Here is a 113,456-nt window from a genome sequence, read left to right as displayed (position 1 = left end):
ATCACCGGAGCGTCGCGGGGCATCGGGCGCGGTATCGCGGTCGAACTGTCGAAACGTGGCCACGAAGTCGTCGCTACTGCTCGGGACTTGTCGTCGCTCGATGACATCCCCGCCGCGCAGCGGCTGCAGCTCGACGTCACGAATCAGCCGTCCGTCGATGCCGCCGTCGCTGCTGCTGGGCAGGTCGACGTACTGATCAGCAACGCCGGCGCAACGGTTCGCGCTCCGCTCGAGACGGTTCCGCTGGATGAGGTGACGCGGCTGTTCGAGCTGAACACCTTCGGAGCCCTCCGTGTGGCGCAGGCGGTGCTGCCGCAGATGCGCGAGCGCGGTTCCGGCCGGATCGCGTTCATTTCCAGTGTTCAGGGGCGGATCGCGATTCCCCTCATCGCTCCCTATTCAGCGTCGAAGTGGGCGCTCGAGGGAATCGCGGAAGGCTTGGCGATCGAGGTGCGTCACTTCGGCGTCGAGGTGCAGGTGTTCGAGCCGGGCGCGGTGTCCTCGGGTGGCGCCGAACGAGCGAAGGTGTTCCTCGACGAGAACGACCCGTACTTCCCGATGCTCGAGCAGCTGGCCGGGTTCCGGACCGAGCCGGTCACTGTCGACGAGTTCGCCACGGTCGTCGCCGATGCGATCAAGAACACCGAGGTGCCGTTCCGTGTTCCGGTCGGCAAGGCCGCGATTGCGCAACTGCGGGCGCGCAAGGCTGCACCGGAGACTGAGCCGTTCGTCGCCGCGCCACTGAACTGGTGAACAGCGACGCAGCCTCAGCCTTCCGAAGAAGAAGCCCGTGCACGAACGCAGATCACAAGGGGCGTTCCCAGATGCCTGAGCATGACAGCCGTGAGCCCCGCACTCAGCCGGCGACTACCGAATACGGCCCAGATGGCGATGTTGGTGGTTCGGAGCTCGGTCTCGACAACCCGGTGTTGTTCTCGCTGGCCGGCAGTCATCGTCTGCTGGCAGTCAGCTCCGGCCGGGTCGCCCGCTATCCCGAAGACGTTTCTCCGTTCATGGCGATCCCCGACGACGCCACGGCTAACGACTGGGCACAACTCAGCAGGCTCGCGGGACAGGATCCGATCACCCTTATCGACCCGCCCACGCCGCCTGAGGGCTGGGTACTGCAGCGCGAGCTCGCGGTCGTCCTGATGACCGGGCCGCGCGTGCACGGAAACGTTCAAGACCACGAACTGACCATCGTGCCGCTCGACGACGACGACGCTCCGGAGATGCTCGAGCTGGCACAACGCACCAAGCCCGGGCCTTTCGCGGCGCGTACCCATCGGCTCGGGTCGTTCTTCGGGGTCCGGGACAACGGCGCTCTCGTCGCGATGGCAGGGGAGCGGCTGCGGCCTCCCGGATGGACCGAGATCAGCGCGGTGTGCACTGACGAGGCTTACCGGGGACGCGGTCTTGGACGCGCCTTGATGGAGCACGTGATCGACGGCATCCGCGCCCGAGGCGAGCAGCCGTTCCTGCACGTCGCCGCGACGAACGCAGGCGCGATCCGCCTCTACGAGCGGATGGGCTTCGAAACCCGGCGGGCCTCGCAAGTGGCCGTCTTCGGACTCCGCCTTTGACCTCTCAGCCGCCCGCCGCGCCCTCGAGCGGTGCGGCGGGCCTTGTTCCGCCGAGCGCTGCGAGCGCGGCTGCGGAGAGTATTTGAACGGTTCGGGCCGGTACGAAGTTTGGTCCACTCGCGCGGAAGTCGGCCTCGCTGTTGCGGACGACTCGGCGACCGTCAGCGCCAGGCGCCCGCCGGTCCGCTCGACGTTGTCGTTCGTGCCGGCGAAAACGCCGTCGCGGTAGTCGAGTGCGACGTGGCTGAAGTGCTGCACGCGGGGCTCGGGCATGCCTCGATCCAGCATCGCTGCCGTGAACGCTTCGACGGTCAGTGGCTCGTAGTGGACCGGAGGTCCCAGCGTGTCAGCGGTGACAGCCGCGATCTCGTGGTGATTGAACTCAACGGGCCCGTGCAACGTGTACACCGCGCGATCGCGGGGTTCAGGGTCGCCGAGAACCGCGGCGATCACGCGAGACTGATCCGCGGTGGCGATCGGCGCGTGTCGGCCGTCGCCGAACGGCAGCCGTAGACATCCCTCACCGTCGCGAAGTTCCCACCAAAGCTTCAGCCACTCGGCGAAAGACGTCGGCCTCACATGTGTGGTGAGCAGATCGGCGCGATCGAGCAGCCGCTCGCTGAGGCAGTGGTCCCGGGCGGCGTGACTGCCAGCCCCACGACGTGCGGAGATCTGCGACATGTTCACCACCGACCGCACCCCCGCGTCGACTGCGGCTTGTGCGAAGAACGTCGTCGCGTCGATCGGTCCCGGCATGATCGGATAGCAGAAGTAGGCCGCGGACACGCCTCGCACGGCGGCATCGACCGCGGTGAAATCGAGCAGGTCGGCGACGGCGATCTCTGCGCCGGCGCGACGGAGCGCGTCGGAGCGATCGTCTTCACGATGCACCAGCGCGCGGACCCGGCGCCCCTGCTCCAGCAGAACCCTCGCAGCACCGCCTCCGGTTTTACCGGTCGCACCGGTGATCAGGAACAACTCGTCGTTCGGTATACGTTCCTTCCATCATTTCGCTCGAGGATGAAACTCATTGCGAGGTGCCGCCGGCGGGAGCCGATGGCGCTGCCGCGCCACTCGTGCGCGGGCAGTCGTTTCAATGGTTCGTACTGCGACGAAGAGGATGAAAAGTGTGGTGCATCCCAGCGCCACCCAGGCGTACGTCTCCCAGCCTGGAGGTCGTACTGCGGAGAACCAGCGGACGGCGTAGTTCGTCGTCGACGCGAGCGGGAAGGTGAAGATCCACCAGCCGCCGGTGAAGGTGAGGGTGCGGTACTCGCCGATCAGCGCGCCCTGTACCAGGAGCATCAAGACGAGAACTCCGGTCATCAGCTCCTGCGCCTGGTCGACACGTCCCGGATGGGCGACGATCCACGCGAGATTGGCCGTGGAGGTGCCGGCGACGAACGCGGTCATCGCCGGCCGGACTGCGTCGGGAAGTCGTTCGCCGATGAGCATCCGGACGGTGACGATCGCGGTCATGGCAACCCAGAAGAACAACCCTGCGCCGATGGCGGCGATGGCGAGGGACGGCTGACCGAGGGCGGACAAGCCGATGCTCGCGATGAACGGGCCGGCGACCGCGGGAATGTAGTAGCCGGGATGGATGGCGTGCAGATCTACGGCGCCGCTGAGCCAGTGGGCGATCAACTGGGCGACGACGACCGCCAGGGCCACGATCGCTGCGCCGCAGATCCAGGCGAAAATCGTGAAGCTGTAGGCCGTGTAGTGGGCGGACAGCAGTACGGCAACGAGCGGGATGACGGACGCGAACGGTCCGCTGAACGGATGCCGCAAGTCATCACCGAACGCGCCGCGCGTCCGCACACCGCCGCGAAGATAGCCGATCACGAAGGCCAGCCAGAGCGCGTCGCTGGCACCGTAGAAGATTTCGGCGGGCCATGTTGGTGCGTGGACGGCGGTAGCAGCCGCTGACCAGGCTCCGCCGAGCCCCGCCATGCCGAGCGGCATACCGAACAGGGTCAGCGGAAGACGCTGTTTCGTGTCGCTGGCTCCGGCGGGCTTCAGGGTTGGGCTGGATTCGGTGGCCAGATCCACGAGGTGCCTCCTTCCGTTCGTTGTTCTCCTGCAGGTCGCCGGTCACTCAGCGGTCAGGGGGACCCATTCGGCGATCGAGAATCCAGAGCCGTCACGCGTCAGCCGAAGGCCACCGGTCCGGCCGAAGTGAGCGGGCAGCATGATGCTTCCGGCATCGGCGACGGCCGCCAGCACCGTCCTTCGTGAGGAAACAGCCCGAACGGGGTCGGCATCGAAGACCATGTGCTGTTCGGGGTGGGCCAGTTGCATCGGCGTGTGGACGATGTCGCCGGTGATGACCGCGCTTTCGCCGGCCGAGACGATCATGACGACCGAGGAGCCTGGACTGTGGCCTGGTGCGGGAACGATGGTGATGTTTTGGTCGACGACCCGTTCGCCGGTGTAGAAGGATGCCTGCCTGGTGTCGACGACCGGCAGGACGCTGTCGAGGAACACCTCGTCCGCTCCTGAGTCCGACCCCCGGCTCCGGTTCCACTCCTCGTAGTCGGCGTCCGGCAGCAGATACGTCGCGCGCGGGAACGTAGGACGCCACTGACCGTCCACGAGGCGCGTGTTCCAACCGACATGGTCTTGGTGGATATGGGTGTTGATCACGGCATCGACAGCCTCGACGTCTCCGATCTCATCGCGCAGCCGCGACAGGTAGTCGGTGTCGAGGCCGTTGAAGGGCGGGACCTGAGGCCGGTTCTTGCCGTTGCCGATGCCGGTGTCCACCAGGATGAGCTGCCCGTCGCTGCGAATCACATAGCTGCGGGAGTACAGCGGGACTCCGTCGGTCTGCGCCGACCAGAACGTCGGGTCGAGCCAGGAAGCATTGTCGGACCACTCCCCGGCGTCGCTGGACGGCAGGAGCGTTCCGCGGGTGATGAAAGTCCCTTGCCATTCGAGCAGCGGGACGATGTCGACTTCGCCGACACGAAGGAGGTGGGGCATTACCGGTCCTACTCGTGGGGTCGAGGGGCGCCTTACGCGGCCAGCGCCGGCGGCGACAGCCTTGTTGGGGTGCCGTGCGCTAGCGAAGCCGCTACCCCATGTAAACGATTGCGTTTACTTTGAACCTAGCATGGTTTGCCGATCGAGGTAAACGGCGGCGTATACTCTTGTTGTGACCGAGCTGACGAAGCCAACGAGTGGTGCGCGGGAGCGGATCCTGGCCGCCGCCGTACGACTGTTTCGTGCGCACGGGATCGTGGCGACGCAAATGGAGGCGGTGGCGACCGCAGCTCCGGTGTCGAAGCGGACGCTGTACAAGCACTTCCGGGACAAGTCCACGCTGATCGAGGCCTACCTGCAGGAACGTGACCGGCAGATGTTCGAAGTTCAGTTGGGTTCGGAGGAGAATGCGCGAGAGCAGATCCTTGCCCTGTTCGCTCCGACGACTGCCGATCGGCCCATCGCTGCCTGTCCTTTCATCGCAGCGTCGACAGAATTCCCCGAACCGCACACCGATCCGCATCGGGCGGCCGTCCGGCACAAGCAGGCCTTCCAGGAACGACTACAGCACTTGGCAGGCAGCACCGGCGTCGAAGATCCTGAACACATCGGTACCGTAATTTCGTTGCTCTACGACGGCGCGATCACTCGTTCGCAAGCCTTGAATGATCCGCGCCCTCTGGAAGAGGCCCGTCGCCATGTCGCCGCGTTGCTAGGCGAGGCGGCGGGTGCCGGCCTCTGACGTGTAGCCGGCACCCGCTTTCGGGTTCGCTGGTTGCCTCGCCGTCCGGTCCTCTCGGCTCTAGATCTCGGGGTGCAGGTCTCGAACGGTGCTGGCCTGCTCGAGCAGCTTGCCGATGTGCAGGACGGTCGACTCGGCATGCCAGGCGGCGGCGACCTGGACGCCGATCGGCAGGCCCTCGGAACTGGTCCCGAAGCGCAGCGACAAAGCGGGCAGGCCCGTGACGTTGAACTGGACCGTGTAGGACTGAATGTGGCCCGCGTCGACGCTCTCGCCGTCGATCACGAACTTGGCGGCCCCGTGCGGGTACGCCGGGATCGGGAGCACGGGCAGGATGACGGCGTCGAAGCGGGAGAAGTACTCGGCGTAGCCGTCGCGGATCCGGTCGAAGGCCTGCTCGACGTCGACGTACTCCTCGACCGGGGTGAGCGGTGTCTCCATCAGGGCCTTGGTGTACTTGTACATCTGGCCCTCGTGGCCGGCCGTCGCGGTGGCTACAGCGGGCTTGAGCTCGTTGACGTGCTGCTTGTAGAACAGCGCGAGCGGATTGTCGGCGCGCAGCGCGGGGATCGACACCTCCTCAACCTGTGCCCCTGCGGCGCGGAGTGCTTCGGCGGCGTTACTGACGGTCTGGGCGACCTCCGGGTCCACCGGCCCGAGACCGGAGTCGACGAACCAGCCGACGCGCAGCTGACGCGAAGGCGTCGAGCCGACGCCGGCGTCGTACCCGTTCGGGGCGACCGAGGCACCGTCGACGCCGTCCGGCCCGTTGAGGACCGAGTACGCCAGCTCGACGTCGCGGACCGATCGCGCCATCGGGCCGACGTGCCAGACCCGGCGGGGCTCACGCGGCCAGATCCCGGTCATCGGGACCCGGCCGTGGGTGGGCTTCAGTGCCACGATGCCGGTCAGCGCCGCCGGACCGCGGACCGAGATCGTCAGGTCGGTGCCCAGTCCGATCGGGCTCAGCCCGGCCGCGATCGCGGCGGACTCGCCGCCACTGGAACCGCCCGAGGTGCGCTCGAGGTTCCACGGGTTGTTCGTCGTACCGGTCAGCAGGTTGTCGCTCTCACAGGCGTACGAGAACTCGGGCAGGTTCGTCTTGGCCAGCAGGACGCCTCCGGCCGCCTTCATCCGGGCGACGCTCGTGGCGTCGGCGTCGGGAACGCGTCCCGCGAAGATCGGCGACCCACGCTGGGTCAGTACACCGGCGGTGTCGATCGAGTCCTTAACGGTGAACGGCACGCCGTGGAACGGCCCTACCGCTTCCCCCGAGGCCAGCGCGTCGTCGGCGGCCCGCGCCTCATCGAGGGCGTTCTCGTTGAGCGACACGATCGCCTTCAGCTGCGGATCGACGGCGTGGATCCGGTCGAGATACGCCTGGACGACCTCGACCGAGGTCACCTTCCCGGCCCGGATGAGCTCGGCGAGGGCCGAGGCGTCCGAGTAGATCAGCTCGGTGTTCATGATTCTCCGTAAGTTGTTAGGCGGCCCGGGAGGGCCGGGTGTGGCTTATGGTTCTCTGCCTTCAGTGGCTTCGAAGGAGTGGCTGCCCGGCTCTCCGGGGCGCCCTGGCTGCTGATTGAGATGTGCGCTTCGGTCGCCGACTACGGAGATGACAGCGGGGTGTTCCTCGGGCCGACGGCATGCTGGGCGGAACGAGGAGGGGCGAGTGGGCGAGCGACGGGGCCGGGCTGGAAGGTTCAGTCCCTCCAGCCTGGCGGCATCGGATGCTCAGACCGCGGGCATGAGATCAGTAGCGGCCCACTGATCCAGCTCGCTCAGCCGAGTCTGAAGCGCGTTCCGGATTGCGTCGATCGCGTCCTGCCCGACTGCCAGTCGCAGCGGCGGCTCGTCCATGGTCGCGACGGCGAGAATCGCGTCCGCCACCGCGTTCGGGTCACCCATCGCATCGGCGGGAATCTGCGAGACCTGCTCGAGGAACGCGCCGACGGTGGGCAGGTAGGGCTCGCTCGGCGGTACGACATGAGCCGAGGTGGTGAACTCGGTTGCGAACATGCCGGGCTGGATCACGGTGACCTTCGCGCCAGTCGGTGCGAGTTCGAGAGCAAGCGCTTCGCTGAAGAGCTCCACAGCGGCCTTCGACGCCGAGTAGAGCCCGGACGCTGGCCAGGCGAAGGACCCCACCAGTGAGGAGAGCTGCACGATGCGCCCCTTCGACGCGCGGATCGCGGGGAGCGTGGCGCGCAGTACGGCCAGATTCGCGGACACGTTGGTGTCGAAGTTGGCCTTCGCCTCGTCGGCGCTGGTTTGCTCGACTGATCCGAACAGACCGTAGCCTGCGTTGTTCACCACGACGTCGAGCCCGCCGACGGCCCGAACGGCGTCTCCGACGGTCTTCTCCGCGCCGGGGTCGGTCAAGTCGAGGACGATCGCAGTGACACGGCCTTCCGGTGCGGATGCGACGAGGTCGTCGAGGCGGTCGCGACGGCGGCCGACGGCGATGACCTGGTTGCCGGAGGCGATGACGCGGTCGGCGACGAGCCGCCCGAATCCGGAGGTGGCACCGGTGATGAGCCAGGTGGACATGTGAGGGTCTCCCTTGTGATGGTTGTGTTGCTGCCAGTGGCACCAGTCAAGCCATCGGAAGAGACCGCCGGGGCCTCGGAGCAAGCCCTTCGGGTCCTGGGGTCGCGCTGCCTAGGACCGGCAGGGCCAGGCAGCCGCCGGATCCGCCCCGTACACCGGAGGAGGATGTTCCCATGACCCGCAACGAGGAGTTGGGAGACTTCCTGCGCGCTCGGCGCGCGGCGCTCGATCCGGTCGCACTGGGAATCATGGACGAGCAAAAGCGGCGTGTTCCCGGTCTCCGGCGCGAGGAGCTCGCCCGGCTGGCGGGCGTGAGCGTGGACTACTACACGCGGCTGGAGCAGGGACGCCCGATCGAGCCGTCTGATGCCGTACTGGACGCGATCGCCGGCGCGCTACAGCTTGGCCGGGCTGAACGGAACTACTTGCAAACCGTCGCCGTTCGTCCGCGCCCTGCCCGCACACGTGGCAGTCGGTCCGCCCAGGTGCTGAGGCCGGGAGTCTTCGCGCTCATCGAGCAGCTCGGGGATGTGCCTGCCTACGTCCTCGGCCGCCGTACCGACGTCCTCGCGGCCAACCGGGCGGCACGGGCGCTTCTCGCAGACTTTCCGGCCATGCCGGCCAAGCACCGCAATGCCGCGCCCTGGGTGGTGCTCGACGAGGCGGCGCGATCCCTGTGGGCGGACTGGGAACGGATCGTCGCCGAGCTGGTAGGGGCGCTCCGGATGGACGCGGCCCGCTATCCCGACGATCCCAAGACCACCGAGCTCGTCGGTGAGCTGTCGATCAAGAGCGAGCACTTTCGCAAGTGGTGGGCCGAACAGAAGGTGGTCGAGTTCGCCCATGGCCCGAAGCGTCTGCACCATCCGATCGTCGGCGACCTGACATTGGAGTCCGAAGTCGTCACCTTCCCCGGCGAACCGGACCAGGCGCTGTTCGTCTATCTCGCCAAGCCCGGTACGTCTTCCGAGCATGCGCTCCGCATGCTGACGAGCTGGTCGAGCCCGTCAGCGCCTTCCATGGACGTCGGCTAGCGTTCGATCCATCACGCAGACCCAGGCCTCGGTGTTGACCAGCAGGATCTCACCCCCGGTGGTACCCGTTGCCGTGCCGGAAGCCGGCCAGAGGCAACGATCAGCAGTCTTGCAGTCGAGCACGTTTGCCAAGATGAACCTCCGCACCGCAACCAGACACGGCCTGCTAAGCGAACCGCCGACGCGGGCCGGTGGGGAGGGCGGAGCTGGCCCCCTGCTTCCTGGGACTCGGAGAGCCACCCTGCGGGCAGCATCGGCAACCGAACCGCGCGAGGATGAACCCATGGAGCGGAACGAGAAGCTCAGCGATTTCCTGCGTGCCCGGCGGGCGGCGATGGACCCGCAGAGCCTGGGCATCCACGATGCGTCCCCGCGCCGGGTGCCCGGGTTGCGGCGGGAGGAACTGGCCGCTCTGGCGGGTGTCAGCGTGGATTACTACACGCGACTGGAACAGGGCAGGCCGATCACCCCGTCAGAGTCAGTCCTGAACGCGCTGGCGAACGCACTACAGCTCGATGCCGCCGAGCGCAGCTATCTGAACGCGGTCGCGCGCGGGCACGCGCCGAGCCGGCGCCGTACCCAGCGGACGGTGCAGAAGGTACGGCCCGGGGTGCACTCCCTGCTGGCCCGCCTGACGGACATCCCCGCTTTCGTACTGGGGCGCCGAACGGACGTGCTGGCCACCAACCGGATGGCCCGTATGCTCCTCGCAGACTTCAACTCGATGCCGGCCAGAGACCGTAACGCCGTACGTTGGATCATGCTCGACGAAGCGGCCCAGTTTCTGTTCGGGGAGAGCTGGGAACAGGTCGCCTCCGTGTTCGTCGGGACGCTGCGGATGGACGCCGCCCGTCACCCCGACGACGCACGCACCGCGGAACTCGTGGGCGAACTGTCTATGAAGAGTGAGCCCTTCCGCCGGTGGTGGGCCGTACAGAAAGTCGTCCAGTTCGGTCACGACACGAAGGTTCTCCACCACCCCGTCGTGGGCGAGCTGACGCTGCGCACGGAGGCACTGACCTTTCCTGACGATCCCGACCAGGCTCTGTTCACCTTTCTCGCCGACCCCGGATCGCCGTCAGACGAGGCGCTGACGATTTTGTCGTCGTGGGCCACCGGTTCGCAGGCCGACCGGACCGAACCGTCCCGGGACAGCGGCCGCCCTCAGAGCAGCCGTTCAGATCTCTGACCCTGGGACCTCTGACGCAGCGTACGAGTCGTAGTCCGGCTGCGCCGTCCAAAAGTACGCGTCGCCAGTTCCGCACCCAACCGTGCCTTGACGCGGGACTACACCGCCAGTGAGGCGGACGAGGGGCGCGCGCAGAACTTGATCTAGGCCAGTTCGCCGGCGTCAAAGCGGAGGACGGATGCGATCCTGACCGGTCGCCCCATGATGTCACCAGTGAAGAAGGCCGTGCGCTTGTTGTCGCTATTCAGTCCGAGATCGTTCCGCTGCCTGGTGCCGTAGATCAAGGTCGCGTGTCCGAGCACCCTGCTCGGCAGGGGCTCCGGGGACACACTTTTACGTAGGACCGGGCTGTGGAAGGTCAGCGACGGCTTACGAGTTGGTGCGTGATAGCGGGTGAGGCGTCGTGTCCGGCTGGTGGCATGATCCGATTGTGGCGATCATGGTCAATCGGGCGGTGCTGGCGCATCAGCTGTTCACGGGCATCTCTCAGCGTCATCTTTTCTGTCTGATCGAGGAGTTGGCGCTGCCGTGGCAGGCTGGCCTTGAAGGCCGCCGTCATGCTGCACGGGGCGGGGCCAGGAGGCGGGCTGCTGGTCCGGGGCCCGTCACCAGCTGGTGTTCGTCGACCGTTTGGTGGCCGCGCTGATCCATCTGCGGCATGACTTACCGCATTCGGTGCTCGGCCTGCTGTTCGGCGTCGACCGCTCCACCATCACCCGCGCGATCGCAGAAGTACGCGTGCTCCTGGCCGAGCGGGGGTGCGCGGTCCCCGACCGTCCCGGCCTGCGATTGCGCACGCTGACGGATGTGTTCGCCTATGCCCAGGCCGAAGGAATCGAGCTGCGGCTGGACGCCACCGAGATCCAGGTCCGCCGACCACCGGCCGGCCGTGGTGGCCGGCGCGCGTTCGTCTCGGGCAGGAAGAAACAGAACACGATGAAGGCCACCGTCATCGCGGACTGGCGGGGCCGCACGTTAGGGACCGATGCCCTGCGACCTGGTCGTATGCACGACGCGACGGCCGCACGCAACGAGGGCATCGCCATCTGCTTCCAGCACTTTCCCGACGTCGAGGTCCTGCTGGACGACGGCTGCCTCGGCCTGAGCCGCGACCACCGCGGGCAGGCAATCACCCCACCGAGAAAGCCGCGGCCCGGAGCACCGCCCAGCAGGGTTGAGCAGTGGGAGCGCGACCGTCACTGGCACTCCTCCGACCGCATCACCGTCGAACATGCCCTCGCCGACCACAAACGCTGGAAGCAACTGACGCGCTGGACCCACCGCCGCGACCGACTGCCCGACACCTACCGTGCCATCGCCGGCCTCGTCTCCGACCGCACCATCACCATCTGAAAACAGGCCACGACCAGGCCAAACACGCCTCACCCGCTATCACGCACCAACTCGTTAGCTGAAGGAGCCGAATACCGAACCCATTAGGCTCTTACGGCGGCCGAGGAGGTCGGCGGGAGGGATTTCGATCGCGCTGGCGTCGGCTGGTGCCGCGCCGGTGACCACGACGCCTCCGCCGGTGATGGTGGAGCGCAGGGCCGGACCGGTCATCGCGACCGGGCCGGCACAGACGAAGGAGTGGTCGACTCCCAGGCCGCCGGTGAGCTCCAGGACGCCTCGCTGTACGTGCAGTTCGGTGTGGCATAGGCCAACGGCTCTGACCTGCACCTGCACTTCGGTCGGGTCGGGGGGATCAAGAATGATCGTCTCCATCGAAAGGGGGGGCCCGATATGACGGAAGAGCGCGGCCCGTGTCTCGGTCATGGTGTGTCCAATCGGGACCGACCACCGCACAGGTGGCGTTCGGCCAGCAGATGAGCGGACAACGGCTCCGGCTCGGTTCTGGGTGCCGTCGTACGGCCGCCGACGGACTCAACGACTACATGCACCATGAGTTCCCTTAACGAACTCTCCTGGGAGACTCGCCGTAGCACGGTGAGTTCATTCACTGAATCGAAGACAGGGCTCCAGTGGCGGGGGAAAGTGGACGCCCCGCTGGCAGCTCCGAAGCGGTGCGCCTGCCGCGCCCGCGGGGCACCCGTGATGGTGCCTACGACGAAGTGAACTTGGCGCGCCGCTTGTCTGCCGCCTTGTCCGACTTGGTCTTGAGAGTTCAGTTTGTCGAAGGCAGAGCCTGCTTGCCGGGAGGGCTGGAGGTGTCCGCAGCCTTCGAGACGACGCACCCCCGGGACTTCGGGAGCGTGACTCGATAGCTCCGCTTGGCTATCTGCTGGGCAATGTCGGGAAAGTTGCCGATCCGGCCGCCGTACTGGTAGTCGTGACACACAACGTTGAGTTCCTTACCGATGATGAAGGTGGGAAGCTGCTTTCCGTCTTTGGTGGTGAGGGCCGCGACGTCGTTCCACAAGGTCGGGGGGAGAGCTGGGCGGGGTGTCATGCTGTCTGTGCCCCGGTTCCGGCGGACCGCCGGCCCCAGAGCCTCATCGTCGCCTGCACCAGCCCCGGTTCGACGGTCCCTCTTGGGTCAGCCGCGCAGCGGCCGGAAGAATGCGCGGATGTCGCCGACCAGCTCCTCCGGCCTCTCCAGCGCCGCGAAATGGCCGCCTTGCTTGTACTCGGTGAACTGGGTGACGTTGTAGCAGCGCCGTACCCATTCCTCGGGGGGCGAGACGATCTCCTTGGCGAAAGAGGCGTACGCGGTCGGAGTCGCGACGTACCCGGGATCGAGCATGCTCATCATGCCCTCGGCGTGCAAGGCCTCGTAGTAGAGGCGTGCGGAGGTAGCAATAGAGTTGGTGAGCCAGTAGAGCGTGACGTTGGTCAGTATCTCGTCCTTGCTGAACACGGACTCGACGTCACCGTCGCAGTCGCTCCAGGCGCGGAACTTCTCCACGATCCACGCGGCCAGCCCGGCGGGCGAGTCGGACAGTCCTGAGGCGAGAGTTGACGGGCGGGTGCCCTGGATCTGGCTGTATCCGCTTTCCTCCGCGAGCCACTTCTGCACTTCCGCCTGAAACGTCTGCTCACGGGGTGTGAGCGGCGGCGAGTTCTCGTCAAGCACAGGCATCTCCCCGAGTAGGTTCAGGTGGATGCCAGCCACGCTGTCGCCGTGTTCGCGGGCGAGTCGGCTGATGATCTGTGCGCCCCAGTCACCGCCCTGCGCGCCGTAGTTCGAGTATCCGACTGCCCCGGTCATGAGCTTGTCGAAGAGGTTTGCCACGGGTCCCAGGCTCAGCCCCGGTGTGCCGGGATGCGGCGAGAAGCCGTAACCGGGCAGGCTTGGCGCGACCAGGTCGAAGGCGTCCGCGGGGTCTCCGCCGTGCGCGGCGGGGTCGGTCAGCGGGCCGATGATCTTGTGCACCTCCCAGAACGATCCCGGCCAGCCGTGCGAGAACAGCAATGGGAAGGGGCGCGGCCCGACGCCCCTGGCGTGCACGAAGTGCACCGTGTTGCCGTCGATCTCGGCAAGGAACTGGGGCAACGCGTTGAGTCGTTCCTCGGCGGCTATCCAGTCGAACCGAGTACGCCAATATTCCACGAGTTCGGAGAGATACCCGGGCGGCGTTCCGTGTTTCCAATCCGAACCGGACAACGCCGGTGCGAACCGCGTTCTGTCCAGTCGCTCGCGGAGGTCTACCAGCTGGTCGGGGCTGGTTACGCTACGAAAGGACGTATTTTCATGCGGTGACTTACCTTTCACGGCGACCGGCGAACTCTCCGCAAGCCTGGTGGTTTGAAGCAAACCGGGTGGAGGCGCCTGGAACCACGCCGAGAGGTTCCCTTGCGTTCCTAGGACGCGCAGGACCACCTACGACTCGACCGCGTCATCAACGTGTCCGCGTAAAGCCGGTCAAGTGTCCGCACGGCGAGCCCCCGTCGCTCGTGACACTGAGCGGTGGGGGCTCGCCGTGCGGAGAGGGTTTCAGATGGTGGGGTGTTGATCACGGACCGGGCTGAGGGCCTCCAGGAGTGAGGCGCTGTGCAAGATCGTCGACTCCGCATACCACTTGCTCGCCAGCTGCACGGCGATCGGCATGCCGTCGCTGCTCGTGCCGAATCGCACGGACAGGGCCGGGAGTCCCGTCAGGTTGAACGGGACGGTCGTCGACGACACGTGGAAGGCGCCCACAGTCTGGCCGTTGAGGGTGAAGTCCCCGAGCTGGTGCTCGTGGGTGGGGATCGTCGTCACCGGGAGCAGAAGGAGGTCGTACGAGTGGAAGTACTCAGCGAAGCTGTCCCGGAGCCGCCCGACACCCTGTTCAGCCCGGACGTAGTCCTCCATCGATGTGTCGGGGAGGCTTTCCACGAACTTGGAGTACGTGAACATCTGGTCTTCATCGCCCGCGGTGATCTCCTGGAAGGCGGGTTTCACCTCCAGGAGGCTCAGCTTGTTCCAGAGGTCGAGAGGGTTGTCCCGCTCAAGGGCCGGGATGCTCACCGCGTCGACCTCGGCTCCCGTCGTCCGCAGGGCGTCGGCGGCCTCCCGTACGGTCGCCGCGATCTCCGGATCCGTCGGGCCGAGTCCCGAGTCGACCAGCCAGCCCACCCGCAGAGGCCGGTCGGGGTCGGCGCCCAGGCCGGTGTCGAACTCGGGCGGGGTCGTGGCGTAGCCGTCGGCCCCGTCAGGTCCTGCCAGGAGCGAGTAGGCGAGGGCGAGGTCGCGGATGGTGCGGGCCCGCGTGCCAGTCACGGCGCGGCGCCCGTGGCCAGATGCCCGTCATCGGGACGCGCCCGTGCGACGGCTTGAAGGACACCACACCCGTGTCGGCGGCCGGCCCGCGGATCGAGATGGACAGGTCCGTCGCGAGTCCGAGCGGTGACATGCCGGTGGCGATCGACGTGGACTCCCCGCCACTCGAACCGCCCCCCGTCGCGGAGGCGTACGCACAGGTCTCCGAGGTGTACGCATCTCTGCGGATCCTGATCAGCGGCGATGACTCCGACATGGCGATCTTCATGATCGACCAGCCCAGTACGGTTTTCGGTGGCATCTGAATTCAGGAAGTCGCCGAGGTAGGCGTTCAGCTCGACCGCGACGTAGCAGGGCTTCTTCGGGAAATCGGAGTCGAACCGCCCTCGGTACTTACCGACTCGGTGGTCTCTTCCCCCACCTGATCTTCCGCTCTGACGGGCCGCTTACGCTTGCGTCGTCGTCGCGTCACCGACACGCAGGAGAACCTTTCCGCCGCGGAGTGTGTGTACCGCCGCCTCGCGTACCTCGGCCAGTGGGTAGACGGCTGCCACGGGCATGGCGAGCGCGCCGAACCGGACCAATGACACCGCTTCGTCGACGAGCGGTACGAGCTTGGTCGCGCGGTCGAAGGCGCCAACGAAGAACTTCGTTACGGTGATCCCGCGGTCGGTGACCACCGCGTCCTGTGGATCGACGTCGATTCCGTAGCTCCCGTAATCCACCACGGTGCCGCCGGGCTCCAGAAGCCGCAGCAGTGTCGTGGCGGCCTGTCCGCCGACCGCCGCGGCCGCGAGCCGCACCCGGCCCTGGCCGATCAGCGACCGGATCTCCTCGGCGGCGTCCGGCCCGTCGACGACGACGATGTCGGCGCCGGCGGTCTTCAGTTCCTCGACCGCCTCGGGGCTCCGGACGAGATTGACGGTTCGTACACCCCGGGCCCGCGCGAACGCGATCAGGGCGCGCCCGACGCCGCCGTTCGCCGCGTTCTGTGCCACCCAGTCGCCCGGCCGGAGCGGGACGAACTCGTCCAGGATCAGCCCTGCGGTCGGGGGATTGCTGGCGAGCATGGCGTACTGCCGCACGTCACCTTCCGGCAGGGCGGTGAGTCCGGCGGCCGGGACCGTGACCAACTCGCGCCAGGCGCCGCTGAGGAGGGGCAGGACCACGCGGTCGCCGCGCGCGACACCCGTCACGTCCGGTCCGGTGGCTACGACGCGTCCGACGCCTTCGTTGCCGGGGACCGCGGGCAGTGGCGGTTCGAAAAAGAGACCGCCGACGAAGGCGAGGTCGTGCATGTTGACTGGCGAGTACTCCACAGCGACGACGACCTCGTCCCCGACGGGCTCCGGCGGGTCCGGCAGGTCGGTGACGGTGAGCACGTCGTCAGGGCTGCCGAACGCGGTGATCTGTACGGCTTTCACGGTGACTCCACGAGTTCTGGGAGGGAAGGAAGGGGCGTACGGCGGCCGCCCTGCGGTCGAAGCTAATCAATTCTGTACTGGAACGTCAATAACCCGTAGTAGCGGCGGCTCCGAGTTCTGTACCGCTTCGTCACTATGGCCTACACTGTGCAGATGGCCAGGCCACGGAGTTTTGATGAGCAGACCGTGCTCGACGCGGCGATGCGGCAGTTCCGGCTCACGGGGTACGCGGGGACCACGCTCGACGACCTCTCGGCCGCGACGGGTCTGGGGCGCGGGAGCCTCTACGCGTCGTTCAGCGGCAAGCATCCGCTGTTCCTCCGCGCGCTCACGACCTATGCCGAACAGGGTCTACCTGCGCTGGAGCGGTTTCTGGCGGGCCCGGACGAGTCCGCCGTCGACCGACTCCGCGAGTTCCTGGTGGGCAGTGCGCACTCGGTGCTGGACGATGCCGAGCTCAAGGGCTGCATGGCCGGCCAATTCGCGCACGAGGTCGGCGCACGGGACGCGAAAGCCGCGCCCATCATTCGGGACACGCTTCTTGGCCAGCAGTGTTTGGTCGCCGCGTGTGCGGAGGCGGCCCAGCGAAGTGGTGACATCGAACCGTCGGCGGACCCGATGACCATCGGCGGCCTGGTCATCAGTCTCACCCGTGGCTTTGACATCATGGCCAAGGCCGGTATCGACCGCGACACGCTGGACGCGGCAGCGCACCAGGCGTTCACCGGGCTCCCGCTCACGTCCCGGTATCGGGAGCGTCACTCGCCCTGAGGGGTCTGCCGCACGATCGGGTGACATCTTGACCTGACCCACATCTCGGGTTCCAGTTCTAGTGGCTAACTGACAGCCCTTCACGGAAGGCTGGCAGTCATGCCTCGTCCCTATCCTCCGGAGTTCCGGGCGCGTGCCATCGCGCTTGTCCGCGCCGGCAAGCAGGCCAAGCAGACGGCGGTGGAGCTCGGCATCCATCCCGTCACGTTGTCTAAGTGGCTGCGGCAGGACGACATCGACAACGGGCGGCGACGGGAACGCCGTCGAGCGAGTCTACTGCGCGGCGGTCCTGGACGCATTCAGCCGCAGGATCCTGGGCTGGTCCATCGACTCACGGCAGGACTCCACCCTCGTGGTCAACGCACTGGACATGGCCATCCGCAACCGCCGCCCCAAGCCGGGCGGGATCGTTCACGCCGATCACGGCACCCAGTTCACGTCCTGGGTCTTCGGGGAACGGATCCGCTCCGCCGGCCTCCTGCCGTCGTTCGGCACCGTCGGGGACGGCCTGGACAACGCGATGATGGAGTCGTTCTGGTCCTCGATGCAGATCGAGCTGCTCAACCGCAAGCGCTGGAAGACCCGGGTCGAACTGGCCAACGCGATCTTCGAGTTCATCGAGATCTTCTACAACTGCCAGAGACGACATTCAGCACTGGGCTGTCGCACCCCCATCGAGTACGAACTACTCTCCGCACAAGACACCATCCACGCAGCCAGTCAGCCACCCCAGCTGGAACCCAAACCGTGGGGCAGGTCAACCTGTCACTCGAACCTACATCAGACCCAATTGCGGAGCGGTTCACTGGGGAGAATCTGGGGAGTACGAGCAGCTCTGGGGAGCGCGTGGAGAGAATCAACCGCGTAACCGGACGCGAGCTTGAAAGGCCCAAAAGGACGAATCAGCCCAGGCCAGAGCCCCATGCAGTGACATCACCGCGGGTCAGTGCCCCCAGGTAGACAACTTCAAGAAGGTCTCCTCGTTCCACCCGCTTCGCGTATCACTGCCCGCGTCCACGAGTCCCTCTCCGGTTCGGTCAGATAAGTAAACATCCACTCCTTTGTCGCCAGCAGACAAAACCCTCTCACTCGTCGTTTACCCATCGCATGAGCCGTTGCAGCGGGTAGAAGCCGTCGTGGGAGAGGCCCGGCGGCATTCCGCCCGCCCTGCCGAGGGAGACCACGCGCTGGACTCCGGCGCAGGCGAGGGCGTCGCGCAGTTCCGCCTTCCGGCTGTCCGGGTACACGCCGACCGTCTGTGTGGCGACTCCGGCGTGGGCGACCGCTTCTGTCAGCTCGGCGACGGGGACGACGTCGACGATCTTTCCGTCGGGGTGGAAGTCGACCGGTTCGGGCGAGCGGATCACCAGGCCCCGGCCGTCGTAGCCGCCCCACACCCGGTAATCGGGCGTCATGGACCGCAGGACGTCGATCTCCTCGCGCAGTGCCGTGGTGACCCGTGGGCCGTCGGCCGAGCTGAACTCCCTTGCCACGCCCAGGCGTTCGCACAGCAGGGCGGCGTAGCGGTCGGCGTCCTCCCACGAGCCCTCGACGAACTGGAAGCGGCTTGCCACACACGCCTGTTGGTTGAAGAACGTGGCGTCGGCGGCACCCGCTTCAGCGGCTCGGGCGAGGGTCTCGGGGGTCTCGAACGCCTCGCGGCCGATGAGCGAGATGGACGTCTTGGGGTCGAAGGAGACGAGTTCGAAGCCCGGACCGACGTACCGCAGTGCGCCGCGAATCGTGGACTCACCGCCCCAGGCGACCAGTTTGTCGAAGAACTGGGGGCGGAACAGCACGCTCTCCACCGTCTCGTCGCCGCCGCGCCAGTACACCGCGGAGAACGAGCGGACCACGGGGTGACCGGGGGCCACCGCCGCCATCGTGCGCAGGATCGCGGTCGCGGTGAACAGGTCGTTCGAGGGCAGCTTCAGCAGGTTGACGCCCTTGGTGAGGGCGCCGCGCACGACGGACATCGCGGCGACGCCGGGGGCGTTGCCGGCGATGACGTGCACCAGGCGCGGTGGGAACGCGCGGGTGGCCGCGGTCCGGTTGTCGGGCAGGCGTACCTCGCGCCAGCCGTCGAGCACGTCCGATCCGCCGAGTTCGTGGTCGATCTGGGCGTACAGGCCCGGCCGTTGGAAGCTGCGCCACAGCACGGCGTAGGCGCGTTCGAGGACCTCCGCGGGCAGCGGGCCGACCCCGACCATGCGGTCGAGGGCCTCGGCGAGCAGGCCCTCGCGGTCCGCCTTGAGTGCCTCGCCGGTCTCCACCAGCAGGTCGACGATCTCGGCGATGGGCACGTGGAAGGCGGGGCCGGGTTCGGTACGCGGCCAGACGAGGCGGTCCAGGTCGAGTGCCGGTGCGGTGAAGGCGGAACCGGCGCGGCCGTACGCGACGGGTGAGCCGTGGTCGACCTCGCCGCGCACCACGTGCACGACCTCGGTGTCGGTCGTGGTGCTCATCCGTGGATCATCCCCCGCACATAGGAGTCGAGTGTCGCGGCGCAGGTGATCTTGTCCTCGCCGCCCAGGTCGCCGTAGCGCCGGATGTCCGGCAGGACGACCGGTCCCGGTCGGTCGCAGGCGCAGGGCGAGAAGTCGACGAGGACCCGGTCTCCGCTGATCAACCCGCCCCAGCGGCCCTCCAGGGATACGTCCAGGAAGGCGAACCGGCCCTCCACCACTCCCTGTTCGGTGTTGAGCAGCTTCTCGCCCGGCTCGTCCAGGACCAGCGGGATCACCCACGGCGGCACGTGGTAGTTGCCCGACTCGCAGGCCAGGCAAGAGCCCTGAAGTTCCGTCATGCCGTAGCTGCGCACCCGCCGTACACCGTCGTAGAAGGCGGCGAACTGCTGCTGGTAGTCGTCGGGCAGGACCCCGTTCTTGTTGCCGCCGCCGCTGAGGACCAGCGTGTCCGGGTGGAGGCTTCCGTCGGGTACACCCTGGGCCCGAAGTGCCTGGATCAGGGTGAACTGCTGGTTGTTCATGCCGGCGATCAGGAGAGGCTCGGTCCGGTGGGCGGCGATGTCGTCGACGATCTGGGCGACAGCCGCGCCGAGTTCGGCCTCTCGGGCCCCTGACGCGGCCTCGAAGGAGCTGATCTCCTGTGGGGTCGCGGTGCCCTCCGCCATCCGGCGGCGCAGCAGGGCGCTGCTCATCAACTCCGAGACCCGCATGGGGTCCTCGGTGAGCAACCGTGTCCGTCCGGGCCGTGCGAAGACGTCCGCGTGCCAGCGGTAGCCGTCGATCGAGCGCATCGGACCGCTCGCCGGTGCCAGGAGATAGCCGCGGCGAGTGGGCTCGGGCGGCAGCGGGTCGGGCCAGCAGGTGAGGTTCTCCAGGATGTCGTGCAGGAAACTCAGGTCGCTCGCGTCGCAGTTGAGGAAGGAGACCTTTCCCGAGGTGCCGCTGGTGATGTACGGGCGATGGCCGGCGGCGGTGACACGGTCCGCCCATTCGTCGATGTCGGTCACGCCCTCGACGTCGACGTCGCCCGGCTCGACCACCGACACCGTCGTGTACCAGCGCAGGAGCCGGTCCCACCGGCCGCCGGTGATGAGGGAGAGGGGGTACGACTTGTAGCTGGTGTGGGAGAACAGCAGGGGGACGAGGTCGTCGGGGTTCTCGATCCCGTGGACGCCGCTCTCCGCCGCTCGGGTGCGCAGCAGCGGGATGCGCTCGCGGTGCGCGGCGAAGGCCTCGCGCGCTGCTTCGAGCTGCAACTCCCGGAGTTCCCGGGCGGGTTGGTCGAATGTGTCACCGGACCGGACGAGGGCTCGGATCTGCTCACGTGCGCTGGGCACGGCAACCACCTCCATCAGTCATGACGTCGGGTTGTTCGCGAGATAGGAGGACTCGATGGCGTCGAGGTCTCCGCGCAGTTCCTTCGGGGTGCCGGTCATGACGACCCGGCCCCGGCGCAGGACGTAGACGCGGTCGGCGATGTCGAGCACCTTGCGCACGTGCTGTTCGACCAGCAGTGCGCCCAGGCCCTGGTCGGCCGCCTCGCGGACGGCGCGCAGGAGACGGTCGACGACCAACGGGGCGAGGCCCAGGGAGAGTTCGTCGGCCAGGAGGAGCCGTGGGGTACGGCACAGGGCGCGTGCCAGCGACAGCATCTGCTGCTCGCCGCCGGACAGCATGCCCGCGCCGGTCCTGAGGCGTTTCTCCAGTTCGGGGAAGAGGGCTACGGCCCGGTCGGGGGGCACGCGCCCGACCCGTAGGTTGTCGGTGGTGTCGAGGCGGGTGAACACCGCGCGTTCACCGACGTAGGCGAGGCCCTCGCGGGCGCGGCGGTGCAGGGGCGCGTGGCTGGGGGTGCCCAGCCAGCGAACCTCGCCGCTCATCGGGGTCAGGTCGCCGGACAGCGCCCTGAGGGTGGTGGTCTTGCCCGCGCCGTTGGGGCCGAGCAGGGCGACGACCTCGCCCGGCCGGACCTCCAGGTCGAGGTCGCTCACGACGGGTCGGGTGCCGTATCCGGCGGACAGGGCGCGGGTCGCTATCAGGGGCACATCTGTGTCGTGCACGAGGTCTCTCCTCAACCGGAGTCGGCCGGGGGCGGCGGAGTCGGCCGTACCGAAACGGGCTCAGCCGTGCGACGCGGCTGTCAGCTCCTTGCGTACATCGACGAAGGTCGACCCGGCCTTCGCCCATTCGATCTTGCCGTCGCGGATGGTGAGTTCGGTGGCGGTCGTGTTGTGGATCCGGTCGAGTCCCTTGATCGGCAGGGCCGTCGACGCCTTCCAGTTCAGGGGCGGGGTCAGGCCTCCGGTGTCGATGCCGGAGGTGGTGTTCAGCTCCTTCACCAGCGCCTCGGCCGAGATCGTCGGCAGCTTCTTGGCGGCCTCGGTGAAGACCTTGAAGGCCACCCAGGTCGTGGCGTTGGCGCCGTTGGTGGTGTCGATGTCCTTGCCCTTGGCCGCCGCGACGAAGTCCTTCCAGACGGCGTCGGAGGTCGGCGGGTAGTAGCCGGTGATCGCGGCACCCTCCAGCGGGCTGCCGCTGCCGCCGGTGCTCGCGGCCAGCTGCGGAGTGAGGTTGCCGACGACGCTGGCGAGCTTGGTCTTGTCACCGGACTGCACGTACGACTTCACGAACAGGCCGGAGGCGGTGCCCATGATGACGCTCACGCAGTCGCTGCCCTTCGTCGCGGCGACCTGGGGGGCGAGGTCGGTGGCGGTGAGCGGCACCTTGAGGTCCTTGGGCGGCGCTCCTCCGGCGGAGACCACGCCGAGGGTGAGGAACTGCGAGACCACGGCCGCGGCGGCCACGTCGTACCGTACGCCGGTGATCTTCTTGCAGCCCTGCTCCACCAGTTGGCGGCCGTGGGCGGCGAACACGACCGGGGTGCCGCCGTTGACCGGGAAGGACAGCGGGTTGGAGAACTCCGCGGCGGAGACGCCGGTCCCGCCGATGTACGGGATGCCGGCCTTCTGCAGGACGGGCATGTAGCGGTCCCCGGCGAGGCTGTAGGAGCCGACGACCGCGGCCACCTTGTCGGCGACGGCCTGCTGGGCACACTTCTCGGCCTCGTCCGGGTCGCCCTTCTCGTTGCAGAACTCGACCTTGAGAGGTCCGCCCTTGATCCCGCCGTTGGCGTTGATCCACTTCTCGTAGGCGGTGGCGGTGAGGTGGATACCCGGCTGGGCGCTGCCCTGGGTGTTCTCCGGCGCCCAGACCATCACCTTGACCGGTGTGCCCTTCAGCGAGGAGGTCTCGGCCGAACTGCTTGCCGCCTCTCCCCCGCACCCTGCCAGGAGCAGGGCTCCGGTCGCCGTGAGACAGCCGGCCGCGACGCTTCTGCGTCGGCGTGAGTCGTTCATGGTCCCTCCGCGGGGCTCGCGCCCAAAGTGGGCGACGTCGAGATGCCGAACAGCATGGGGTGCGTTTTGAGGTTAGTGAAGTACTCTCGGCACAATTATTTAAATGAATACACTGTCTCGTCCCGCATCTGGGAGGTTCCTCGGATGGACGACGTCCTGCGTTTCGCCCTGCTCGGCCTGGGGCTCGGCGCCCTCTACGCGCTCACCGCGCACGGCATCGTGCTGGTCTACCGGGGCTCCGGCGTCCTGAACTTCGCGCACGGCGCGATCGGGATGGCCGGTGCCTACGTCCAGTGGGAACTAGCCGTCAACCACGGCGTGCCGTACTGGCCCGCCACCGCGTGCGGCGTACTCACCGCCGCCGTACTGGGCGTGCTCACCCACCTGTTGGTGATCCGCCCGCTGCGCAGGGCGTCCACCCTGGCCCGACTGGTCGGCACCCTCGCGGTGTTCATCGTGCTCACCGCGATCGCCGTCAAACGCTACGGCGACAGCCTGCAGTTGGTGCCGGGCAAGCTGCCCACCCGGCTGCTGACGATCGCCGGGGCGACGGTCTCCGAGGACCGCGTCTGGCTGCTCGGCATCGCGCTCGCCGTGACCGCAGTACTTCATCTCCTCTACAAGCGCACCCTGTTCGGCCTGGGCACGACCGCGGTCGCCGAGAACGAGGGCATCGCCGCCTCGCTCGGCTGGTCCCCGGACCTGATCGCCGCCGGCAACTGGGCACTGGGCTCCGCGCTCGCGGGGCTCACCGCCATCCTGATCGTCCCGGTGATCGGTCTGTCGGTGACCGGGCTGACCACGCTGCTGCTGAGCGCGCTGGCCGCCGCCCTGGTCGGCAGGTTCTCGTCGTTCCCGATCACCCTGGCGGGCGGTCTGATCATCGGGGTCGCGCAGTCCGAACTGACGCGCTTCGGCTCGGGCGTCACCGGACTCGCCTCGTCGGTGCCGTTCCTCTTCATCGCCCTGGTGCTGGTCGCGCGCGGCCGGGCGCTGCCGCTGCGCGGAACATTCCTCGACCGCCTCCCGGCCCTGGGCACCGGCAGGGTGCGCCGCGTCCCGCTCGCGCTCGCCGTGGTAATCGGGCTGGTGCTGGTGAGCCTGTCCACCCCGCTGTGGGCCGACGCGATCACCAGCACCCTGGTGCTCTCCCTCATCATCCTGTCGATCATCGTGGTCACCGGCTACGCGGGCCAGGTCTCGCTCGCGGCCTACGCCCTCGCCGGGACCGGCGCCTTCATCGCCGGGCACGCGGCGGCGGACTGGGGCTGGCCCTTCGAACTCGCCCTGCTCGCAGGCGTGTTGGGGACCGTACCGATCGGCCTGCTGTTCGCGCTCCCGGCCGTGCGCACGCGCGGGGTCAATCTCGCGATCATCACGCTCGGGCTCGGCACCACCCTGGAGGCGATGGTCTTCCAGAACACCGACCTGTCGACGACTCCCGGCAGCGACGGCATCGCGGTCGGCAACCAGACTCTCTTCGGCATCAGCATCTCCGGCGTCGACCATCCGCAGCGCTACGCCGCCGTGGTACTCGTCCTGTTCGTGGCCGCCACGCTCGTGGTCGCCAACGTCCGCCGCAGCCGCACCGGCCGCCGGCTCATCGCCGTACGGGCCAACGAACGGGCCGCCGCCGCCCTCGGTATCGACGTCCGCGCGGCCAAGCTCTACGCCTTCGGTCTGTCCTCGGCCATCGCCGCACTCGCCGGAGTGCTCACCGGCTTCCGCTCGACGTCAGTAGTGTTCTCCGACTTCGCGAGCTTCGACTCCGTCACCGCGCTCGGGCTCGCCGTCATCGGCGGTGTCGGCTTCCTCGTCGGCCCGTTGTTCGGCGCCACCTTCGCCGCGGGCACGGTCGGCGCCCGGTTCGGGGACCTGATGCTGCCCGGGCTGAGCGAGTGGATGCCGCTGATCGGCGGGATCGTCCTGGTGCTGACCCTGGTGGGCAACCAGGACGGTATCGGCAAGGAACTCGGCAGGCAGGCAAGGGGACTTGAGCGAAAGCTGCGCCCGCAGCGCGCCACCGTCGTGCCCGAGAAGGACACGGCTCCCCTGCCGGACGTACCGCGCGCCGCACCGCTCCCCCTGCAGGTGCGCGAACTCACCGTCCGCTACGGCGGTGTCGTCGCCGTCGACGGACTCTCGATGGACGTCGAACCGGGCCGGGTGGTGGGCCTCATCGGCCCCAACGGCGCCGGCAAGACCTCCGCGATCGACGCCGTCACCGGCTTCACCCGGGCCGCGTCCGGCAGTGTTCGCCTGGGTGAGTGGGATGTGACCCGGGTGCCGGTGCACCGGCGGGCCGGGGCCGGGCTGAGCAGGTCCTTCCAGTCGCTGGAGCTGTTCGAGGACATGACGGTCCTGGACAACCTCTACGCCGCCTGCGAGCGACCGGGCCGATGGACCTGGCTCACCGACCTGGTCCGGCCAGGCAGCCGCCCGCTGCCCGCCCAAGTATTCGTCGCGGTAAGGGAGTTCGGACTCCAGGACAGTCTGGACCGGCCGGTGGGAGACCTGTCGTACGGGGAACGGCGGTTGCTGGCGATAGCGCGGGCGGTGGCGACCTCGCCGTCCGTGCTGCTGCTGGACGAACCGGCGGCGGGGCTGTCGGACGACGAGACACGGGAGTTGGCCCAGCTCGTGCGACGGCTGGCCGAGGACTGGGGTATGGGGGTGCTGCTCGTCGAGCACGACGTCGACATGGTGATGAGCGTCTGCGACCAGGTCGTGGTGCTGGACTTCGGCCGCCGGATCTGCGCCGGCACCCCGGACGAGGTGCGCCGCGATCCGACGGTCCGGGCGGCCTACTTGGGCGACTTGGAGCCGGAGACGACAGCCTGAGAGCGGACGGCACCTGGGCCGAGGCGATGACATACGCCTCGGCCCGGGCCTGCCGTCCGCCGCCACGCGGGCCGGGACAACCCGGCGGCACGACGCGACCAGGCGCGACGTCTCAGGCCGCGATCCGCTCGGCGAACTGGCCTACTCCGACAGCCGGTTGGAGGGAACACACGCACGCCGATTCTCGAAGGTCCACCCCGGCGGGCCTACGTCACGCCTCGCGCAGATCCGCCACGTAGGGCGCGTGGGACAGCAGTCCCCCGTCGACGCGCAGGGTGTGCCCGGTGATGAAGGCGGACTCGTCGGAGGCGAGGAAGACGACGGCCGAGGCGACGTCCTCCGGCTTGCCGAGGCGCGGGGTGAGGTGATGGCGGAGCATCTTCTCCCGGATCGCCCCGTGCGCCGAACCGGCGCTCGCCGGTGTGACGATGAACCCCGGGGCGATGGCGTTGCAGCGCACGCCCTGCTTGCCGTACTGGGTGGCGACGTACTGCGTGAGGTTGATGAGGGCGGCCTTCGAGGCGCCGTACGCGGGATTGCGCAGGTCGCCCGCGAGTCCGGCGCCGGACGAGGTGTTGATGATTGAGCCGGCGCCGCGGGCGATCATGTGCGGGACGGCGGCCTGGATGGCGATCATGGTGCCGCGCAGGTTGATCCGCATGGTGTCGTCCCAGACCGCCGGGTCGGCCTCCAGGACGGCGAGGTCCTGGCGGGCCGCGAGGTGGGTGGCCGCCGCGTTGTTGTGCAGGACGTCGAGGCCGCCGTACGTGTCGACCGCCGTGGCCACCATGGCCCGTACGGAGTCGATGTCACCGAGGTCGACCGGGACCGCGGTGGCGGATCCGCCAGCGGCCCGGATCTCCTCCGTGACCGCCTTGGCGCCGTCCAGGTTCAGATCCGCTACGACCGTGTGGGCGCCCTCGGCTGCCAGGCGGCGGGCGGTGGCGGCGCCGATGCCGGATGCGGCCCCGGTGACGATCGCGATCCTGTCGTCGAGTCGTCCCATGACTCAACCACCCTTCTCAGTCGGTGAGTTCGCTGCCGACGACGGAGACGAAGGAGACGCATTCGCCGGGGCCGCCGCCGAGGTTGTGGGTGAGGGCGAGGGTGCGCCCCTCGGCCACGGACGCGACCGTCCGCTCGGGCGGTGCCTCGCCCCGCAGTTGGATCCAGGCCTCGAACGTCATGCGCAGCCCGGAGGCGCCGATGGGGTGCCCGAAAGCCTTCAGGCCGCCGTCCGGGTTGACCGGCAGTGCGCCGTCCAGGTCGAAGGCGCCGCTGGTGACGTCCTTCCAAGCCTGTCCCCGTGCGGAGAAGCCCAGGTCCTCCATCAGCACCAACTCCGTTGGTGTGAAGCAGTCATGGACCTCTGCGAGGGCGAGTTCCGCGCGCGGGTCGGTGATGCCCGCCTGCCGGTAGGCCTCCTGGGCGGAGACGACAACCTCAGGGAAGGTGGTGAAGTCGTAGTCGGGGTCGAGGAGTCCGTCCGCCGGGCCTGCGACGAAGGACAGCGCCTTCACGAAGATCGGCTTGTCGGTGTAGCGGTAGGCGTCCTCGGCACGTACGACGATCGCCGCCGCCGAACCGTCGGAGACTCCCGAGCAGTCGAACACGCCGAGCATGCCCGCGACGATCGGCGCCGACCGGATGCGCTCAAGCGGCACCTCCTTGCGGAACTGGGCACGGGGGTTGCGGGCGCCGTTGACGTGGTTCTTCCAGGCGATGCGGGTGATGACGTCCTTCAACTCCTCTTCCGCCAGGCCGTACTTGGCGGCATAGGCGGGGGCGAGGAGGGAGAAGTTCGCCGGGGCCGTGATCTCGCCGCGGCTGTCGTCGCCCGCACCCGGCATCGAGGTACCCGAGAGCCCGGACATGCCGGAGTCCTTGAGCTTCTCCACGCCGACGGCCATCGCCACGTCGTAGGCGCCGGAGGCGACCGCGTAACAGGCGTTGCGCAGCGCCTCGGAGCCGGTCGCGCACATGTTCTCCAGGCGGGTGACCGGCTTGTACGGCAGGTGGAGGGGGCGGCTGAGGGTCAGCCCGGAGACTCCGGACGCCTGGGTGCCGAGCCAGAACGCGTCGATGTCGTCGAGCGTGATGCCGGCCGAGGTGACCGCCTCGCCCACCGCGTCGACCAGCAGATCGTCCGCCGAACGGCCCCAGTGTTCGCCGAAGGGCGTGCAGCCCATGCCGACAATCGCGACCCGGTCCCGGATTCCGTGCGAGCTCATGCGCCTGTCCCCTCGGTCTCACCCGTGCGCAACGGCCGGGCCTTCCAGAAGTAGTTGTGGACGCCGGCGGCGGTGACCGTGCGCCGGAAGGTCATCTCGACCCGGGCGCCGATGACGGCGTCGGCCTCGGTGGCGTCGGTGAGCTGGCAGCGGAAGCGGCCACCTCCGTCGTAGTCGACGACCACGACGAGCATCGGCGGGCTCGGTGTGTGGGCCAGCCGGTCCACCGTGAACGTGGCGACAGTGCCGGGCACGTGCTCCATCGGTTCATCGGTCATGGCGTCGACGCTCCGGCAGGACACGCACACTCGGTCCGGCGGCAGATGCCGGGTCCCGCACTTCTCGCAGCGGGACGCGACGAAGCCGTACTTCCAGCTGTTGCGCCGGTGCGCGGGCGGGGCGTAGGGCGGCTCCGGGTCCGGGCGGCGGGGCGGCTCGCGGTCGAGGAGGCCGCGCCAGGAGAGGTACGTGGCGTACGGCATGGGGGCGCCGCCCGCGGCGATCTGCGCGGCGACCGGGCGGGCGGCACGGTGTGCGGGGAGCGCGTCGGTGGTGCGCAGGAGCAGGACTCCGGCACCGTCGCCGAGGACGACGAGCGCGATGATCCGGCCGGGTTCGGCCCGGTCGAGGACATCGGCGAGGAGCAGGCCTGGCTGCGCGGTGCCGGCGTTGCCGATCTGCGCGGTGAGGTCGGCGGTCGCCGCCTCGGGCCGTACGCCTGAGGTACGACGCACCGTCGCGCACGCGCGCGCGTGCAGGCCCGAGACGATGAGGTGGTCGATGGCGTCGCGGTCCAGGCCCGCCTGGTCGAGGGCGGCGCTCAGCGCCTTGTCGGCGAGGGACACGTAGATCTCCTCCGCGAAGCGCTCCTCCCAGACGCGGGAGGCGGGCGCGCCGGGCAGCCGCCAGCGGTCGAGGATCTCGTCGCTGACCGTGTCGTGGGCGAGCAGCTCCGCGAGCACGGGAGCTCCGTTGCGGTGGCCGCCGAAGGCGAACGCCGCCGCGCCGTCACCGCCCGCGCTCTCCTCGCCGCCGCCGGGCAGACCGGTGCGCAGGTCGGACAGGACCGCCAGGGTCGGCACTGGGGAACGGGCCGCGGTGACAAGCGCGCCGAGGCCGGAGCGGACGGAGCCCGCCATGTCGGCGGCGAGGACGTGCGGGTCGAGGCCGAGCGCCGCGTGGACGGCAGTCGCGTTCGTTTTGTCGAGGTAGGCGGGCGCGGCGGTGGCGAGGAACAACTGGCCGATGCGGGTACGCAGTCCGTCCCTGGCGAGGGCGGACCGGGCCGCCTCGACGGCCATCGAGGTGGTGTCCTCGTCGTAGCCCGCGACCGCGCGCGTGCCCCGGGACGGGGCCGTCCCGAGGGTGGCGGCGATGTCCGCACGGGCGAGGCGGTGGTACGGCACGTAGGCGCCGTATGCGATCAGTCCGGGCATCAGCGTCCTCCCTTGGCGTCGGTGGTGTGGGTGGGCCGTTCGAAGACCGCGGCCAGGCCCTGGCCGCCGCCGAGGCACATGGTCTCCAGGCCGTAGCGGGCCTGGCGGCGGTCGAGTTCGCGCAGCAGGGTGGCGAGGATGCGGCCGCCGGTGGCGCCGACGGGGTGGCCCAGCGAGATGCCGGAGCCGTTGACGTTGAACCGCTCGAAGTCGGCCTCGGTCAGGGCCCATTCGCGGGTGCAGGCGAGCACCTGGGCGGCGAAGGCCTCGTTGAGTTCGATCAGGTCGATGTCGGCGAGTTTCAGTCCCGCACGGTCAAGTGCCTTGGCCGTGGCGGGTACTGGGCCGATGCCCATCGTCTCCGGCGGCACGCCCACCACGGCCCAGGAGACTAGGCGGGCCAGGGGGCGCAGGCCGAGTTCGGCGGCGCGCTCGGGGTGGGTGACGACGCAGAGGGCGGCGCCGTCGTTCTGTCCGCTGGCGTTGCCCGCGGTGACGGTCGCCTCGGGGTCCTGCCGTCCGAGTACGGGGCGCAGGCTCGCGAGTTTCTCCAACGTCGAGTCGGGGCGCGGGTGTTCGTCGGTGTCGACGACCGTCTCGCCCTTCCGCGTCCGTACGGTGACCGGCACGATCTCGTCGGTGAAGCGGCCCTCGCGCTGGGCGGCGACCGCCTTCTCGTGGGAGCGCAGGGCGAGTCGGTCCTGCTCCTCGCGGGGGATCGCGTACTCGCGCCGCAGGTTCTCGGCGGTCTCCAACATCCCGCCGGGGACAGGGTGGTTGACGCCTCCCGAGGTGACCCGGCCGCGAGCCAGCCGGTCGTGCAGGGTGGTGCCCGCGCCACGCACGCCGAAGCGGACGCCGGTGGTGTAGAACTCCGCCTGGCTCATGGACTCCACTCCCCCGGCCAGCACGAGGTCGCTCGCGCCGGTCTGCACCTGCATCGCCGCCGTGATGATCGCCTGGAGTCCGGAGCCGCAGCGGCGGTCGATCTGCAGTCCCGGCACCTCCACCGGCAGACCGGCGTCGAGGGCGGCCACGCGGCCGATCGCCGGCGCCTCGCCGTTGGGGTAGCACTGGCCCAGCAGCACGTCGTCGACGGCGGCGGGCGGGATTCCGGTGCGGTCCAGTACGGCGCGTACGACGACGGCGGCCAGCTCGGTCGCCGGTACGTCGCGGAAGACGCCTCCGTAGCCACCGACGGGGGTACGCACGGGTTCGCAGATCACCGCGTCACGCAGGAGGGCGGGCATCGGCCAGGCCTTTCATGAGGGGTCACATGTACCGGCCGCCGGTCACCTCGACCACGGCTCCGGTGACGTAGCTCGCCATGTCGGAGGCGAGAAAGAGGACGACCTGGGCGACCTCGGCGGGTTCGCCGGCGCGGCCCAGGGGGATCTCGGCGAGCTTCGCGTCCCAGGCGGCCGGCGGCATCGCCTCGGTCATGGCGGTGCGGATCAGGCCCGGCTGTACGGCGTTGACGCGGATGCCCGCCTTGGCGAGTTCCTTGGCGGAGGCCTTGGTGAGGCCGACAAGTCCGGCCTTGGCGGCGCTGTAGTTCGTCTGGCCGAAGTTGCCGACCTTGCCGGCGATGGACGAGATGTTGACGATGCTGCCGCCGCGTCCGTGCGCGCGCATCGCCTCGGCGGCGTGCCGGGTGCCGTTCCAGGCCCCGGTCAGATGGACGTCGACGACCGCGCGGAAGTCGGACACGGCCATCTTGCGCAGGGTCGCGTCGCGGGTGATCCCAGCGTTGTTGACCATGACGCCGACCGGGCCGAAGGTGTCGGAGCAGTGGGTGACCAGGGCGGCGACCTCGTCCTCGTCGGTGACGTCGCAGCGCAGCGAGGTGGCGGCGACGCCGTTCTTGGCAAGGCGCTCGGCGGCTTCCGCGGCGGCGACCTCGTTGATGTCGCCGAGGACGACGGACGCGCCCGCGGCGCCGAGTACGCCGGCGATCTCGAAGCCGATGCCCTGCGCGCCGCCGGTGATCACCGCGTTGCGGCCGTCCAGCAGTCCCATGTCAGCCCGCCCTTGGCTCGACGCCGTCCTCCGCTATTCCTTCTAAATAGATAACCTATTATGCTGAAACAATCAATACAGCGATCGGCTGGGCGAGCGAGGCCGGGGCGAGGAGAGCACGCGGGTGGACATCAGCTATCCCACGGAGACCGAGACGTTCCGCACCGAGGTCAAGGGGTTCCTCGCCGAGGCGCTGCCGCCGGACTGGCAGGGCATCGGCGCCCTCGACGAGGAGGCCGCCTGGGCCTTCGCCCGGGACTGGCGGCGCCTGCTCGCCGAGCACCGCTATCTCTCCCTCACCTGGCCCGAGCGGTACGGCGGGCGCGGTCTGTCCAAGCTCCATCAGGTGGTCCTGATGGAGGAACTGGCCCTGGCCGGTGTGCCGTTCGGACTGCCGCAGGACACCTTCGGCGTGAAGATGCTGGCGAACACGCTGCTGCGCTGGGGCACGGACGAGCAGCGGAGCCATTTCCTGCCGCGCATCCTCAGCGGCACGGACACTTGGTGCCAGGGGTACTCGGAGCCCGACGCGGGCTCGGACCTGGCCTCGTTGACGACGCGCGCGGTCCGCGAGGGCGACGAGTGGGTGATCGACGGCCAGAAGGTGTGGACGTCCGGCGCTCACCACAGCGACTGGATCTTCGTCCTCGCCCGCACGGACCGCACCGCGCCCAAGCACCGCGGCATCTCCTTCCTCCTCGTCCCGCTGGACCAACCCGGCGTCGAGGTACGCCCGTTCCGCATGATGAGCGGCCAACTCCACTTCAACGAGGTCTTCTTCAACGGCGCCCGCACCCGCGCCGACCTCGTCGTGGGCGGCGTCGACAACGGCTGGACGGTCGCCCAGAGCCTGTTGGGCGTGGAGCGCGGGGAGGAGGCGGCGACCAACCCGATCCTGTTCCGGGCCGAGGTGGAACGCCTGGTGGAACTGGCCCGCCTCTACGGCAAGGACCAGGACCCGGTTATCCGGCAGCGGATCGCCTGGTGCTGGTCGAAGGTCGAGATCATGAGGTATCTCGGCTACCGGATCCTCACCGGCTGGCTCAAGGGCGCGGAGCCGGGCCCCGAGTCGTCGATCGCCAAGCTGTTCTGGAGCGAGTACCACACGAAGGTCACCGATCTGGCGATGGACATCATGGGCCTGCATGGCCAAGTGCCGGTAGGCCGCCCGCCGTTGCGGACCTATCGCACCGATGACCCCGGCGCCGCGAACTCCTCGGCGTCCTGGTCGACGACGTACCTGATCGCCCGCTCCGGGACGATCTACGCGGGCACCTCGCAGGTGCAGCGGAACATCCTCGCGGAGAGGGTGCTGGGGTTGCCGCGCGAGCCGAGGGCGACGGCTGGTTGAGGCGGGGCCGGGGGCGGTCGGGTGACGGCCGGCTCAGGGACTGCCAGTTACGGCTGCTTCGGCAGCGGCCGGTCAAGGCCGCTTCAGGGACGGTCGGTCGCGTCAGATTCGACGGCAGCCGGTCAACGCCGGCTCAGGGACCGCCGGTTACGGCAAGCTCCGCGAAGGCCGGTCAAGGTCCGGTTCAGCGGCTGCTGGTTACGGCGAGTTCGACGGCGACGGGTCAAGGCCGGCTCGGCAACGCCTCGGGGCGCGGTCCTTCAGCACGGCTCACGCGCTATGGTCCGGCCGATCGGCCCATGTGGGACGCGCTCGGACTCCTGGCGCGCACATCGGTCGGTCACGGCCAGGCGCCGTCGGTCCGCGAATCCTCGGTCCGCTTGATCGAGCTGGCGCCTGCCAGCCACCGGCGTGCGCCACCCCGCCGCCGCGCCTCCGCCCGCGCGCGCCATGTTCCGCATCAAGATCACGCGGCTGCCGCCGTCCCGGTCGGGTCCAAGTGGGCCCTGTCGGGGCCGATTCCGCATCCGCGTGGTCGACCGCAACCACCCCGGCCCCGCGTTCACGCGGCCGCCCCTCAGCCCCGCGGACTCACTCTCGCGTCTCGAAGGTCCCGAGCCCGGGAACCGGACGCGGTCCGGTCCCCGGTCTCCAGCCCGCGTCCAGCTTGCGCAGGCCCACGCCGTCCGGTGCCCAGATGTGGCAGCTGTTCAGCACCCCGGCCGTGGCGCGCGGGCCGTTCGCGGCCTCGCCCGCGTCACGGCGGCGCGCGTTGGCCGACATGGCCGCCTGTACCACGGCGGGGCCGAGCACCCGGGCCAGTTCGTAGAGGTGGGAGCAGCCCAGGACGCCGCGGAACCGCTCCTGGATCGCCCGGTTGTATCCGGCGGCGACGCCGACGCCGATCAGGCTGTCGAAGACCGGGGTGATGAACGGGCACTCCACGTGCGGAAACGTCAGCATGTCCGCGTCGGCGGCCACGATGGTCATGTCCGTGAGTCGGACCCGCACCGCCAGCACCATCCGGTGGATGTCGGCGGTCTCCGGCTCGGCCCACGGCCGCTCGTCCCGCAGCTCCGCCTCGACCGAGATCTCCTCGCCGCCGGGCTCCAGGTGGGCGGTGACGGTGATGGTGCGGCGATGCAGCGGGAGTTCGGCGCGCCTCACGACGAGGCCTCCGCCGGCTCAGGCACGTTCTCCCCGAGGCCCGCGAACTCCGGCGGCCGGCGTTCGATGAAGCTGCGCACGCCCTCGCGGTAGTCCGGAGCGCGTTTCGCCGTGGCCAGCAGCGCGGCGGCGGTGTCGCGGCTCTCGGTGAAGCTTCTCGCCTGGTCGTCGGCGAGTTGCCGCTTGATGAGGGACATCGCGTACGGGCTGGCCGAGCGGGCGAGTTCCGTGGCGTACGCGAGGGCCGTCGGGAGCAGTTCCTCCGGCTCGACGAGACGGTTGACCAGGCCCATCGCCTCCGCCTCCGTTCCGGTGATCCGACGTGAGGACAGCAGCAGGTCGCTCGCGTTGCCGTAGCCGACGAGCCGGGGCAGGAGCCACGAGACGCCGTCCTCGGCCACCAGGCCGCGCGCGCTGAACGCGGCGGCGAACTTGGCGCCCGGCACGGCGAACCGCACGTCGCACATGAGCGCCTGGTTGAAGCCGATGCCGGCGCAGGCGCCGTTGACGGCCGCCACCAGGGGCTTGGGGAACGACATGGGCCGGGTGCGCGGCGGCAGCCGGTCGGTCGGCCACGGGCGCGCTCCGGAGGACGCGCCGTCCAGCACGCTCATGTCCATGCCCGGGCAGAAGCTGCGTCCCGCACCGGTGAGGACGACGGCCCGAACCGCCGGGTCAGCCTCGGCGCGGTCGAACAGCTCGTTGTAGAGCAGTTCCATCTCCAGCGTCCAGGCGTTGTGCCGCTCGGGCCGGTTCAGGGTGAGCAGCATGACTCCGTCGCCGGTCAGCTCGCTGAGGATCACCGGGGCCGCATGCTCGTTCATCGAGGTCACTCCCAGAGCCCGCGTTGGTTTATCGCTAGATGAATCATCTATATACCCAACCACGGCACTGGCAACAGATCGGGTCTCCCCGATTCAAGATCATCCAGACCTTGACCTGGTACCCTCGATGCACTAAGACGATTCATTTTGCTATATGACGGAGGAGCCCGCCGTGGCCGAGGCAGCCCGCGCAGAAACGCCCACCGTGCCCGTCCCCGCGCGTGGCCGCGTCGGACGTCAGGTACGTGTCCCGAAGACCGCCGAGCTGGTCGCCGCGGAGCTGCGCCGCCAGATCGTACGGGGCGAGCTGAAGCCCGGCGACGCGCTGCCGCCGGAGTCGGGGCTGATGGAGCAGTTCGGCATCTCACGGCCGACGCTGCGCGAGGCGTTCCGAGTTTTGGAGTCGGAGTCGCTGATCATGGTACGGCGCGGCGCACACGGCGGCGCCCGAGTCAGCGCGCCGGACTCCGATGTCGCGGCCCGCTTCGCCGGCCTGATCCTCGAATACCGCGGCGCCACCCTGGGGGACGTATACCGCGCCGCGGCCGTCATCGAGCCGCCGTGCGTGCGTCAACTGGCCGCCAAGCACACGGCGGACGACATCAAGCGACTGCGGGACGCGGTGGCGGCCGAGAAGACCGTCCTGGACGACCCGCTCGGCCTGGTCGAGGCGCAGGACACCTTCCACGCCCTGCTGGTCGAACTGACCGGCAACCAGACGCTGATCCTCCTGTGCGGCATGCTCCGCAACATCATCGACCGGGCCAACGCCTCGTACACCGCGGCGGCCACCGACGCCGAGACCCAGAAGGCGCAGGCCCTGAAGGGGCACCGGGCCCATGTGCGGCTGGTCGGTCTGATCGAGTCCGGCAAGGCGGACGAGGCCGAGAAGCTGTGGCAGCGCCACATCAGCGGCGCCGACGACGTGGTGAACGGGGCCGGTCCCAAGACGGTGCTCGAACTCATCGACTGACCGGACAGATCCTCGTCCACCGACCGGTCGGACCCTCATCACCCGACCGCGCGGATCGGGGATCACCGAGCCGTTCCCACGCTCACCCCTTGCGTCTCCGAATCAGTTAGATAATTATAGGAGGCGTACTGAATAGATCTGGGGTCCGGAGGCGACGGCCATGGCCGAACAGCGCAAGCGAATCTTCGACTGCGACCAGCACATGTACGAGGAACGGGACTCCTTCACCCGCTACCTCCCGAAGGAGTTCCTCGGCCAGGCGGTGGCCCCGGTGACGCTCCCGGACGGCCGCGAGGTCATCCTCGCCGGAGACCGGATCGTGGTCTGTCTGGAGCCGGAGTTCGGGCAGGTCTACCGGCCCGGCTCGCTCAAGGAGATGCTCAAGGCGATGGCCTCGGGCAACCCCGACGAGACGTACCAGTTCGAGCCGATGCACGAGTCGTACCAGAACCGCGAGGCCCGGCTGCGCGTCATGGACGAGCAGGGCCTGGACCAGACGATCATCTACCCGGGCGGCTGGGCACTGGTCGCCGAGGAGTACGTGCAGGGCGTCGAGCCGCTCTACGCCAACTACCACTCGTTCAACCGCTACATGAACGAGGTCTGGGGCTTCAACCACCAGGACCGCATCTACTCCCCCGCGCTGCTGTCGCTGCGCGACCTGGACCACGCGGTCAAGGAGCTGGAGTACGTCCTGGACAAGGGCGCCCGCTTCATCATGCTGCCGACCGGGCCGCAGTACGGCCGCTCACCGGGCGACCCCTACTTCGACCCGTTCTGGAAACTGGTCAACGAGGCCAAGGCCAGCGTCTGTTACCACATCAGCGAGTTCTACTACAACTCGCACGTCGCCCCCGCCTGGGGCCATGACGCGAGCCCGATCCACTTCCGGATGTCGGCCTGGCAGTGGATGAACACCTACGGCCAGCGCCCCATCGAGGAGACGCTGTCCGCGCTCATCTTCGACAACCTCTTCGGGCGCTTCCCCGACATCAACGTCCTGGTCTCGGAGTTCGGCGCCGAGTGGGTGCCCCACTTCGTCCGGCACATGGACAAGAGCCGCGGCATGGGGCGCAACGGCCCGTGGATCGGCGGCCAGTTGGCGGAGCGGCCCAGCCAGGTCTTCCGCAAGCACATCCGTGTGGTGCCCTATCCCGAGGACGACATCCCGAGCCTGGTCAAGCGGCTCGGTTACCACGAGTCGATCGTGATGGGCTCGGACTTCCCGCACGCGGAGGGCATCGCCAACCCGGCCGACTACCGCAAGCTCCTCGCGGAACTCGACGAGTCGGTCCAGGACGACATCATGTACAACAACGCTCAGCAGCTGATCAGCCGCTGAGCCCTGAAATGCCCCCGCCTGGCGGCGGACCAGGTCATTGGACCAGGTCCGCCGCCAGGTTCGCGATGTTGGTGAGCAGTGCCGTGCCGCGCCGGGAGTGGTCGTAGCCGGAGAGCGGGTAGCCGTTGCTCAGGCAGGCGAAGGACAGGCCGGACTCCGGGTCCATGAAGCCGAGTTGGTACGCGGCGCCCGCGCTGCCGAAGAGCGACGGCGAGCCGGTGGAGGGCAGTTGGCTGCCGGCGTCCGGACCGGCCACCGTCACGAACAGCCCCATGGTGGTACGCCGACTGCCGCCGCCCCCGTAGATCTGCTCCCCGTACGGGAGTTGGGTCAACCTGATCCGGGTGCCCTCCGCCACCGCCTCCGGCTTCCACAGGCCCGAGTGCTCCAACGCCTGGAAGTACAGGGCGACATCGGCGGCGGTGGCGACCAGGGCGTGGCTGGGTTCGCCGGCCGCCAGGACGCGGGGGTCGGCGAGGTACCAGGGTCCCCAGGGGTCGGGTTCCTGGGTGTCGTCGGTGCGGTCGGTGGCGGTCATCGGGGCGACGGTGCCGGGCTGTTGGTCGACCGGGACACCGAGTTCGATCGAGGTGAGGCCCAGCGGCCGGGTGATCCGCTCGTGGAGGTAGTCGGCGAAGGGCAGCCCCGTGCGCCGCTCGACGATCTCGGCGATCAGCCATGCGGCGGCAGTGAGATGGAACTGGAAGCGGGTGCCCGGCGGGGTGTCGAGCCGCCAGCGCCCGAAGGCGGCGAGCCGTTGCTCGCGGTCCAGCATCTTCGGGTACCCGAGGGGGGCGAAGGGGAACCCGGCGGTGTGCGTGAGCACCTGCTCCACGGTCACCGTTTCCTTCCCGTTCGGCGCGAACTCCGGGATGATCGCGGCGACTTGCTCGTCCAGGTGCAGGAGTCCCTCACCGAGCAGCTTCCACACGACACCGGCGACGATCGACCGCCCGACGGACTGCAGGACGTATCGCGTGTCCGGGCCGGCGTTCCCCCACGTCTCGAACGCCACCAGGCGCCCGCCCCGGGCGACGGCGACCTGCGCCGACGGCAGCGGTCCGTGCTCGACCTCCAGCCGGATCCGGCGCAGCAGGACGTCCAGCCGGTACGGGTCCACCCCCACGCTCTCAGGGTCGACGACGGAGTGGTCAGTCACGTGATTCTCCTTGGCAGGGCTCGCGCAGTCGCTGCCGTACGACCTTGCCGTTGGCGTTGCGCGGCAGGTGGTCCACGAACCACCAGCGGACGGGGACCTTGAATCCGGACAGCCGGGTGCGGGCGTGCGTCCTGAGCGAGGCGGGTTCGGGCGGGGCATCGGCGTCGGCAGGTACGACGAAGGCGACGACGGTCTGGCCGAGTCGTTCGTCGGGGGCGCCGGTGACAGCCACGTCCGCGACGCCGGGGTGGGCGGCCAGCACGGTCTCGACCTCCAGCGGGTGGACGTTCTCGCCGCCCCGGATGATCATGTCGGTGCCCCGGCCGTACAGGTAGAGGTAGCCGTCCTCGGCCACTCGGCCCAAGTCGCCGCTGTGCAGCCAGCCTTCGGCGTCGATCCGGAAGAAGTGGTCGGCGCGGGCGTGGATCTCGCCGATGCCGTCCGGTCCGGCCTCCCGCACCCGCAGCTCGACGCCGGGGGCGGGCCGTCCCACGGACCGCAGCAGTTCGGTGCGTCCGGCGACCGCCTCCCGATGGTCCTCGGGGGTGAGCACGCTGATGGGCGAGCCCTCGGTCTGCCCGAACATGTTGAGCATGCGGACGCCGGGCATCGCCTCGTACGTCCGGCGCAGGGTGTCGGGGCGGACCGGCGCGCCGCCGTACTGGAGGACCCGCAGCGTCTCGTGGTGTGCCTGGCCTGCCGTCAGCAGGGTCTCCAGCATCGCCGGGACCATGCTGGTGTGGGTGACGCCGAGCTCGCGCAGCAGGACCCAGCCCTCGACGGTGAAGCGGGGCAACCCGGTGATCAGCGCGCCCGCGGCCAGGGCGACGGCGATGTTGCCGAGGCCGGCGATGTGGTGGAAGGGGGCGCTGCCCCCGTAGAAACCGTCCGGATCGAGCGCGCAGAGGCGGCCGTTGACGCGGGCGCGGGCGGCCAGACGGCGTTGGGTCATGCGGACGGGCTTGGGGAGGCCTGTCGTGCCGGAGGTGTGCAGGACGACGGCGAGGTCGTCCGGCTCAGCGGTCAACGGCCTTGTGCTCGGGCGGAGTGCGGGGACGACAACGGCCCGGCGGCCGGACAGCTCGGCGACCTGTTCGCCGAGTTCGGCGAACTCGGGTTGCGCGAGGAGGAGTTGGGCTCCCGATGCCTCGACCACTGCCGCGATCTCGTACGGCGTCATACGGACGCCGAGCGGGGCGAGCGGGTGGCCGGAGCCGGCGCCGCCGATGACGAGCGCGAGGGCGTCGGCGGAGGTGGCGGCCAGGGCGGGTACCGGGGCGCCGGGGTCGAGGCCGAGGGTGTCCAGCCAGTCGGCGGCGCCGGCCGCCCGGTCGAGGAGTTCGCGTCCGGTCCAGGTGAGGTTCCCGAACCGGACGGCGGGACGGGAGTGGTCGTAGGCGGCGACCACCGTCGTCGTCCAGGTGAACTCCGCCTCGCCGCCCACCGGTTCAGGGCTCCAGCAGGGCCGAAGCGGTGCCGGTGACCACCTCGGCGCCGTCCTGGGTGACGGTTCGCAGCGAGAAGTGGGCGACCGGGCCGTCCGGCGTGTCCTCGACCGACTCGACGGTCGCCGTGGCGGTCAGGGTGTCGCCGGGCCACACCTGAGCCTTGAAACGCACCCCGAAGGTCAGCAGCGCCTCGACACCGACCCAGTCGGTCAGGACCCGGCCCGTCATGCCCATCGTGAGCATGCCGTGGGCGAAGACGCCGGGGTAGCCCGCGACCTCGGTGGCGAACTTCTCGTCGGTGTGCAACGGGTTGAAGTCGCCGGACGCGCCCGCGTACTGGACGATCCGGGTGCGCTTGAGGTCGTCGACCAGCACACTCTCGCGGGTCTCGCCGACCTTGACGTCGTCGACACTCAGGCTCATCGCGCGTCCTTCCGGGTTGCGGGGCCCTCGGGCACGACGGCCACGGTGCGGGCGCTGACGACCGGTTCGCCGTCGGCGTCGCGGTACTCGGTGATGCGCTCGCTGAACAGCAGCAGCCCGGTGCGGCCCCGCTTCTCCCAGCTGCGTCCGGCAACGGTGGTGGCGTACAGGGTCTCCCCCGCGCGCACCGGCCGGTGGTACGTGAAGTGCTGCTCGGCGTGCAGCCCGCCACCGCCCTCGGGCATCACGCCGGGCCCGGCGCCGGACCCGAACCATTCCTCGCCCGCCTTGGGCCGCAGCCGGTAGTCGGGGTCGTGGTGGGCGCTCGCCATGGTGAAGGTGGGCGGCGCGAGCGCGCTCTCGCCGGCGTAGGCCGGGTCCTCGTCACCGATGGCCCGGGCGAACGCCAGGATGTGCCCGGCCTCGACCGGGAAGGGCTGCCCTGTCATCTTCCAACTCCTCGGTCAGTACGGCAGGAACGCGTCGCGGGTGGCCTCGTCGGGGTCGAAGTCCGGGGGCAGTCCCTCGAACTTGGGCTCCCGTTTCTCCACGAAGCTGGCCACCCCTTCGCGGAAGTCCGGCGAGCCCGCGAAGAACTCCATGGCGGAGTAGGAGCGGGCGAGCGCGTCGGTGAAGGGCCGGTCGAGGTCGCCGTACACCTGATGGCGTACGACGGCCATGGCGCGCGGTGAGCAGTTGCGGGCGATGTCGCGGGCGTAGGAGCGGGCCGCGTCGAGCAGGTCCTCCGGCTCCACCACCCGGCTGACGAGGCCGAGTTGCTTCGCCTCGTCGGCGTCGAAGACCCGGCCGGACAGGAGGAGGTCGAGGGCGTTCTCCAGGCCGATGACGCGCGGCAGCACGTACGGGAGGTTGTACTCGCCGGCGAGGCCGCGGCGGGTGAAGGCGGTGGTGAAGCGTGCCCCGCGGGCGGCGAAGCGGACGTCGCAGATCAGGGCCTGGACCAGGCCGATGCCCGCGCAGGCGCCGTTGACGGCCGCGATGAGCGGCTTGGGCATGTTGCGCCTGCTGTACATGGGCACGCGGGCCTGGAGGTTGAGGGACTGGCCCGGCTGCGCGTTCTGTTCCAGCCGCTGGACGTCCATGCCGGGGCAGAACGCCCGGCCGGCGCCGGTGACGATCACGACGCGGACGGCGGGGTCGGCGGCGGCCTCGTCGAGGAGGGCGAAGAAGCGGCGCTCCATGGGGAGGCTCCACGCGTTCTTGCGCTCGGGCCTGTTGAGGGTGACGGTGGCGACACCGTCCTCGTCGACCTCGTAGAGCACCAGGTCCCGGTCGGGTTCGTCGGGCATCGCGTCACTCCTCGGTCAGCGGTTCGATGGCGTCGATGGGGCGGATGGAGTCGATGGGTTCTCCGACGCCCGGTCGCTCGCCGGAGATCGTCACCACCACCTGCCCCCGTGCGCAGACGATCCCGTCGGTCATCACGTCGACGTCGGCGAAGTGCAGCCTGCGGCCCCGTCGGACGCAGCGCGCGTAGGCGACGGCCTCCGGGCCCCGGGCGGGCGCGAGGTACTGCACCGACATCGAGACGGTGCTGAGCAGACTCCCCTTCTGGAAGTCGTGCCCGGCGATCACGGCTCCCGCGCCCGCGGTGTCGATGAGCGCGGAGATCACTCCGCCGTGGAAGACGCCTTCGTGGGCGGAGAGTGCCTCGACGTAGGGAAGGACGACCTCCACGCCGTCGGGGTCCCAGCGGACCATACGCAGACGACAGAGGCGGTTGAACGCGACGCCGCGCTCCCAGCGGGACCGGAACCACTCGCGGCGTTCGCGCTGTTCCTGGTCGGTGAGGGTCCTCGCCGCGACGGTCATCCGCACGCCCTCCGGTCTCGGCCGGTCAGCCGATCCATATAGTTACATGAATTGGATAGTTGAAGCAATCATCCGAGGCGCAGCCAGGGCGCCAGATGTATTATTTATATAACTCATTCGATGCCTGTGAACAGAGGGAGACCTCGATGCCGTCGACCGCCCTGGCCGGGATCCGCGTCCTCGACCTGTCCCGCATCCTGGCCGCACCGCTGGCCACCCAGATGCTGGCCGACCTCGGCGCGGAGGTCATCAAGGTCGAGCGTCCGGGCACCGGCGACGACTCACGGACGTACGGTCCGCCGTTCGCCCCCGGTACGGACACCGCCGCCTTCTACCTCTCCTGCAACCGCAACAAGCGGTCCGTGACGGTCAATCACGCCACCGCCGAGGGACAGGAGTTGATCCGCTCGCTCGCCGCCCGCTCGGACGTCCTGGTGGAGAACTTCCGCGCGGGGACGCTGGCGAAGTACGGCCTCGACCACGAGAGCCTGCTGGCGCTCAACCCACGCCTGGTCTACCTGTCCGTCACCGGCTTCGGCCAGACCGGACCCTACGCCGGGCGCCCCGGCTACGACGGCATCTTCCAGGCCATGTCCGGGATGATGAGCGTCTCCGGCCACCCCGACGAGCCGATGAAGGTCGGCGTCAGCATGGTCGACATCCTCACCGGCCTGTACGCCTCGACGGCCGTCCTGGCGGCGCTGCGACACCGGGACGCCACCGGCGAGGGCCAGCTCGTCGACCTCTCCCTGCTGGACTGCGGACTGGCCTCGCTGTCCCACTTCGCGATGAACTACCTGGTCTCCGGGGAGGTTCCGCGCCGGCGCGGCAACGGCGGCTACGGCGGAATCCCCTCCCAGGCCTTCCACTGCGCGGACAAGCCGCTCTTCCTCGTCGCGGGCAACGACAAGCAGTTCGCCGCGTTCTGCGCGGCGGCCGACCGCGCCGACCTGCTCCAGGACCCCCGGTTCGCCACCACTTCCGCCCGGATCACCCACCGGGAGGAGATCCTGCCGGTCCTCGAAGCCATCATGCGGACCCGGACCCGGGACGAGTGGCTGGCCCTCCTCGAAGAACACGACGTGCCGGCGGGCCCGTTCAACGAAATGCCGGAGGTCTTCGCCGACCCCCAGATCCGGCACCGGGGGATGCTGGTCGAGGTCGACGACCCGGTGTCGGGCCCACTGCCCCTGCTCGCCAATCCGATACGGCTCACGGCGACCCCGGTCGCGGGCTACACCCCGCCGCCCGCGCTCGGCGAGCACACCGCCGAAGTCCTGTGCGGGCTCGCCGGGGTGACGGAGGAACAGCTGGCGGGACTGCGCGCGCGAGGCGTCGTCTAGCGACGTCATCCAATGAGGGTCCGGCCGCCCTCCAACATCAGCGTCGCGCCGGTCAGATACGCCATGTCGTCGCTCACCAGCGCGGCCACCGCCCTGCCGATGTCCGCCTCCGGCGCGCCGAGCCGCCCCAGCGGGATCTCGCGGGCCAGTTCCTCCGCCTTCCGTGGATGCGCGGCCAGATAGTCCTCCGCCGCCGGGCTGAGCGCGGCCGGGCAGACGACGTTCACGCGGATCCCGTACGGCCCCCACTCGCGCGCGGCGACCCGACTCAGCCCACGGATCGCCTCCTTGGCCATGGCGTACGCCGCGAAGGTCGCCTCGCCCTGCACCGCCGCCGAGGAACCGAGGTTGACGACACTGCCCCGGCTCTCCCTCAAGTGGGGCAGGGCCGCCTGCATCGCGTGGAAGACGGCCAACGGCCCGCTGCGGTAGGTGAGTTCGACATCGTCGTACGACGTCGTCTCCAGCCGTCGCTGCACCGAGGACTGGGCGTTGTTGACGAGCACGTCGAGGCCGCCGAACTCCCGTACCGTCTCGGCCACCATCCGGTCGACGTCGTCCCGCTCCCCCACGTCCCCGACGACGGTGTACGCCCGCCCGCCGCGCTCGGCGATCTCCCCGGCGGTGTCCTTCAACTTGCTCTCCGTGCGGCCGGTGATGACCACGGCCGCGCCCTCGACAGCGAGCGCGAGTGCGATGCCGCGGCCCACGCCCTGTCCTCCGCCGGTGACCAACGCCGTCCTGCCCGACAACCGTGCCATCACGTCTCCTTCCAGAAGGGCGTCCAGGTGGGGAAGGCGTCCGGCAGCGCCGGTTCTCCCGCGCCCTCCCAGCCGTTGAAGCCGACGGCCTGGGGGCGGTCGGTCACGTCGGCCGCGTACCAGTGCTGTTCGCGGCGCCGGGAGAAGTACCAGTCGCCGTCCACGCGCGCGTAGTCGTCGAAGTAGCAGATCGCCATCACGATCCACCGGTCCTCGACCTCGTGCTCGGCGCGGCAGTAGACCGCGCCGGTCGCGGTGTCGCGGCCGGTGAACTCGACGCGGTGGCCGCAGATTTGATGCACCGAGCGATGAAAGCCGCGCAGGAGGGGCTCGATGTGTCGCCGCAGGACCTGCCGTCCCCGGCCGTGGCGTCCCATGTCGACGTCGGGGCGGAAGCAGCCGGCCCAGGCGTCCAGGTCGCGGGAGTCCACGGCCAGGGCATAGCGGATGGGCAGTTGCTGGATGGCCTGATGTGATTCGATGCGGTCGAGGCGGTCCTCGATCGAGGTCACGGCCGCGGCTCCTTGGGCAGACCGAGGAGCTGCTCCCCGATGATGTTGCGCTGGATCTCGCTGGAACCGCCGTAGATCGTCTCCGCGAGGGAGAGCAGGAACGAGCGCTGTCGGGTGTCGAGTTCGTAGCCCTCGCCGACGATCTGCCCGGCGGGACCAGCCAACTCCATGGCCAGGTGGCCGAGTTGCTGGTGGCGGGTCGAGGCGTAGAGCTTCGCCGTGGTGGCCTGGGCGCCGGGTGTGCGGCCCGCGGTCAGTTCGGCGAGGGTGCGCAGGTTGGTGGTGCGCATGATGCGTACGGAGATCCAGGCGTCCAGGATCCGGCGGCGCAGCATGGGGTCACCCAACGCGCCCCCGGCGCGCGCCAGGTCGATCAGCGCCTCGGCCTCGCGCTCGAAGCCGAGTTGCTGGGGTAGCAGGGTCGTGCCGCGTTCGATGCCGAGGGTGGCCATCGCGGTGCGCCAGCCCTGACCGACCTCTCCCACGGCCATGTCCGCGCCGGTGCGCGCGTCGGAGAGGAAGACCTCGGCGAACTCGTCCTGGCCGGCGAGGTTGCGGATGGGGCGGATCTCCACGCCGGGCTGGTCGGTGGGGAGGAGCAGCAGGGTCAGGCCTTTGTGGCGCCGGGAGTCGGGGTCGGTGCGGGTGAGGACGTAGAGCCAGTCGGCGTGGATGCCGAACGAGGTCCACACCTTCTGCCCGTTGACCACCCACTGGTCGCCGTCGCGCTCGGCGCGGGTGCGGACGGAGGCCAGGTCGGAGCCCGCGCCGGGTTCGCTGAAGCCCTGTCCCCAGAGTTCCTCGACGGCGAGGATCGGGGGCAGGAAGCGCTTCTTCTGGGCCTCGTCGCCCATCGCGAGGAGCATCGGGCCGAGCAGGTCGAGGGCGTTGACGGTGGCGCGGTAGGGGGCGTTCGCACGGGCGTACTCGTACTCGAAGACGATCTCTTCCAGGAGTCCTAGGCCGCGTCCGCCGTACTCCTTCGGCCAGCCCACGCCCAGCCAGTTCCCGGCCGACAGCTCGCGGTCCCAGGCCAGGCGTACGTCCCAGGCCGCGCCGTCGGTGGGGCCGCCCACGCCTCGGTGTTCGGCGAACTCCCCCACGAGGTGGTCCGCGAACCAGTCCCGCAGTTCGTCGCGGAAGTCGCGTACGGCGGGCCCGAAGTCCACTTCCATGTCTGTTTCTCCTGGGTGTCAGATGCCGAGCCGGGCGGCGAGCAGTTCCCGGTGGTAGGCGGGGGTGCCGAGCAGCACCTCGGAGCTTTTGGCCCGCTTGAGGTAGAGGTGCGCGGGGTGCTCCCAGGTGAAGCCGATGCCGCCGTGGACCTGGATGGTGTCGCCGGCGACCTTGGTGAAGGCCTCCGAGCAGAAGGCCTGGGCGAGGGCCGCCGCGACAGCGATCTCCGTCTCGTCGCCGGCGTCCAGGGCCCACAGTCCGGCGTACGCGGCCGAGCGGGCGGACTCGATCTCGACGAGCATGTCGGCGCACTTGTGCTTGATGCCCTGGAAGGAGCCGATGGGGCGGCCGTACTGCTCACGGATCTTGGCGTACCCGACCGATGCGTCAAGGGCGGCGGCGGCTCCCCCGACCTGCTCGGCGGCCAGGAGGACGGCGGCCGTGGCGAGGGTGCGTTCGATCACCGGCCAGGCCGTGCCCTCGGTGCCCAGCAGACGGGCCGGGGTATCCCTGAAGGTGATGCGGGCCTGTTTGCGGGTCTGGTCGAGGGTGGGGAGCCGTGTCCGGGTCAGGCCCGGGGCGTCGGCCGTCGTGACCGCGAAGAGGCTGACGCCGGCTGGGGTGCGGGCGGCGACCAGGAGCAGGTCGGCGAGGTGTCCTTCGGGGACGTAGGTCTTCACGCCCGTGAGCCGCCAACCGTCAGCTCCGGCCCGGGCGTTGAGGTGGATGCCCGGCTCGTCCCAGCGCCCGTCGTCCTCGGTGAGGGCGAGCGTGGCCACGGTCTCGCCCGCGGCGATGCCCGGGAGGAGGTCGGCGCGGGCGGCCTCGTCGTCGCAGCGCAGCAGCGCCTCGGCGGCCAGGGCCACGGTGGCGAAGTACGGGGCGCACAGCAGGGCGCGGCCCGTCTCCTCGAAGACGACGCCGAGGTCGACGTAGCCGAAGCCGGAGCCGCCGTACTCCTCCGGTACGGCGAGTCCCTGGAGTCCGATCTCCGTGGCCATCCGCCGCCAGATCCACGGGTCGTGTCCGTGCGGGTCGGCGGCCAGGCGGCGCACGTCGGCCTCGGTGGCGTGCCGGGTGAGGAACGACCGTACGACCGTGCGCAGTTCGTCCTGTTCCTCGCTGAAGGTGAGATCCATGCCGAGCTTCCCGTCCTCCGTGCGCCCGTGTGCCGGACGCTTGCCGCCCGCCTCTCGATACAGTTAGATAATTATAGTATCCGCACTGAATACACCAGGAGCGCGACGTGACCGATCCCTACGCCCCGTTCACGAGCCTGACCTTCGAGCGGCCCGCGCCCGGTGTGCTGCGCATCGTGCTCGACGCGCCGAACCTCAACGCCGTCGATCCGCGCATGCACGGTGAGCTGGCCGACGTCTGGCCGGTCGTCGACCGGGACGAGGAGACCCGCGCGGTGCTGGTCCAGGGAGCCGGCAAGGCCTTCTCGGCCGGCGGGACCTTCGACTCCATCGAGGCCATGACCGAGGACTACGCCGTGCGGGCCCGGACGATGCGGGAGGCGCGGGACATGGTCTACGGGGTGATCAACTGCTCGAAGCCGGTTGTCTCCGCGATCCACGGCCCGGCGGTCGGGGCGGGGCTGGTCATCGGCATGCTGGCGGACATATCGATCGCCGGACGCAAAGCGAAGATCGTCGACGGGCACACGCGGCTGGGCGTGGCGGCCGGTGACCACGCGGCGATCTGCTGGCCACTGCTGTGCGGGATGGCCAAGGCCAAGTACTACCTGCTGACCTGCGAGGCGCTGACCGGCGAGGAGGCCGAGCGGATCGGGCTGGTGTCGAAGTGCGTGGACGACGAGGACGTGCACGCCGAGGGGCTGCGGGTGGCGACCCTGCTGGCCGCCGGGCCCGCCAGCGCGCTGAGCTGGACCAAGCGGTCCCTCAACCACTGGTACCGCACGGCCCAGCCACTCTTCGAGGCCTCGCTGGGGCTGGAGTTCTTCGGCTTCGGCGGGCACGAGGTCGTCGAGGGACTCGCCGCCCACCGCGAGAAGCGTGCCCCGGACTTCGAGGGCGTGGGCGGCAAGCACCCGATCGACCTGTGACCCACGGACCCACGAACGCATGAGGAGCGCGTGATGACGGCAGAGCCCACCACCGCCACCGAAATCCCCCCGCTGGTAAGGGGGTTGACCTACGAGGAGATGCCGGTCGGGCAGGTCTTCCGTACCGCCCGCCGCACGGTCACCGAGACCGACCTCGTCAACTTCGTCACCTGGGGCGGCTTCAACGAGCCGCTCTTCTGGGACGCCTCACACGCGGCCGACGGCGGCTACACCGGACGGCTGGTCCCGGGCGCGCTGACGTACTGCATCGCCGAGGGACTCGTCCTGCAGACGAACGTGCTGCACGGCACGGGCCTGGCCTTCCTGCACATGGAACTGACCGTGCGAGGACCGGTCTACGTCGGCGACACCCTGTACGCCGTCGTCGAGACCACCGCCTCCCGGCCGTCCGGCAAGCCCGGCCGGGGCGTGGTGACCAGCCGGATCACCGTACGCAACCAGCGGGACGAGGACGTGCTCGTCTACACGCCGGTACGGCTGATCCGGGGCCGGGACTACGAGGCTCCGACGCGCTGATCCCGGGGGCCGCCGGGCGGGACCAGGCTCAGCCCGGCCGTCGGACCCGGCGCCTCGGGACCGGGGAAGGCTCCGGCCCGCAGCCAGTCCGAGGGCATCGGCGGGCGCGGCGGGGGCTCGTGGTCGGGGACGGCCATCGCGTAGAGGCGGGTGTAGCGGAACTTCGCCTCCAGGTTGTCGAGCACCGACCAGTACTCGTAGCCGCAGACGTCCACACCATGCTCGATGACCCGGCCGAGCCACGACAGCCGGGCGCGCAGCAGGGACCGGCGGCGGGCGTCGTCGCTGTGGCCGGTGTCGTCGACGAGGTCCAGGTCGCCCATGCCGTTGTCGACAATGGACAGCGGCGGCAGCAGGTCGCCGTAGAGGTCGTGGAGGTCCGCGACGGCGTCGGCCAGGCCCTCGGGGAGGATGGGCCAGCCGTACGCCGTCGTCTCCACGTCGTCGAAGGGGACGACCGCGAAGCCCAGGCCCACCAGCAGGCGGTTGACCTCGTTCAGCCTGCTCTGGCACTTGTCGGCCGGCAGGGCGCGGGCGAGGTTCTCCGGTGCGGTGACGCGGAACGGGGTGTGCCAGGACAGGCCGAGCAGGTCCTGCGGGGTGGCGATGACGTCCAGGTCCCCGAGACGTACGCAGTCGGTGTCCTCGATGGGTGAGACGTCGTCCTCGGTCACCATGTGCTCGCCGAGCAGCAGGGGGTCGAGGAAGAGACGGTTGGTCCAGCTCAGCAGGCGGTCCAGGGCGAGCCGGTCGAAGGGGTCCTCGGTGGCCGCGTAGCCGCCGACGAGGGTGACGGTGGTACCGATCCGCCCGCTGACGCCGGCGGCGCGGAGCGCGCGTGTCGCGAGTCCGTTGGCGAGCAGGATGTGGTGGACGGCGGGCAGGCCGGCGCGGCCGATGCCCCGGCCCGGGGTGTACATCCCGGCCACGTGGTCGGCGAGGGTGGGCCCGGCCAGGTCGGTGGAGGTGATCCAGCGGGTGACGCGGTCGCCGTAGCGGCGGCCCAGCTCGGCGGCGTAGACGGCGAAGTGCTCGGCCGTGTCGCGCTCCAGCCAGCCCCCGCGCTCCTCCAGCCAGGACGGCAGCGACCGGTCGAAGAGAGTGAGACAAGGGCGCAGGCCGAGTTCGAGCAGGGAGTCGAGTTCGCGGTCGCAGCGGTCCAGGGCCGCGTGGTCCCAGCTGCCGGGGCCGTCGGGCTGGAGCAGCGGCCATCCGGCGACCATCCGGTGCGTGTCAGGCGTGACGCCGACCAGTTGCCGGATGTCGTCGGTCCACTGCCGGAAGTGCCCCGCGCGTTCCGGCGGAGGGGGCGGCGGGGCCGCGACGGCGTCCGCGGTGGCGACTCCCCAGTCGACACCGTGGAAAGACTCCTGCAGGAAACCATCGCTCATGGTCACCGTCCCGGGCGGAATAGCTAACGCATTCAACTGAATGCCCGCCGTCCGGACGCTAACACTTCGGGGATACGACGACAATGTTTCGGACAGATCTCATCGGTCCGTCAAAGGGTCGGGGCGGGGTCGGGCCGTGTCCAGGGCGGGGGCCGCGGGCCGTCGGATCGTGGACGTGATCGACCCGTCGAGAATGCCGGTGACCGTGGCCGGCGGAGGTGGGCGGCAGACGATCCGCAGGCCGGCGGTCCCGCGCACGTGCGGCCGGGCGTCCACGAGATCGTCCGCGGCCGGGCGCGCCGGGCGGGTTCCGACCGCCTGGTGGCCGCGGCGGCAGTGGTCGAGGGCCGCGTCGATGATGGCCCGGTCGTCGCGGGCGGTGGGGCCGGGGAGCGTTTCGGCCATGATCCGGTCGGCGATCGGAGCGGTCCCCAGGCCGTGTCGCCAAAGGAAGGTGGTGAGCCGGGTGCACCACCGACTCCGGCGTCGAGCAGCCTCATTCCCGGCACGGGCCACGCCTTCCGCCTGCGACGGTCCAGCCGCGGGGCGTCCGTCTCGCTGCGTACACTGCTGGCTCTTGTGCCCGCCCTTGATGGCTGCGCGCGCACTGACGGTTTGCCGTTCGACCCGAAGGACTGAGCCGTGCCCGACCGACCCGAGATCGTCTGCATCTGCGGCTCCACCCGGTTCGCGGACGAGATGAGCGCGGCCAACCGTGAACTGACCTTCGCAGGTGTCATCGTCGTCGCGCCGGGCGTCTTCCGGCGCGACGACGATCAGGGAGCGGACGAGGTGATCACCAACGAGCAGAAAACCGCGCTGGGCGCCCTCCACCTGCGCAAGATCGACCTGGCCGACCGGGTTCTGGTCGTCAACCCGGGCGGGTATATCGGCGAGTCCACGAGCAGGGAGATCGCGTACGCCCACGCCACCGACAAGCCGATCTCGTACACCGATCCCTTCGGATCTGGCCAGAATAACTGAGGGCATACGACGGAAGAGGGCGCTCCAGTTGGCCCAACTACCCGTCCGCACAACGGAGTCCGCAAGCGAGCGCGCTCTCCCCCTGCTCCAGTGCTGCCTACTCCCCGAAGGGCCGGAACTCCTCGTCCCGCCACCAGGGGTAGACCGTCGGCATGTCCTTGCTGACCCGGCCCGGGAACTCGGGCGGCCGCTTGGCGAGGAAGGACTCGACGCCCTCCACGGGGTCCGGGCCGCCGCCGATCTGGCTCATGATCCGCGAGTCGAGGCGGTGCGCGGCCATCGGGTGCGGTTCGCCGAGCATCCGCCACATCATCTGACGGGAGAGGGCGACCGAGATCGCCGAAGTGTTCCGGGCGATCTCACGGGCGAGTTCGTACGCCGCCGGCAGCAGTTCCTCCGGCGGGTGGACGGAGCGGACCAGCCCGGCCGACAGGGCCTCGTCGGGGCCGAAGACGCGGCCGGTGGCCACCCATTCCATGGCCCGTTGCATCCCCACGGCCCGCGGCAGGAACCAGCTCGCCGCGGACTCCGGCACGATGCCGCGGCGGGCGAAGACGAAGCCGAACTTCGCCGAGGTCGAGGCGAGCCGGATGTCCATGGGCAGGGTCATGCTGGCGCCGACGCCGGCCGCGGGGCCGTTGACCGCGGCGATGACCGGCTTGGTGCTGGAGAAGATCCGCAGCGCGACCCGGCCGCCGGTGTCCCGGTGCCAGGCACCCGCCTTGCGGTGGTCGAAGGACGACCCGCCGGAACTGACGTCGGCCCCCGCGCAGAAGCCGCGCCCGGCTCCGGTCACCACGATCACCCGCACGTCGTCGTCGGCGTCGGCCGCGTCCAGGACGTCGAGCAGATCGCCCATCATCTGCGGGTTGAAGGCGTTCAGCTTCTCGGGCCGGTTGAGCGTGACGGTGAGGATCCGGTCCGCCACCTCGGCCCGCACGGTCTCGTACTCCTGCTCCAGCATGCGTCCTCCGTCGGGCTCGTCACTCCGCGACCTGGTTCTCATAAAGCTCAATTAGTTATAGCATTCAACTCTACTGAACTGTTCCTGGATGGTGGCGGTGGAGATGACGGATCTGGTGGTGACGGCCCTCGGGCCGGTCCGGCTGATCGAGCTGAACCGGCCGGACCAGCTCAACGCGATGAGCGAGGAGCTGCACTTGGGCCTCGCGTCGGTCTGGGACACGGTCGCCGACGACCCCGAGGCACGGGTGGTCGTACTCACCGGCCGGGGAAGGGCGTTCAGCGCGGGCGGCAACTTCGACATCATGACCCGGGTCCAGCGCGACCCCGCCTTCCGACAGCAGAACGTCGACGAGGCCCGGCGGATCATCACCGGTCTGGTCCGCTGCCCGTTGCCGGTGATCGCGGCGGTCAACGGGCCTGCCGTGGGCCTCGGTTGCAGCCTGGCCCTGCTGAGCGATCTCGTCCTGATCGCGGACGACGCGTACGTGGCCGACCCGCACGTCCAGGTCGGTCTCGTCGCCGGCGACGGCGGCGCGCTCGTCCTGCCCCTGCTCGTCGGCCTGCCCCGGGCGAAGGAACTCCTGTTCCTCGGCGAACGGGTGAGCGCCGAGGATGCCGTCCGGCTCGGCATCGCCAACCGTGTCGTACCGAAGGACAAGCTCCTGGACGAGGCCATGGACCTGGCCGGACGGCTGGCCGCCCTGCCCGCGCAGGCGCTGCGCGGCACCAAGCGGGCGGTGAACCTGCATCTGGAACAGGCCATGGCCACCGTACTGGAGCCGGCGCTGCTCGCCGAGCGGGACAGCATGCACGACCCGGACCACATCGCCGCAGTGGAAAAGATCATCGCCTCGCGCGGTCGTCGCCGCGCCGGTGCGAAGGGCTGAGCGGCATGGACTTCGCGTTCAGTGACGAGCAGGAGGAACTGCGTCGCACGGTACGGGCGTTCCTCGCGGACACCTCTCCCGAGACCGAGACACGACGGCTGATGGAGACGCCGGAGGGCTTCGACCGTGCGCTCTGGCGCCGGATGGGGACGGAACTCGGCCTTCAGGGGCTGGCCGTCCCCGAGGAGTACGGCGGTGCCGGGTGCGGGCCGGTCGAAGTAGGCGCCGTCATGGAGGAGTTGGGCCGGGCGCTCGTATGCACGCCCTTCCTCTCCTCGGCCGTGCTGGCGACGACCACGCTGCTGCGCTGCGACGACGAGGACGCCCGCAAGCGCCTGCTGCCGGGGCTCGCCTCCGGCGAACTGGTCGGGACACTGGCCCTGACCGAGGACTCGGCCCGCTGGGACGCGACGGGGGTCCAACTCAACGCCCGTGAATCGGACGGGCATTGGCTGCTGACCGGACACAAGATGTTCGTCCTCGACGGTGCCACCGCAGACTTCGTCCTCACCGTCGCCCGCACCGACGACGGCATCGGCGTCTTCTCGGTCGACGGCGACGCGGCGGGACTGACCCGTATTCCCCTCCCGACCATGGACCCGACCCGCCGACAGTCCCGCCTCGACTACGACGACGTACCGGCGACCCGGCTGCGTACGCACGGAGACGGCTGGGAGCTCGTCTCACAGGTGCTCGACCGGGCGGCCGTGGCACTCGCCGCCGAGCAGGTGGGAGTGGCCTCCCGCGCGCTGGACATGGCAGTGGAGTACGCCAAGGTACGGCACCAGTTCGGGCGGCCCATCGGCTCCTTCCAGGCCGTGAAGCACCTGCTCGCCGACGTACTGCTCGAAGTGGAGTCGGCGCGTGCCGCCGCGCACTACGCGCTGCTCGCGGCAGCCAACGAGGACCCGGACCTGCCCGCGGTGGCAAGTCTGGCCAAGGCGTTCTGCTCCGACGCGTGTCTACAGGCGACGGCGGAGAACATCCAGGTCCACGGCGGCATCGGCTTCACCTGGGAGCACCCGGCCCACCTGTATCTGAAACGGGCCAAGACATCTCAACTCCTGTTCGGAGACCCGGCGTACCACCGCGAACTGCTCGCGCGACGCATCGGGTTGGACGCGGTCACAGTGGACGGAGCGGCATGAAGGTCGACGGAAAGCTCAGTGTGTGGGGTACCGCGGAGGTCGTGGAGGAGGCACGGCACCACGAGAAGGCGGGCTACGACGGTCTGTGGGCCTCGGAGTCGAAGCACGACCCGTTCCTGCCGCTGCTGCTCGCGGCCGAGCACACCGAACGGCTGGAGGTGGGCACGGCGATCGCGGTGGCGTTCGCCCGCTCCCCCATGCAACTCGCCTACACCGCACACGACTTGCAGACCTACTCCGGCGGGCGCTTCTCGCTCGGCCTGGGCAGCCAGATCAAACCGCACATCGAGCGGCGCTTCTCGATGCCGTGGAGCCGCCCGGCCGCCCGGATGCGGGAGTACGTGAGCGCGCTGCGCGCCATCTGGGCCGCCTGGAACGAGGGCGAGAAGCTCGACTTCCGCGGCGACTTCTACACGCACACGCTCATGTCCCCCTTCTTCTCTCCCCCGCCCGCGCCCGGCGGCGCCCCGAAGGTCTTCGTGGCGGCGGTCGGTGAGGCGATGACCCGGGTCGCCGGCGAGGTCGCCGACGGGCTCCTGGCACACGGCTTCACCACCGAGCGGTACCTGCGTGAAGTCACCCTCCCGACCGTCGAGTTGGGCCTCGGCCTGTCCGGTCGCACGCGCGGCGACTTCTCCGTGTCCCACCTCCTCCTCACCGCGACCGGCCGCAACGAGGAGGAGCTGGCCCGCGCGATCGACGGCACCCGCCGCCAGATCGCCTTCTACGGCAGCACACCCGCCTATCGCGGAGTCCTGGAGCTGCACGGCTGGGGCGAACTAGGCGACGAGCTGAACGCGTTGTCGAAGTCGTCCCGGGAGGACAAGTGGGAGGCGATGGGCGGGCTCGTCGACGACGAGGTCCTGCACACCTTCGCGGTCGTCGCGGAGCCGGAGCGAGTTGCGGGCGAGATCAGGCGCCGGTACGGGAGTCTGGTGGACCGGGTGTCCTTCTACACCGCGTACGAGATCGACGCCGAGGTGTGGGAGCCGATCGTCCAGGAACTGCACGAGAGTTGACGGCACGTCAGCCGAGCAGGTCCAGGACCGTCGTCATGGACCTGCTCTGCAGCAGATAGTCCTCAGCCTCCTGGAGATGGAGGCGCCACAGCTCCTCGGCGGCCTCGGTCCGGCGCCCTGCGACCAGTTCGACGAGAGCACCGTGGGCACGGAAGCCCCGGCGGTTGGCCCGGATGTTCTCGGGGCTGCCGGCGTCGAGGTCGACGTGGGACCAGTTCGCCTGGTCGATGATGTGCCGGACCATGCCGTTGAGGACGCTCAGCGTCTCGTTGCCCGCGAGTTCCACGACGAGAGCGTGGAACTCCATGTGGGCGCGGATGAAGGCCGAGGGATCGTCCATGAGTGCCTCGGCCTCGGCGACGGAGGCCCGCAGCCGCTCCAGGTCCCGGTCCGTACGGCGCTGGGCCAGCAGTCCGGCGCACGGCGCCTCGATGACCGTACGGGCGTCGTAGACGTCCTTGAGGGTGGTGCCGCGGTACTCGAGGACGACTCCCGCGTAGCGGGCGGCGACCGTGCCCTCCGGGACCTGCACCCGTGCCCCGCCCCGGGCGCCCCGGCGCACGCTGATCAGCGACTCCGACTCCAGCACCCGGAACGCCTCGCGCAGCGTCGGCCGGGAGACGGCGAACTCCGCCATCAGGGCGGTCTCGGCGGGCAGCGCCTCCCCCTCGGCCAGTTCCCCGCGCACGATCTTGCGGCGCAGCTGTGCCGCCACCAGCTCGGCCATCTTGGGGACCCTCACCGGCGTGTTCGCCACGGCATCCATCTCCTTCAGTCACCTGGGACCGGCACGAAGTACGGCAGGGTGATCTCGTCGGTGAGGGGCCGGAAGTCCACGCGCACCCGCATGCCGATGGTCACGTCGCCCGGGTCCCCCGCGTCGACGTGGGAGAGCAGGGTGCCGCCCTCGTCCAGATCGATCACGGCCAGGGCGAAGGGGTCATCGAAGCCGGGGCCGGGTGCGCGGTGGACCACGGTCACCGAATAGACGGTGCCCCGGCCGGCGCTGGGCACGTACCGCCAGTCCGCCGACATGCAGCCGGGGCACGCGGGTTCGGGCACGAGGAAGCGCAGCCCGCAGGCCGGGCAGTGCGGGACGACGAGGTCACCGCGCCGGGCCGCGTCCCAGAACGGCTGGGACAGTGGCGTCGGTTCGGGCACGGGGCGGCTCATCGGGTCCTCCCCAGCACGCTCATCTCGTAGTGCTGCGCGCCGGAGCCCGCGTTGCCGACGACCGCCAGCTCCGCGCCCTCGACCTGGTGGACGGCGGTGCCGCGCAACTGCCGTACGGCTTCGACGACTTTGAGGGTCATCTGCTGGGTTCCGTTCCACGCGTACGCCAGACAGCCACCGTCGGGATTGACGGGGTGCTTGCCACCGACGGCGATGGCACCGCTGGCCGCCAGCGGGCCTCCCTCACCCTCACCACACAGCCCGAGGATCTCCAACTGCCGGATGATCTCGAAGGAGTTGGGGTCGTAGAGGGAGAAGACGTCCACGTCGTGGGGGCCGATGCCCGCCATGGCGTAGGCACGGCCGGCCGCGTCCCGGCCGAGTTGGCCGACCTCCCGGTACAGCGCGGGGTTGGCGTACGCGGCCTGGTGGTACTCCATGCCTCCGCCGAGCACGGCGACAGGCGGGTGGGGCAGGTCCCGGGCCCGTTCGGCAGTGGTCACCACGAGGGCGGCGCCGCCCTCGCCGACGATGCAGCAGTCCAGCAGGTGGAAGGGGGTGGCCACCATGCGGGAGGCGAGCACGTCCTCGGCTGTGTACGGGCCGCGGCCGTACATCATCGCCTCCGGGTTGGTGGTGCCGTTGTTGCGGACGGTGGCGGCGACCTCCGCGAGCTGGTGGGCGGTCGTCCCGTACTGGTGCATGTGCCGGGCCGCCACCAGCGCGAACTGGGCGACGACGTAGCTGCCCCAGACGTCGGCGAACTCCAGCGGTACCCCGGCACCGACGGGACCCGCACCCCGCGAGACCAGCTTGCAGCCGCCGACCACGACGGTGTCGGCGAACCCCGCCCGTACGGCCGCCGCCGCCTTCAGCAGACCCCGCGAGCCGGCGTTGTCGAGCATCGAGTCGCTGGTCCAGCGCAGGTCCCGGCCGAGCATCCGCGCCCAGGAGCTGCCCTCGCCGGGCACACCGCCCGGGCCGGGCCAGTCGACCTGGGCGCCGTCGACGTCCACCGGGGTCAGTCCGGCGTCCTCGATCGCGCCGCGCACCGCTTCGAGGGCGAGACCCATCGCATCTCGGTGCGGGAGGAACAAGGCCTGCTCGGTGGCGTGCACGCCGACGACGACGGGCTGGCGGCCATTCAGGTCGCTCACGGCGTCACCGTCCCGCACCGAGCGTGTCGCCGCCGGGATAGCCGCCCCCGCCGAAGCGCTCGTCGAGCGCCTCGTAGTCCTTGGCGAAGTCCTTGGTGCGCGGCAGCGCCTCGACGAACTCCACCGTCTTCGGCTTCTTGTACGAGGCGATCCGCGCCCGGCAGTGTTCGATGATGTCCGCCGCCGTGACCGGTTCGGCGTCCGGCTGGAGGACGACGACCGCTTTGACGTCCTGCGCCCAGCGCTCGTTCGGGACGCCGATCACGGCGGCCTCCTTCACCGCCGGGTGGGACTCGATGCAGTTCTCCACCTCCGCCGGGAAGATGTTCTCGGCCGCCGACTTGAGCATGCGGGTCGTGGTGCCGAGGAAGCTGATCGTGCCGTCGCTCTCGCGCCGGCCGAGGTCGGTGGTGTGCCACCAACCGAAGCGGAAACGCTCCTCGTTGATCTCGGGCCGGTTCCAGTAGCCGAGGTGCACGAGGTCGCCCCGGACGCAGATCTCGCCAGCCTGGCCAACCTCGCACTCCGCGCCGGTGCCGTCCAGGATGCGTACGGCGGTGAAGGGACCGGGGCGTCCGGCGTTGCCGGTGCCCGTGCCGCCGTAAGCGCCGGTCACGGCGAAGCCGGTCACCTCGGTCTGGCCGTAACCGCGGCCCTCGCCGCCGCCGTTGCGGGTGAAGCGGCTGGTGTCGGTGGGGACCGTGCCCTGCCACAGGGGGGCGGCGACGCTGGCGCGCAGGTGCGAGAGGTCGTGGCCCGCTTCCCGGTTGAGGGCGACGAGTTGGGCGATCGTCGGGGGCATCAGGTACGCGTGCGTGCATCGCTCCGCCGCCAGCAGCGGGAGCAGTTCCTCGGCGACGACCCGGCGGACGACGACGTTCTTGCCGCCGTGCACGAAGGCCGGGACGCCCCAGAACTGGTAGTTGCCGATGTGGAACATCGGTCCGGCGCCGAGGAAAGCGGCCTCCGTGCCGATGTCTCCCATCCAGGCGGAACTCGCGCCCATGGCGAGGAGGTTGCGGTGCGAGAGCATCGAGCCGGACTGGCGTCCGGAGATCGCCGCGGTGTAGATGACCAGGAGCGCGGAGTCCGGGTCGACGTCGACGGCCGGGTCCTCTGCCGAACCGGAGGACAGGAAGGACTCGTAGGAGCCGGGGCCCTCGGAGTCGTGCCGCAGCCACAACGCCCGGTGATCGCTGCCCAGTTCGGCCCTGGCCTTGCCGACCGTGTCGCCGATCTCCTCGTCCTGCCAGATCACCACCCGGGGGTCGAAGTCCTCGACGGCGAACGCCATTTCGGGGGCGGCCCAGCGCCAGTAGCCGGGGCACACCATGGCGCCGATCTTCGCGGCGGCGCCGAGCAGTTCCCAGATGCGGAAGGAGTTCTGCCCCAGCCACAGGACACGGTCGCCGGGGCCGACCCCGGCGACCGTCAGGGCGTTGGCGAGACGGTTGGTGCGCTCGTCCAACTGCGGCCAGGTCAGCCGGACTTCGCCGTCGACGAGGGCGATGCCCTCGGGGAAGGACCTTCGGTGCTCACGGATGATGTCGCCGAACGTCAGGCGGCGGGCGGAATGCATGCTCTTGGCTCCCAGGGCTTTCGGAAGGCAGGTGTCAGACGCGGCTGATGCCGACACCCTTGACGTGGACGAACTCGTCGAGACCCGCCTTGCCGCCCTCCCGGCCGAACCCGCTCGTCCCGACGCCGCCGAACGGCGTGGTGGGCGAACTGATCGGGTTCGGGCCCGGGTTGACGTAGACCGTCCCGGCTTTCAGACGGGGCACCAGACGGTTCACGCGCCCGATGTCACGGGACTGGATGTAGGCGGACAGGCCGTACTCGGTGTCGTTGGCGAGGGCGACGGCCTCGTCCTCCGTGTCGAAGGGAGTGATGGCCAGGACCGGGCCGAAGATCTCCTGCTGGGCGAGGTCGCTGCGGTTGTCGACGTCGGCGAAGACGGTCGGGGAGACGAAGTAGCCGTCGGCGTCGATGCGTTCACCGCCGTACACGAGCCGCCCCGCACCACCTTCGGCCGCTTTGTCGATCACACCCTGGACCCGGTCGCGGGCGGCTTCGTCGATGAGGGGGCCGATGTACGTCGCCGGGTCGAGCGGGTCACCGACGGGCAGGTGCGCGACCACTCCGGTGACGCGCGCGACGACCTCGTCGTAGATCGACCGCTCGACCAGCAGCCGGGTCGGCAGCGCGCAGCCCTGGCCGGTGTTGCTCATGGCGAAGGCCGCGCAGTACGGCACCACGGTGTCGAGGTCGGTGTCGGCGAAGAGGAGGTTGGCGGACTTGCCGCCGAGTTCGAACAGGACGGGTTTGAGGCTCAGTGCCGCGTCGGCCATGATGCGGCGTGCGGTGGCGGGCCCTCCGGTGAAGGAGATCTTGTCCACGCCGGGGTGGGTGACCAGGGCCGATCCCGCGTCGCCGAGTCCGGTCACGACGTTGACGACCCCCTCGGGGATACCCGCCTCGCGGGCCAGGTCGGCGAAGAGCAGCGCGGAGAACGGCGTGGACTCGGCCGGTTTGATGACCACGGTGTTGCCGGCGGCGAGCGAGGGCGGGACCTTCATGGCCAGGGACAGCGCGGGTGAGTTCCAGGTGATGATGTGGCCGATGACGCCGTAGGGCTCGGCGATGGTGTACTCGACGTTCTCGTGCGGGCTGTAGGCCGCGCCGACCATGCCCTCGATCTTGTCGGCCCAGCCGGCGTAGTACTCGGTCCACTCCGCCACGTGCGGTCCGACGTTCGAAGCCCAGCCGCCGATACAGATGCCGTTCTCCAGCGGGCAGATCGCCGCGAAGTCGGGGATGTGGTCACAGAGGAGCTGCGCGAAGCGGGTGAGCAGTCGGCGACGCTCGGCGGGGCGCATGGTGCCCCACACCTCGAAGGCCTGGCGTGCGGCGGCGACGGCCCGGTCCACCTCGGCGGCGCCCGCGAGCGGGATGTGCGCCTGGACGAGGCCGGTCGCCGGGTTGCGGTGCTCGTACTGGCCGCCGCTCGTGTCGGTGATGTCCTTGCCACCGATGACCAGTCGGGGGCGCGGCAGGTCGTGCTTCGCTCTGTCCTGGTGCAGCTTCACGTCGACCGTGACCACGGTTGCCTCCTTGAGCCGCATCCCACATCTCGCGAATCTCGCTTAAATAGCTAACCTATTTATCCAAGCCAGTCAATGAGTACGGCCGGCGTCACAGCCCCAGCGAGCGCCCGATGATCTCCTGCATGATCTCCGAGGTCCCGCCGAACACCCGCTGCACCCGGCTGTCGCGCCAGATCCGCGCGATCTCGTACTCGTTGACATAGCCATAGCCGCCGAACAGCTGCATACAGCGGTCGATGACCTGCCAGCCGGTCTCCGAGGTCCAGTACTTGGCCGCCGCGGCCTCCTCGGCCGTCAACTCGCCCTGGAACAGGGCCATGATGCAGCCGTCGACGTAGACGCGGGCGGCGCCCAGCTTGGCCTTGATGTCGGCGAGGGCGAACCGGTTGGCCTGGAACTCGCCGATCGGCTGTCCGAACGCCGTGCGGGTCTTGGCGTAGTCCAGCGCCAGTTCGTACGCCCGCTCGGCGGCCGCCAGCGAGGAGACGGCGATGGCGAGGCGCTCGGTGGGGAGGTTGCCCATCATGTGGTAGAAACCGCGGTTCTCCTGCCCGATGAGGTTCTCGGCGGGGACCCGGACCTCGTGGAAGAAGAGTTCGGCGGTGTCCTGCGCCTTCATTCCGACCTTGTCGAGCTTGCGTCCGCGTTCGAAGCCCTCCGTGTCCCGTTCGACGACGATCAGGCTGATGCCCTTGTGTCCGACGTCGGGGTCGGTCTTGCAGGCGACGACGACCAGGTCGGCCAGGATGCCGTTGGTGATGAAGGTCTTGGAGCCGTCGATCACCCACTCGTCGCCGTCACGGCGGGCGGTGGTGCGGATGGCCTTGAGGTCGGATCCGGCGGCCGGCTCGGACAGGGCGAGCGCGCAGATCGTCTCACCGCTCGTGACTCCGGGCAGCCAACGGGCCTTCTGCTCAGGGGTGGTGAGATTCGTCAGATAGGGCGGGATGACGTCGTTCTGCAGCCCGAGCCCGATGCCGACCGAGCTGGTGGACGCCATCTCCTCCGCCATGATGGCGTTGTAGCGGAAGTCCCAGATCCCCTGGCCGCCATACTCCTCCGGGAACTGCCAGCCGATGAGTCCGGCCTTGCCCGCCGCCGCCCACGCGGCCCGGCTCACCTGTCCGTCCCGCTCCCACTGCTCGGCGTACGGAGCGCATTCCCGCAGGTAGTAGGAGCGGGCGGTCTCGCGGAACAGCTCGTGCTCCTCGGTGAAGATCGTTCGGCGCATGCTCGACTCCGCTCCGCTCAGGCATCTCGCTTATTTAGCTGAAGTAGTTATACGATAGCGCTGTATCGGCAGCCGAGCGAGGGAGGGCGCGTGAGCGTACGGGACAAGGTGGCACTCGTCACCGGAGCGGGCCGCGGCATCGGCGAGTCGATCGCCGACCGACTCGCCGCCCAGGGAGCCGCGGTCGCCGTCTGCGACCTGGACGCGGAGGCGGCCGGCAAGGTCGCGGGCCTGCTCGCGGAGCGGTACGGCGTGCGCGCCACGGGAGTCGGCGCTGACATCTCCGACAGCTCGGCCGTACGTACAGCCGTGGAGCGCGTGACCGCCGAACTCGGCCCGGTGGACGTCCTGGTGAACAACGCCGCCGTCGACGTCGTCGGCCGCTTCGTCGACAGCTCCGAGGAGACCTGGGACCGGATCATCGCCGTCAATCTGCGCGGGACGATCACGATGACCCGGGCCGTCCTCGACCCGATGATCGAGCGGGGCGGCGGCCGGATCGTCCACATCGCCTCGGACGCCGGCCGGGTCGGCTCGTCCGGCGAGGTCGTGTACTCCGCGACCAAGGGCGGTGTCATCGCCTTCGGCAAGGCCCTCGCCCGCGAGGTCGCCCGGCACGGCATCACCGTGAACAGCGTCTGCCCGGGTCCGACCGACACCGCGCTGCTCGGACAGGTCGCCGAGTACAGCCAGAAGATGTACGACGCGACCCTGCGGGCCATCCCGCTGCGCCGCGTCGCCCAGCCCGCCGACATCGCCGGTGTGGTGGCCTTCCTCGCGTCCGACGACGCCGCCTACATGACCGGGCAGACGCTCTCGGTCAGCGGCGGCCTCACGATGGTCTGAGGTGAGCACCGTGCTGCGTGTCGAACTCCGGGACAGAATCGCCGTGTTGACCCTCGACCGGCCGGGGCAGCTCAACGCGATCGGCTCCGAGACCGTGGACCGGCTCACCCTCGCGCTGAACGAGCTGCGCGACAACGACGACGTACGCGCCCTGGTCGTGGCCGGGGCGGGGCGGGCCTTCTCGGCCGGCGCCGACATCGGTGAGATCGAGTCGTTCACGGCACCCCGGCAGTTCCACTCCTTCGTCCGGCAACTCACCGACGCGTACGCGCTGTTGGAGGACTTCCCCAAGCCTTCGGTCGCGGCCGTCCACGGTTTCGCCTTCGGCGGCGGCCTCGAACTCGCGCTCGCCTGCGACCTGCGGGTCGCGGAGCGGGGCGCGCGGCTGGGCCTGCCCGAGATGAAGCTCGGCGTGCTGCCGGGCGCGGGCGGCACACAGCGGCTGCCGCGTCTGATCCCGCCCGCGATCGCCAAGCAGATGATCCTCACCGGCGAAGCGATCGACGCGGAACGGGCCCACGCGCTCGGACTGGTCAACGAACTCGCCGAGCCCGGCGAGGTGTTGGGCGTCGCCGAGGCACTCGCCGCCACGGTGGCGGTGGGCGCCCCGCTGGCCCTCGCGGCGGGAAAGCGGCTGATCGACTACGGCCTCGGGATGGACCTGGAGGCGGCGATCTCCTACGAGCGCGAGACCGTCTCGGTGCTCTTCTCCACCGAGGACCAGGCCGAGGGACTGAAGGCTTTCCGGGAGCGCCGACCCGGCGACTTCCAGGGCAAGTAGCGGGCGGACCGACAGACAAGGAGGTGTGTTGTGCGGCCACTTGAGGGCATTTCGGTCGTCGAACTGGGCATGTGGGTGGCGGCTCCGGCCGCGGCCACCATGCTCGCGGACTGGGGCGCGGACGTGGTGAAGGTCGAGGCGCCGACCGGCGACCCCAACCGCTACACGCTCCGGCACGTCGGCCAGGACATCGACAGCGCGCCCCCGTTCGAGACGGACAACCGCGGCAAGCGCGGGATCGTTCTCGACCTGCGCTCGGAGGACGGAAAGGCCGTACTGGAACGGCTGTTGGAGCGCGCCGACGTCTTCGTCACCAACCTCCGCCCCGGTGCGTTGGAACGCCTGGGCCTGGCCCCGGACGAACTGCGCACCCGCCATCCCCGCCTGGTCGTCGGCACGTTGACCGGTTACGGCTGGACGGGCGCCGAGCGCGACCGCGCGGGGTACGACGTCTCCGCCTTCTGGGCGCGGCCCGGCATCGCCGCCATGCTCAACCCGGCGGGCGAACCACCGCCCGGCATCCGCCCGGGACTTGGTGACCGTACGGCCGCGGCGAACCTGGTGGCCGGCGTGCTGGCCGCGCTGCTGCGCCGCGAGCGCACCGGCGAGGGCGGTGTGGTGGACGTGTCGCTGCTGCGGTCGGGCACGTACGCCAACGGGAACGACCTGGCCCTGCAGAACTTCTTCGGCCGGCGCGGCCGTACCCGGCACCGCACCGAGCACGAGTCCCCGCTCTACAACTCCTACCGGGCCGCCGACGACCGCTGGTTCTGGCTGGTCGGTCTGGAGGGCAACCGGCACTGGCCCGGCGTCGTCAAGGCGCTCGGACGCGCGGACCTGGAGACGGACGAACGGTTCGCGACCGGCAAAGAACGGCGGGCACACGTACGCGAGTTGATCGCCGTGTTCGACGAGGAGTTCGCGAGGCGGCCACTGGCCGAGTGGGCGGCGCGGTTCGACGCCGAGGGCGTGTGGTGGGCACCGGTGCAGACCCTGGCCGAAGTGTCGGCCGATCCGCAGGCGGAGGCGGTCGGCGCATTCGTCGAACAGCCCGGCATGGGTGACGCGCCGCCGCTGCGGACCGTGGCAACACCCGTCAGCTTCTGGGGTGTTGACGACAAACCACGCAGCGGTGCGCCGACACTCGGCGAGCACACCGACGACGTACTCCGCGAACTCGACACAACCGGGAGGTAGCAGGTGGGCATTCTCGACGATAAGGTCGCCGTCGTGACCGGCGGTGGCCGGGGTCTTGGCCGGGCGCACTGCCTGGCGCTGGCCGAGGCCGGCGCGACCGTGGTGGTGAACGACCTCGGTTCCGGCGTGCACGGCGAGAGCACCGGCGACTCCCCCGCCGACGAAGTCGTCGCCGAGATCGCCAAGTTGGGCGGGCAGGCGGTCGCCAACCACGCGTCGGTGACGGACTGGGCGGCGACCGAGACCTTGGTCGCGGACACGGTCGCGGAGTTCGGGCGCCTCGACATCGTCGTGAACAACGCGGGGATCGTGCGCGACCGCATGCTGTTCTCGATGACCGAGGCAGAGTTCGACGCCGTGATCGCGGTCCATCTCAAGGGCACCTTCGCGCTCACCCGGCACGCGTGCGCGTACTGGCGCGAGGCGTCGAAACGGGGCGAGCGCGTCACCGGCCGCGTCATCAACACGACGTCGGGGACTGGCCTGTTCGGCAACCAGGGGCAGTCCAACTACGGTGCCGCGAAGGCCGGGATAGCCGGGCTCACCGTCCTCACCGCCCTGGAGATGCGCAAGTACGGCGTCACCGCGAACGCCATCTCGCCGATCGCGGCCACACGGATGACGGACGGCCTGTCCGTCGGTGAATCGCTGCGGGCCGTCGACGGCTTCGACCCGCGCGACCCGGCCAACGCCTCGGGCGTCGTCGTCTACCTCGCCTCCGACAGCGCGTCCTGGCTGACCGGCCAGGTCCTGCGCATCGAGGGCAACCGGCTGAACCGGCTCCAGGGCTGGACCGTCGCGGGCGTACACCCCAGCACGTCGGGACAGGCGCTCACCTACGACGAACTCGTGGACGCCGTACCGCAGTTGTACGGTGTCGCCCCCGCGGGACGGGCCACCGGAGTCGGCCAGTGAGAGCGCCGGGCCATGACGTCGCCGCGCTCGTCCTGCGGGCGACGCTCGGTCCGATGCTCTTCGCGCACGGCTGGAACAAGGTCACCGGGCCGGGCGGACTCAAGGGCACGACGGGCTGGTTCGAGGCGCTGGGACTGCGACCTGCAGGGCTGCACGCGCGCATGGCCGCCGGGACGGAGATGGCGGCCGGTGCGGGGATCGCTCTGGGCGTGGCCAACCCTCTCCCGGCGGCGGCAGCCGTCGGTCTGATGACCGTGGCGGCCCGAACCGACCATCGGGGCAAGGGATTCTTCGTCTTCAAGGGCGGCTGGGAGTACGTCGGTGTCGTCGGCGGAGCGGCCGTCGCCCTGGCCGCGCTGGGCCCCGGCAGGTACTCGCTGGACGGGGTCCTGCGCCGCCAACGCGCAGGCGTGGGGCCCGCGTTGCTGGCTCTGGGCGTCGGTACGGCGAGCGCCGCCGCCCTACTGGCCGCGTGCTATCGACCGGAACGGAAACCGGACGAGACAGAAACAGCTGACTAAGGCCAATTGGGGCAACAAGGGAGTCGACATGGACGCGGCTGACTTCAGCGCGGTGCTGTCCGAGGTCCGGCGCTTCGTGCGCGAGCGCGTCGTACCGCTCGAGGCGGAGATCGACGAGAAGGACGAGATGCCCGCGGAGATCCGCGAGGCGGCCAAGAAGATGGGCCTGTTCGGCTTCGCGCTGCCCGAGGAGTACGGCGGGCTCGGGCTGTCGATGTACGAGGAAGCGCAGTTGATGTTCGAGCTGGGGTACACCACCCCGTCCCTGCGCTCGATGTTCGGCACGAACAACGGCATCGCCGGGCACGTCCTGATGGTCGGCGGCACCGAGGAGCAGAAGGCGGACTGGTTGCCGAGGATCGCCTCGGGCGAGGTCCTGGCGTCGTTCGCGCTCACCGAGGCTGAGGCGGGTTCCGATCCCTCGACCCTGACCACGAGGGCGCACCTGGACGGTGAAGACTGGGTGATCAACGGCGCGAAGCGGTACATCACCAACGCCCCGCTCGCCGACGTCTTCATGGTCTTCGCCCGCACCAACCCCGACGCACCGCGCACCCGCGGCATCTCCACCTTCCTGGTCCCGGCCGGCACCCCGGGCCTCACCGTGGCTCCCAAGGACCACAAGATGGGCCAGTTCGGCGCCTGGACCGCGGACGTGTACTTCGACGACGTCCGCGTACCGGCCTCCGCCCTCGTCGGCGGCGAGGCCGGGCTGAACCGGGGCTTCGGCACCGCGATGGGCTGCATCGCGCACGGCCGGGTGCACATCTCGTCCCTGTGCGTCGGCATGGCCGAGCGGCTGGTCGACGAGTCCGTCGAGTACGCCCGCACCCGCCGCCAGTCCGGGAAGCTCATCGGCTCCTTCCAACTCGTCCAGGGCCTGATCGCCGACTCGATGACCGACTACTACGCCGGCCGCGCCACGGTCCTGGAGGCCGCCCGCGCGTTCGACGCCGGCACGGACACCAAGATCGGCCCGTCCTGCACCAAGTACTTCGCCAGCGAGATGGTGTGGCGGGTCGCCGACCGCGCGGTCCAGGTCCACGGCGGCGCGGGCTACATGCGCGGGGTCGCCGTCGAACGCTTCTACCGCGACGCCCGCCTCTTCCGCATCTACGAGGGCACGAGCCAGATCCAACAGGTCATCATCGCGAAGGCGCTGCTGGGCGAGGCGGCCCGGGGCTGACCGACACCGAAGACGAAGGCCCCGGGGCTGCCCCGGGGCCTTCGTCTTCGTGCATACCCAGGCTCACATACCCAGGCTCAGATCCCGAGCCGGTCCAGCAGCCGCTCGTGGTACACGGCGGGCCCGCCGAACAGCAGCTGCGAGGACTTGGCGCGCCGGAAGTACAGATGCGCCGGGTGCTCCCAGGTGAAGCCGATACCTCCGTGTACCTGGATGTTCTCCATGGCCGCGAACATGTACGCCCGTGAGCAGCACGCGTGCGCCACAGCTGCCGCGACGGGGAACTCCGCGGAGCCCTCGTCGGCCACTCGCGCCGCCTCACGGGAGGCGGCCTCGGCCAGTTCCACCTGGACGAGCATGTCCGCGCACTTGTGCTTGACCGCTTGGAAGGAGCCGATCGGCCGGCCGAACTGGTGCCGGGTACGGGCGTATTCAGCGCTCGCCTCCAGACACCTGCGCGCCCCGCCCGACTGCTCGGCGGCGAGGGCGACCGACGCGATGTCCAGCACCCTGGCCATGGTGCGCCCGGCCGCCCCGTCCGCGCCGACGAGTGTGGCGGGCACCGCGTCGAACGTCAGCCGGGCCATCGCCCGGGTGGCGTCGAGGGTCTCCATAGGCTCTGCCGCCAGTCCCGCTGCTTCCCTCTCCACCGCGAAGAGCGAGGGACCGGCGACGGTGCGGGCGACCACCAGGACCAGATCGGCGGTCGTACCGTCGATGACGAAGGACTTGCGGCCGGTCAGCTTCCAGCCGCCGTCACCGTCCGGCACGGCACGCGCCGAGATCAGGGCAGGGTCCCAGGACCCGCTGTCCTCGGCCACCGCGAGCGCGGCCGTCGTGTCACCGGCCGCGATGCCGGGGAGGTGACGTGCGCATGCCTCCCGGTCACCGGAGGCGAGCAGTGTCTGGGTCGCGAGCACGACCGTCGCGAAGAAGGGGGCGCACAGCAGGGCACGGCCCATCTCCTCCAGTACGACGCCGAGTTCGACGAGGCCGAAGCCGTCACCGCCGTACTCCTCCGGGATCACCAGCCCCGGCAGCCGCAGTTGGTCGGCCGCCTGCGCCCACACCGCCGGGTCGTAGCGCGCCTCGCTCTCCATGAGCTTGCGCACGGCCTCCTCGGGTGACTTGGCCTCAAGGAACTCCCGTACGGAGGACCGTAGTTCGCGCAGTTCGCTCTCGTCGGCGGTCATGACCGCACCTCCTTGGGCAGTCCGAGGACGCGTTCCGCGAGGATGTTCTTCATGATCTCCTCGGTGCCGCCGAGGATGCGCAACGCCGGCGTGGCGAGGAGGAGTTCGGACCAGGCGTAGGTGCCCCACTGCCCGGTGTCGGCGATGATCCGGGGTCCGAGCACGTCCGACACGAAGTGCGCGGCGCGGGTGAGGTTCTGGCCGTACATCAGCTTCGAGACGGACATCTCGGGGCCCGGTGTGCCGCCGGCGCGCAGGGTGCGCAGGGCGCGGTTGTTGAGGTGCCGCGTGGCGAGGACGTCCACGAGGAGTTCCGCGAGCCGGGCGCGCAAGGCGCGGTCGTCCCAGGTCCAGGTGGCGCGCATCAGGGCCGAGAGGTGGTCCGGGGACAGTGCGGCGGCCACCGGCCCCACGCCCTCGCTGCCGACGGTAGCGCGCTCGTTCATCAGGGTGGTCAGCGCGACCGTCCAGCCGCCGTCGACCTCGCCGAGCCGGTGGTCGTCGGGGATGCGGACGTCGGTGAGGAAGACCTCGTTGAAGTCCGCGCCGCCGGTCATCTGCCGCAACGGCCTGACCTCGACGCCGGGCGCGTCCATCGGGACCAGGAAAGCCGTGATACCTCGGTGTTTGGGCGCATCCGGGTTGGTGCGGGTGAGGGCGAGGCCGATCTGGCTGTGCTGGGCGACCGAGGTCCACACCTTCTGGCCGTTCAGCACCCAGTGGTCGCCCTCCCGGACCGCGCGGGTGGCGACGCTCGCCAGATCGGAGCCGGCGCCGGGTTCGCTGAACAGTTGGCAGGCGATGGCGTCCCCGCGGTACATCGCGGGCAACCACCGTTGCTTGATGTGCGGTTGGGCGTGAGCGAGGATCGTCGGTCCGATCATGCCGAGGCCGATCACGCTGAGGACTCCGGTGTCGGCGACCTCGTACTCGGACTCAAGAGCGTCGTAGAGCAGGTCGTGGACGGGGGTCAGGCCCCGACCGCCGTACTCGACCGGGCCGGTGATCCAGCCGAAGCCGTTCTCGTGGCGGACGCGTTGCCAGTCGCGCGCCCGTTGCACGTGCTCCCGTTCGACCTCGGGCGGGAGGCTGCTGAAATACGCCATCGAGTCGTCGCCCTCGCCCCAGGTGGGGGCGGTGCGGTCGGGGGCCTTCGGCGCGTGGGCGTCGAGGAAGGCGCGTGCCTCGGCCGCGAAGTCCTGCATGTCGTCTGCCATGTCCGCTCTGCCCTCAGGTGCTCAGGATGGTGACCGCCGACACGCCCGGCGCGCCGTACAGGTGGGTGTAGCCGACGTGTGGTGTGCCGGGGATCTGTCGGTCTCCCGCGGTGCCGCGCAGTTGGAGGACGATCTCGTGGATCTGGCGCAGTCCGGACGCGCCGATCGGTTCGCCGTTGCCGAGGAGTCCGCCGTCGGTGTTGACCGGGAGCCTGCCGCCGATCTCGGTGGCGCCCTCGGCGATGAGGCGTTCCTGCTCGCCGTCCTTGCAGAGGCCGTTCTCGGCCATGTGGATGACCTCCGATCCGGCGTCGGTGTCCTGGAGTTGGGCGACGTCGATGTCCTCGGGGCCGATGCCCGCGCGTTCGTACGCCTCCCGCGAGGCGTCCACGGTCGGGCTCGCGACGACCTCCCCGACCGGGAACGACGGGCTCTGCACCTCGAAGGCGCCAAGTCGGCGGCTGCGCAGGGCCGTTGACCGGATCCGTACGGGCTTCCCGGTGTACTTGTGAGCCTGGTCGGCCCGGCACAGCACGAGGGCCGCCGCTCCTTCGTCCGGGCCGCAGTACATGTACTGGCGGAGGGGGTGGTTGAGGACCGGAGACGCGAGGATCTCCTCCACGGACAGGGGAGTTCGGCGCCAGGCCTTCTCGTTCCGGGCCGCGTTGCCGAAGTTCTTGGCCGCCACGCGCGCGAGCGTCTCGTGGGAGATGCCGTGGTCGTGCATGTAGCGGTTGATCTTCATGCCGAAGAAGTGGGTGGTGAGGAAGAGGCCGGTCTGTCCGTACCAGGAGGGGATGCCGGCCACGGACGGGTCGGCGGCGAAGGCTCCGCGCGGGTGCTTGTCCAGGCCGATCGCGATGGTCAGGTCGTGCTCGCCGGTCTCGATCGCGCGGGCGGCCAGCGCCACCGAAGTACCGGCCGTGGCACAGCCGTTGAACACCCCGCGCAGGGGTACGCCGGTCAGGCCGAGCCGGGCGACGATCGCGTCCGGGTTGGCGACCTCGTAGCTGCCGATGTAACCGCCCTGGATCTGCGGCCAGTTGACGCCCGCGTCGGCGAGCGCGAGCCGTACCGCGTCCGCGCCCATGTCCAGTGCCGGCTTCCCGGGGAACCGGCCGAAGGGGTGCAGTCCCACGCCGATGATGACGGCCTCGGTCACGGTGTCTCCTCTTCCGCCGGGGCGAACGCGAACGTCACGATCTCGGTGCCGTCGTCCCGCACGGTGTAGGGCACGAGCGTCAGCCGCATCTCCTGCCCGAGCCGCAGCTTGTTCGGGTCCGGTTCGGTGAGGCGGGCCTCGACCAGCAGTTCGCCGGGGAGCTCGATGTAGCCGACCGCGTACGGCTCGAAGGCCTCGGGGCCGTCGTACGGCGGGGACGGCGGCCGGAAGTCCTGGGTGGTGTACGTCCAGAGCGTCCCGCGGTCCGCAAGAAGCCGTTCCTTGGACTCCGTGCTCGCGCACCGGACGCAGTGCGGGGCGGCGGGGAAGCTCACCAGTCCGCAGTCCGCGCACTCCGAGCCGATGAGCCGGAGGGGTGTGCTCTCGTCGGGTGGCCAGGTGAACAGGCCGTCGGCTACCGGTATTTGAGTGGTCGTCATGTCCTCACGCCCTGTTCCTGTTGCCGAGCGCGTCGGCGTTCGGAGCCGCCTTGGCCACCAGGTTCGGGACGACCGAGGTCAGTTCCTCCGGTGTCCAGCGCGACTCCGCGCTCGCGCCGGGACCGTTGACCCAGCCTTCGAGGACGGTGATGCGGTTGCCGACGACACCGAAGACCCGGCCGGTGACCTCGCGTGAGGCGGCCGAGCCGAGCCAGACGACGAGCGGGGAGATGGCTTCGGGGGTGAGGTCCTGGGCCTCGGCGGCCTGCCTCATCATCTCGATGTCCTCGGTGAGCCGGGTGAGCGCGGTGGGCGCGATGGCGTTCACCGTCACGCCGTAGCGGGCGAGTTCGGCGGCGGCGATGACGGTGAGGCTCGCGATGCCGGCCTTGGCCGAGCCGTAGTTCGACTGGCCGGGGTTGCCGAAGATGCCGGACGGGGAGGTCGTGTTGATCACCCGGGCGTCGTTGTCGTGACCGGACTTGGCGCGCTCGCGCCAGTACGCGGCAGCGTGGTGCAGGGTCGCGAAGCTGCCCTTGAGGTGGACGGCGATCACACCGTCCCAGTCCCGCTCGGTCATCGACACGATCATCCGGTCGCGCAAGATGCCGGCGTTGTTGACCAGCACGTCCAGGCCGCCGTAGGTGTCGACGGCCTGTCGGACGAGCCGGCCGGCGCCGTTCCAGGCGGAGATGTCGTCCGTGTTGGCCACCGCCTCGCCGCCGGCCGCGACGATCTCGTCGACCACGGTCTGGGCGGGCCCGGCCGAGGAACCCCCGCCGTCGCGCGCGCCGCCCAGGTCGTTGACGACGACCTTCGCGCCGTGCGCGGCGAACGCCAGGGCGTGGGCCCGGCCGATCCCGTTGCCGGCGCCGGTGACGACCACGACCCGGCCGTCGACCACTCCTTCGGACATCCTCAACTCCTCGATGATGTGGGCTGGTCGGCCTCGGCGAAGAGGACCCGCGGGTCCTCGCTGCCACAGGCGCAGCGGCCGGTGATTACGCGTCCGGCGAGGCCGAGCGGGGTCTCGGGAAGCAGCGAGGTGCGCCCCTCCCCCGCCGCCACGGACAGTTGTCCGTCCCGCGCGCCGACCCGCCACTCGGCCGCGTTGACGTGCGCGCCTCCTCGTTCGGGGCACTCCAGCGCGAGGGCCGGTCCCACGGTCGCGATCAGGGCGGCGGACACGCCCACCCCGCGCAGCATTGGTACGGCGGCGGGCCGGGCCAGTACGACCGGCGTCGTCCGGAACATCTCACCGACGTCGGTCGCACCGGCCAGCCCCTCCAGGGTCTCGGCCGACAGGCCGATGACCGCGTGCGGGTCGAGTTCGCGGTGGAATACCGCGGTCCTGCGGTGGTCCCAGCCCATCGCCTCGGCGATGCCGTACGGCACCTTCAGCGCGCGCAGGGCGCCGATCACCGCGTGGCCCCAGAAGCCCTCGAAGCCGGAGGTGGTCAGCAACGCCCGCTGTCCCGCGGTCAGTCCGTGGTCCCGGAGGCGGGCGGTGACCCAGTCGGTGTCGCGGGCGAGTTCGGCCCAGGTCAGTTCCATGTCCCGGATGCCGTCGGAGGTGGGGAAGCGTACGAGGTAGGCGAGTTCGGGCCGGTCGAGGGTGCGGGCCCGGGCCAGGGTGTCGGCGCGGGCCATCAACTCCTCACCACCCGGGGGAACTTGGCGACACTGGTCATGGTCTTCAACAGGTCCTCCTCGGTGCGCATGTCGAGCACCGGCTTGACGCCGGTCCGCTCGCGCACGGCTTCGCTCAGGCGTCCGGCGAGGGCGTCGACGTCTCCGGTGAGCCGGGGGTCGTAGCCGACGCGCAGGCGCAGTTCGTCGACCTCGCGTCCGGCGCGGACGATCTGGAAGACGCCTGCCACGGTCTCGGGCTGGTCCTCGACGGCCTGCCAGATGTCCCGCAGGACCACGGATCGCCCCTGGACCAGGGTCTCGTCGCCGCGCCTGCCGGCCACCCACATCCGGGCGTGGGTGCGCCCGCAGCCGCAGCGGTCCCGGGAGAGGCGGACGAGGTCCTCGCTGCGGTAACGGATCAGCGGCGCGGCCCGGTTGTCGAGGTCGGTGGCGACGAGTTCACCGAGGTCGCCCTCGGCCGCGTCGCGCCAGCCGTGCTCGTCGACCTCGACGCACTCCGCGAAGACGGTGTCCTCCCAGAGGTGGAAACCGTCGTGTTCGCGGCACTCCCAGGCGGTGCCGGTGTCGGCGGCGCTGGTGTACTCGTAGACGTCGATGCCCCAGTCCTCGCGGATCCGCTCACGCATCTTCCGGCTGAGGGGCTGTCCGGCGCAGGAGGCGCCCTTGAGGGAGGAGAACGCCTCCTTGAGGTCTGTCCGGCCGGCCAGGTGCTCCAGCTCCACCATCTGCGGATACATCATCTGGAGGTAGGCCGGGCGGTAGGTGCGCAGTGCCTCGACGACCTCGTCCATCTTCCCGAGCCAGGTGTCCACCTCGATGACGACCGCGCCGAGCGCCTGGTAGCCGGGGTCCATGAGGTTGCGGAAGGTACCGGGCGGGCTCAGCACCCGGTCCCCGGGCCGCAGGCCGAGTTCCCACAGGTCACGCACCTGGGCGGTGACCAGGGGCGGCGCGTCCTCCCAGATCTCGGCGAAGAACTCCGGGTCGCCGGTGGTGCCCGAGCTGGAGGAGACGGAGGTCAGTTCCTCGGTCGGGACGCAGAGCAGACCGCCGAAGGGGTCGCCGGTGCGGGCCCGGTGGGCGCGCACCATGTCCTTGGTGATAAAGGGGATACGGGCCCGGAAGTCGTCCAGGGTGCGGACGTCGCGCGGGTGCACCCCGTGTTCGTCCCAAAGTGCGCGGTAGAAGGCGGAGTTGGCGTAGGCGTACTCGACGAGTTCCACCACCCGTTCTTCCTGCCGTTCCCGCAGCTGGTCCCGGGCCATGGTCTCCACCTGTGGCTCGAAGTACCTGTCAGCGGTGTCCCTGTCCCCGGCCATGGCGCCTCCTCGCGGCTCAGCTGCCCAGATCTTCCAGCTATCAGCGCAATCAGTCAACTAATTCGACTGAATCTCGGGGAACTCTCGCGCTCGCTCGATCCATATAGTTAACTATTAGCACTCATTAGAGCCTCGGGAGGGCGATGTGAAGATCGTTGTCTGCGTGAAGCACGTGCCCGACGCCACGGCGGACCGCACCTTCACCGAGGACGGCACCACCGACCGCGCGTCGGTCGACTCACTGCTGTCCGAACTCGACGAGTACGCGGTCGAACAGGCCCTGCGGATCGCAGAGTCGGGCCCCGACGTAGAGATCTGCTATCTCACCGTCGGCCCGGACGACGCGAAGGACGCCCTGCGCAAGGCGCTCGCCATGGGCGGCGACTCGGCAGTCCACGTGTCCGACGAGGACATCGAGGGCAGCGACGTGTTCGCCACCTCGCTCGTACTGGCTGGGGCGATCCAACGGCACGGCTTCGATCTCGTGCTGTGCGGGATGGCCTCGACGGACGGCGGCGCCGGAGTCGTACCGGCACTGCTCGCGGAGCGGCTCGGCATCCCGGCCGTCACCCACGTCGAGGAACTGACCGTCGAGGACGGCGCGGTGACCGGCCGCCGCGAGGGCGACACCGCGACCGTGCGGGTCCGGAGCGGCCTGCCGGCCGTCGTGTCGGTGACCGACCGTTCCGGCGACGCCCGCTACCCCTCCTTCAAGGGGATCATGGCCGCGAAGAAGAAGCCCCTGGAGACCCTCGACCTCGCCGACCTCGGGATCGACGCCGGGCAGGTCGGCCGTACGGCAGCGCGGACAGCGGTGGACACCGCGACCAGGCGCCCGCCGCGCACCAAGGGAGAACTCGTCTCCGACGACGGGACGGGCGGCATCGGGCTGGCCGCATTCCTCACCGCCAAGAAGTTCGCCTGACCGACAAGTCTGTCCGACGAGTACGTCCGACTGACAAATTCGCCTGTCCAGCAAGTCCGTCCGACCGACAAGTTCGCCTGACCGCCCCAAGGAGCCCAGCACCGTGGCCGAGATCCTCGTACTCGTCGATCACCTGGACGGCGTCGTCCGCAAGCCGACCCTCGAACTCCTCACCTTGGCACGCCGGTTGGGCGAGCCGTCGGCCGTCTTCCTCGGCCCCGGCGCGGACTCCGCTGCCGAGACCCTCGGCCGGTTCGGCGCGGGCAAGGTGTACGTCGTGGACGCACCCGAGGTCGAGGAGTTCCTCGTCACTCCGGCCGTCGACGCCCTCACCCAGATCGCCGAGAGCACCGCCCCGGCGGCGATCCTGCTGCCGTCGAGCCCGGACGGCAAGGAGACCGCCGCCCGGGTCGCGCTCCGGCTGGGGTCGGGGCTGATCACGGACGCCGTCGACATCACGGCGGACGCGAACGGCCGCCCCGTCACCGAGCAGTCCGCGTTCGCGGCGACCTATCAGGTGACGGCGCACATCACCCAGGGCGCTCCGGTGATCACCGTGAAGCCGAACGCCACCGCACCCGAACCGGCCCCCGTCACACCTGAGTTGGAGAAGCGGGACATCGCCTTCGGCCCCGCCTCCGCCGCCGTGCAGGTCGTGTCCCGCACGCCCCGCGAGCGCGGTGACCGCCCCGAACTGAGCGAGGCGGACATCGTCGTCTCCGGCGGCCGGGGCGTGAACGGCGCCGAGAACTTCGCCGTGATCGAGCGCGTCGCCGACACCCTCGGCGCGGCCGTCGGGGCGTCCCGGGCAGCCGTCGACGCGGGCTGGTACCCGCACAGCCACCAGGTCGGCCAGACCGGCACGCAAGTCTCCCCGCAGCTCTATCTCGCCGCCGGTATCTCCGGGGCGATCCAGCACCGCGCGGGCATGCAGACCTCCAAGACCATCGTCGCCGTGAACAAGGACGCGGATGCGCCGATCTTCGAGCTCGCCGACTTCGGCGTCGTAGGGGATCTCTTCCAGGTTCTCCCGCAACTGGTGGAGGAGATCGAGCGGCGGCGGAGCTGACCTCATCCACCTCGCGGCTGACCTGCTCCGCCTCGCGACTGATCTCCTCCGCCTCGTGGCCTTCCGTCCGGCGGCAGATACGATTAAAATCGCTCACTGATTGCATCTATTGACCCGAAGGAGCGCCATGACGAAGATCTGGGTCAACTCCGGGGACTCCCATGTGATGGAGCCCGACGACCTGTGGATCCGGGCGCTGCCGCCGCGCCTCGCCGACCGGGCGCCGCGCAGTGAGCGCGGTGACAAGTACGAGGTGCTGTACATCGACGGCGAGCGCATCGACCGCCAGCTCAACGACTTCATGGACGCCATGCGGCCGCCGGGCGCCCGGGACCTCGACGTACGTCTGAAGGACCTGGACCAGGAAGGCGTCTGGGGCCAACTGGCCTTCCCCTCCATGGGGTTCTGGTTGGTGTCGATCACCGAACGGGAGCTCGCCAGGGAGACCGTGCGGGCCTGGAACGACTGGGCGCACTCCGAGGTCCTCGGGAAGCAGCGGCGCATCATCACTCCCGCCTGTGTGTCGACCGCCGACGTCGAGGACGCGGTCGCCGAAGTCGAGCGGGTGGCGGAGATGGGCTTCCAGTCGGTGTTCCTGCCGTGCCAGACGCGGCCCGGCGAGGAGTACGCCCTCGACCGCTGGGAACCGCTGTGGACGGCGGCCGAGCGGGCCGGTCTGGTACTGGGCTTCCACATTGGCACCGGCGGCGAGAACGTCGTCTTCCGCGGGCCCGGCGGCGCGGTCGTCAACTACATGGAGACGACCTACCCGGGCATGCGCGTCGTGTCCCACATGGTCGCGGGCGGCGCCCTGGACCGCCACCCCGACCTGAAGATCCTGATCGCGGAGGGCGGCGCGGGCTGGGTGCCGGCCATCGGCGACCGGATGGACGAGGCCTACCGGCAGCACGGCATGTTCGTCCGGCCGAAACTCAGCCGGCTGCCCAGCGAGATCATCAGGCAGCAGGTGTACGCCTCCTTCCAGCACGACAAGAGCTCGGTGGAGATCGTCGAGTCGACGGGCTACCGCAACGTGATGTGGGGCGACGACTACCCCCACCTGGAAGGCACCTACGGCCACACCCAGTCCACCCTGCACGAGCTGTTCGACGGCGTGTCCGCCGACATCCGCGAGCGGGTCACCCGGGGCACCTTCAACGAGCTGTTCAATCTGCCCGAGCAGACTCCCCAGGAGGCGGCCGTCTGAGCGGCGACACCCCGATGAGCAGTCCGCCGTATCCCGAGGATCTGGAACGACCGGACCTCGTGCGCACCGGCCGGTCGACCTTCGTCCGGCCCGTCCGCCCGGAGGACGCCGACCGCCTGGTCGCGTTCGTCGGCGGACTGTCCCGGGCGACCCTGGCCTACCGCTCGCTCGGCCCGGTGGTCCGCGCCCGCGACGACGTCATCCGGCGCGGCGCCCACGTGGACTACCTCAACGAACTGGCGCTCGTCGCCCTCGCCGGCGACGAGATCGCCGGCCTGGTGCGCTACGTCCGCGATCCCGAGGAGCCGGAACACGCGGAGGTCACCTTCACCATCCGCGACGACCACCAGAGCGAGGGGTTCGGCAGGCTGCTCCTGGAGCACATCGCCGCCGCCGCGCGCACCCGGGGCATCCGGGTCCTGGAGGCCGACGTCCTCGCCGACAACACCCGCATGATCAACGTGTTCCTCGGCTCCGGCTACCGCGTCGAGTCCGGGCCACCCGGCCAGATCGTCCACTTCGAGATCGCCGTCGACCCGCAGACCCAGGCCGTCGCCCGGGCCGAACGCCGCGAACACACGGCCGTACGACGCTCCCTGCGACCGCTGCTCGAACCCCGCTCGGTCGCGGTGATCGGCGCGAACCGCAGCCCGCTGACCATCGGCCACGAGATCGTCGCCAACCTGCTGCGGGGCGGTTTCCGCGGCTCCGTGTTCCCGGTCAATCCGCGGGCCGAGCGGGTCGCGGGGGCGCGGGCGTATCCGACCGTCCGGGAACTTCCCGAGGTGCCCGACCTGGCGCTGGTCGCCGTACGGGCTGAGGCGGTCCCCGATGTCGTACGAGAGTGTGCGACGGCCGGCGTCAAAGCGGTGGTCGTCGTCTCAACGGGCTTTGGCGAAACGGGAGTCGAGGGTCGGGCGGCCGAGCTGGAACTGGCCCGCTTCGCCCGCGCCTCCGGAATGCGGCTGGTGGGCCCGAACTGCATGGGCGTGGTCAACACGACGCCCGCCGCCCGACTGGCCGCGACCTTCTCCCCCGCGCTGCCGACGCCGGGCCGGGTGGCGATGTCCAGCCAGTCCGGGCCGCTCGGGCTCGCGGTGCTCGACTTCGCCCGCCGGCTGCGGCTCGGCTTCTCCGGGTTCGTGTCGGTGGGCCACGCCGTGGACGTCTCCACCAACGACCTGCTCCAATGGTGGGAGGAGGACCCCGAGACCTCGGTGGTCCTGCTGCACGTCGAGACCTTCGGCAACCCGCGCCGGTTCGCCCGGATCGCGCGCCGGGTCGCGCCGCGCAAGCCGATCGTCGCGGTGCACCCGGGCCACGCGGACACGGCGGTCGACTCGCTCTTCGCCCAGTCCGGCGTCATCCGCACCCGCAGCCTCCAGGAACTCTTCGACGTAGCCCTCCTGTTGGCGCACCAGCCGCCCCCGCCGGGCAACCGGGTCGCCGTGATCACCAACGCGGGCGGCCCCGCCGCGCTGGCCGTCGGCGCGTGCGAGGCGAGCGGCTTGCGGGTGCCCGCACTGGGTGAGCACGTACGACACTCCCTTCGTACGGCGCTCTCGCCCCGCGCGGAGGTCACCAACCCGATCGACCTCACCCCCATGGCCACGGCCGCGCACTACCGGCAGGCACTGGACGCCGTACTGGCCGACGACGGCATCGACGCCGCCGTGGTCCTCTTCATGCCTCCGCTGGCCGACAAGCCGGACGAGGTGGCGGCGGCGATCCTGGACGCGGCCGAGACCGCGCCCGAGAAGCCGGTGGTCGCGAGCTTCCTGGGCGGCGCGGGCGTCGCCGATCTCCTGCACCGGGGCGAACTCGTCGTACCCACCTACGCGTTCCCCGAGTCCGCGGCGACCTCGCTCGGCCACGCGGCGGCGTATCAGGCGTGGCGCAGCACCCCTGCGGGAGTCATACCGGACCTCCCGAAGGTCGACACGGACCGGGCCCGCTCGCTGGTCGCCGGGTGTGCTCCCGGAGCCGTATCGCCGCAGGTCGCCGCCGAGTTGCTGGACGCGTACGGCATCTCCGTCCGGGACGCGGACTCCCACGGTCCGGACGCGTTCCTCTCCGTGCGCGCGGACCCGGTCTTCGGCCCGGTGATCGCGTTCGGTCTCACCGGGGACTACGCCGACCTCATGGCCGACGTCGCCCACCGGATCACCCCGCTCAGCGACCGCGACGCCCGCGAGATGATCCGCTCGCTGCGGGCCGCGCCGCTACTGGACGGCCGGGTGGGCGGCCCCGGTGTGGACCTGACGGCCCTCGAAGAAACCGTGCTGCGGATCTCCGCGATGGTCGAGGACCTGCCCGAGATCGAGTCGATGGAACTGCGTCCGGTACGGCTGCTACCGCCCGGGGACGGCGTGGCCGTCGCCCGCGCCACGATCCAACTCGCCGACGACACAAGGAGAGGTGGCCCCTCATGAAGGTCGGCATCTACTTCGACATGCGCAACCCGCCGCCCTGGCAACAGAGTTGGTCACGCGTCTACGGATTCGCCCTGGAGATGTGCGAGGAGGCGGACCGGCTCGGCCTCGACTCGGTCTGGTTCTCCGAGCACCACGGCTTCGAGGACGGATACCTCCCGCAGCCGCTCACCATGGCCGCCGCGGTCGCCGCCCGCACGAGCAGGATCCGGCTGGGCACGGCCGTCATCCCCGCGCCCCTGCACGCGGCCCCCGAACTCGCCGAACAGGCCGCGATCGTCGACATCATCAGCGACGGCCGCCTGGACCTCGGACTCGGCACCGGCTACCGCGTACCCGAGTACCGGCTCTACGGCGCCGATCTCGCCCGGCGCTACTCCACGACGGACCAGCGGGTGCGGGAGATCCGCGGCCTGTGGTCCGAGTCCCTGGTCACCCCCGGCCCGGTCCAGGACCCGCTGCCGATCTGGCTCGGCTACCAGGGACCGCAGGGTGCGCGCCGGGCCGGGCGGCTGGGCACCGGGCTGCTCTCCCTCAACCCGGCCCTGCTGGCGCCGTACCGGGACGGCCTCGCCGAGAGCGGCTACGACGTGTCGGCGGCGCGGATGCAGGGTTCGTTCACCACGTTCGTCACCGAGGACCCCGACGGCGACTGGCCCGTGGTGCGCAAGCACCTGGCGTACCAGTGGGACAGCTATCGCCGGTACATGGTCGAGGGGACCGACCAGCCGGCCCCCCGCCCCATCGACCCCGAGAAGTGGCGGGCGACGGGGCTGCAGGCGACCGGTGTCGGCCAGTTCCTGTACGGCACCCCGCAGGACATCGCGGATGCCCTCAAGGCGTACGTGGCGGGGTTGCCCGTGGAAGGGGTGTTCCTGTGGGCCTCGCTGGCGGGGATGCCCGAGGAGATGGTGGCACGCCAAGTCCAGCTGATCGCTGGGAAGTTGCGCCCGCTGCTTACCGATGTCTGACCCGAGGAGAAGCGGCGTGACGAGTACGACTGATGGAGCTGGTGGAGCCACGACGCCGACTGGGCTCTGGGCGGGCGCCGACTTCCAGGAGCCGCCCCGCACCCCCGGTGGCGTGGCACTGTGCGGTGCGTGCCGCGTCGTCGGTTCCTGCCGCCTGGGTGTCGAGGGCGAACGGCTCGACGGCGGCGGCGTGGCGGTCTTCGAGCTCATCTGCCCCCGCGACCAGGAGGGCGGCCCGAATGTCGCGCACGGCGGTTGGACGGCGGCCGTACTGGACGACTGTCTCGGTCATCTCCCGCTGCTGCACCGGGTGTTGAGCGTCACGGCGGAGTTGAGCGTGAGCTTCGTGAAGCCGGTGCCGGTGGAACGGCCACTGGAGGTTCGGGCCTGGGTCGAACGCCGGGAGGGCCGGCGCTGGTACATCGCGGGCGAGATGGTGCTGCTGCCGACCCGGGCCGTGCTGGCCCGGGTCTCCGGGATCTGGGTGACCCGCGACCAGGGCCATTTCGCGCGGCACGAGGAGTGGCTGGCGGAGCAGGAGGCAGCCCGGGGCGGGGGTCAGTAGGACCGCAGCCCCATGCTCCGGGCGATCCCGTTGCGCTGGATCTGGCTGGTGCCCCCGGAGATCGTCGCCACGATCGACTCCCGGTAACGGAAGCTCATCACGCTCTCGGTCGAGAAGCCGTGCCCGGCGCAGACCTGCATCCCGAGCCGGGCGGCCGCCACATACGTCTCCGACCCCTTCAGCTTGGCCATCGAGCCCTCCCGGGTGCAGGGCTTGCCCTGGGCGAGCAGCCAGGCAGCGCGGTACGCGAGCAGCCGGGCGGAGTCGATCTCGGTCTGCAGGTCGGCCATGTCGTGGGCGAGGGCCTGGAAGTTTCCGATCGGACGGCCGAAGGCGTGCCGCGTGCGGGAGTACTCCAGCATCTCGTCCAACGTGGCCTGCGCGGCGCCGAGATACCCCCCGGTGATGATCACCTTCTCCAGTTCGATGTTGGAGAGCATGACCTTCCAGCCCTCGTCGCGCGGTCCGACGAGGTTCTCCTTCGGGACGAGGGCGTCGTTGAAGAAGACCTCGTTGGTGCCGAGGATGTGCCGGGCCAGCGTCGGCGTCCGGCGCACCTCGACGCCTTCCGTCGCGGGGTCGACGAGCAGCAGGCTGATCCCGCCGTGCTTGGGCTCGCGGGGTCCGGTCCGCACGTAGGTCGCGATGGTCGTGTCGGGCAGACCGCCGCCCGTGCACCAGGCCTTCTGCCCGCGCACGAGGAACTGGTCGCCGTGGTCCTCGGCGGTGGTGCGCAGGGCAGCGGCGTCGGACCCGCTGTCGGGTTCGCTGAGGCCGACGGCGAGGCGGTGGCGCCCCGTCATCACCTGCCGGCGGATGAAGTCGCGCTGTGCCTCGTTGCCCCACCGGAACACGGTGATCCCGGGGATGAGCACGCCGATGTAGCACATGGCGACGTCGAAGCTGGCCCGCCCCAACTCCTCCGCGATCAGGATGAGTTCGAGCGGGCTGCCGCCGTCGCCGCCCTCCTCCTCACTGAACGGGAGGGAGAACCACCCCAGATCGGCCATGCCCCGGAACAGCTCGGGCGGCACGACGCCCTCCTCGTCCCACCGCTTGGCCTTCTCGGCCGGGCACACGTCGGCGACGAACTGCCGTGCCGTCGCGCGCAACAGGTCCTGCTCGTCGGTCAGCCCGAAGTCCACGGCCACTCCTCGCCCACACTAGGCTATTCATCTAGCTAATTATTCTATGTTAGCGGATAGGACGGCCCGGCCGGAATGCACCTCCCGCTCCCCGCGTTCGGCATCAGGGACTCGGCCCGGCCCGCACGCATGAGGGATTCGTTCAGTGCGTGGACGCACGGCTCGTGTCACGAACGCCATGGGGCGCCGCAGGCACAGCACCGGCAAACGATGTCATGCACACACCTTGACCAAATTGGTCTAGACTTTTACTTTCGAGTGGTCAACTCCCTTCGGCTCACGCCCAGTTGCGACGTGCGCCCTCTTCCGCATGCGCCGAACCGCTCGAAAGGGCCCCGACACCCCATGACCACTCACTCCCCACTCCCCCGCACCGCGTTACCCGGCGCCCCCGTCCTCGCCCTGCTGGCCCTGCTGATCGGTCTCCTGACCGCGGCACCGGCAGCCGCGGCGACCGGGGCGATCACCGGCCTCGCCGGCAAGTGCCTCGATGTCGCCGGAGCCGCCTCCGCCGACGGCACACCGGTCCAGCTCTACGACTGCAACGGCACCGCCGCCCAACAATGGACGGTCGGCACGGACAGCACCGTCCGCGCGTTGGGCAAGTGCCTTGACGTCACCGGCGGTTCGACCGCCGACGGCGCCAAGGTCCAGCTGTGGACCTGCACCGGCGGCGCGAACCAGCGCTGGACCGTCACCGCCGCGAACGACATCGTCAACACGGCCGCGAACAAGTGCCTCGACGTCTCCGACAACTCCTCCGCCAACGGGGCGCGCGTCCAGATCTGGACCTGCACGGGAGGCTCCAACCAGAAGTGGAACGCCCCGGCGCAGCAGTCGGGCGAGCAGTGCTGGGCCACGCACTACGGCCCCCAGCCCGCCGGTGCCCTCACTGCCAGCGGCGAGGTCTTCGACAACAACGCGGACACGGCGGCCACCTCGCTCTCGCGTCAGCCCCAACTGCCTTTCGGCACACGGGTCCAGGTCACCAATGTCGCCAACGGCCGCTCCCTGACCGTACGGATCAACGACCGCGGGACCTTCGCCCAGACCCCGCAGGAACCGAAGTGCCTCGATCTCACCGACGGCGCCTTCAGCCGCCTCGGCGGCGTCCTCGACCCGGACGCCGGACACATCGTCGTCACCCAGACGGTTCTGGGCTGACGGCCACGGCACGCCCGGTCCACACGAACCGATCGCCCTCGGCACCTCTCAACCACAGGAGCAAAGCCCCATGGTCACCCCCCACTCCGCACCAAGTCTCCGCAGACTCACGGCCCTGAGCAGACTGACGCTCGTCATGCTGCTCGCCGCGGCCCTGTCCGCCCTGTTCACCATCTCCCCCGCCCATGCGGCGGACGGCCGGATCACCGGTCTGGCCGGCAAGTGCGTCGACGTCGCCGGGGCGAACACCGCCAACGGGACCGCCGTACAGCTCTACGACTGCAACGGCACCAGCGCCCAGACCTGGTCCAACCCCGGTGACGGCACCCTGCGCGCGCTCGGCAAGTGTCTCGACGTGACCTCCGGCGGCACCGCGGACGGCACGACGGTCCAGCTCTACGACTGCAACGGCAGCGCCGCCCAGAAGTGGGCCGTCAGCTCGGCGAACGACATCGTCAACCCGCAGGCCAACAAGTGCCTGGACGTCACCGGCAACAACTCGGCCAACGGCACCCGGCTCCAGATCTGGACCTGCTCCGGGGGCGCCAACCAGAAGTGGAACGCCCCCGCGAGCGGCGGCGGCACCACCCCGTCCGGCTTCGTCGTCAGTGAGGCCCAGTTCAACCAGATGTTCCCGAGCAGGAACGGCTTCTACACGTACAGCGGTCTCACCGCCGCCCTGTCCGCCTACCCCGGCTTCGCCAACACCGGCTCCGACACGGTCAAGAAGCAGGAGGCCGCAGCCTTCCTCGCCAACGTCAACCACGAAACCGGCGGACTGGTCTACGTCGTCGAGCAGAACACCGCCAACTACCCGACGTACTGCGACTGGAGCCAGTCCTACGGCTGCCCGGCCGGTCAGGCCGCCTACTACGGCCGCGGCCCCATCCAGCTGTCCTGGAACTTCAACTACAAGGCAGCGGGCGACGCGTTGGGCATCGACCTCCTCAACAACCCCTGGCTGGTGCAGAACGACTCGGCCGTCGCCTGGAAGACCGGCCTGTGGTACTGGAACACCCAGTCCGGCCCGGGCACGATGACCCCGCACAACGCCATGGTCAACGGCGCCGGTTTCGGCCAGACCATCCGTTCCATCAACGGCTCCCTGGAATGCGACGGGCGCAACCCCGCGCAGGTCCAGAGCCGCGTCGACGCCTACAACCGCTTCACCTCCATCCTCGGGGTCAGCCCCGGCAGCAACCTCTACTGCTGACGCTCGCCCTCGGGCCCGCCCGACGCGAGGGCCGGTTCATCCGTGAACCGGCCCTCGCACCACACCTGCAACCAGCAGCCCGGTTCGTCGGCACCAGCCCCGGAAAATCCCAACAGCACCCATGACGGCACCCTTGCCACTAGAATTGGTGTCATGACTGCCATCACCCTGCGCATCCCCGACGCCATGGACAAACAACTCCGCGACGCCGCCGCCGACGCCTCGTCCCTGAACGACTACATCGTGCGAGCCGTACGACGTCAGATGACCCTCGACGCCGCGCGCAAACTCGCCTCCGTCGCCCCCCTCGACCTGGCGGGCGAGGGCGACACCCTGTGACCATCCGCAAGGGCGACGTCTGGGACGTCGACACCGGCAAGGGCACCCGCACCGTCCTCGTCGTCAGCCTCGACGGACTTGCCGACGCCTACGGCGCGGTCGTCGTCCTGGTCCTGCATGCCCCGGCCCAGCACCCCGACACGGCGATGAGCGTGCACCTGACCGCACCGGTGGACGCCTCCGTCGTCGCCGTCAATCTCCTCCAGCTCTCCACGCTCCGCTTCGAGACCGGCACACCGCACGGGAACATCGGCCCCGAACAGCAGGAACTCGTCGACAACGCCCTCCGCGCGGTCCTCGACCTGTAAGCCCCACACGACCGGGACAGCAGCCGGCGTACGGCGACGGCTCCTGCTTTCAGCAAGCAGGCCGTCAGCGCAGTCGACGCGCCCGCAGCACCACGTCATCGGTGTGGTGCGCACCGGCGCCGCCGTCGGGTGCCACTCGTGGCCGCTGCTCGTCCACCTCCACCGTCCAGTCGTCGTCGAGCAGCGCGGCGACCATGTTGGGCCAGACGTAGTCGGCCGGGTCGAATCCGCCGTCGTGTTCGTGCCGGGTGTCCATCCCCGCGTGGTGCACGAGCAGCAGCACGCCGCCGGGTGCGACGGCCGCGAGCAGCGCTCGCTCGGCTGCGGCGTCGGGTGTCCGCAGCAGGGCCGGGTACTGCGCGGAGACCAGGTCGAAGGAGGCCGGGGGAAGCGCCGCTTCCGCCAGTCCGGCGTGCACCCAGCGGACGGTGACACCGGCGTCCTGTGCGTGCTCCGCGGCCCGCTCCAGCGCCACGCCCGAGACTTCGAGCGCGGTCACGTCCCAGCCGCCGCGCGCGAGCCAGACGGCATCCGCGCCCTCGCCACAGCCGACGTCGAGTACTCGTCCGGGCGTGAGCCCGGCGACCTCGGCCACGAGCGCGCCGTTGGGCAGGCCGCTCCACAGTTGTCGGCGGTCGGCGTATCGGTTGTCCCACTCCGCCCGGACCTCTGGGTCTCCGACGTATCCGTCGGCAGGCAAGGAGGTGTCGGGAGCGGACGATCCTGCGATGTTGTCTGTCACCGGCCCACGGTCACCCACGAAGTCCTGGTCACGCCACTCTTGTTGCTGCTCCGGCAAAACGTCGGCCCGTCTCACGCGAGCGTCACCTCCAGGTGCTGGTGTGCCGGGTGGTCTCGTTGCCGGCGACGACCAGGAGCAGGAAGTGGTTGTCGAAGCCCTGCACGGAGAGCGGGACGCCGTCGCGCGGGGTGGAGTTCAACAGCCTGGAGACCAGGTCCGTGCCCTCACCGCCGCGTCGCCGGGGGCCAACTCCCGTCCGTACGCGAAGACTTCGAGCGAGGCGGGTGAACGGAACGGTACGTCGCGGTACTTCTCGCTCTCCTCGCGGTCAGGCCGCGCAGGAAGTCCGCGTAGCCCTGCCCTGCGACGGCTTCGACAGGTGTCACGGTGCCATCGGGTCCTGCCCGTTCATCGCGCCGGTCAGCGCGGTCCGGGCCAGGTCCCGTAGCCAGATGTGCGCGGGGTCGGTGTCGTAGCGCTGATGCCATGACAGGTACACCGGGGCCGGCGGAAGGTCGAGCGGGAGCGGGAGCAGAACCAGGCCGAGATCAGCGGCGCGCGGACGCGCCGTGGATTCGGGGGCGGTGACGACGAGATCGGAGCCCCGCACGAACTCGAAGGCGGCCCTTTCCGTGGGCGCGGTCGCCACCACGCGTCGGGTGAGATCCAGTCGCGCGAGAGCGTCGTCGAGGATGTTCCCTAGCCTTCCGCGCCGAGAGACGGTGATGTGCTCCGCCGCGGCGTACCGCGCGGCGGTGACAGCCTTGAGGCGGGTGAACGGGTGCCCCCGCCGTACGACGAGGGCATGCCGGGTCTCGGCCACCCGATCGGCGCGGATCTCCGGTGCGGTCGAGCCGTCGGCGTTCGCGGCGAGGTCGACTTCGCCGCGCCGCAACTCCGGTGTGTCGACGCTCGATTCCGCGATGAAGCGCAGCCGCACCCCGGGCGCCCGCTCGCGCACGGCGGCCAGCAGCGTAGGCCCACCGAGGGCGACGAGCGCGTCGTGCCAGCGGAGCGTGAAGGTGCGCTCTAGGGTCGCGAGGTCGAGCTCGCGGCTCGGCGCCAGCACGCCCCTGACCTGCTGGAGCAGGTCGTGCACCTGTTCCCGTACGGCGATCGCGTACGGCGTCGGGGTCATCGTGCGCCCGGTGCGCACCAGGATCTGGTCCCCTGTCGAACGCCGGATCCGGCCGAGGCTGCGGCTCATCGCGGGGGCCGTGACATGAAGGCGGTCGGCGGCACCGGCCACGCTGCCCTCCTCCAGGAGGGCGTCGAGCGCGGCGAGCAGATTCAGATCCAATTGCATGGGAGTCATGCTAGCCGTGCTTTACATGCACTTGATGTTAATCATGCCCTCTCCTACCTTCGAAGCACGGGCGCCGACGCAACAGGTTCTCGCCCGGTCGATCCCGATCCCCGCTGCTCAGATGGGAGCACTGCCATGCCCGAATCCATGCCGATCTCCGACCCCGCCGTCACCTCCGACGCCGACCTGCTCGCGCACACCTCACTCGCCGTACGCACGGCCGGCGCGGCTCTGCGGGAGCTCTTCGGTGACGTGGTGCCCTACCGGACCCTCGAAGAGCTGATGCACGCGCTCGCCGTCAACGACGACGCGGTTCTCGGTGTCCTGCGTCCCCGCCTGACCGCCCTGCGCCCTGGCGCCGGTTGGGTGGAGGAGGAGTTGGCGGGCGGCCCCCTCCCGGCGGGCGAATGGTGGGTGGTGGACCCTGCCGAAGGGAACGTCAACCATCTGCACGGGCTGCCGGAGTGGGCAGTGACCGCCACCCTCGTGCGCGACAACCTGCCGGTCCTCACCGTCGTCCATCTGCCGCTGACCGGCGAGACGTACACCGCGCTCGCGGGCGCCGGCGCTCACCTCGACGGCCGGGCGCTGCACGTGTCCCGGACCTCGGACCTCGGTCTGGGCATCGTGGCCACGAGCCAGGCCCGGCCGGACGAGGACGAGAAGGTCGTGCGGCGCGTCGACTCCTCGATCACCGAGATGCTCCTCGACGCGCTCGTGGTGCGGACCGCCGTACCCGCCACCCTGCATCTGCTGAACGTGGCGGCCGGCCGGATCGACGCCTTCTGGCAGTTCGCCGGAGCCCGCGCGGACCTGCTTCCCGGGGCGCTGCTGGTCACCGAGGCCGGCGGACGGATCACCGACGTCGAGGGCCGCCCCTGGACTCCGGCGAGCGAGAGCTTCCTGGCAGCCGCGCCCGGCGTGCACGCCGAAGCCGCCGCCACGCTCTCGCGCTGATCGCACAACCCGCCCCGCAAGCACGGAAAGGACCAGAACATCATGACCACGATCGCAGTTCTCGGAAACGGCCGCGTCGGCGGCAGCCTGGCCACAGCCCTCACCCGGGCCGGGCACGACGTGACCGTGGCGGACCGCTCGCCGGGTGCCGCCGCGAACGCCGCCCGGACCGCGCAGGTCGTCGTCAACGCCACGCCGGGCGACACCTCCCTGGACCGGCTCGTCGCGCTGCGCGAGGAGCTACGGGGCAGGATCCTCGTCGATGTCTCCAACGCCACCGTCGACGGACCGGACGGACTCCCCGCCGACCTGCTCTATCCCGGCTCGAGCCTCGCCGAACAACTCCAGGAGTCGCTCCCCGAGACCCGAGTCGTCAAAACACTCAACACCATGCTCTTCACGGTGATGACCGCGCCCGCCACACTCACCCAGGCGCCCAGCGCCTTCCTCTCCGGCGAGGACCAACAGGCCAAACAGACCGTGCGCGAACTGCTCACCGACCTGGGGTGGCGCGAGGAGTGGATCACCGATCTCGGCGGCATCCGGACCGCCCGCGCCACGGAGGCCGCGATCCTGTTCGTACCCCACGTGATCCGGTCCAGCGGATTCACGCCCTTCGCGCTCTCCATCGCCCGTTGACGCAGAGCGATGCCGCGTGCCCGTTCATCGGTCCCGGTCCCGGTCCCGGTCCTGACGATGCCGCCGATCTCGTACTGGCCCTGCGGGGACGATGGCGACGTCCTCGTAGCCGGTATGGATGAGGTCGCGGCAACCGCGGCGGACGTTGTACTCCAGTGAGCTGGGCGAGCTGAGCGCGCCAGTGCCGGGCGTGTATGTCGACAGCCGGTGGCGGCGTGCGACCTGGGCGCGCAGGAGGTCATTGAGGACCGTGCCCGCGGAGTCGCCACGGTCTGCGGGGCCGGCCATCAGTCGTCCCTACCTTGTCGATCGGGATGAGCGAGCCGTTCGCAGGGTTGCTTCACTCAGGGGCGCTGGGTGTGGCTTTCAGTCGTCTGCCGGCGATCACGCCACCCGCGAACGGTGACACTCCTTGACCGAAGCCCGGCACCGCCACCTCGACGTCCCCAGGCAGCCACCGCCCAGCGGTTTGGCCCCACCGACACCTGCAACACTCCCCCTCTGAGCGTCACTTGGGTCCCGCAGCGGGCGATACTCGAACAGGCCGACGTCTTCGTCACCACGCCGGCACGGGCGGGTGCGGCGACGGGGCTCTCGCCGGGGTGCCGATGACCCCGCGCTGCGGGGGGGGGAACCGAGGAGTTCACGAACGCCGACCGGCAGCCGGAGCCGCCTGCTCGACCTCGGGCTGGAAAGGCCTCACGGTCTTGCACGACAGCCTTCAGTTGATGATTTCGGCGCGGTCATCCACGCGGATCGCGGCCAGCCGGTCCCGCCACATCTGGAGAGCCTCGGGCGTCAGTCGCGTCCAGTCGGTGACCTCGCCGACGATCCGGAGCGGTTCCCTGCTGCGATAGGAGCGGGTGGGATTGCCGGGGAACTTCTTGTCGGTGACGTTCGGGTCGTTCTCGAACTCCCCGGTCGGTTCGACGGCGTACACGCGCGGAACCCCGTCACCCGCGGCGAGTTCGGCGGCAAGTCCCGCGCCGTCACGCAACGCGGTGAAGTAGACGTGGTTCATCACGACTTCGGGCCGATAGTTGGAACGGAAGCCGGCGGTGAGGTGATCTCCGACCTCCAGCTCTGCCTTCGTGCCGTGGAAAAAGGGCCCCTCGTCCAACACCTCGTCCATCGCGCCAGGCTATCAACCCAAACTCTCGTGCCGGCGGGCCATCCAGGACGGCTCAGACGCCGTGATCACGCCGGCCACCGGCACGTGACCTCGCCCGCATGGTCACGGTTGCCGCTCTCCGTCAGCGCCGCCCCCACCTCCTGAGCCTCCGGCACACTACTCGCGCGAGCCCCCGACCAGCCCGGACTGGTAGGCCCGTACGACGAGGTGGGCCCGGTCCCGCACATCGAGCTTCGTGATGGCGCGCTGGACGTGGCTGCGGACCGTCAGCGGGCTCACATAGAGCTTCTCGGCGATTTCGTCGTTCGACAGCCCGCCCGCCACCTCGGCGACCACCTCCCGCTCGCGCGCGGTGAGTTCGGGGAGCGCATCCGCGCTCCGCGGAGTGGGCCCGCCGGCTTCGGGGGCACTCAGGAAGCGGGAGATCAGCGCCCGAGTGGCGGCGGGCGACAGGAGGGCATCTCCGCCGGCCACCGTCCTGATGCCCGCGAAGAACTCCTCCGGTCCGATGCCCTTGCCCAGGAACCCCGATGCTCCCGCGCGGATGGCCTCGGCAACGTACTCGTCGGTCTCGAACGTGGTGAGCACGAGTACCTTCGTGGCGCGCAACGTCTCGTCGGCCGTGATCTCGGCCGTTGCCGCGAGCCCGTCGAGGACCGGCATACGGATGTCCATCACGACTACGTCGGGGCGGGTGGCGCGGGCCAGGTCAACGGCCTCTCTCCCGTTGGCGGCGGCTCCGACCACGTCGAAGTCCTGGCTCAGATCGATCAGGATGCGGAACGTCCCCACGATGAGTGCCTGGTCGTCGGCGAGCAGTACGCGGATGGTCACGGGTGCGATACCTCCTCGTGCGCCGGATGCTGCGCCGTCCTGTGCGTCGGCAGTCCGAGCGTGACGGAGAAGCCGCCCTCCGGCCGCGGCCCGGCCTGGAGCCGGCCGCCCACGGAGTGAGCGCGTTCCCGCATGCCGATCAGTCCGTAGCCGGGCACACGATCCGGCCGGGATGCGGGGAGGACGGCGCGACCGTCGTCGACGACGGTGACCGTCACCCAGTTCGGGGTGTACGCGAGACGCACCCGGGCGACCACGGTACCCGCGTGCTTGGTGACGTTGGTCAGCGCTTCCTGGATGACCCGGTAGGCCGTCAGATCCACGCCGGGCGACAACGGCTGCCGGTCCCCCTGCGTGCTCACCTCCACCCTCAGACCCGCACGTTCGAAGGAACTCAGCAGGTCCGGAAGCTGAGCGAGTCCGGGAGCCGGGTCTCGCGGGGAGTCGGTGTCATTGCGCTGGCGCAGCAGGCCGACGGTCGCCCGGAGTTCTCGCAGCGCCTCGTCGGTGGAGTCGCACAGGTTGTCCATCATCTCCGGCGCGCGCTCCGGATGATGACGCATGAGATACGTGACCGTACGGGCCTGTGTGGCGGCGAGCGCGACATGATGGGCGACCACGTCGTGGAGCTCACGGGCCATGCGCACGCGTTCCTCGCTGACCCGGCGCAGGGCCTCCTCCTCGCGTGTGTGCTCGGCGAGCGTGGCCCGGGCCTCGGCGGCGGCGAGGTACTCGGTGTTGCTGCGCATCGCGTCTCCCACGGCCCCGGGCAGCAGCGTCCACGAGATCAGCCCGATGGTGAAGACCCCCCAGGAAACTCCCCCTGACCCGTGCACCAACGAAGCCGCGAGCATGCTCGTGGTCGCCGCGACCGCTCCGACGCGGGCCGTACGTCGATCGGTGCGGAGGGCGAGGAGGAAGAGCGACACCAGACACGGCGCCTGGAGCAGGGGGTTGAGCTGGACACCCGTGAGTGCCAGAACCAGCGCACAGGCGGTGGTGAACCCGGTCGTCAGGCGCGGACGATCGCGGTGCAGGAAGAGGGATGCCGAGCCCACGATGCCGACCACCACCACGAAGACATCGGGCAGGCTCAGCCGCACGGGGTTCCCGGGCGGAATGGCGTCTCCGAGGAGAACCATGGCGAAGGTCGCCAGGGCCAGAGTGCTGTCCACCGCACGTGGGTGTCGGCGGGAGGTGTTCCTCCAGTCACTGATCATGATGGGGCTCTCCGCCGTGTCTCTCATGTCTCCTGTCCCACCAGCATCCTCGCTGCCGGCCGCGCTCCCCGGCGAGGCGGTGGGCCGTTCCCGGCCGGGAACGGCCCACCGCCCCTTACGAGGGCAGACCGTCAGACGCGGCTCGGTTCGTACTCGGCGTCCCCGGTGGCCGTGGCGAGGTCGAGCGGCCGGTCAAGTTTCTCACCCTCCACGTCCACGTTCGGCAGGGCCTTCTGCAGCCAGCGCGGCAGCCACCAGGCCTTGTCCCCGAGGAGGGCGAGCAGGGCCGGGACGATGGCCATGCGGACGATGAACGCGTCGAAGAAGACAGCGGACGTCAGGCCTAGCCCCATCATCTTGATCGTCGATTCGCTGAGCCCGATGAACCCGGCGAAGACCGACATCATGATCACGGCCGCCGCCACGACGACCTTGCCGCTGTGCCGGAACCCCGTGACGATCGCCTCTCCGGGCCTCTCTCCGTGGACGTACGCCTCACGCATGCGCGTGACGAGGAAGACCTCGTAGTCCATGGCCAGGCCGAAGACCACGCCGATCAGGAAGACCGGCATCATGCTGGAGATCGGTCCCACGGTCTCGACGCCGAGCAGGTCGGCCAGCCAGCCCCACTGGAAGACCGCCACGATCACGCCCAAGGACGCGCACACCGACAGCAGGAAGCCGAGTGCCGCCTTCAGCGGAACGAGGATCGAGCGGAAGACCACCATGAGGAGCAGGAAGGCGAGGCCGACGACCACCGCGAGGTAGGGGAGAATCGCGCCGGTGACCTTGTCGGCCATGTCGATGTTGACGGCGGTGTTGCCGCTGACCAGCATGTCCGCGCCGGTGTCGGCCTTGATGCCGTCGGCTTCGCCCCGCATGGTGTGGACGAGATCCTTGGTCGCATTGCTGCTGGGAGCGGTCGAGGGGGTGACCGTGAGCATGGCGGTGTCGCCCGCCTTGTTGAACATGGGTTGCGTGACGCTGACGACGCCGTCCGTCGCCTTGAGATCGTCGGCGACGGTCGTGGCCGCGGCCTTGGGATCGTCGGATCCCCTGGCGTCCACCACGACGGTCAGCGGACCGTTGAAGCCGGGACCGAAGGCGTCGGACAGCGCGTCGTAGGCCCGGCGCTCGGTGGTCGAGGTGGACTTGGCCTCGTCTCCCGGGTTGCCCAGTTCGAGATCGAGCGCGGGCAGCGCACAGGTACCCAATGCCACCACCCCGAACAGGAGCACGAGCAGTGGGCGGCGGATCACGAAGCGCGCCCAGCGTGTACCCAGACCTGGCTTCTCCTGCGGGTGGGCCTTGTGCGCGGAGGTCTCGGCCGACCTGCCTTTCCTTGCCTTCTTGTCCTTCTTTCGTACGGACCGGGACAACACGGCCCTCGGGGCGAAGCCGATCAGCGCGGGCAGCAGTGTCAGGGCTATCAGCACCGCGATCAGGACGGTGAACGCCGCGGCCAGACCCATCTTGGTGAGTATCGAGAGGCCGACCACGGACAGGCCGACGAGGGCGATGATCACAGTGAGGCCGGCGAACACCACCGCGGAACCCGCTGTGCCGACGGCCCGCCCGACAGCTTCCTCCGGGTCCCGGCCCTCGGCCCGTTCGGACCGGTAGCGGGAGAGGATGAACAGGGCGTAGTCGATGCCGACGGCGAGTCCGAGCATCAGCGCCAGTGTGGTCGTCGTGGACGAGAAACCGATGGTGCTGGCGAGCGCCGTGATGGTGGCGACGGCCGTACCGATGCCGAGCAGCGCGGTGACCAGCGGCAGGCCCGCTGCCACGAGGGACCCGAAGGTGATCAGCAGGATGACCGCCGCTGCGGCGACGCCGATCAGCTCGGTGGCGGCGGACATCTCCATCGACGACAGCGCGTCGCCGCCGATCTCCACGGTCAGTCCCGCGTCCCGGGCGTCCTGCGCGGCTCCCTTGAGCGCGGAGGTCGTGGTGTCCGTGAGGTCGCTGCTCGGCTTCTTGTAGGTGATGGTGGCGTAGGCGGTGGTGCCGTCCTTGCTCACCGCGTGCGTCGTGAAGGGGTCGAGGGCGCCCTGCACCTGGCTGCCGTCGGCGAGTTCGCTCACCGTGTGTTCGATCGCCGCCTTGTTGTCGGCCGCGGTGATCTTCTGTCCGTGGGGGGCGACGAAGACGAGCCGGGCGGTCGCCCCGTCGGAGCCGCCGCTGTCGGGGAAGCGCTCGTCCAGGAGGTCGAAGGCCTTCTGGGATTCCGTACCGGAAATGGTGAAGGAGTCCTGGGGCGCGGCCGGGGCTTTGGCCGCGCCGAAGACGGCGACGGCGAGTATCGCCGCCCAGAGCAACAGGAACCAGTGCCGTTTACGGAACGACACTCGGCCCAGTCGATAGAGGAACGTGGCCACGAGGAAGGCTCTCCAGTCTGGATCTCGACAGTGGGCGACGTGCATCGATCCGCCTGGTGTGACAGGGCGGACGGATGCGGCCATCCTTCGGGGAGCGGTACCTCATCGGCATCGTCACTCGGCACGCAATCGCGCCTACTGCCGTATCAGGAGATTCGGCCTTGTCTGCGAGGCCCACGTAGTCCGTGGAGAGGACATGGCTCCGCATCGACGGGCCATACGACCAGACTTGGGCCGTTTTTACCCACATGTACGACGACGTCATGCGGGGCGTGCGACGCAATGGGAGCGGCTGGGACGGGAGTTGACGCGGGACCCGCTCGCGCGCGACTGCGACGACGAATTCCAGCGTCCGACGCTGAAGCGGGTCGGGCTGCTGATCGGACAGACCCGCCACGTCGGACACACGATCTCAAGGTGGGCGCCGCGGCGCGAGAGCATCGCGACCGACCGCTCGCCGGCCATGGACGTCAGCCGCAGGGATCCCGCACGCTCAGCACTCCACGGTCTCCAGGCCCACGACGCCACCTGCCACTTGACGTGGCTCACATGACGGTCGGATCCATCGCCAGGTCTTCACCACCCGCCCGGATGCCCCGGGCGGGTGCGAAGTGTCCTCGGGCCATGGACGTGTCGCTCGCCGGAACCCTCAGACGACCATCCACTGGTAGTTCGCGCCTGTGCCGCAGGTCGACTGGTCCAGACTCGCGCCGTTGGCGGTGGAAGCACCGGCCACCTCAAGGCACTTCCCGCTGTTGGCGTTGGTGAAGGTGACGTAGCCGCCGATCACCGGGGTCTTCGTCCACAACTGCTCCGGGACGCCCGTGCACGTCGACTGGGCGGCCATCGCTCCGTCGGCGGTGGAGGCGCCGGCGATCTGCAGGCATTTGCCGCTGTTGACGTTGACCAGTTCGTACTGGGACCCGATGGCGGTCGGCACCCACTGTTGGTTGGCGCCGGAGTTGCAGTTGCCGGAGTCGACGGCAGCCCCGTCCGCCGTGCTCAGGAACCAGACGTCCGCGCACTTGCCGCTGTTGCGGTTCAACAGGTGGTTGTTGGCGGCTCCGAGCGGACCGGCGATGACGGGCCAGCCGCCCGCGAAGGTCACCTGGCGGATGTCGAGGGTCTCCTGCCCGGAGTTGTCGCCGTCGTAGTAGTGGTAGGCGAGGAACTTGGACGTGCCGTCGTCGAAGGCATCGGCGCCGCCTGCGGCCACCTTGGGGTAGGCGCCGGTGAGGACGGTGGTTCCGCCGCCGGAGGCCATGTCCGTACCGCTCTGGTCGAGGTAGGGGCCGGTGATGCCGGTGGACCGTCCGACCACCGTGTAGTACGTGCTGCTGGTTCCGCTGCAGCAGAGGCCCTTGGAACCGAAGAGGTAGTAGTAGCCGCCGTTGAGGATGATCGTCGGGTTCTCGATGCCGACGGCGATGTGCCAGAGATTGTTGTCGGTGGTGGACAGCTTGCCGGTGGTGGTGTCCAGGACGTGCATGTAGGTACCGCTGCCGGTCCAGGAGCCCCAGGAGATGTACAGCCGACCGTCGGGGCCCCAGTCGACGTTCGGGTCGATGGGGTAGTTGACGTCCGTGACCATGCCCTGGTCGGTCCACGGACCCTCGATGTTCGTGGCTGTGGCCAGGCCCATCACGGCGTACGACGTGCCCCAGAGCGAACCGGCGTAGTACAGGTGATAGGTGCCGTTGAAGTACTTGATGTCGGGGGCCCAGATGTTCGGCGGGGTCGAGCCGAGTTTGCCGGTGATCCAGGAGGGGGTCGTCCCCCAGACGTTGCCCACCTTCGTCCAGCCGGTCGCCGCGGTGCCGGCGCAGGTCTTCCGGATGGTGATGGATCCGCTGGGGTTGAGCGAGTCGTTCTCGAACCCGGTGGAGAAGCCGTAGTAGCAGCTCCCCACCTTGATGACACTCGGGTCGTGCATGCGGATGTCACCGCTCAGGGCCTTCGCCTGACCTGCGGTGACCAGTCCCACCACGGCCACGAGGGCAGCCAGGACGGCGGCAAGGGTGGGAGACATGCGGCGTCTGCGGACTGGTTGGTGTTGCTGACCTCCGATGCGCCGGCTGGTCATACGAGACTCCCTTGTGTCGCAGATGTATGGGTGGGTGCCACCGTGCGGCCGGTGTCGGGACGGCTCGCGGTGGTCGGCAACTCGACGCGGTCGGCCGGGCCCCGCCTCCGCGGTCCGCACTCGTCGCCAGACGGTTCCGGGAAGGGACGCCGAGGCCCCCGTCGGGGCTCCGGGACCGGCTCGACGGCGAGAGAAAGAGGGTGAGTTGGGGCGACTGTGTGCGCGGGAGCAGTTCAGGGCTCCCGCGCGGAGTGGAGCCCTGATCAGGCGGGCAGGGCCCGTGCGGCTTTCCAGCGCATCGCCGCCAGGGCCGAATTCGAGAACCCACGTCGGATTGATGCGCTTCAATTATTTCAGCGGTGCGAGGTTGGCATTCCCCGGGCGGCGCGTCAAGGGTTCACGCACTCATCCGCAGGCAGCAGCCGTTCCGCAGCGGGACACTGGTCCTGGAGCCAGGCCGTCAGGCGGACAGTCGGCGAAGCGCGGCGGCTCGCGGGGGAAGCGCGTTGACGCGCCATGACCTCGGCATTCGTGTCGGAGTCCGCGGGGAGCCGGGGTGTGGATCGCCCGATACGTTGGAGCGCTTTAACGCGAGCGTGTATTCTGCGTCTGTTCCCACCGGCCGGGCCCCGTCCACGTCGTGCCCGGGCCGATCAAGACCGGAAGCCGAGGAGCGTCGTGGCAGCCGCAGGTCCACGGGCGAACGGACATGCCGGCCCGAGCATGCAGGACGTCGCGAAGGCGGCGGGCGTCTCGCTCGGCACGGTCTCCAACGTCCTGAACCATCCGGCGAAGGTCAGTCCCCTGACGGCGCAGCGAGTACGCGAAGCCATCACCCGACTGGGTTTCGTACGCAACGACGCCGCCCGTTCGCTGGCATCCGGGTCGAACGACAGCGTCGGTATGGTGCTCGCGGACATCGAGAACTCGCTGTTCATCGACATGGCGCACGGCGCGCAGGAGGCGGCCCGCACGGCCGGGCTCAACCTGCTGCTCGCGAACACGACGTGCGACATGGGACTCCAGAACGACTACCTCGACGTCTTCGACGAGGCCCGGGTGACCGGGGTGCTCCTGGCCCCCATGGAGGACTCGACCGACGGCATCGCCCGGATGCGCTCGCACGGACGCCAGATCGTGCTCCTCAACTACGCGCCGAAACCGGGCACATGCTGTTCGGTGCTGGTCAACAACGAGCACGTGGGATATCTCGCGGCACGCCACCTCATCGACACCGGACGCACCAGGCTGGCGTACGTGGTCGCGCACGACGACTACCAGCCGGTGCGCGACCGGCGCCGCGGTGTGCGCGCCGCGGTCGAGGAGGCCGGCGCCCATGTGACGCTGGAGGAGATCGACAGCGTCGGCCTGACCACGGCGGACGGACATCTGGTCGGCAAGGCTCTCGCCGGGCGGAGGCCCCGCGATTTGCCGGACGGCCTTGTCGTCGTCACCGACGAACTGGCCAACGGCATCATCCACGAACTGCACGCGGTGGCGGGGATCGGCGTACCCGAACAGGTCGCCGTCGTCGGGTGCGAGAACAACCGGACGGCCGGTTCCGCGGCCGTGCCCCTGACCGCGGTGGATCTGCCGGGGCGGGCCATGGGGCAGGAAGCCATGCGGCTGCTGATGGACGAGGTGGCCTCGGGCGCACAGCACCGGCACGCCACCGTCGTGCTCGAACCCGAACTGGTCGTCCGCGCCAGCGCGCCGCGCTGAGCGGACGGTCCCTTTCTCTCGCCGACCCTCCAGGACTCGGCCCTCCGGCATGCCCGTTCCCTCCGGCAGTGCGCGCATCGCGGTTCGGAAATGCCGGCGAATCATCCTTGACACGGCCGCGCAGCGGGTCGTAGGTTCCGGGCAACATTGAAGCGCTTCAATGCGCTGTGCACCGCGAGGAGCAACCCCGTGCACCACACCCTCAAGCACCGCAGCCCCGCCGTCCTGGCGGCAACCAGCGCTCTCGGCCTTCTGTTGAGCGGCTGCGGCGGTACGGACGCGTCGAGCGGCGGCGCCAAGGAGTACTCCCTCACCATCAACGACGACAACCACATCGTTCAGCAGGAGCTCAAGACCCTGAGCACCGGCGCGTGCAAGGCGCAGAACACCGCACTGCCGCTGAAGATCCAGACACTGCCGATCAGCAACGTCGACCAGAAGGTGCAGTTGCTCGCCGGACAGAACGCGCTGCCCGTCCAGTTCGCCGCGGGCGGCACCCCGGCGCTCACGAAGACGCTGGACAGGGCCGGGCAGGTCCTCGACCTCGAAAAGACCCTCAAGGACCTCGGGGTGTGGGACGACATCGAGCCGGCCGCGGTCACGACGGTGCGGAACCTGTACGGCAAGTTCAATGTGATGCCCTATCAGTTCAACATCGAGGGCATCTGGTACAACAAGAAGCTCCTCGCCGACCACCACATAGCCGTCCCGACGACCTACGACGAACTGGTCGCGGCCGCGGCGAAGTTGAAGAGCGCGGGAGTCACCCCCTTCTCCGCTGCCGGAAAGGAAGGGTGGCCGATCACCCGCCTCATCAGCGGCTACCTCTACCGGGAACTGGGGCCGGACGCCCTCCAGGCGGTCGCGGACGGCAAGGCGAAGCTGACCGACCCCGCGTACGTGAAGGCCGCGCAGGCCGTCGCCGACCTCGGCAAGGCGGGCTACTTCGGCAAGGGCGTCGGATCGATCGACTACGACACCGGCGTGCAGCAGTTCCTCACCGGCAAGGCCGCCATGTTCTACATGGGCAGTTGGGAGCTGGGCGACTTCAACGACAAGGCCAAGAACAAGGTCGGCGCGTCCGGCATCGGCTTCATGCCGTTCCCGACCGTCTCCGGCGGCAAGGGCTCCGCGGACCAGATCCCGGCCAACGTCGGCCTCCCCGTCGCCGTGTCCGCGAAGGCGTACGACTCCAAGGTCGGCGACTGGCTCTCCTGCACCGCCAAGAACTACGGCGCCGGCTCGCTGAAGGACCAGGGCACGGTCTCCGGGTTCAAGCCCAACGGCGACACCGGCACACTGCCGCCGCTCACCCGGCAGGTGCAGGACACCATCTCCAAGACCACGACGAGCATCCTGTGGTTCGAGGCGCTGTTCAACACGAAGGCGACCGAGACCAGCCAGACGAACGCCGCGCCACTGGTCACCGGGTCCCTCTCCGCGAAGGACTTCATGAAGAAGGTCCAGGCGGACCTGGACAACGGCTGACGCGTCCGCCGCCACCCCCGAACCGCTTTCGAACCCTTCGTGAAAGAGCCGTCATGCGTTCAGTTCTGGGAGACCGCCGCGCCCTCCTCATCCTGCTGGGACCGGCACTGCTCGTGTACACCCTGGTGATGCTGGTCCCCATGGGCTGGTCCCTCGGGTACACCTTCTTCAAAGGGAACGTCATCGAAGGCTTCACCTTCGACGGGTTCGGCAACTTCGAGAAGCTGTGGCACGACCAACAGGCGCACTCGGCGCTGTGGTTCACCTTCAAGTACGGGGTCGTCGTCAGCGTCGGGCAGGTGCTCTGCGGCTACCTGCTCGCCCTGCTCTACGTGTTCGTCCTGCGCAAGTCCTCCGCGCTCATCCGCACCCTGGTGTTCTTCCCGGTGATCCTTCCCACGGTCGCCGTGGCCCTGATGTTCCAGAAGCTCTTCGCCGTAGCACCGCAGAACGGCCTGGCCAACACCGCCGTCGAAGCGCTGGGCATCCACCACGGGGACTGGTTCGCGAGCGGCGGCGGATCCTTCCTCGTTCTGGTCGTGATGGACGTGTGGCGCTCCATGGGCTTCTACGGGGTGCTCATCTACGCGGGACTGCTCGACATCCCCGAGGAGACCATCGAGTCGGCGCGGATGGACGGCGCCACGGGATGGCGGCTGATCCGGCACGTCGTCCTGCCACTGTCCTGGCCGGTGGTCCTGGCGTCGGCCGTGTTCAGCATCAACGGCACCCTCAAGGTCTTCGACTCGGTCCTGGCCCTGACCAACGGCGGCCCCGGCAGCGACACGACCCCCCTGACGCTGTACATGTTCCGCACCGCGTTCTCCTACGGCGACTACGGCTACGGCAGCACCATCGCCTCCCTGCTCACCGTCGTCTGCCTGGGCGTCTCCCTCATCATCTTCCGCTTCTCGCGACGCGACCCGACCAAGGGCTGAACCCCCATGACCGACACCCTGGCGGCACCGCCGCGGGTACGCCCCACCCGCCCGCCGACGGCCGCCCTCCCCCGACGCCGGCACGCCCGACGCCTGGTGCGCAACGCACTCGTCGCCCTGCTGCTCGTGATCGAGGTGACGCCGCTGCTGTGGCTGCTGCTGAGCTCCTTCAAGACCCAGTCCGAGTTCGTCGACGACCCCGCCTGGTCGCTGCCGAAGAGCTGGGGCCTTGCCAACTACACCGAGGCCTGGACGACCGGGCACGTCGCCCTGTACATCCGCAACAGCCTCATGGCCACCGTGCCCTCGCTCGCCCTGATCGTCCTGCTCGGCGTCGCCGCCGGCTTCGCCCTGGAGGTGATGGTCTGGCGCGGGCGCCACCAGGTCCTGCTCGCCTTCCTCCTCGGCATCATGGTGCCGAGCCAGATGATCCTGCTGCCGCTGTTCCGGATCTACTTCCAGACCGGCCTGTCCGGGACACTGGCGCCGCTGATCATCACCTACACCGCGGCCGGTCTCCCGCTGACCGTCTTCATGATGGCCACCTACTTCCGCTCGATCCCGCGCGAGGTGTTCGAAGCCGCCACCCTCGACGGAGCGAGCGTCCTCAAAGCCTTCTGGAAGATCGCCTTCCCCATGGTCCGCAACGCGGTCTTCACGGTGGGGCTCGTGCAGTTCTTCTTCATCTGGAACGACCTGCTCATCTCCCTCACCTTCACCACCGACGACGACCTGCGCACCATCCAGGTGGGCCTGCTCAACTTCACCGGCCAGTACGGCGAGACGGCCTACGGGCCGCTGTTCGCGGCGATCAGCATCAACGTGATCGGAGCGCTGTTCCTCTACCTCCTCATCAACCAGCGCATCATCAAGGGCCTGACCGCCGGGGCGGTGAAGGGATGACCCACGAGCGGCTGCCACTGGTCGCCACGCCCACCGCGGAACATCACCGGGAGCCGTTCGGCATCGGTGAGTCCCGCCCCCGGATCTCCTGGAAGACCACCGCCCCGGCCAGCTGGACTCAGGGGGCCTACCAGGTCGAGATCCACCGCGCCGACGGCACCCACCGCACCCCTTGGGTGGCCTCCGACGCATCCGTCCTCGTCGACTGGCCCGACCAGCCACTGGCGTCACGGGAGCGCGCCGAGATACGGGTCCGGGCCCGAGGGACCGACGGCACCTCCGGTGACTGGAGCCCGGCGCTGCGCCTGGAGACGGGTCTGCTGGAGCCGGCCGACTGGACCGCGCACGCGATCTCGCCGCGGCGCCAGTCGCTGGAGCGCCTCGACGGCGAGCGGCGGCCACCGCTGCTGCGCAAGGACTTCGAGGCCGCCGCGGATGTGGAACGTGCGCGCCTGTACGTCACGGCCCACGGGCTGTACGAGATCGAGATCAACGGCCTACAGGTTGGCGACCACTCACTCGCGCCCGGCTGGACCAGCTACGACCACCGGCTGCGCTACCAGACCCACGACGTCACGCACCACCTGCGCAGCGGCGACAACACCATCGGCGCCTGGCTTGCCGACGGCTGGTACCGCGGAAGGCTGGGCTTCAACGGCGGCCACTCCAACCTGTACGGCGACCGGCTCGCCCTCCTCGCCCAGTTGGAGATCGTCCACCGCGACGGAACCCGCACCACCGTCACCACCGACGCCTCGTGGCGAGCGGCGCACGGCCCGATCGTGTCCAGCGGCCTGCTCGACGGCGAGACCTACGACGCCCGGGACGAACAGCCACGGTGGTCCACACCCGGTTTCGGTGACAGCGACTGGTCGCCGGTCGACATCGTGCCCCGGGACGCGGCGACGCTGGTCGCCCCCACCGGGCCACCGGTGCGCTGCACGGAGGAGATCGCCCCGGCCAGGGTGACCGCCCTCGACGCCGACCGTCTCCTGGTGGACTTCGGACAGAACCTCGTCGGCAGGCTCCGTATCAGCGTGACCGGGCCGACCGGACACACGGTCGTCATCCGCCACGCCGAAGTGCTCCAGGACGGAGAGCTGTGCGTCCGCCCCCTGCGCGGGGCCGTCTCGACCGACCGGTACGTCCTCCGGGGCGGGGACCGGGAGACATGGGAACCGCGCTTCACGATCCACGGCTTCCGCTACGCGGAGATCACCGGCTGGCGCGGCGGCGACCCCCTGCGTGACATCACCGCCCGCGTCCATCACACCGACATGGCGAGGACCGGCTGGTTCGAGTGTTCCAACGAGCAGGTGAACCGGCTCCACGAGAACGTGGTGTGGAGCCTGCGCGGCAACTTCGTCGACCTGCCCACCGACTGCCCGCAGCGCGACGAGCGCCTCGGCTGGACCGGCGACATCCAGGTCTTCGCGCCCACCGCCGCCTTCCTGTACGACTGCCACGGCATGCTCACGTCCTGGCTGCGCGACGTCGCCGTCGAGCAGCACGACGACGGCACCGTCCCCTGGTACGTACCCGCGATCCCGGGTGGCCCGCAGTGGACACCGGCCAGGCCCGGCGCCGGCTGGGGCGACGTCGTGGCGTTGACCCCGTGGGCGCTGTACCAGGACTCGGGCGACACCGGACTGCTGGCCGCCCAGTACGACAGCGCACGCCGCTGGGTCGACCTCGTCACCGAACGCGCGGACCCGTCGGGGCTGTGGAACGACGACTACCAGCTCGGCGACTGGCTCGACCCGTCGGCGCCTCCGGAGGACCCGGGCGCCGGCCGCACCGACCGCCACCTCATCGCGACCGCCTACTACGCCTGGTCCGCGCGGCACACGGCGTGGATCGCGGGCGTCCTGGGGTTCGACGAGGACCGTCACCGCTACGAGGAGCTCGCGCATCGGGTACGCCAGGCCTTCGTCGACTCCTATGTGCTGCCTTCCGGGCTGATGACCAGCGACACCCAGACCGCCTATGCCGTAGCCCTCCAGTTCGACCTGCTCCCCGACGCGGCTGCCCGGAGGACGGCGGGAGACCGCCTGGCCGAACTGGTTGCCGCAGGCGGCCACACCATCCAGACCGGCTTCATCGGCACACCGCTCGTGACGCCGGCGCTCAGCCGCACCCACCATCTCGACACCGCCTACACGCTCCTCCTCCAGCAGGACTGCCCTTCCTGGCTGTACGCGCTGAAGCACGACGCCACCACCGTCTGGGAACGCTGGGACAGCATGCTCCCCGACGGCACCGTCAACCCGGGCGAGATGACCTCCTTCAACCACTACGCCCTCGGCACGATCGCCCAGTGGCTGCACACCACCGTCGCCGGCCTGACCACCGCATCACCCGGCTACCGCGACATCGTCTTCCGCCCCAGACCGGGTGGCGGCATCACCTGGGCCGTCGCCGTCCACGAGTCCCCGTACGGCCGCGTGGCCATCCGCTGGGAGCAGCACGCCTCGGGCATCACGGTGCACACGACGGTTCCCACCGGGGCGACGGCACTGATCGAATGGCCGGACGGAGACGTCACCAACCTGGACACCGGAACCACGACCACGACATGGCGACCGCACGGTCCGACGGAACGGCCGGTATCCCTCACACCGCCGGGCGGCTGAATCCGCCGGCGGGTCCGACCGCCCCGGCTCAGTTGCCGACAGTGAAACGCCGGTTGAGATACCTGGGATTCTCGATCTCGTCGACGAGGGCGACGGCGTAGTCCTCGTAGGAGATGCGAGCCTGGCCGTCGTCCCCGACGACGGGGTGGTCGAGATCGGCGCGGTAGCGGCCGGTGCGCTCGCCGGGCGCGAAGTGGACCGGCGGCGGGGAGAGGTAGGTCCAGGTCACCTCGTCGCCGAGGCGGAGATAGGCGTCGAGGGCCTGGATCTGGCCGACGGCATACGGCCTGTACTCCTCCGGAAATCCGGGGGCGTCGAAGAAGCGCACGCCGTCCTCGTTGAGCAGGCTGGCGCCGCCACCCATGTGCACGACACGCGGTCCTTTGGCACCCAGGTCCCGTACCGCGGCGGCGACCGTGGCCACGGCGCCGGTGTACAGCCCGGCCTCCGGTCCGCCCACGGTCAGCACCAGCACGTCCGCGTCCGCGGCGAGGCCGGCGACGGAATCAGGGTCGGTCACGTCACCGGTCACCGCCCTTACACCGGTGGGGAGTTGGCCGACGCGGGAGAGATCCCGGGCGACGGCGGTGACCTCGTGACCGCGTGCGGCGGCCTCGGCCACGACCCGGGAGCCGGCCTTTCCGGCCGCTCCGAACACGACGATCCTGCTCATGGGGTTCTTCTTCCGGTTGCTCAAACGTGTCTTGCTCAGGAACGGGCGGAGGCGCGGGGCCGGTGACGATCATGCGGTCCAACGGCGGCTTCCATGGTCGGACGGCGACTCTTCACCGCCCGCGCTCGTCTCCACTCTCTCCCCCGCACCCCTTGGCCGGCGAGATAAGCTGGGGACCTCCTGTGGTCGAAAACGGACATGAGTGAGATCGGTATGCCGACCGCGCACGCTGCCGTCCCGGACCGTACGAACGCTGACCCGATCCCGGGGTTCGGTTTCAATCCGCCGACGGCTCCCGTCCCCGGCATGGAGATCACCGACCTTGCCTCCCTGCACGACCGAATGCCTGACGGCGGCCTGGAGCGCGTGCACCGGGTCGCTTTCCACACCCTCACACTGATCACCGAGGGCAGCGGCGAGCACACGGTCGACTTCGTCACCTACCCCTGCCGCCCCGGCACCCTGCTGTGGATCCGCCCGGGCCAGGTCCAGCGCTTCGGCCACCGCGGCCTCATGAACGGCACGCATCTCCTGTTCACGCCCGCATTCCCACCGCACGTGACGAGCGCAGACCGTCTGCTCGACGAGTGGTCCGGACCCACCTGCCGGCAACTGGCCACCGGCCGGGACTACGCCGTCCTGTCCGCCCTGATGGGACAGATCCGCGCCGAGTTCACCCGCCCCGACGGCACGGTGTCGCACGAGATCCTCCAACTCCAGCTCGCCACACTGCTGTTGCAGATCGACCGGCTGCCGCGCCACGGCGAGCGGGGAGGCCCGCAGGCGGGCGGAGAGCTCTACGCCCGATTCCGCTCCGAACTGGAGCGCTCCTACGCCGACACCCACAAGGCCGACGACTACGCCCGACGCCTCGGATACAGCGTCAAGACCCTCACCCGCGTCTGCCTGGCCGCGACCGGTCAGCCCGTCAAACAGGTCATCGACGCCCGTGTCGCCCTGGAGGCGCAACGCCTGCTCTCCCACACCGACGAACCGGTCGCGAGGATCGCCCGCCGACTGGGCTTCTCCGAACCCACCAACTTCGGAAAGTTCTTCGTCCGCCACACGGGCACCACCCCCGGCGACTTCCGCCGTACCCACCAAGGCCCGCGGTGAGCCCGAGCTGCCGGCCCTGTGCACCTTCACTGCGGTCGCGAACCCTGACCGCCTGGCCCTCACAACCACGGTCCGTTCAGTCGGACTGCTGAGCGATTGTTTCGAGACGCCAGATAGCCGACCTCTCGACGGCGCGCCTTCACACGGCGGCTTTCCAGGTGGTTCGCCGACCCGAGTCCCGGCCTCGAAGCATCGCGCTGACCCGGCCTCCCTGCCGAACAACCTGCGCGAAGAAGCCAACCACCCGTCACCTGAAGCGTTGGCGAGTCTCCGGGCGGCCGCACTGCGTCTTCGAAAACTTTCTATATCCGGGCCGAATGATGCGAGAGGTATTGACGCCCCTCACGGGCCATCTACTATCCACAGCGTCCGAACCGCCGATGAGCGTTCGACATGACGAATAGCGCCAGTCGGTGGAGTCACGCACACCGCGCGAGCCCGTAAGGCAGCACGTCGGTCCACACCCGATCACAGTGCACCAGTCAGAACGAGGTGCTTGTCATGACTCGATCAACCTCTGGATGCCGCAGGACACAGGGAACGACCTTCAGACAGTCCGTCACAGCCGTTCTCCCCGTACCCGCCGGCAGTCACGTACCCCTCCCGCCCGAAACCAGGACGTTCAACTCGTCCGTACCTGCTGCGCACGCGCGCCCACCGGCACGGCTTCCGCGCCGCGAGCGCGCACGTCCCGGGGGCCTGCCTGCCAGTGCGCCAACGCCGACATCCCCGTGAGACGTCCCGCCCCGGCGTGCGCACCACGTCACACACCGCACCCGCACCCGCACCCGCACCCGCACCCGCACCCGACCGTACGAGGAGAACCGTGAACCTTCTGCGTAGACTCGGCCTGCGCCAGACCGCGGCCCTGGGCCTGCTGGCCGCCACCACACTGGTGGCGGCGGGCCATGCCACCGCCGCGCCCACCGCCGTCCGCGCCACCACGCTGGGCGCCCAAGCCGCCCAGTCCGGACGGTACTTCGGGGCCGCCGTCGCGGCCGGCAAGCTCGGCGACGGGACGTACGCGACGATCCTGGACCGCGAGTTCAACATGGTCACGCCCGAGAACGAGATGAAGTGGGACACGACGGAACCGTCCCGCGGCTCGTTCAACTTCGGCCCCGCTGACCAGATCGTCAACCACGCGACCGCCCACGGGCAGCGCCTGCGCGGACACACCCTCGTCTGGCACTCCCAACTGCCCGGCTGGGTCAGCGGTATCACCGACGCGAACACCCTGCGGACCGTGATGAACAACCACATCACCGGTGTCATGAACCACTACAAGGGCAAGATCTACGCCTGGGACGTGGTCAACGAGGCGTTCGCCGACGGCAGTAGCGGACAGCACCGCAGCTCGGTCTTCCAGAACGTGCTCGGCGACGGTTTCATCGAACAGGCCTTCCGGACCGCCCGCGCGGCCGACCCGGCGGCAAAGCTCTGCTACAACGACTACAACATCGAGAACTGGAGCGACGCCAAGACCCAGGGCGTCTACCGCATGGTGCGCGACTTCAAGTCGCGTGGCGTTCCCATCGACTGCGTCGGTTTCCAGGCCCACTTCGGCACCGGCGGACCGCCCGCGAGTCTCCAGACCACGCTGTCGAACTTCGCCGCGCTCGGCGTGGACGTACAGATCACCGAACTCGACATCGCGCAGGCGCCCTCGGCCGCGTACACGAACACCGTCAAGGCATGCATGAACGTCGCCCGCTGCACCGGCATCACCGTGTGGGGCATCCGGGACAGCGACTCCTGGCGTACCGGCCAGAACCCGCTGCTGTTCGACAACGGCGGCAACAAGAAGCCCGCGTACAACGCGGTGTTGTCGGCTCTGGGAGGCACAGCCACCACGGCCCGCAGCGCCACGCCCTCAAGCCCCTCGGCCGCGACCGCACTGCCGTCCTCCTTCTCCTGGAGCTCCAGCAGCGCCCTGATCGCCCCGAAGTCGGACGCGACGCACACCATCGCCGGCATCAAGGACCCGTCGGTCGTCTACTACAACGGCAAGTACCACGTGTTCGCCAGCACGGCGAGCGCCTCCGGGTACAACCTCGTCTACCTGAGCTTCAGCGACTGGTCCCAGGCGGGCTCCGCCACGCACTACTACCTCGACCGCAGCGCCATCGGCACGGGATACCGCGCGGCTCCGCAGGTGTTCTACTACGCGCCGCAGCGCCTGTGGTACCTCGTCTACCAGACCGGGAACGCCTCGTACTCGACCAACGCGGACATCAGCAATCCCAACGGCTGGAGCGCCCCGCGGAACTTCTACTCCTCGATGCCGCCGATCATCGCGCAGAACATCGGCAACGGGTACTGGGTCGACATGTGGGTGATCTGCGACAGCGCCAACTGCTATCTGTTCTCCTCGGACGACAACGGGCACCTGTACCGCTCCCAGACGTCCGTCTCGCAGTTCCCCAACGGTTTCACCAACACCGTCATCGCCGCCCAGGACGCCAACAAGTACGCCCTCTTCGAGGCGAGCAACGTGTACAAGGTGCAAGGCGGCAACCAGTACCTCCTCCTTGTCGAGGCCATCGGCTCGGACGGACGACGCTACTTCCGGTCCTGGACCTCCAGCGGTCTCGCGGGTTCGTGGACAGCACTGGCCGCCTCCGAGAGCAACCCGTTCGCCCGGGCGGGCAACGTCGCCTTCCCGGCCGGTGCCTGGACGAAGGACATCAGCCACGGTGAGATGATCCGCGCCGGCTACGACCAGACGCTGACCATCCCCGCCTGCAAGCTCCAGTACCTCTACCAGGGCCACGACCCGAACGCGAGCGGCGACTACGACACTCTGCCGTGGCGGCTCGGCCTGCTGACACAGACCAACTCCGCCTGCTGACCGCTCCCGGACGATCCCGCCGCCCGCGAGGCGCGGGATCCGCCGGGATCCGTTCCTCGACCCTGTCGAGGAACGGATCCCGGCGGTCACACACCACGTCCGCAGGTCACGACAACGGCGGGTACGCGTTCTGGATCAACTGCTGGAACTGGGTGGAGAACCAGTGTCCGGCCAGCGGCGAGTTCGGCAGCGCGCCCGTGGGATTGTTGCCGTTGCGCGCGTTGCCGCCGTACGTCGGGTCGCACATCCGGTCGAAGCCCTTCCCCTCGTCATTGGGGACGGCCGCGCTGTTGCCGTCGGACTCCCCCGGCGGCTTGACCCACACGTAGGCGTCGATGCCGGCGGCCGGAGCCGCTGTCGGCCGCTCCCCGATGCCTGCCCCGCTCTGGTTGCACCAGTTGCCGGCGTGGATCCGCCGGTCGACGCGGCTGCTGTCGACGTAGCCGTCCACGGTGGTCTGCGCTCCGGGACCGGTGGGCCGGGCGGAGCCGCCCCAGCCGTTGCGTGATGTGTCGATCAGCATGCCGAGTCCGGAGTCGAATCCGGACGCGACGAGCTTGCCGCGCAGCGCCTGGGCGAAGGACTGCTCGTCCACGTACTGGTTCCAGTCCACCCACTTCGACTGCCGTACGGTCTGTCCGTTCACCGTGTCGGTGACCTTGAGGTACGGCTCCTTGGTGGGGCTGTAGTTCGCGGTGTTGACGATGAAGCCGGCCACGTCGTTCACGCTCGCGCCGTTCGACGTCGCGACCTTGTGGAACTCCTGCACCGCGGGATCGAGATTGCTGTCCCAGCCGAGCCAGCCGTGGTGGGCGGCGTCGATGTAGTTGTAGACGTTGGGGATGGCACCCAGCTTGTCCAGGGCGTAGCCGACGCCCTTCTCGTAGTTGCCGTTGGACTTCATGGTCACGCAGGCGTCGGTGGACGTGGCGGTGCCGCCGGCGTTGGTGACCAGGTTGGGCAGCGAGTCGGGCTCGATCACGGTGGCGATCCGCAGACCCGCGTACTTGGCGTCGGACAGGATCGACGCGATGGGGTCGATGTACTGGGACTTGTACTTGTCGAGGTCGTTGGGTCCCAGTTCGCCGTTGGACGCCAGGGCGGCGCAGTCGCGGCCGGGCAGGTCGTAGATGACGAGCTGGACGACGAGATCGCCGGAGCCCTTCTGCCTCAGGGCCTCGTCGAGGTGAGCGCGCAGGCCCATGGCTCCGCTCACACCGTTGATGGCGGCGATGCGGTCCAGCCAGACGGCAGTGGGCTGGTTGGCGATGCGGCTGCCGCCCGGTTCGGCGGCCGCCTTCGCTGACCACTCGGGGTTCACGTACACCTTGGCGCCGGTGTAGGGGTTGTCGGCACGGCTGCCGGTGTCACCACCTCCACCGCCGCCTCCGGTGCCACCACCCGTACCGCCGCCGGTACCACCGCCGCTGCCGCCACCGTTGTCGACGTTGCAGGCGACGCCGTCGAGCGTGAACGTGGCGGGCACGCTGTTGGTGCCGCTGTAGGAGCCGTTGAACCCGAAGCTGACCGAACCTCCGCTCGCGAGAGATCCGTTGTAGCTCTCATTGGCGGCGGTGACGTCGGCACCGCTCTGGCTGAGCTTCGTGTTCCAGGCGTTCGTGACCTTCTGGTTGCCGGCATACGACCACTTCACCGACCAACTCGACTTGGCGGCCGCGTTGTTGGTGATGGTCACGGCGGCGGTGAAGCCGGTGTCCCACTGACTCTGCACCTTGTAGTCGACGGTGCAGGGGATGGACGAGATGGCGGCGCCGGCCTGGCCGACGAGGAACGCCGACCCCGTCGTCCCGGCGACCAGCGCCACGGCGACGAGCAGCGTTGTCCTGGTGTGACTCATGTGCGGGTGCTTCCTTCTCTCGTGGGGGACTTGCGGACGAAGAGCGCGCGAACGATCGCGCGAACCCCTGCCCGGGGCACGCGTGACGTTGCGGTGATCGGTGAGCTGGTACGTCCGGCATCGCCTCGAAGACACCGCCGTCCGGCCGGCGTTTCGAGGCCTCCGTCGTACTGGGAGGGGACGTCCGGTCAGGAGCAGGGGCGCCCGGTCGTGCGCGCAGGCGCCGACCGACGACTGGGGTTCCCTACGGTTCGAGGCGGGACTTCATGCCCTGCGTCTCGTGGCGGGCCACCGGGACACCGGCAGCGTCGACCGCAGTTCGGGGTTTCGTTCCCGGCCTTGGTGACCGGCACGGTGCGGAGAATGCGCGGCGCTCGCGAAGTACGACGGGGCGCTCGCGGATCGGTCGACGGCGCTGTCTCGGAATGCACACCTGGTGCAACAGTGCGCGAGAGCGCGTCGCTGACTAAAAGTACCGAATGCGGGGGGTGTCGCATGAGCGAGTCCTTACAGCTTGGCGCGCCGCTACGGACGCGTCACTGATGGAACCGCTCCCACTGGTGGGGAGGAAGTTAGCGTCAACTGACGAGGTTTCATAGGGTCCTTGCGAAACTTTTCGCCGGATCGGCTCAGTTCGAACTTTGAACGCCCGGCATCTTGACCGTGCCCGCCTTCATCCCCACGATGGGAGCGCTCCCACTGGATTCAGTCCCTGGCACCTCTCCGTGAGTCGCGTGACGCAAGGAGGAACAGCACATGGATCCCGGACGCAAACGAAGAGCCGTACGCCGGCTCTGGACCGCCGTCGCCGCCGCGTTCGCCCTACCCCTGACGATGCTCGCCACCGGCACGACCACCGCGAACGCGGCGACCGTGCAGTGCAGCGTCGACTACAAGACCAATGACTGGGGTTCCGGCTTCACCGCCGACCTCACCCTCACCAACCGCGGCACGGCCGCCATCGACGGCTGGACCCTGACGTACAGCTACGCGGGCAACCAGAAGCTCAGCAACGGCTGGAACGGCATCTGGTCGCAGTCCGGTCGGTCGATCACCGTGCAGAACGCCCCCTACAACGGCACCGTCGCCCCGGGCGCCGCGGTTTCGGCGGGAGCGCAGTTCAGCTACAGCGGCGCCAACAGCGCGCCGACCGACTTCGCGGTCAACGGCACCAGTTGTGTCGGTGCCCACCAGCCGCCGATCACCGTGCTGACCAGTCCCTCGGCGGGCGCGGTCTACTCGCAGGGCACCGCGGTCCCGCTCGCGGCGACGGCAGCGGCCGCGGACGGCGCGACGATCGGCAAGGTGGAGTTCTACGACGACACCACGCTGCTCGCCACCGACACGAGCGCGCCCTACGCGTACTCGGCCTCTGGTTTGACCGTGGGCAGTCACTCCCTGCTGGCGAAGGCGTACGACAGTCTGGGCGCGTCCGCGGAATCCACTCCGGTCGGCATCACCGTCGCCGCGGGTCCCGCCGTGGTCGCCTCGACCACTCAACTCGCCGTCCAGCAGGGCAAGACGGGCACCTACGAGGTGAAGCTCTCGACCCAGCCCTCGGCCAACGTGACCGTGACGACCGCCCGGACCGGCGGCAACACGGGCCTGTCGGTGAGTGGCGGGACCTCGCTCGTCTTCACGCCCTCGAACTGGAGCACCGCGCAGAAGGTGACCGTCACGGCGGACTCCTCCGGCACGGGGGCGGCGACCTTCGAGTCGACGGCCACAGGGCTCGCCAAGGCCACGGTGACGGTCACCCAAATCGCGGCGACGGGCACGTACAACGCCCGCTTCCTGGATCTGTACGGCAAGATCACCAACCCGGCCAACGGCTACTTCTCCCCCGAGGGCATCCCCTACCACTCGGTGGAGACCTTGATCGTCGAGGCCCCGGACCAGGGCCACGAGACCACGTCGGAGGCGTACAGCTACCTCCTGTGGCTCCAGGCCATGTACGGCAAGGTCACCGGTGACTGGACCAAGTTCAACGGCGCCTGGGACATCATGGAGAAGTACATGATCCCCACCCACGCCGACCAGCCCACCAACTCCTTCTACAACGCCTCCAAGCCGGCCACCTACGCGCCCGAGGAGGACACGCCGGACCAGTACCCGACCGCGCTCGACTCCTCCGTGCCCGTCGGCTCGGACCCGCTGGCCGGTGAACTGAAGTCGGCCTACAACACCGACGACGTCTACGGCATGCACTGGATCCAGGACGTCGACAACACCTACGGGTTCGGCAACACCCCGGGCGGCAAGTGCGAGGCCGGCCCGGCGGAGACCGGACCGTCCTACCTCAACACCTTCCAGCGCGGCCCGCAGGAATCGGTGTGGGAGACGGTGCCGCAGCCGACCTGCGACGCCTTCAAGTACGGCGGAACCAACGGGTACTTGGACCTCTTTACCGGGGACAAGTCGTACGCCAAGCAGTGGAAGTACACCACCGCCCCGGACGCCGACGCGCGCGCCGTCCAGGCCGCGTACTGGGCCGACACCTGGGCGAAGCAGCAGGGCAAGGGCAGCGATGTCTCCACGACCGTCGGCAAGGCCGCGAAGATGGGCGACTACCTGCGCTACGCCATGTACGACAAGTACTTCAAGAAAATCGGCAACTGTGTCGGCCCGGCCACCTGCCCGGCCGGCACCGGCAAGGACTCCTCGCACTACCTGCTCTCCTGGTACTACGCCTGGGGCGGCTCCAACGACACGAGCGGTGGTTGGGCCTGGCGGATCGGGTCGAGCTACGCCCACAGCGGCTACCAGAACCCGCTCGCCGCGTACGCGCTCAGCGCCGACGCCGACCTGAAGCCCAAGTCGTCGACCGGCGCGACCGACTGGGGCAAGTCGCTCCAGCGCCAACTGGAGTTCTACCGCTGGCTCCAGTCGGACGAGGGCGCCATCGCCGGCGGCTCGACCAACAGCTGGGCGGGCCGC

The 113,456-nt window shown here is 69.6% G+C and carries 100 protein-coding genes and 6 pseudogenes (1 of these 106 running past the window's edge); 47 read left to right on the top strand and 59 right to left on the bottom strand.

The features are described 5' to 3' along the window. Both SSP08S_RS32915 and SSP08S_RS64580 read left to right on the top strand, forming a co-directional pair. On the top strand, window positions 1-753 hold the 3' portion of the coding sequence (locus SSP08S_RS32915; RefSeq protein WP_019071924.1) for an SDR family oxidoreductase. Its footprint begins 15 nt before the window's first position; 753 of the gene's 768 nt are visible here — the last part of the coding sequence; its start codon lies beyond the left edge, outside the window; the stop codon is at window positions 751-753. 71 nt (window positions 754-824) lie between these two features. Beyond that, complete coding sequence (locus SSP08S_RS64580) at window positions 825-1,583, top strand: GNAT family N-acetyltransferase (RefSeq protein WP_078532578.1); 759 nt, start codon at window positions 825-827, stop codon at window positions 1,581-1,583. Between the two features lie 294 nt (window positions 1,584-1,877). Here SSP08S_RS64580 and SSP08S_RS59685 read toward each other — a convergent pair. From SSP08S_RS59685 to SSP08S_RS32890, 3 genes and pseudogenes are all read right to left on the bottom strand, one after another. Next, window positions 1,878-2,561: pseudogene (locus SSP08S_RS59685) on the bottom strand (NmrA family NAD(P)-binding protein); the annotation flags it as partial. Between the two features lie 27 nt (window positions 2,562-2,588). Then, a complete protein-coding gene (locus SSP08S_RS32895) occupies window positions 2,589-3,638 on the bottom strand; it encodes an SLAC1 family transporter (RefSeq protein ID WP_019071921.1) in 1,050 nt (349 codons plus the stop codon). 42 nt (window positions 3,639-3,680) lie between these two features. Then, window positions 3,681-4,571 (bottom strand): MBL fold metallo-hydrolase, encoded by an 891-nt coding sequence (locus SSP08S_RS32890; RefSeq protein WP_019071920.1) that lies wholly within the window; start codon window positions 4,569-4,571, stop codon window positions 3,681-3,683. A 172-nt stretch (window positions 4,572-4,743) separates the two neighbouring features. On the opposite strand from SSP08S_RS32890, the gene SSP08S_RS32885 reads away from it, so the two are divergent. Beyond that, window positions 4,744-5,313: a TetR/AcrR family transcriptional regulator gene (locus SSP08S_RS32885; protein WP_019071919.1), complete on the top strand. Its 570-nt coding sequence runs from the start codon at window positions 4,744-4,746 to the stop codon at window positions 5,311-5,313. 60 nt (window positions 5,314-5,373) lie between these two features. Here the strand turns inward: SSP08S_RS32885 and SSP08S_RS32880 are convergent, their stop codons facing one another. Beyond that, window positions 5,374-6,780: an amidase gene (locus SSP08S_RS32880; RefSeq protein WP_019071918.1), complete on the bottom strand. Its 1,407-nt coding sequence runs from the start codon at window positions 6,778-6,780 to the stop codon at window positions 5,374-5,376. Window positions 6,781-7,047: 267 nt separating this feature from the next. Further along, on the bottom strand, window positions 7,048-7,863 hold the full coding sequence (locus SSP08S_RS32875; RefSeq protein ID WP_019071917.1) for an SDR family oxidoreductase: 816 nt from the start codon (window positions 7,861-7,863) through the stop codon (window positions 7,048-7,050). 173 nt (window positions 7,864-8,036) lie between these two features. On the opposite strand from SSP08S_RS32875, the gene SSP08S_RS32870 reads away from it, so the two are divergent. From SSP08S_RS32870 to SSP08S_RS32855, 3 genes and pseudogenes are all read left to right on the top strand, one after another. Next, window positions 8,037-8,897, top strand: a complete 861-nt coding sequence (locus tag SSP08S_RS32870) for a helix-turn-helix transcriptional regulator (RefSeq protein WP_019071916.1) — start codon at window positions 8,037-8,039, stop codon at window positions 8,895-8,897. Between the two features lie 133 nt (window positions 8,898-9,030). Next, the gene (locus SSP08S_RS32865; RefSeq protein ID WP_245608002.1) at window positions 9,031-10,086 is read left to right on the top strand and encodes a helix-turn-helix transcriptional regulator; all 1,056 of its coding nucleotides are present in this window, start codon (window positions 9,031-9,033) and stop codon (window positions 10,084-10,086) included. A gap of 439 nt (window positions 10,087-10,525) precedes the next feature. Next, a pseudogene (locus SSP08S_RS32855) lies at window positions 10,526-11,439 on the top strand (transposase). Between the two features lie 54 nt (window positions 11,440-11,493). Here SSP08S_RS32855 and SSP08S_RS32850 read toward each other — a convergent pair. The 4 genes and pseudogenes from SSP08S_RS32850 to SSP08S_RS56330 all read right to left on the bottom strand — a co-directional run bounded on the left by SSP08S_RS32850 (window position 11,494) and on the right by SSP08S_RS56330 (window position 14,882). Next, window positions 11,494-11,862, bottom strand: a complete 369-nt coding sequence (locus SSP08S_RS32850) for a zinc-binding dehydrogenase (protein ID WP_019071912.1) — start codon at window positions 11,860-11,862, stop codon at window positions 11,494-11,496. A gap of 349 nt (window positions 11,863-12,211) precedes the next feature. After that, complete coding sequence (locus tag SSP08S_RS32845; protein ID WP_019071911.1) at window positions 12,212-12,466, bottom strand: hypothetical protein; 255 nt, start codon at window positions 12,464-12,466, stop codon at window positions 12,212-12,214. A gap of 117 nt (window positions 12,467-12,583) precedes the next feature. Continuing rightward, window positions 12,584-13,759 carry an epoxide hydrolase family protein gene (locus tag SSP08S_RS32840; RefSeq protein ID WP_051106031.1) on the bottom strand — a complete coding sequence of 392 codons (1,176 nt, stop codon included), beginning with the start codon at window positions 13,757-13,759 and terminating at the stop codon, window positions 12,584-12,586. Between the two features lie 222 nt (window positions 13,760-13,981). After that, window positions 13,982-14,882, bottom strand: a pseudogene (locus SSP08S_RS56330) (amidase). On the opposite strand from SSP08S_RS56330, the gene SSP08S_RS63685 reads away from it, so the two are divergent. Then, complete coding sequence (locus tag SSP08S_RS63685) at window positions 14,821-15,054, top strand: hypothetical protein (RefSeq protein ID WP_051106030.1); 234 nt, start codon at window positions 14,821-14,823, stop codon at window positions 15,052-15,054. The pseudogene SSP08S_RS56330 and the gene SSP08S_RS63685 sit on opposite strands and share 62 nt — an antisense overlap. A gap of 141 nt (window positions 15,055-15,195) precedes the next feature. On the opposite strand, the gene SSP08S_RS32830 is transcribed toward SSP08S_RS63685, so the two are convergent. Then, entirely contained in the window at window positions 15,196-16,173 is a 978-nt protein-coding gene (locus SSP08S_RS32830; RefSeq protein ID WP_019071907.1) for a zinc-dependent alcohol dehydrogenase family protein, read from the bottom strand. Between the two features lie 153 nt (window positions 16,174-16,326). On the opposite strand from SSP08S_RS32830, the gene SSP08S_RS32825 reads away from it, so the two are divergent. After that, window positions 16,327-16,944 (top strand): TetR/AcrR family transcriptional regulator, encoded by a 618-nt coding sequence (locus SSP08S_RS32825; RefSeq protein WP_026179029.1) that lies wholly within the window; start codon window positions 16,327-16,329, stop codon window positions 16,942-16,944. A 99-nt stretch (window positions 16,945-17,043) separates the two neighbouring features. Beyond that, a pseudogene (locus SSP08S_RS59680) lies at window positions 17,044-17,632 on the top strand (IS3 family transposase); the annotation flags it as partial. Window positions 17,633-18,029: 397 nt separating this feature from the next. Here the strand turns inward: SSP08S_RS59680 and SSP08S_RS32815 are convergent. The 4 genes from SSP08S_RS32815 to SSP08S_RS32800 are packed head-to-tail and all read right to left on the bottom strand — an operon-like array spanning window position 18,030 to window position 22,768. Next, complete coding sequence (locus SSP08S_RS32815; protein ID WP_019071904.1) at window positions 18,030-19,409, bottom strand: acyl-CoA reductase; 1,380 nt, start codon at window positions 19,407-19,409, stop codon at window positions 18,030-18,032. Then, window positions 19,406-20,749: a phenylacetate--CoA ligase family protein gene (locus SSP08S_RS32810; RefSeq protein ID WP_019071903.1), complete on the bottom strand. Its 1,344-nt coding sequence runs from the start codon at window positions 20,747-20,749 to the stop codon at window positions 19,406-19,408. The genes SSP08S_RS32815 and SSP08S_RS32810 overlap by 4 nt, the downstream gene beginning before the upstream one ends. Before the next feature lie 18 nt (window positions 20,750-20,767). Further along, window positions 20,768-21,472, bottom strand: coding sequence for an ABC transporter ATP-binding protein (locus SSP08S_RS32805; RefSeq protein ID WP_019071902.1), 705 nt, complete (start codon window positions 21,470-21,472; stop codon window positions 20,768-20,770). Window positions 21,473-21,532: 60 nt separating this feature from the next. Then, a complete protein-coding gene (locus tag SSP08S_RS32800; RefSeq protein ID WP_019071901.1) occupies window positions 21,533-22,768 on the bottom strand; it encodes an ABC transporter substrate-binding protein in 1,236 nt (411 codons plus the stop codon). Window positions 22,769-22,912: 144 nt separating this feature from the next. Here SSP08S_RS32800 and SSP08S_RS32795 point away from each other — a divergent pair, with 144 nt between their 5' ends. Then, window positions 22,913-25,609 (top strand): ABC transporter permease subunit, encoded by a 2,697-nt coding sequence (locus SSP08S_RS32795; RefSeq protein WP_019071900.1) that lies wholly within the window; start codon window positions 22,913-22,915, stop codon window positions 25,607-25,609. Window positions 25,610-25,820: 211 nt separating this feature from the next. Here the strand turns inward: SSP08S_RS32795 and SSP08S_RS32790 are convergent, their stop codons facing one another. The 5 genes from SSP08S_RS32790 to fabG are packed head-to-tail and all read right to left on the bottom strand — an operon-like array spanning window position 25,821 to window position 31,295. After that, a complete protein-coding gene (locus SSP08S_RS32790) occupies window positions 25,821-26,615 on the bottom strand; it encodes an SDR family NAD(P)-dependent oxidoreductase (protein WP_019071899.1) in 795 nt (264 codons plus the stop codon). Window positions 26,616-26,631: 16 nt separating this feature from the next. After that, entirely contained in the window at window positions 26,632-27,840 is a 1,209-nt protein-coding gene (locus SSP08S_RS32785) for an acetyl-CoA acetyltransferase (RefSeq protein WP_019071898.1), read from the bottom strand. Then, on the bottom strand, window positions 27,837-29,276 hold the full coding sequence (locus tag SSP08S_RS32780; RefSeq protein ID WP_019071897.1) for an OB-fold domain-containing protein: 1,440 nt from the start codon (window positions 29,274-29,276) through the stop codon (window positions 27,837-27,839). The genes SSP08S_RS32785 and SSP08S_RS32780 overlap by 4 nt, the downstream gene beginning before the upstream one ends. After that, window positions 29,276-30,526: an acetyl-CoA C-acetyltransferase gene (locus SSP08S_RS56325; RefSeq protein ID WP_019071896.1), complete on the bottom strand. Its 1,251-nt coding sequence runs from the start codon at window positions 30,524-30,526 to the stop codon at window positions 29,276-29,278. The genes SSP08S_RS32780 and SSP08S_RS56325 overlap by 1 nt, the downstream gene beginning before the upstream one ends. 22 nt (window positions 30,527-30,548) lie before the next feature. Then, on the bottom strand, window positions 30,549-31,295 hold the full coding sequence (gene fabG, locus SSP08S_RS32770) for a 3-oxoacyl-ACP reductase FabG (RefSeq protein WP_019071895.1): 747 nt from the start codon (window positions 31,293-31,295) through the stop codon (window positions 30,549-30,551). A gap of 124 nt (window positions 31,296-31,419) precedes the next feature. Here fabG and SSP08S_RS32765 point away from each other — a divergent pair, with 124 nt between their 5' ends. Then, complete coding sequence (locus SSP08S_RS32765; protein ID WP_019071894.1) at window positions 31,420-32,646, top strand: acyl-CoA dehydrogenase family protein; 1,227 nt, start codon at window positions 31,420-31,422, stop codon at window positions 32,644-32,646. Between the two features lie 591 nt (window positions 32,647-33,237). Here the strand turns inward: SSP08S_RS32765 and SSP08S_RS32760 are convergent. Together SSP08S_RS32760 and SSP08S_RS32755 are read right to left on the bottom strand one after the other, a co-directional pair. After that, window positions 33,238-33,813: a DUF2889 domain-containing protein gene (locus SSP08S_RS32760; protein ID WP_019071893.1), complete on the bottom strand. Its 576-nt coding sequence runs from the start codon at window positions 33,811-33,813 to the stop codon at window positions 33,238-33,240. Further along, the gene (locus SSP08S_RS32755; RefSeq protein WP_043259859.1) at window positions 33,810-34,637 is read right to left on the bottom strand and encodes an enoyl-CoA hydratase-related protein; all 828 of its coding nucleotides are present in this window, start codon (window positions 34,635-34,637) and stop codon (window positions 33,810-33,812) included. Before SSP08S_RS32755 ends, SSP08S_RS32760 begins: the two co-directional genes overlap by 4 nt. A gap of 172 nt (window positions 34,638-34,809) precedes the next feature. Here SSP08S_RS32755 and SSP08S_RS32750 point away from each other — a divergent pair, with 172 nt between their 5' ends. Next, window positions 34,810-35,610 carry a FadR/GntR family transcriptional regulator gene (locus SSP08S_RS32750; protein WP_026179027.1) on the top strand — a complete coding sequence of 267 codons (801 nt, stop codon included), beginning with the start codon at window positions 34,810-34,812 and terminating at the stop codon, window positions 35,608-35,610. A gap of 160 nt (window positions 35,611-35,770) precedes the next feature. Continuing rightward, on the top strand, window positions 35,771-36,952 hold the full coding sequence (locus tag SSP08S_RS32745; RefSeq protein ID WP_019071890.1) for an amidohydrolase family protein: 1,182 nt from the start codon (window positions 35,771-35,773) through the stop codon (window positions 36,950-36,952). Window positions 36,953-36,986: 34 nt separating this feature from the next. Here the strand turns inward: SSP08S_RS32745 and SSP08S_RS32740 are convergent, their stop codons facing one another. The 6 genes from SSP08S_RS32740 to SSP08S_RS32715 are packed head-to-tail and all read right to left on the bottom strand — an operon-like array spanning window position 36,987 to window position 41,815. Then, window positions 36,987-38,111 (bottom strand): serine hydrolase domain-containing protein, encoded by a 1,125-nt coding sequence (locus SSP08S_RS32740; RefSeq protein WP_019071889.1) that lies wholly within the window; start codon window positions 38,109-38,111, stop codon window positions 36,987-36,989. Continuing rightward, a complete protein-coding gene (locus SSP08S_RS32735) occupies window positions 38,104-39,555 on the bottom strand; it encodes a class I adenylate-forming enzyme family protein (RefSeq protein ID WP_019071888.1) in 1,452 nt (483 codons plus the stop codon). Before SSP08S_RS32735 ends, SSP08S_RS32740 begins: the two co-directional genes overlap by 8 nt. A gap of 4 nt (window positions 39,556-39,559) precedes the next feature. After that, window positions 39,560-39,982 carry a MaoC/PaaZ C-terminal domain-containing protein gene (locus SSP08S_RS32730; RefSeq protein WP_019071887.1) on the bottom strand — a complete coding sequence of 141 codons (423 nt, stop codon included), beginning with the start codon at window positions 39,980-39,982 and terminating at the stop codon, window positions 39,560-39,562. Next, window positions 39,979-40,431: an FAS1-like dehydratase domain-containing protein gene (locus SSP08S_RS32725; protein WP_019071886.1), complete on the bottom strand. Its 453-nt coding sequence runs from the start codon at window positions 40,429-40,431 to the stop codon at window positions 39,979-39,981. Before SSP08S_RS32725 ends, SSP08S_RS32730 begins: the two co-directional genes overlap by 4 nt. A 15-nt stretch (window positions 40,432-40,446) precedes the next feature. Beyond that, entirely contained in the window at window positions 40,447-41,292 is an 846-nt protein-coding gene (locus tag SSP08S_RS32720; protein ID WP_019071885.1) for an enoyl-CoA hydratase-related protein, read from the bottom strand. 4 nt (window positions 41,293-41,296) lie between these two features. After that, the gene (locus tag SSP08S_RS32715; RefSeq protein WP_019071884.1) at window positions 41,297-41,815 is read right to left on the bottom strand and encodes a PaaI family thioesterase; all 519 of its coding nucleotides are present in this window, start codon (window positions 41,813-41,815) and stop codon (window positions 41,297-41,299) included. Between the two features lie 146 nt (window positions 41,816-41,961). On the opposite strand from SSP08S_RS32715, the gene SSP08S_RS32710 reads away from it, so the two are divergent. Further along, window positions 41,962-43,158, top strand: a complete 1,197-nt coding sequence (locus SSP08S_RS32710) for a CaiB/BaiF CoA transferase family protein (RefSeq protein ID WP_019071883.1) — start codon at window positions 41,962-41,964, stop codon at window positions 43,156-43,158. A 5-nt stretch (window positions 43,159-43,163) separates the two neighbouring features. Here SSP08S_RS32710 and SSP08S_RS32705 read toward each other — a convergent pair whose 3' ends face one another. Genes SSP08S_RS32705 through SSP08S_RS32690 form a run of 4 tightly spaced genes read right to left on the bottom strand, consistent with a single transcriptional unit; the run spans window position 43,164 to window position 46,746 of the window. Continuing rightward, window positions 43,164-43,919: an SDR family NAD(P)-dependent oxidoreductase gene (locus SSP08S_RS32705; protein WP_019071882.1), complete on the bottom strand. Its 756-nt coding sequence runs from the start codon at window positions 43,917-43,919 to the stop codon at window positions 43,164-43,166. Continuing rightward, window positions 43,919-44,431 carry a nuclear transport factor 2 family protein gene (locus SSP08S_RS32700; RefSeq protein WP_019071881.1) on the bottom strand — a complete coding sequence of 171 codons (513 nt, stop codon included), beginning with the start codon at window positions 44,429-44,431 and terminating at the stop codon, window positions 43,919-43,921. Before SSP08S_RS32700 ends, SSP08S_RS32705 begins: the two co-directional genes overlap by 1 nt. Beyond that, a complete protein-coding gene (locus SSP08S_RS32695) occupies window positions 44,428-45,606 on the bottom strand; it encodes an acyl-CoA dehydrogenase family protein (protein WP_019071880.1) in 1,179 nt (392 codons plus the stop codon). Before SSP08S_RS32695 ends, SSP08S_RS32700 begins: the two co-directional genes overlap by 4 nt. A gap of 18 nt (window positions 45,607-45,624) precedes the next feature. Then, the gene (locus SSP08S_RS32690) at window positions 45,625-46,746 is read right to left on the bottom strand and encodes an acyl-CoA dehydrogenase family protein (protein WP_019071879.1); all 1,122 of its coding nucleotides are present in this window, start codon (window positions 46,744-46,746) and stop codon (window positions 45,625-45,627) included. Between the two features lie 107 nt (window positions 46,747-46,853). Between SSP08S_RS32690 and SSP08S_RS32685 the strand changes: the two genes are divergently transcribed. Together SSP08S_RS32685 and SSP08S_RS32680 are read left to right on the top strand one after the other, a co-directional pair. Continuing rightward, complete coding sequence (locus tag SSP08S_RS32685; RefSeq protein ID WP_019071878.1) at window positions 46,854-47,675, top strand: enoyl-CoA hydratase/isomerase family protein; 822 nt, start codon at window positions 46,854-46,856, stop codon at window positions 47,673-47,675. A gap of 33 nt (window positions 47,676-47,708) precedes the next feature. Further along, window positions 47,709-48,212, top strand: a complete 504-nt coding sequence (locus SSP08S_RS32680) for an FAS1-like dehydratase domain-containing protein (protein ID WP_019071877.1) — start codon at window positions 47,709-47,711, stop codon at window positions 48,210-48,212. Here the strand turns inward: SSP08S_RS32680 and SSP08S_RS32675 are convergent. Both SSP08S_RS32675 and SSP08S_RS32670 read right to left on the bottom strand, forming a co-directional pair. Continuing rightward, a complete protein-coding gene (locus tag SSP08S_RS32675) occupies window positions 48,191-49,603 on the bottom strand; it encodes a glycoside hydrolase family 1 protein (protein WP_019071876.1) in 1,413 nt (470 codons plus the stop codon). The two genes, SSP08S_RS32680 and SSP08S_RS32675, sit on opposite strands and share 22 nt — an antisense overlap. A 99-nt stretch (window positions 49,604-49,702) precedes the next feature. Then, window positions 49,703-50,008 carry a hypothetical protein gene (locus SSP08S_RS32670; RefSeq protein WP_019071875.1) on the bottom strand — a complete coding sequence of 102 codons (306 nt, stop codon included), beginning with the start codon at window positions 50,006-50,008 and terminating at the stop codon, window positions 49,703-49,705. 237 nt (window positions 50,009-50,245) lie between these two features. On the opposite strand from SSP08S_RS32670, the gene SSP08S_RS32665 reads away from it, so the two are divergent. Then, the gene (locus tag SSP08S_RS32665) at window positions 50,246-50,587 is read left to right on the top strand and encodes a hypothetical protein (RefSeq protein ID WP_019071874.1); all 342 of its coding nucleotides are present in this window, start codon (window positions 50,246-50,248) and stop codon (window positions 50,585-50,587) included. Between the two features lie 97 nt (window positions 50,588-50,684). Here SSP08S_RS32665 and SSP08S_RS32660 read toward each other — a convergent pair whose 3' ends face one another. Next, complete coding sequence (locus tag SSP08S_RS32660; protein WP_019071873.1) at window positions 50,685-51,551, bottom strand: crotonase/enoyl-CoA hydratase family protein; 867 nt, start codon at window positions 51,549-51,551, stop codon at window positions 50,685-50,687. Window positions 51,552-51,639: 88 nt separating this feature from the next. On the opposite strand from SSP08S_RS32660, the gene SSP08S_RS32655 reads away from it, so the two are divergent. The 3 genes from SSP08S_RS32655 to SSP08S_RS32645 are packed head-to-tail and all read left to right on the top strand — an operon-like array spanning window position 51,640 to window position 54,607. Beyond that, window positions 51,640-52,440: an enoyl-CoA hydratase/isomerase family protein gene (locus SSP08S_RS32655; protein WP_019071872.1), complete on the top strand. Its 801-nt coding sequence runs from the start codon at window positions 51,640-51,642 to the stop codon at window positions 52,438-52,440. 5 nt (window positions 52,441-52,445) lie between these two features. Next, window positions 52,446-53,588, top strand: a complete 1,143-nt coding sequence (locus SSP08S_RS32650) for an acyl-CoA dehydrogenase family protein (protein WP_019071871.1) — start codon at window positions 52,446-52,448, stop codon at window positions 53,586-53,588. Continuing rightward, a complete protein-coding gene (locus SSP08S_RS32645) occupies window positions 53,585-54,607 on the top strand; it encodes an LLM class F420-dependent oxidoreductase (RefSeq protein WP_019071870.1) in 1,023 nt (340 codons plus the stop codon). Before SSP08S_RS32650 ends, SSP08S_RS32645 begins: the two co-directional genes overlap by 4 nt. 7 nt (window positions 54,608-54,614) lie before the next feature. Here the strand turns inward: SSP08S_RS32645 and SSP08S_RS32640 are convergent, their stop codons facing one another. The 6 genes from SSP08S_RS32640 to SSP08S_RS32615 all read right to left on the bottom strand — a co-directional run bounded on the left by SSP08S_RS32640 (window position 54,615) and on the right by SSP08S_RS32615 (window position 61,275). Then, window positions 54,615-55,373, bottom strand: a complete 759-nt coding sequence (locus SSP08S_RS32640; protein ID WP_019071869.1) for a FadR/GntR family transcriptional regulator — start codon at window positions 55,371-55,373, stop codon at window positions 54,615-54,617. Between the two features lie 5 nt (window positions 55,374-55,378). Next, the gene (locus tag SSP08S_RS32635) at window positions 55,379-55,780 is read right to left on the bottom strand and encodes a Zn-ribbon domain-containing OB-fold protein (RefSeq protein ID WP_019071868.1); all 402 of its coding nucleotides are present in this window, start codon (window positions 55,778-55,780) and stop codon (window positions 55,379-55,381) included. Further along, entirely contained in the window at window positions 55,777-56,937 is a 1,161-nt protein-coding gene (locus SSP08S_RS32630; protein WP_245608000.1) for a thiolase family protein, read from the bottom strand. The genes SSP08S_RS32635 and SSP08S_RS32630 overlap by 4 nt, the downstream gene beginning before the upstream one ends. 4 nt (window positions 56,938-56,941) lie before the next feature. Continuing rightward, entirely contained in the window at window positions 56,942-58,516 is a 1,575-nt protein-coding gene (locus SSP08S_RS32625; protein WP_019071866.1) for an AMP-binding protein, read from the bottom strand. A gap of 34 nt (window positions 58,517-58,550) precedes the next feature. Beyond that, window positions 58,551-60,041 carry an aldehyde dehydrogenase family protein gene (locus SSP08S_RS32620; protein WP_026179024.1) on the bottom strand — a complete coding sequence of 497 codons (1,491 nt, stop codon included), beginning with the start codon at window positions 60,039-60,041 and terminating at the stop codon, window positions 58,551-58,553. A gap of 91 nt (window positions 60,042-60,132) precedes the next feature. Beyond that, window positions 60,133-61,275 carry an acyl-CoA dehydrogenase family protein gene (locus SSP08S_RS32615; RefSeq protein ID WP_019071864.1) on the bottom strand — a complete coding sequence of 381 codons (1,143 nt, stop codon included), beginning with the start codon at window positions 61,273-61,275 and terminating at the stop codon, window positions 60,133-60,135. 90 nt (window positions 61,276-61,365) lie between these two features. On the opposite strand from SSP08S_RS32615, the gene SSP08S_RS32610 reads away from it, so the two are divergent. The 6 genes from SSP08S_RS32610 to SSP08S_RS32585 are packed head-to-tail and all read left to right on the top strand — an operon-like array spanning window position 61,366 to window position 66,721. Further along, a complete protein-coding gene (locus SSP08S_RS32610; protein WP_019071863.1) occupies window positions 61,366-62,121 on the top strand; it encodes an SDR family NAD(P)-dependent oxidoreductase in 756 nt (251 codons plus the stop codon). A gap of 1 nt (window position 62,122) precedes the next feature. After that, a complete protein-coding gene (locus tag SSP08S_RS32605; RefSeq protein ID WP_019071862.1) occupies window positions 62,123-62,902 on the top strand; it encodes an enoyl-CoA hydratase/isomerase family protein in 780 nt (259 codons plus the stop codon). Window positions 62,903-62,932: 30 nt separating this feature from the next. Next, entirely contained in the window at window positions 62,933-64,099 is a 1,167-nt protein-coding gene (locus SSP08S_RS32600) for a CaiB/BaiF CoA transferase family protein (protein WP_019071861.1), read from the top strand. Between the two features lie 3 nt (window positions 64,100-64,102). After that, entirely contained in the window at window positions 64,103-65,014 is a 912-nt protein-coding gene (locus SSP08S_RS32595; protein WP_019071860.1) for an SDR family NAD(P)-dependent oxidoreductase, read from the top strand. Next, complete coding sequence (locus SSP08S_RS32590; RefSeq protein WP_019071859.1) at window positions 65,011-65,535, top strand: DoxX family protein; 525 nt, start codon at window positions 65,011-65,013, stop codon at window positions 65,533-65,535. The genes SSP08S_RS32595 and SSP08S_RS32590 overlap by 4 nt, the downstream gene beginning before the upstream one ends. A gap of 28 nt (window positions 65,536-65,563) precedes the next feature. Beyond that, window positions 65,564-66,721: an acyl-CoA dehydrogenase family protein gene (locus SSP08S_RS32585; protein WP_019071858.1), complete on the top strand. Its 1,158-nt coding sequence runs from the start codon at window positions 65,564-65,566 to the stop codon at window positions 66,719-66,721. A 77-nt stretch (window positions 66,722-66,798) separates the two neighbouring features. Here SSP08S_RS32585 and SSP08S_RS32580 read toward each other — a convergent pair whose 3' ends face one another. The 7 genes from SSP08S_RS32580 to SSP08S_RS32550 are packed head-to-tail and all read right to left on the bottom strand — an operon-like array spanning window position 66,799 to window position 73,705. Continuing rightward, complete coding sequence (locus tag SSP08S_RS32580) at window positions 66,799-67,914, bottom strand: acyl-CoA dehydrogenase family protein (protein ID WP_019071857.1); 1,116 nt, start codon at window positions 67,912-67,914, stop codon at window positions 66,799-66,801. Continuing rightward, window positions 67,911-69,131: an acyl-CoA dehydrogenase family protein gene (locus SSP08S_RS32575; RefSeq protein ID WP_019071856.1), complete on the bottom strand. Its 1,221-nt coding sequence runs from the start codon at window positions 69,129-69,131 to the stop codon at window positions 67,911-67,913. Before SSP08S_RS32575 ends, SSP08S_RS32580 begins: the two co-directional genes overlap by 4 nt. Before the next feature lie 13 nt (window positions 69,132-69,144). Then, window positions 69,145-70,293, bottom strand: coding sequence for a thiolase family protein (locus SSP08S_RS32570; RefSeq protein WP_019071855.1), 1,149 nt, complete (start codon window positions 70,291-70,293; stop codon window positions 69,145-69,147). Continuing rightward, complete coding sequence (locus SSP08S_RS32565; protein ID WP_019071854.1) at window positions 70,290-70,733, bottom strand: Zn-ribbon domain-containing OB-fold protein; 444 nt, start codon at window positions 70,731-70,733, stop codon at window positions 70,290-70,292. Before SSP08S_RS32565 ends, SSP08S_RS32570 begins: the two co-directional genes overlap by 4 nt. Window positions 70,734-70,737: 4 nt before the next feature. Beyond that, window positions 70,738-71,649, bottom strand: a complete 912-nt coding sequence (locus tag SSP08S_RS32560; RefSeq protein ID WP_019071853.1) for an SDR family oxidoreductase — start codon at window positions 71,647-71,649, stop codon at window positions 70,738-70,740. A 2-nt stretch (window positions 71,650-71,651) separates the two neighbouring features. Beyond that, the gene (locus SSP08S_RS32555) at window positions 71,652-72,383 is read right to left on the bottom strand and encodes a hypothetical protein (RefSeq protein ID WP_019071852.1); all 732 of its coding nucleotides are present in this window, start codon (window positions 72,381-72,383) and stop codon (window positions 71,652-71,654) included. Continuing rightward, entirely contained in the window at window positions 72,383-73,705 is a 1,323-nt protein-coding gene (locus tag SSP08S_RS32550) for a phenylacetate--CoA ligase family protein (protein WP_019071851.1), read from the bottom strand. Before SSP08S_RS32550 ends, SSP08S_RS32555 begins: the two co-directional genes overlap by 1 nt. 163 nt (window positions 73,706-73,868) lie before the next feature. Between SSP08S_RS32550 and SSP08S_RS32545 the strand changes: the two genes are divergently transcribed. The 6 genes from SSP08S_RS32545 to SSP08S_RS32520 all read left to right on the top strand — a co-directional run bounded on the left by SSP08S_RS32545 (window position 73,869) and on the right by SSP08S_RS32520 (window position 80,874). Further along, window positions 73,869-74,630 carry an electron transfer flavoprotein subunit beta/FixA family protein gene (locus SSP08S_RS32545; RefSeq protein WP_026179023.1) on the top strand — a complete coding sequence of 254 codons (762 nt, stop codon included), beginning with the start codon at window positions 73,869-73,871 and terminating at the stop codon, window positions 74,628-74,630. A gap of 103 nt (window positions 74,631-74,733) precedes the next feature. Beyond that, the gene (locus SSP08S_RS32540; RefSeq protein ID WP_019071849.1) at window positions 74,734-75,699 is read left to right on the top strand and encodes an electron transfer flavoprotein subunit alpha/FixB family protein; all 966 of its coding nucleotides are present in this window, start codon (window positions 74,734-74,736) and stop codon (window positions 75,697-75,699) included. A gap of 127 nt (window positions 75,700-75,826) precedes the next feature. Continuing rightward, the gene (locus SSP08S_RS32535) at window positions 75,827-76,906 is read left to right on the top strand and encodes an amidohydrolase family protein (RefSeq protein ID WP_019071848.1); all 1,080 of its coding nucleotides are present in this window, start codon (window positions 75,827-75,829) and stop codon (window positions 76,904-76,906) included. A gap of 14 nt (window positions 76,907-76,920) precedes the next feature. Continuing rightward, a complete protein-coding gene (locus SSP08S_RS32530; RefSeq protein ID WP_019071847.1) occupies window positions 76,921-79,338 on the top strand; it encodes a bifunctional acetate--CoA ligase family protein/GNAT family N-acetyltransferase in 2,418 nt (805 codons plus the stop codon). After that, window positions 79,335-80,309 carry an LLM class flavin-dependent oxidoreductase gene (locus SSP08S_RS32525; protein ID WP_019071846.1) on the top strand — a complete coding sequence of 325 codons (975 nt, stop codon included), beginning with the start codon at window positions 79,335-79,337 and terminating at the stop codon, window positions 80,307-80,309. Before SSP08S_RS32530 ends, SSP08S_RS32525 begins: the two co-directional genes overlap by 4 nt. A gap of 16 nt (window positions 80,310-80,325) precedes the next feature. Continuing rightward, a complete protein-coding gene (locus SSP08S_RS32520) occupies window positions 80,326-80,874 on the top strand; it encodes a PaaI family thioesterase (protein WP_245607999.1) in 549 nt (182 codons plus the stop codon). Here SSP08S_RS32520 and SSP08S_RS32515 read toward each other — a convergent pair. Next, the gene (locus SSP08S_RS32515) at window positions 80,868-82,019 is read right to left on the bottom strand and encodes an acyl-CoA dehydrogenase family protein (protein ID WP_019071844.1); all 1,152 of its coding nucleotides are present in this window, start codon (window positions 82,017-82,019) and stop codon (window positions 80,868-80,870) included. The genes SSP08S_RS32520 and SSP08S_RS32515 overlap by 7 nt on opposite strands. A gap of 345 nt (window positions 82,020-82,364) precedes the next feature. Here SSP08S_RS32515 and SSP08S_RS64795 point away from each other — a divergent pair, with 345 nt between their 5' ends. From SSP08S_RS64795 to SSP08S_RS32495, 4 genes are all read left to right on the top strand, one after another. Then, window positions 82,365-83,183: a lectin gene (locus SSP08S_RS64795; protein ID WP_019071843.1), complete on the top strand. Its 819-nt coding sequence runs from the start codon at window positions 82,365-82,367 to the stop codon at window positions 83,181-83,183. Between the two features lie 136 nt (window positions 83,184-83,319). Beyond that, a complete protein-coding gene (locus SSP08S_RS32505; protein ID WP_043259854.1) occupies window positions 83,320-84,396 on the top strand; it encodes a chitinase in 1,077 nt (358 codons plus the stop codon). Window positions 84,397-84,549: 153 nt separating this feature from the next. Further along, on the top strand, window positions 84,550-84,735 hold the full coding sequence (locus SSP08S_RS32500; RefSeq protein ID WP_019071841.1) for a YlcI/YnfO family protein: 186 nt from the start codon (window positions 84,550-84,552) through the stop codon (window positions 84,733-84,735). Then, the gene (locus SSP08S_RS32495; protein WP_019071840.1) at window positions 84,732-85,043 is read left to right on the top strand and encodes a type II toxin-antitoxin system PemK/MazF family toxin; all 312 of its coding nucleotides are present in this window, start codon (window positions 84,732-84,734) and stop codon (window positions 85,041-85,043) included. The genes SSP08S_RS32500 and SSP08S_RS32495 overlap by 4 nt, the downstream gene beginning before the upstream one ends. 64 nt (window positions 85,044-85,107) lie before the next feature. Here SSP08S_RS32495 and SSP08S_RS32490 read toward each other — a convergent pair whose 3' ends face one another. The 3 genes and pseudogenes from SSP08S_RS32490 to SSP08S_RS32480 form a co-directional block, all read right to left on the bottom strand. Beyond that, entirely contained in the window at window positions 85,108-85,785 is a 678-nt protein-coding gene (locus SSP08S_RS32490) for a class I SAM-dependent methyltransferase (RefSeq protein ID WP_019071839.1), read from the bottom strand. A 91-nt stretch (window positions 85,786-85,876) separates the two neighbouring features. After that, window positions 85,877-86,106, bottom strand: a pseudogene (locus SSP08S_RS59675) (cytochrome P450); the annotation flags it as partial. A 61-nt stretch (window positions 86,107-86,167) separates the two neighbouring features. After that, entirely contained in the window at window positions 86,168-87,091 is a 924-nt protein-coding gene (locus tag SSP08S_RS32480) for a LysR family transcriptional regulator (RefSeq protein ID WP_026179019.1), read from the bottom strand. A gap of 135 nt (window positions 87,092-87,226) precedes the next feature. Between SSP08S_RS32480 and SSP08S_RS32475 the strand changes: the two genes are divergently transcribed. Both SSP08S_RS32475 and SSP08S_RS32470 read left to right on the top strand, forming a co-directional pair. Further along, on the top strand, window positions 87,227-88,048 hold the full coding sequence (locus SSP08S_RS32475) for an inositol monophosphatase family protein (RefSeq protein WP_019071836.1): 822 nt from the start codon (window positions 87,227-87,229) through the stop codon (window positions 88,046-88,048). A gap of 42 nt (window positions 88,049-88,090) precedes the next feature. Next, window positions 88,091-88,687, top strand: a complete 597-nt coding sequence (locus SSP08S_RS32470) for an NADPH-dependent F420 reductase (protein WP_019071835.1) — start codon at window positions 88,091-88,093, stop codon at window positions 88,685-88,687. 24 nt (window positions 88,688-88,711) lie between these two features. Here SSP08S_RS32470 and SSP08S_RS32465 read toward each other — a convergent pair whose 3' ends face one another. The 5 genes from SSP08S_RS32465 to SSP08S_RS32445 form a co-directional block, all read right to left on the bottom strand. After that, window positions 88,712-88,975: a hypothetical protein gene (locus SSP08S_RS32465; protein ID WP_026179018.1), complete on the bottom strand. Its 264-nt coding sequence runs from the start codon at window positions 88,973-88,975 to the stop codon at window positions 88,712-88,714. A 433-nt stretch (window positions 88,976-89,408) separates the two neighbouring features. Continuing rightward, window positions 89,409-89,819: an NAD(+)--rifampin ADP-ribosyltransferase gene (gene arr, locus SSP08S_RS32460; RefSeq protein WP_019071834.1), complete on the bottom strand. Its 411-nt coding sequence runs from the start codon at window positions 89,817-89,819 to the stop codon at window positions 89,409-89,411. Between the two features lie 156 nt (window positions 89,820-89,975). Next, complete coding sequence (locus SSP08S_RS32455; protein WP_019071833.1) at window positions 89,976-90,653, bottom strand: response regulator transcription factor; 678 nt, start codon at window positions 90,651-90,653, stop codon at window positions 89,976-89,978. Beyond that, a complete protein-coding gene (locus tag SSP08S_RS32450) occupies window positions 90,650-91,828 on the bottom strand; it encodes a sensor histidine kinase (protein WP_019071832.1) in 1,179 nt (392 codons plus the stop codon). The genes SSP08S_RS32455 and SSP08S_RS32450 overlap by 4 nt, the downstream gene beginning before the upstream one ends. Window positions 91,829-92,004: 176 nt before the next feature. Beyond that, a complete protein-coding gene (locus tag SSP08S_RS32445; RefSeq protein ID WP_019071831.1) occupies window positions 92,005-94,254 on the bottom strand; it encodes an MMPL family transporter in 2,250 nt (749 codons plus the stop codon). Window positions 94,255-94,534: 280 nt separating this feature from the next. Here SSP08S_RS32445 and SSP08S_RS64790 point away from each other — a divergent pair. Then, a pseudogene (locus tag SSP08S_RS64790) lies at window positions 94,535-94,666 on the top strand (IS630 family transposase); the annotation flags it as partial. Between the two features lie 237 nt (window positions 94,667-94,903). Here the strand turns inward: SSP08S_RS64790 and SSP08S_RS32430 are convergent. Next, on the bottom strand, window positions 94,904-96,283 hold the full coding sequence (locus SSP08S_RS32430) for an RICIN domain-containing protein (RefSeq protein ID WP_019071828.1): 1,380 nt from the start codon (window positions 96,281-96,283) through the stop codon (window positions 94,904-94,906). 777 nt (window positions 96,284-97,060) lie between these two features. Between SSP08S_RS32430 and SSP08S_RS32425 the strand changes: the two genes are divergently transcribed. The 5 genes from SSP08S_RS32425 (at window position 97,061) to SSP08S_RS32405 (ending at window position 104,021) form a co-directional block, all read left to right on the top strand. Further along, entirely contained in the window at window positions 97,061-98,059 is a 999-nt protein-coding gene (locus SSP08S_RS32425; protein WP_019071827.1) for a LacI family DNA-binding transcriptional regulator, read from the top strand. A 189-nt stretch (window positions 98,060-98,248) separates the two neighbouring features. Beyond that, window positions 98,249-99,547, top strand: coding sequence for an ABC transporter substrate-binding protein (locus SSP08S_RS32420; RefSeq protein WP_019071826.1), 1,299 nt, complete (start codon window positions 98,249-98,251; stop codon window positions 99,545-99,547). Between the two features lie 53 nt (window positions 99,548-99,600). Beyond that, the gene (locus SSP08S_RS32415) at window positions 99,601-100,485 is read left to right on the top strand and encodes a carbohydrate ABC transporter permease (RefSeq protein ID WP_019071825.1); all 885 of its coding nucleotides are present in this window, start codon (window positions 99,601-99,603) and stop codon (window positions 100,483-100,485) included. Between the two features lie 6 nt (window positions 100,486-100,491). After that, entirely contained in the window at window positions 100,492-101,388 is an 897-nt protein-coding gene (locus SSP08S_RS32410) for a carbohydrate ABC transporter permease (RefSeq protein WP_019071824.1), read from the top strand. Continuing rightward, window positions 101,385-104,021: an alpha-L-rhamnosidase gene (locus SSP08S_RS32405; RefSeq protein WP_019071823.1), complete on the top strand. Its 2,637-nt coding sequence runs from the start codon at window positions 101,385-101,387 to the stop codon at window positions 104,019-104,021. The genes SSP08S_RS32410 and SSP08S_RS32405 overlap by 4 nt, the downstream gene beginning before the upstream one ends. A gap of 28 nt (window positions 104,022-104,049) precedes the next feature. Here SSP08S_RS32405 and SSP08S_RS32400 read toward each other — a convergent pair whose 3' ends face one another. Next, window positions 104,050-104,694, bottom strand: coding sequence for an NAD(P)-dependent oxidoreductase (locus SSP08S_RS32400; protein ID WP_019071822.1), 645 nt, complete (start codon window positions 104,692-104,694; stop codon window positions 104,050-104,052). Window positions 104,695-104,907: 213 nt separating this feature from the next. On the opposite strand from SSP08S_RS32400, the gene SSP08S_RS32395 reads away from it, so the two are divergent. After that, entirely contained in the window at window positions 104,908-105,810 is a 903-nt protein-coding gene (locus tag SSP08S_RS32395; RefSeq protein WP_019071821.1) for a helix-turn-helix domain-containing protein, read from the top strand. An 826-nt stretch (window positions 105,811-106,636) separates the two neighbouring features. After that, window positions 106,637-108,661 (top strand): glycoside hydrolase, encoded by a 2,025-nt coding sequence (locus tag SSP08S_RS32390; RefSeq protein WP_019071820.1) that lies wholly within the window; start codon window positions 106,637-106,639, stop codon window positions 108,659-108,661. Window positions 108,662-108,767: 106 nt separating this feature from the next. Here the strand turns inward: SSP08S_RS32390 and SSP08S_RS32385 are convergent, their stop codons facing one another. Further along, a complete protein-coding gene (locus tag SSP08S_RS32385) occupies window positions 108,768-110,519 on the bottom strand; it encodes a glycoside hydrolase family 6 protein (RefSeq protein WP_019071819.1) in 1,752 nt (583 codons plus the stop codon). 756 nt (window positions 110,520-111,275) lie between these two features. On the opposite strand from SSP08S_RS32385, the gene SSP08S_RS32380 reads away from it, so the two are divergent. Next, window positions 111,276-113,456: glycoside hydrolase family 48 protein (locus SSP08S_RS32380; RefSeq protein WP_019071818.1), on the top strand; the 2,181-nt coding region annotated here is incomplete at its 3' end.

This window comes from Streptomyces hokutonensis (assembly GCF_000376565.1).
In the GTDB taxonomy this organism is placed as follows: domain Bacteria; phylum Actinomycetota; class Actinomycetes; order Streptomycetales; family Streptomycetaceae; genus Streptomyces; species Streptomyces hokutonensis.
Note: the sequence above shows the minus strand (reverse complement) of the source record. Positions and strands in the feature narration are given on the sequence as shown.

What these genes read in the sequence shown, in the direction of transcription:
- arr (WP_019071834.1), bottom strand. Translation starts at nt 89,819, where the DNA reads ATGGACGAGGTGTTGGACGAGGGGCCCTTTTTCCACGGCACGAAGGCA.
- SSP08S_RS32825 (WP_026179029.1), top strand. Translation starts at nt 16,327, where the DNA reads ATGGCCAGGCCACGGAGTTTTGATGAGCAGACCGTGCTCGACGCGGCG.
- SSP08S_RS56325 (WP_019071896.1), bottom strand. Translation starts at nt 30,526, where the DNA reads ATGCCCGCCCTCCTGCGTGACGCGGTGATCTGCGAACCCGTGCGTACC.
- SSP08S_RS32395 (WP_019071821.1), top strand. Translation starts at nt 104,908, where the DNA reads ATGCCGACCGCGCACGCTGCCGTCCCGGACCGTACGAACGCTGACCCG.
- SSP08S_RS32705 (WP_019071882.1), bottom strand. Translation starts at nt 43,919, where the DNA reads ATGGCACGGTTGTCGGGCAGGACGGCGTTGGTCACCGGCGGAGGACAG.
- SSP08S_RS32720 (WP_019071885.1), bottom strand. Translation starts at nt 41,292, where the DNA reads ATGCCCGACGAACCCGACCGGGACCTGGTGCTCTACGAGGTCGACGAG.
- SSP08S_RS32425 (WP_019071827.1), top strand. Translation starts at nt 97,061, where the DNA reads ATGCAGGACGTCGCGAAGGCGGCGGGCGTCTCGCTCGGCACGGTCTCC.
- SSP08S_RS32575 (WP_019071856.1), bottom strand. Translation starts at nt 69,131, where the DNA reads ATGGCAGACGACATGCAGGACTTCGCGGCCGAGGCACGCGCCTTCCTC.
- SSP08S_RS32550 (WP_019071851.1), bottom strand. Translation starts at nt 73,705, where the DNA reads ATGGCCGGGGACAGGGACACCGCTGACAGGTACTTCGAGCCACAGGTG.
- SSP08S_RS32530 (WP_019071847.1), top strand. Translation starts at nt 76,921, where the DNA reads ATGAGCAGTCCGCCGTATCCCGAGGATCTGGAACGACCGGACCTCGTG.
- SSP08S_RS64580 (WP_078532578.1), top strand. Translation starts at nt 825, where the DNA reads ATGCCTGAGCATGACAGCCGTGAGCCCCGCACTCAGCCGGCGACTACC.
- SSP08S_RS32695 (WP_019071880.1), bottom strand. Translation starts at nt 45,606, where the DNA reads ATGGAAGTGGACTTCGGGCCCGCCGTACGCGACTTCCGCGACGAACTG.
- SSP08S_RS32890 (WP_019071920.1), bottom strand. Translation starts at nt 4,571, where the DNA reads ATGCCCCACCTCCTTCGTGTCGGCGAAGTCGACATCGTCCCGCTGCTC.
- SSP08S_RS32875 (WP_019071917.1), bottom strand. Translation starts at nt 7,863, where the DNA reads ATGTCCACCTGGCTCATCACCGGTGCCACCTCCGGATTCGGGCGGCTC.
- SSP08S_RS32585 (WP_019071858.1), top strand. Translation starts at nt 65,564, where the DNA reads ATGGACGCGGCTGACTTCAGCGCGGTGCTGTCCGAGGTCCGGCGCTTC.
- SSP08S_RS32465 (WP_026179018.1), bottom strand. Translation starts at nt 88,975, where the DNA reads ATGGCCGGCCCCGCAGACCGTGGCGACTCCGCGGGCACGGTCCTCAAT.
- SSP08S_RS32385 (WP_019071819.1), bottom strand. Translation starts at nt 110,519, where the DNA reads ATGAGTCACACCAGGACAACGCTGCTCGTCGCCGTGGCGCTGGTCGCC.
- SSP08S_RS32870 (WP_019071916.1), top strand. Translation starts at nt 8,037, where the DNA reads ATGACCCGCAACGAGGAGTTGGGAGACTTCCTGCGCGCTCGGCGCGCG.
- SSP08S_RS32745 (WP_019071890.1), top strand. Translation starts at nt 35,771, where the DNA reads ATGGCCGAACAGCGCAAGCGAATCTTCGACTGCGACCAGCACATGTAC.
- SSP08S_RS32755 (WP_043259859.1), bottom strand. Translation starts at nt 34,637, where the DNA reads ATGAACGAGCATGCGGCCCCGGTGATCCTCAGCGAGCTGACCGGCGAC.
- SSP08S_RS32640 (WP_019071869.1), bottom strand. Translation starts at nt 55,373, where the DNA reads ATGGATGCCGTGGCGAACACGCCGGTGAGGGTCCCCAAGATGGCCGAG.
- SSP08S_RS32580 (WP_019071857.1), bottom strand. Translation starts at nt 67,914, where the DNA reads ATGACCGCCGACGAGAGCGAACTGCGCGAACTACGGTCCTCCGTACGG.
- fabG (WP_019071895.1), bottom strand. Translation starts at nt 31,295, where the DNA reads ATGGGACTGCTGGACGGCCGCAACGCGGTGATCACCGGCGGCGCGCAG.
- SSP08S_RS32430 (WP_019071828.1), bottom strand. Translation starts at nt 96,283, where the DNA reads ATGTCTCCCACCCTTGCCGCCGTCCTGGCTGCCCTCGTGGCCGTGGTG.
- SSP08S_RS32645 (WP_019071870.1), top strand. Translation starts at nt 53,585, where the DNA reads ATGAAGGTCGACGGAAAGCTCAGTGTGTGGGGTACCGCGGAGGTCGTG.
- SSP08S_RS32480 (WP_026179019.1), bottom strand. Translation starts at nt 87,091, where the DNA reads ATGCAATTGGATCTGAATCTGCTCGCCGCGCTCGACGCCCTCCTGGAG.
- SSP08S_RS32470 (WP_019071835.1), top strand. Translation starts at nt 88,091, where the DNA reads ATGACCACGATCGCAGTTCTCGGAAACGGCCGCGTCGGCGGCAGCCTG.
- SSP08S_RS32670 (WP_019071875.1), bottom strand. Translation starts at nt 50,008, where the DNA reads ATGGCCGAAACGCTCCCCGGCCCCACCGCCCGCGACGACCGGGCCATC.
- SSP08S_RS32505 (WP_043259854.1), top strand. Translation starts at nt 83,320, where the DNA reads ATGCTGCTCGCCGCGGCCCTGTCCGCCCTGTTCACCATCTCCCCCGCC.
- SSP08S_RS32690 (WP_019071879.1), bottom strand. Translation starts at nt 46,746, where the DNA reads ATGGATCTCACCTTCAGCGAGGAACAGGACGAACTGCGCACGGTCGTA.
- SSP08S_RS32680 (WP_019071877.1), top strand. Translation starts at nt 47,709, where the DNA reads ATGACGGCAGAGCCCACCACCGCCACCGAAATCCCCCCGCTGGTAAGG.
- SSP08S_RS32565 (WP_019071854.1), bottom strand. Translation starts at nt 70,733, where the DNA reads ATGACGACCACTCAAATACCGGTAGCCGACGGCCTGTTCACCTGGCCA.
- SSP08S_RS32400 (WP_019071822.1), bottom strand. Translation starts at nt 104,694, where the DNA reads ATGAGCAGGATCGTCGTGTTCGGAGCGGCCGGAAAGGCCGGCTCCCGG.
- SSP08S_RS32615 (WP_019071864.1), bottom strand. Translation starts at nt 61,275, where the DNA reads ATGCGCCGAACGATCTTCACCGAGGAGCACGAGCTGTTCCGCGAGACC.
- SSP08S_RS32650 (WP_019071871.1), top strand. Translation starts at nt 52,446, where the DNA reads ATGGACTTCGCGTTCAGTGACGAGCAGGAGGAACTGCGTCGCACGGTA.
- SSP08S_RS32415 (WP_019071825.1), top strand. Translation starts at nt 99,601, where the DNA reads ATGCGTTCAGTTCTGGGAGACCGCCGCGCCCTCCTCATCCTGCTGGGA.
- SSP08S_RS32655 (WP_019071872.1), top strand. Translation starts at nt 51,640, where the DNA reads ATGGTGGCGGTGGAGATGACGGATCTGGTGGTGACGGCCCTCGGGCCG.
- SSP08S_RS32710 (WP_019071883.1), top strand. Translation starts at nt 41,962, where the DNA reads ATGCCGTCGACCGCCCTGGCCGGGATCCGCGTCCTCGACCTGTCCCGC.
- SSP08S_RS32715 (WP_019071884.1), bottom strand. Translation starts at nt 41,815, where the DNA reads ATGACCGTCGCGGCGAGGACCCTCACCGACCAGGAACAGCGCGAACGC.
- SSP08S_RS32660 (WP_019071873.1), bottom strand. Translation starts at nt 51,551, where the DNA reads ATGCTGGAGCAGGAGTACGAGACCGTGCGGGCCGAGGTGGCGGACCGG.
- SSP08S_RS32535 (WP_019071848.1), top strand. Translation starts at nt 75,827, where the DNA reads ATGACGAAGATCTGGGTCAACTCCGGGGACTCCCATGTGATGGAGCCC.
- SSP08S_RS32730 (WP_019071887.1), bottom strand. Translation starts at nt 39,982, where the DNA reads ATGAGCCTGAGTGTCGACGACGTCAAGGTCGGCGAGACCCGCGAGAGT.
- SSP08S_RS64795 (WP_019071843.1), top strand. Translation starts at nt 82,365, where the DNA reads ATGACCACTCACTCCCCACTCCCCCGCACCGCGTTACCCGGCGCCCCC.
- SSP08S_RS32795 (WP_019071900.1), top strand. Translation starts at nt 22,913, where the DNA reads ATGGACGACGTCCTGCGTTTCGCCCTGCTCGGCCTGGGGCTCGGCGCC.
- SSP08S_RS32560 (WP_019071853.1), bottom strand. Translation starts at nt 71,649, where the DNA reads ATGTCCGAAGGAGTGGTCGACGGCCGGGTCGTGGTCGTCACCGGCGCC.
- SSP08S_RS32410 (WP_019071824.1), top strand. Translation starts at nt 100,492, where the DNA reads ATGACCGACACCCTGGCGGCACCGCCGCGGGTACGCCCCACCCGCCCG.
- SSP08S_RS32725 (WP_019071886.1), bottom strand. Translation starts at nt 40,431, where the DNA reads ATGACAGGGCAGCCCTTCCCGGTCGAGGCCGGGCACATCCTGGCGTTC.
- SSP08S_RS32635 (WP_019071868.1), bottom strand. Translation starts at nt 55,780, where the DNA reads ATGAGCCGCCCCGTGCCCGAACCGACGCCACTGTCCCAGCCGTTCTGG.
- SSP08S_RS32500 (WP_019071841.1), top strand. Translation starts at nt 84,550, where the DNA reads ATGACTGCCATCACCCTGCGCATCCCCGACGCCATGGACAAACAACTC.
- SSP08S_RS32800 (WP_019071901.1), bottom strand. Translation starts at nt 22,768, where the DNA reads ATGAACGACTCACGCCGACGCAGAAGCGTCGCGGCCGGCTGTCTCACG.
- SSP08S_RS32555 (WP_019071852.1), bottom strand. Translation starts at nt 72,383, where the DNA reads ATGGCCCGCGCCGACACCCTGGCCCGGGCCCGCACCCTCGACCGGCCC.
- SSP08S_RS32780 (WP_019071897.1), bottom strand. Translation starts at nt 29,276, where the DNA reads ATGCCCGGACTGATCGCATACGGCGCCTACGTGCCGTACCACCGCCTC.
- SSP08S_RS32525 (WP_019071846.1), top strand. Translation starts at nt 79,335, where the DNA reads ATGAAGGTCGGCATCTACTTCGACATGCGCAACCCGCCGCCCTGGCAA.
- SSP08S_RS32850 (WP_019071912.1), bottom strand. Translation starts at nt 11,862, where the DNA reads ATGACCGAGACACGGGCCGCGCTCTTCCGTCATATCGGGCCCCCCCTT.
- SSP08S_RS32790 (WP_019071899.1), bottom strand. Translation starts at nt 26,615, where the DNA reads ATGGGACGACTCGACGACAGGATCGCGATCGTCACCGGGGCCGCATCC.
- SSP08S_RS32475 (WP_019071836.1), top strand. Translation starts at nt 87,227, where the DNA reads ATGCCCGAATCCATGCCGATCTCCGACCCCGCCGTCACCTCCGACGCC.
- SSP08S_RS32625 (WP_019071866.1), bottom strand. Translation starts at nt 58,516, where the DNA reads ATGCATTCCGCCCGCCGCCTGACGTTCGGCGACATCATCCGTGAGCAC.
- SSP08S_RS32865 (WP_245608002.1), top strand. Translation starts at nt 9,031, where the DNA reads ATGAACCTCCGCACCGCAACCAGACACGGCCTGCTAAGCGAACCGCCG.
- SSP08S_RS32405 (WP_019071823.1), top strand. Translation starts at nt 101,385, where the DNA reads ATGACCCACGAGCGGCTGCCACTGGTCGCCACGCCCACCGCGGAACAT.
- SSP08S_RS32815 (WP_019071904.1), bottom strand. Translation starts at nt 19,409, where the DNA reads ATGAGCACCACGACCGACACCGAGGTCGTGCACGTGGTGCGCGGCGAG.
- SSP08S_RS32675 (WP_019071876.1), bottom strand. Translation starts at nt 49,603, where the DNA reads ATGAGCGATGGTTTCCTGCAGGAGTCTTTCCACGGTGTCGACTGGGGA.
- SSP08S_RS32785 (WP_019071898.1), bottom strand. Translation starts at nt 27,840, where the DNA reads ATGAGCTCGCACGGAATCCGGGACCGGGTCGCGATTGTCGGCATGGGC.
- SSP08S_RS32880 (WP_019071918.1), bottom strand. Translation starts at nt 6,780, where the DNA reads ATGAACACCGAGCTGATCTACTCGGACGCCTCGGCCCTCGCCGAGCTC.